Origin of the sequence: Acidithrix ferrooxidans (assembly GCF_000949295.1) — a bacterium.
Lineage (GTDB): Bacteria > Actinomycetota > Acidimicrobiia > Acidimicrobiales > Acidimicrobiaceae > Acidithrix > Acidithrix ferrooxidans.
Window position 1 is genome coordinate 1 of sequence record NZ_JXYS01000027.1, and the last position, 93,794, is coordinate 93,794.

Here is a 93,794-nt window from a genome sequence, read left to right on the forward strand (position 1 = left end):
ATTCGATGGATACTGCTCCACAAGTTGGCGGTCCACAGGCCAAGCACTCCCAGAGCAATGAACCCCAAGCCAACCATTCCAATAGAGCTCAACCATACGCAAGTGGCTCCATGGACAACAAGATAAAGCAGATCCTATGTATCTCAGAGCGTCGCAGGGATAAAGAAGAGGCAATTGCTAGAGGTATGCAAACTAAGTTCCAGAGTGCATTTGACAAACTAGCTGACTCAGTTAAGCGTGGTCAATATTCCAATGCCACAACTGTGGCTTCAAGAATAGGAAAGCTAAAGCAAGAGCATCGCTCTATTGCGCGTCGCTATGAGATAGATGCCATAACTGGCGATGACCAAAAAGTCAAAGAGCTGGTTTTGACTGAGAAACCAAAAGTAAAAGAAGCAGCTGAGACTCTCTATGGTGCATATGTGATTGAGACCAATAGGAACGATCTAGAACCAGAAGAGATCTGGAAGCTCTATATGACCCTAACAAAGGTAGAGGATGCATTCAAAGCCCTAAAGAGCAATCTAGGGATGAGACCGATCTATCACCAACTAGCTAGTCGTACCGCTGCTCATCTATTTATCTCAGTAGTTGCTTATCACCTCTATGGAGCAATTGCACTTAGCTTATCTCAAGCCGGTGACAAAAGAAGTGTTCACAGCATTCTTGCTCAAGTGTCTACCCATAGCCGCTTGAACGTAACGATGTTAGATGATAACAAACGTCTACATAACCTTCGTATCTCCTCTACTCCAAACTCTGCCCAAAAAGAGATCTACTCTATTCTTGGAGTAGTAGATACCCTAGCTCGAACCAAGAAGGTGATTGCTCAACTGTAGTGCCCAAATCCAGACACCAATATGGTCATGACCTGGGCTTTCATGGGGTGGTTGTCGAAAGTAGGGCTAAGGACCGCGTCAGTTAAGACATCAGGAGCTTGATGGGATCCGTCGACGTAGATAAAGTCAAAATATTCGCCTAAACCCATCGCGAATAATTTAGAGAGGAAGAAGTCCGAGGTTCCTTTGTGTATATGAAGATCAAGGCGATTGTCGATACTATTTCTGGCTAGCTCAATGTTATATAAAAAGCGCTTTTCGACCAATGACATGTCGAGGCCCTGTTCCATATGCTCGATGCCACCGATCCAGGTGTCAATGGCGTGAAGTTCGACATTTGCCAATGCACCGACGGTCTCGACTATATATGTGGTGGCCGCTCCTTCGAAGGACCCGACTTCTAGAAGTTTTCTAGGATTTAATTGCGGAAAAATTGCATCCCATACCGGCTTGGTCGTACCTTGAAACCAGTTATTTGTGAATTCGTAGTTGCTCATGAAATTACGTCGTCCTTTTAAACTTTGATGTAAGGTTGTAAACGACCGGATCCCATGGTCTAGGTTTTTGCAGATACCTACCTTGAATCAATCAGAGGTCGGATTCGCTAGAACGGACACTTCGTGTGCACAAATATATTTTCGACAAATATAGCGTTATCCATTAATCTTTTTCTTTAAATGGCAATATTTCACCAGGGAGACGCTTTTTCCGTGGTCTTTGAGCTCTTGGGAGTAATCGCAAAATTAAGCGGATCGATCCGAGAATTGTCAATCTCTATATGAGGTGCGTTGCCTGATGATCCACTCTCTCCAATCTCCATTTGCGAGCATGTTGATCTTGTCGAAGATTTTGCCAAGTGCGGACTGGAATGTTGATCTGCTTGGGATTTGTATCTTCATGGGTTAGCTGAGTGCGATGGTTGCGCAATTGAAATGGTCGCTCGATTATTCTTGAGTGACTCTAATAGGGTCGAATATACTTGGTCTCGACCTAATTTGAAAAGAAATCTATTTTTTAACCTTTTTGTTCGTTTTGGTGGAGTCTTCGATGTTTCGAAAGAGATATTCTGGCCGACTGCTTCACTCGGTTCAACTCTGGCTAGGCCTTCTTTTGGCTGTGCCCGCTTCTTGTGTTGCCATGGTTTGTGGTGAGGGTATCGGATAAGGTGCCTGACTGTAGTCGACCTCTTGAAGGTCGCCGGGGCCACATCCAAGACTTGCTAATTCGGAGGCGGTGTTAGCGATTGGCGATGGCAGATTTGGAGCGATAAAATTCGGGGCTTTCATCGCTAGTGTTGAAGTCAAGTCTCCCACCGCACTTCGACGCCACTTGGAGATATTTGGTGCTTGAACGCCAAATCTCTCTTCGAGGAAGCGAAGTTGTGAGGTGTGATCGAAGGTCTCGGAGTTTATGTAACCGCCTTTTGAAAAAGGAGACACAACTAACATTGGGACTCGCATTCCAAGGCCGATGGGACCATTGATCCCGCCAGATGATCCATCCAAAGGAGATTTGGTAATGTATTCTCCCTCGGTGCCTGGTGGTGGCACTAAAGGAGGAACGTGGTCGAAGAAACCGTCATTTTCATCCCAGGAGATAAAGAGAACCGTCTTGGACCATACCTTTGGTGATGCAATCAACGCACTTAGCAACTGGTCGATGAACCAAGCACCAAGTGCAGGCGGAGCCGGTGGGTGTTCGTCATAGCCCAAAGGCGGAATTACCCAAGAGACCGATGGAAGCGAGTCGTTGTGAATGTCTGTCATAAAGGTGTCGGGAAATGTCGGCGTAAACGCCTTTTCGTAGAGCGATGACCCCTTGTGGCGATATTGGGAGAAGTAAGGAAGAATTGCGTCAGAGATCCAAAGAACTTCTGGGTTGTCAACTCTATATAGGGGTCCAGGTGGCGTGTAGACCTTCCAGCTGATATTGGCATCCTCTAGTACTTCGGGCATCGTGGTCCAATCGACGCTAAATCGTGCTGACGGAGAGGAGTTGGTAATTAGAACCGGGCCACCATGGCTACCGTTAGGGTCGATCGTTCCGGAGATCGACATGAGGCGATTTGGATGCGTTGGTCCTAAGACTGAGGCATGATAACCGTCGCAAAGGGTGAAGGCATCGGCTAACCCATAGTGATATGGAAGGTCTTGTCGAAGATAGTATCCCATGGTGAGGACTCCATTTGCCACACCTTCATGCAAAGGGTCGGTATGGGTGCTCACAAACCTAGCCATCGAACCGTGGTCCCAGCATTCGTGTTGCGTCTGCCAATCATGCGCCAGGTCAAAGGTGCATTCTCCAACCTTAGATGAGGTGTTGAGCCTAAATGGTAGGAGACGCCCGAGTGGAGGTATCGTGGTGTTTGCGGCAAATGCTTGGGAGAAGGCACCGAGTTGGCCACTTGGATGATCGTCGAAACCTCGAACTCCGGGGTAAGTTCCAAAGTAGTGGTCGAAGGAGCGATTTTCTTGCATCAGAAAGATCACATGTTCGATAGCCCCTAGATCTGACCCAGCTGGAGGTATCGCGATTGCCTTTGAGATCGTCTTTGAATTTCCACAAGACGCCGCTAGGGCGGCCAAACCACCAGCTAGTGCACCTTTTAGGAATCGCCGTCGGTCGAGAAATTGGTCGCTATTTCGATTCAAAGTGCCATGGGTCCCTCGCTATATTGTTATCTTTGGACGCTTTGCTCACTTGGCGTTTCGCTAAGATATCAACGCCACAATAGCACTTTCTATTATCTTTGGGGTGTTATTTGGAGCTGCCCGGGTTGCCAGCTGCAAGATCGATGAGGACCCCGTTTTTCATGCGTTTTATAAGGCGAAGGCGCTGAAATCGGCGAACCCATGATCTAGATCTATCTTTGAGATCAACCTATTAGGACTATTAGCCCTGTTTGATGCCGGAGTTGGTTTTACGCTTTGGTTTTACGCTTTGGTTTTACACCTCGGCTTTACGCTTTGGCTTTAAAATCTAGGCTTTGGATGGTGATGTCTAATAATGGTGCTCTTGGAGAGCCGCTTGAAATTATCAAATTATCAAATTATCAAATTATCAAATTATCAAAGAGCCATAAGCGTCATACAGAGCGATAAGTGTAAATAAGCAATAAGAGCCATAAAGAGCTACACAGAGTCATGCAGAACTATAGAGACCAGCGCCTCCCAAGAAGACGCTGGTAATAAGCCAATGTTAGAACGAGGAAGTCTTAGCCAAAGAGACTTGATGCCAAGTAACTAGTCTCGTCCCAACCAGTGGGTGCGTGTTGCTTTGAGGTTTTGATCGACGTCGTAGACGATGGGTAGTCCATTTGGGATCTCAAGGGTTAGGATCTCTTCGCGGTCGATATCTTCAAGATGCATTACCATGGCTCGCAGAGAGTTGCCGTGGGCTGAAACCAAAAGGGACTTTCCTGCTAGAAGCTGGGGGACCATTACGTCATAGAAGTAAGGAAGCATCCTTTCTCTAACGTCTTTTAGGCATTCAGCATCCGGAATGATCTCTGGTGCTAAATCGCTATACCTAAGATCGTGACGACTATGACTTGGGTCGTTCCTATCAAGTGCCGGTGGCACAACATCATAGGAGCGTCGCCATTGATGAACTTGCTCTGAGCTAAAGCGTTCCTTCATCTCTTCTCGAGTGTGGCCTTGAAGGGCTCCGTAGTGTCGTTCGTTTAATCGCCAGTGACGATAGACAGGGATCCAACTACGACCTAGCTCTTCTAAGGCAAGATCCGAGGTTTTGATAGCTCGACGCAATAGTGAAGTATGAAGGATGTCGGGAGCTAGGCCTTCGCTGGCCATAAGCCTGCCGGCAGCTATTGCTTCCTCAACGCCCTTTTCGGTAAGGTCGATGTCTGTCCATCCTGTGAATTTCTCTTCTAGGTTCCAGGTGCTCTGGCCGTGTCGTAAAAGTATCAATTGTCCCATAACAAGCTCTAAAGGTAGCCTTGATTTTCAAAAAATCTTTCAGAATTGGAAAGAAAATCTCAAAAATCAAAGTTGATATGAGTACACTCAACTTTATTGCACATATAATGTGTATGAAACTTCACTAGGAGGTATTTAGAAAGATGCCAAAAGCCGTAGGAATTGACCTCGGAACTACCAACTCGGTCGTTAGCGTCCTTGAGGGCGGCGACCCGGTAGTAATACCCAATGCAGAAGGTGGTCGTACGACCCCTTCAGTCGTAGCTTTTTCCAAGACTGGAGAGGTTCTTGTCGGCGAAGTCGCCAAGCGCCAAGCAATTACCAATCCAGATCGCACAATACGTTCCGTAAAACGCCATATGGGTACAAACTGGACCATCGATATCGATGGGAAGCCTTTTACTCCACAAGAGATTTCGGCACGTGTTCTATCAAAGTTAAAGAGAGATGCTGAGAGCTACCTTGGCGATACTGTAAATCAAGCCGTAATTACGGTTCCTGCTTATTTTGATGATGCTCAGCGCACCGCGACTAAAGAGGCCGGACAGATTGCAGGCCTTGAGGTCCTTCGTATTATCAATGAGCCAACTGCAGCAGCACTTGCCTATGGATTAGACAAAGAGGGCGAGGATCAGACGGTTTTAGTCTTTGACTTAGGCGGTGGCACCTTCGACGTCTCAGTTCTTGAGATTGGTGACGGTGTCTTTGAGGTCAAGTCGACAAGTGGAAACACAAGCCTTGGTGGCGATGACTGGGATCAACGTGTGATCGATTGGCTCGTAAAGACCTTCAAGGATACAGAGGGAATTGACCTCTCTGGCGACAAGATGGCGATGCAAAGGCTCAAAGAGGCTGGCGAAAAGGCCAAGATTGAGCTTAGCGCCGTTGGTGAAACCACAATTAACCTTCCCTTTATCACTGCTAATGCAGAGGGACCAAAGCATCTTGATCTCAAGCTAACTCGGTCTAAGTTCCAAGAGCTAACCGAGGATCTAACTCAAGCTTGTCGTGGGCCATTCGAGCAAGCAATTCGCGATGCTGGCCTAACCAAAGAGCAGATCGATCACGTTGTCTTGGTAGGTGGCTCGACTCGTATGCCAGCTATTCAAGAGCTAGTAACCGGTATCACAGGAAAAGAGCCTCATAAGGGTGTAAACCCCGATGAGGTAGTAGCAATCGGTGCTGCGGTGCAAGCTGGCGTTCTAAAGGGCGAAGTAAAAGATGTTCTACTTCTTGACGTTACCCCTCTAAGCCTTGGCATTGAGACCAAGGGTGGAGTGATGACCAAGTTGATCGAGCGAAATACTACGATTCCAACCAAGCGTACTGAGGTATTTACCACCGCAGACGATAGTCAGCCTTCGGTTGAGATTCATGTGTTGCAAGGTGAGCGCGAGATGGCCATGTATAACAAGACCCTTGGAAAGTTCCAGCTTGTTGGCCTTCCTCCTGCACCAAGAGGGATTCCTCAGATTGAGGTAACCTTTGATATCGATGCCAATGGTATCGTTCATGTCTCTGCTAAGGATCGCGCTACCAACAAAGAGCAGTCGATCACGATCTCAGGACAGAGCACGCTAAGCAAAGATGACATCGATCGAATGGTCAAAGATGCTGAGGCTCACGTAGCTGACGATAAGCGACGTCGCGAAGAGGCTGATATCCGAAATAACGGCGATACTTTGGTCTACCAGACTGAGAAGCTGCTAAAGGAGCAAGGTGAGAAGTTCTCGGGTGACGAGAAGGAAACTGTGGAGGCCGCCCTTGAGACACTCAAGAAGGCACTTGCCGACAGTGATGTCGAGGTTATCAAGAATGCCACAGATGCCCTCATGAAGTCCTCGCAAGATTTCACTCAACGCCTTTACGAAGAGGCTTCCAAGGCAGCAGCTAGTGCGCCTAACCAAGAGGATGCAAGTGCTCAAAGTGCCGCTAGTGACGATGAAGTCGTCGATGCAGAGATCGTCGACGACCCCAAGCCCTAAACGCTTAATGAGTTGCTGACTCTATTCATAGGAGCTATTGGCCTTTTGTGATTTTGACCGATTACAAAAGGCCACCAGTTCAATCTTATGTAGAGTTGCAAATCTCTCTTGGGTTGCACTGTGGCATCTAAGCGAATTTTATTGATGAAATTAGATTCCCACAGTGCTATGAGTAGATCTTTGCGATAGACGCATTGTAAGTTTGAAGATATTTACCGAAAGGATACCAATGAGCGATTCGGATGCGCCTTTGGAAGCCGAAGGAGCAATTACGAGGGCAGACGATGGTACGTTTGGCGATCAGAACCAAGAGATCGACGGCAACGGCGGAGCCATCTTTGATGATTTTACGGAAAATGGTGATGAGGTTATCGTTCCCGATCTTATAGATGAGACCTTGGCCGATGACGAGGTTCCCTCTTGGGATAATTTGGCTGATGTGGTTTCGCAGATCACCAAAGAGCGCGACGACTATTTGGATGCACTACAGCGCACCAAGGCAGATTTCGACAATTTCCGTCGACGAACGGCTCGATTGGAAGCCGAAGCATCTGAAAGACGAGTAGTAGCGCTTTTGGAGCGATTGATACCAAGTCTCGATGATTTAGCCTCGCTCTTAGCCCATAAAGTTGGTGCTCCTGACGAAGAGTTGGTAACAAAGACAATTAGGCCAATTTTCAGCGCGCTTGCAAATGAAGGGTTAGTGGTTATCGAAGAGGTCGGTGCTGAATTTGACCCTGAGATCCATCAAGCTGTTGCTCATGAAGATGGTGACGGACCAGCCAAGGTGGCGGAAATATTTAGATCTGGATACCTTTGGAAGGGTAAGACGATTCGACCAGCGATGGTAAAGGTAGTGGGGTGATAGCCCATGTCGGCTAACAGCGAGTGGTACGAAAAGGATTACTACTCAATTTTGGGTGTCGATAAGTCGGCAAGCGAAAAAGATATCCGAAATGCCTATCGTAAGTTGGCCAAGGCATATCATCCCGATGCCCATCCCGGTTCCGAGGAGAAGTTCAAGGAACTCTCAAGCGCCTATGAGGTGCTCGGAGATGCTAAACGAAGAAGTGAATACGACTCCTTTAAGGATCAATCTCCATTTATGCCTCGAACCGGAGGCGGAGGTGGAGGATCAGAGCCAGGCTTCAACTTCAAAGTCGAGGATTTGGGAGACGTCTTTGGTGGCCTCTTCAATAAAGGTAGGCGAAATCCTACAGCTGGACCACAGCGTGGTAGCGACGTAGATACTTCATTGTCGATTACCTTTATCGAATCCATTGAAGGCCTTACCACCTCAGTAAATGTGATTGGGGAGGCCCAGTGCCGAACTTGTCATGGAACTGGTGCAGCGCCAGGTAGTTCTCCGGTTGTCTGTGCGAGATGCCAAGGAAGTGGCTCGGTAAATGAGAATCAAGGTTTTTTCTCCTTTTCTCAACCCTGTCCCGCCTGTGGTGGCAGGGGACTACGAGTCGACTTACCTTGTAATTCGTGCCAAGGCACAGGAACGGTTCCTTCCAATCGAAAGCTCAATGTTCGAATTCCAGCTGGAGTCGAAGATGGTCAACGCATTCGGCTCAAACAAAAGGGTGGACCGGGACGAAATGGGGGCCCAAGTGGAGATCTTTATATCACCATTAAGGTGGGTGCGGATCCAAGATTTTCCAGGCGCGGAAATGACTTGGTTACCACTTCTAAGATCTCTTTTCCCCAGGCGACGCTTGGAACCGACATTGTGGTTCCGACATTGCGTTCGAGTGTGAAGCTTAGAGTTCCGGCAGGCACTAAGTCTGGTCAGGTTTTGAGAGCCAAGGGATATGGCGTAGCACCCTCGGGTCGCAGGATCACGCCAGGTGATCTTTTGGTAACGATTGAAATCGTTATTCCAAAGAATCTCTCTGATGAACAACGTAAATTAGTTGAAGAGTTAGCACGGATCCTACCTAAGGAGGTTTAGTTCGACTCTTCTTTGAGTGACCTTTCTTGTTATATCACTAAGGAGGTGCCATGGCAGGCGAATCTTATAATGAATCATTTTTTAGAGCCGTATATGTTATCTCTGTCGCGGCCGAACTAGCAGGAGTGCACCCGCAAACGCTCCGTATCTATGAGCGGCGCGGTCTTTTGGATCCAAAGCGTACTAGCGGTGGCTCCAGGCGCTATTCTCAGCGTGATCTTGAGAGACTTAGGAGAATCTCGGATCTAACTGAAGCTGGCGTGAATCTAGAGGGTGTTCGGCGAATTTTGGAACTTGAAGAGGAGGTGATGGAGCTAAAGAGCGAGATCAAACGAATTAAAGATTCCAAAAAAGAAGAGGTGGATGAGACCCATCGTCAATATCGAAGGGATCTAGTCCCGATTAACCAGGCGGTTGTTCCATTTATGTACTATAGGTTTCCAATTGGAAATAACGATTAGTTCTTTTGGAATCGTTGAGATGCTTTGGGAGTCTTTGGTGGCTAAATTTTCATAATTGTGGATTTTAACGTGTCCTTTTGCCGAAAGCGAGCTATCTTCGAATCAGAGTGATTTTTCGGTCATTTATTACCGAAATAGCCCAGATTCTATATTGTCATTGAGGTGTCTTTGTGATCTATCTTGAACGACATTTGGGAGCTGCCTTTCTCTTGTAATTTTGATAGCGAGTTGTGTTTTGAATGCATCACTTTAGGTGCTCTTTGTCGGAAGTTCGTTTTTGCCTAGTGATTCCTAATTGTTGATTCCAACCGGGCTCCTTCAAACAGGCAATAAATCCCCCAGTTGTGCTTTGTTGTCGTTGTGGTAGCTAACTTTGGAAAACCTGATTTTAGGGCTTTTGGGTTTAGGGCTTCTGCCATAGCGTATCTAGCGGTCGGGATCTTTTTCAGGGGACTTAATCAAAGGCGCTCTTCTTCTTGGGTTTGGAGGTCGATTAGATGTAGGTCTTGGAGATCTTTTCGAAATGACTCTTTTATCCTGGCAATTTGATCGGTAGTATTGTCGTAGCCTTGACATTCCATGAATTTAAAGGGCGACATATTGGTCGAAGCCTTAGATCGTAGGACTTTGGTATAGGCGCTTTCTCGCATCACTTCTTTAGCAATGGTCGCTTTGTTATTTGGGCGTCGAGAAATTTATAATTTGCTTTTTTGGGAGAATTGTTGACTGTAATGTGGTTTTGTAGCTAGTGGCTTTGGCATCTTGTTGGTAACACAGCTTCCAACAGTTTTAATTTCGCCCCGCATAAGACAACCCCAGACAAGATATCACCTAGGGCTTATCCCAGTAGAAGCCAACCCAGTAGAAGCCAACCCAGTAGAAGCCAACCCAGTAGAAGCCAACCCAGTAGAAGCCAACCCAGTAGAAGCCAACCCAGTAGAAGCCAACCCAGTAGAAGCCAACCCAGTAGAAGCCAACCCAGTAGAAGCCAACCCAGTAGAAGCCAACCCAGTAGAAGCTAGACCGTAACACATGCCCATTTTAATCGACCTGGAATTATGACCCTTGATTAAGTTAAATTTCGACGTTAGTCCAGGGTGATAATTCGAAGATGAGATTGTCGCAAAATAGATCCGAAGTTACCATGAATAAAGTTAAAAACTAAGGCCAATCGAGGTCCATAAAACTTGGATTGCTTCTTGGGATTTTTTGTTTTATCAGGATTATTTTCCCCAATTAAAAGGGGATAAAGTTTCTATTTTTTTGTCTTTGAATTAATTATGATTACGTAATATTAGATCTCTTGGTAGAGAATTTTAGGCGCGAATAACTGTTTGATTGTTTGACCAAGGATCTTGTTTGCTTTTTAGAAGATTTTCTGGCTCAGTTTATCGATTGCGGAGCTAGGGACCCGAAATAGGTGGTGGATTAATATATGAGCACGATAAATACTAACAAATGGACTCAAAAGACCCAAGAGGCGCTTTCAGCGGCCCTTGAAGACGCTAAAGCTCGCTCGAATCCAGAGGTGACTCCAGATCACTTGGCACTTGCACTGATTGGCCAAGGAGAAGGACTTACATTGCCGATTCTGTCGAAATTGAACCTCTCGCCTCTAGCATTACGCAACAAGATTGTGGCACGTCTTGATTCGTCGACAAAGGTCTTTGGAGCTGATCCAACTATGTCACGGGCGCTATTGGATTTAGTCAAGATGGCAGACCTCAATCGTGCTGAGATGCGTGACGACTATCTCTCGGTAGAACACCTTTTACTTGAGTTGGCACCTCTCTTTGAAGTCGACAGGGCCTCTATGCTTAGCGTACTCAAAGAGGTACGAGGTAGCCAGAGGGTGACCTCTCAAAATCCAGAGGAGACCTTTGCCGCTCTTGAGCGTTATGGTCGAGATCTAACTAAAGCTGCCCTTGGGGGAAAGATCGATCCGGTCATTGGCCGAGATGAAGAGATTCGTAGGGTGATCCAGGTTCTGTCGAGGAGAACTAAGAATAATCCTATTTTAATTGGAGAACCGGGCGTAGGAAAGACAGCAATCGTTGAAGGTTTGGCGCTAAGAATCGTACAAGGCGATGTGCCAGAAGGCCTTAAGTCCAAGCGTCTAATTGCCTTAGATCTAGCATCAATGGTGGCTGGAGCGAAATATCGAGGTGAGTTTGAAGAGAGACTGAAGGCTGTCTTGGCTGAGATTGCGTCCTCTGATGGTGAGGTAATCACCTTTATCGACGAGATGCACACTGTGGTAGGAGCTGGAGCTGGCGAGGGAGCGATGGATGCTTCCAATATGCTCAAGCCAATGTTGGCTCGAGGTGAGCTTCGGATGGTCGGAGCGACCACACTCGATGAATATCGCAAATACATCGAAAAGGATCCTGCACTTGAGAGGCGTTTTCAAAGGGTTCTGGTTGAAGAGCCAACCGTTGAAGCTTCAGTTGCTATTTTGCGAGGCCTAAAGGAGCGCTATGAGGTCTTTCATGGTGTTCGGATTCAGGATCGTGCACTAGTGGCTGCGGTATTGCTATCTAAGCGTTACATTACAGATCGCTTTTTGCCCGATAAGGCGATAGACCTGGTCGATGAGGCTGCGAGTCGTTTGCGTATTGAGATCGACTCAATGCCAACTGAGATTGACGTCGTTGATCGGCGAATCCGCCAGTTGGAGATCGAGAAGATTTCGCTCGAGGGAGAAGATGACCGATCATCGCTTGATCGCTTGAGCAAGATCGACTCTGATTTGGCGAATTTGAACGAAGAGCGATCTACCATGGTTGGTCACTGGCAGCTTGAGAAGGAAAAGATCGAGACGATACGAACAGCCAAGGAGTCCCTAGAGTCATCTCGACTGGCCGCTGATCGTTATTCGCGAGAGGGAAGTCTCGATAAGGCTTCTGAGATTTTATATTCGCGGATCCCGATGATCGAAGAGGAGATAAAGGCCCAAAGTGCCAGCCTTGAGGAGCTGCAATCTGATATGAAGATGCTTCGAGAAGAGGTGAGCGACGCCGACATAGCGGGGGTCGTTTCAAATGCCACAGGAATTCCCGTTTCAAAGATGCTCGAAGGGGAAGTCGGTAAATTGCTGGCGATGGAGGATGAACTTCATCGGCGTGTAATTGGCCAAGACGATGCAATCTCAGCTGTTGCCAATGCTATTCGGCGTTCTCGTGCTGGCCTTGGTGATCCGAATCGACCAATTGGAAGCTTCCTATTTTTGGGGCCAACAGGAGTTGGAAAGACCGAGATGGCAAAGGCTCTAGCTGGCTTTCTCTTTGACGATGAGCGGGCTATGACCCGCATCGACATGGGAGAATATCAAGAGGCACATACCGTAGCTCGCTTAGTCGGAGCACCTCCAGGATATGTTGGATACGACGAAGGTGGACAACTCTCCGAAGCGATACGACGACGTCCCTATTCGGTGGTTTTGCTTGATGAGCTAGAGAAGGCGCACCAGGATGTCTTTAACGTTCTCTTGCAGGTCTTAGATGACGGTCGGCTGACAGATGGCCAGGGGAGAACTGTCAACTTCACCAATACCGTCTTGATCATGACGTCGAATCTAACTGTAGATCCAAGGGCATTCTTCAAACCGGAATTTGTAAACCGTATCGATGAGATTATTACATTTCACTCCCTTAGTCAGGATGACCTAGACAAAATTACAGATCTGATGATCGATGAGATCAAAGAGCGATTGGCGCTTCGTAAGATATCGTTGGATGTCTCTCCTGGCCTGCGAACTTTAATTGCAACCGAAGGTTTTGATCCGGCCTTTGGGGCTAGACCACTTAGGAGAGTTTTGCAGCGCCTTCTTGGTAATGCGATCTCGAGTGCGATCTTGAGTGGAACCTTCGGAGAGGGAGATACAATTCATGCCTTTATTGATCCATCTAATCCCCTCGCCGTTGCCCTTAATTGATTGAGATGCGCCTAGCATTTACTTGGACTTTTTCACCGGAAAAGTTCTGGGATTTCTAAGGAGGCCTATCTTGCCAGTAAAGGTCGTAGTAGGTACGCAATGGGGTGACGAGGGCAAAGGAAAGCTCACCGATTCCATGGCCGCACAGTGTGACTATGTGGTTCGCTATCAGGGTGGTCATAATGCCGGCCATACTGTAGTGGTGGGGGAAGAGTCTTTTGCACTTTCGTTGATTCCCTCTGGAATTTTATCCGAGCGTGCCACTTGCGTAATTGGTAATGGCGTTGTGGTTGAGCCAGGTGTCTTAATCAAAGAGATGGAGGCCCTAAATGCGAGAGGTGTGGATACCTCTCGCATCCTGGTCTCTGGCTCTGCGCATCTGATAATGCCCTATCATCTAGAGCTCGATAGGGTAACAGAACGTTACCTTGGTAAGAATGCTCTTGGTACAACCAAGAGGGGAATCGGACCCGCCTATGCCGACAAGGCCAACCGAATTGGCCTTAGAGTTCAAGACCTCCTCGATGAAAAGATCTTTCGCCAAAAGCTCGACGTGGCATTGCGTGAGAAAAATGCTGTCCTCTCAAAGGTATATAACCGTCTTCCGCTCTCGGGCGATGAGATTGCCGATCGTTATCTAGGCGAATATGCCTCTAAGATTGCTCCTCATATCGCTGATACGGTTGAGATTTTACAAAATGCTGTGGCAGCGGGTAAAGAGATTCTTCTCGAAGGCGCCCAAGCTACCTTCTTGGATATAGATCATGGGACCTATCCATTTGTCACCTCCTCTTCGCCAACTGCTGGTGGTGCCTGCATCGGAAGCGGAATTGGACCACGACAACTCGGATCGATCATTGGAATTTCAAAGGCATACCTCACCCGAGTGGGAGCTGGACCATTTCCAACTGAGCTAAAGGATGAGACCGGCGATCGCCTCATAGAGATCGGTCATGAATTCGGAACGGTGACTGGACGTCGACGTAGGGCGGGATGGTTTGATGCAGTTTTGGTGCGACATGCAGCACGCTTGAACTCTTTGACAGAGATTGCTCTTACCAAGATGGACGTCCTCGATAGCTTTGAGACAATAAAGGTATGCGTAGCATATCGAGATGGGGATAAGATCCTAGATTCGGTCCCCTATCATCAGAGTGTTTTTCATAAGGTTGAGCCGATTTACGAAGAGTTCCAAGGTTGGATGACCGATATCTCTGCTGCGCGAAAACTTAGCGACTTGCCAAAAGAGGCTCGGGTCTACGTTGAATTCTTGAAAGAGAATCTTGGTGTGCCTATTACGACAATAGGTGTTGGACCAGAGCGCGAACAGTTCGTACAGGGTTAATGGTGACCGCGGTTACTCAGAGTCCCCATTTGCGGATCGTCGTTGTCGGAGGTGGAGGGCGAGAGCACGCTATCGCCGACACGCTTGTTCGCGAGGGTCATAGTGTTACAGTGACACCTGGCAATCCGGGAATTGCACAAATTTGTGGTACCTCTTCGTTGGATGCAACACAGCTAGAAGCTGACCTATTTGTGATTGGACCAGAAGCTCCACTTGTAGATGGTCTCGCTGATCGCCTTCGCCAGCAGGGCAAGTCGGTCTTTGGTCCTGGACGCGACGGCGCAATGCTTGAAGGTTCTAAAGACTTTATGAAAGAGATTGCTGCGAGTGCGAAGGTGCCTACGGCAAATTATCGTACTTTTGATAATTTGGAACTAGCTATTTCTTATCTAAGAGGAACCGATGGTCCCTACGTGATAAAGACCGACGGTCTAGCGGCTGGTAAGGGCGTGCTTGTAACAAGCGACTTAGACGAAGCAATCTTGGATGTAACCCAAAAATTAAGTGGTACTAGTTTTGGAGATGCAGGGCGAAAGGTCATCATAGAAGAGTGTCTAGTTGGTAATGAGATCTCTTTGATGGTCGTTTGTGACGGTAAAAGCGCATTGGCATTACCGTGTGCTTGTGACCATAAACGTTTGAGTGATGGTGACCTTGGTCCAAATACAGGTGGAATGGGTGCGTATTCTCCGGTCGCTTGGTTCGATGAAGGAATGACCCAAAGGGCGATGGACGAGATAGTGCATCCAACCTTGGCCAAGTTGACTTCAATGGGAATCGACTATCGTGGTCTGCTCTATGCGGGACTGATCATTACCCAAGAGGGTCCTAAGCTGATTGAATTTAATGTGAGATTTGGAGATCCAGAAGCTCAAGTTATTCTTCCGCAGCTAGAGGGCCAATTAGGATTGCTTTTGCTCAGCGCAGCAAAAGGTGACCTCGATAGTGCAATCGTGCCAAATAAGAAAAATGGTGTGGTCGTGGTTATGGCCGCACCTGGTTATCCTGAGTCGCCCAAGGTAAATGGAGAGATCATCGGTCTTGGCGAAGCTGCGAAACTTGATGGTGTACGAATCTTTCACAGCGGAACTAAATTGACCGACCAAGGTGCAATTGTGGTTGGCGGAGGTCGAGTAATAGGAGTTTGTGGCTTTGATGAAGATCTCCGAGGCGCTATCTCCAAGGCATATCGTGCGGTAGATCGCATCTCCTTCGATGGGGCACAATTCCGAAGGGATATAGCAGCGAGAGAAGAGTAGGGATCCCTTCTTAATGGTTGATCGAGATCTGTTGGCTAAGGATTTCTTTTTGCATTTAATTGTTTATGCATCACTTCTGATTCCTAGGTTTGCTTTTTCGGCAATAGGGATCGTTGGCGAATAGATTGTCATATGTATTTGAGACGTGTTTTGATGCGTCTTATTTGATGAGCTAATTTTGGGACTATTTTAGTCCTTATTGACTTTAATTATCCGACTAGGCCAAGGAGCAAAAGAGTGATCGATCGATATACCATAGGAGAGATTGGCGAGATATTTTCCGATGAGTCTCGAATGACGGCTTGGCTGGAGGTCGAGTTGCTCACCGTCGAGGCGTTAGCAACCTTAGGAAAGATCCCAAGTGAAGATGCCATTTTGGTACGCAGATTAGCGCCAAAGATCGACCGGGCTTTTGTGGATGAGGTTGGTGCCCGAGAAGCGATAACAAATCACGATCTGGCCGCTTTCGTCGATGTGGTTCAGTCTCATATCGGCGTGAGCGCAGCTAGTTGGGTCCATTACGGTTTGACCTCTTCGGATGTAGTAGATACCGCTCTCTCGGTCATTCTTGTAAAGGCTGGTAAGGCAATTTCCGGCCAAGTGCGAGGTGCGATACTTGCGCTTTACAACAAGGCAGTGGAATATCAAGATACGGTGATGGCAGGCCGTACACACGGAATGCACGCCGAGCCCACAACTTTCGGCAACAAACTCGCTCTTTTTTGTTTGGCTCTGAACCGTGATTATGAGCGTTTGGAACGAGCTATCTCTGGAATATCAGTCGGTAAATTGTCGGGTGCGGTTGGAACTTATTCGAACATAGATCCTGAGGTCGAAAAGATTGTTTGTGGCGCACTTGGTCTTACTCCTACGCCTGCCACCCAAGTTATAGCGAGGGATCGCCATGCTGAATATGTCTATGCATTGACCTCAATGGCGGCGACGATTGAGACGATTGCGACTGAGATACGCCACCTTGCACGAACAGAGCTTGGCGAGGCCCAGGAGTATTTTCAGCCCGGACAGAAGGGGTCTTCCGCGATGCCTCACAAACGCAACCCCATCCTCTCTGAGAGACTGGTAGGGTTGTCCCGTGTGATGAGAGGTTACTTGATCTCATCGCTGGAAGATATCGCCCTTTGGCACGAACGAGACATATCACATTCTTCAGTCGAGCGCGTCATCATGCCCGATGCATCTATTTTGGCCTACTATATGGCAAACAAACTCACCTCGTTGATTAGCGGTTTGGTCGTCGATGAGGTCGCGATGAAGAGAAATCTTGACAATTCGTTCGGATTAGTTTTTTCTCAGTCGCTCTTGTTGGCGATCGTAGATTCAGGGCGAACTCGTGATGATGCATATCGAATCGTTCAAGGTGCCGCTGCTCGTGCAATAAAAGAGAGGCGTCACCTGCGCTTGGTTCTTGAAGATGAGGCTAGTGTTCAACTGGACGAGAGCGTGCTAGATGCCGCTTTCGACGCTCATAGGATAATTGCTAACGCCTCATTGACGTTGAAAGAGGCGTCAAAGATTCCTCTTGTGCGCAACGAATTTCAGTGAAACGGTGACAATCTGTGGTGCCCTTTGTTAGTTAGGGGAGTGCCATAAGGATTGTTTGACAGGGTAGCTTTACCTACAAGATCTGCAGACGAACCCAAGAGTCGATCGATTTGGTTGAATATCCTTGGCTGGTTGGCTAGGGATTGTTTGGCTGACAACAGAGGATTCAATTGGATTTAGAGTCCTTTTTGGATTCCTTCTGTGCCAAATGCCGCGCAAGACAGATAAGTGATATTTCAGGCCAATGAGCGCTACTTCACCCTAGGTATTTATTGAGATGGTTGTTTCTTCGAGGCACCTTTGGCTTTTGCCTTTGCGAAGGTGAAAAACTAAAGCGCTGCTAATAGATTATGGGATGGGTTAAACCGTTATTGAATCTTTGCTTTGTGGTGCCTTCGCGCCAGTTTGGTGAAGTTGGGATCGACTCTGAGGGATGTGGTCAAAGAGTGGTAAAGATGCGCCATATTTATTCGGGTAAAGTCCGGGACATCTATGAACTTGACGGGATAGATCGAGATTCACTTTTGATGGTGGCAAGCGATCGAGTCTCCGCCTATGACGTGATTATGAATGAACAGGTAGCCAATAAAGGCACCATCCTGACAGCAATGAGTGCGTATTGGATGAAGCTTGTCGAAGATATCGTCCCGAATCATCTCGTCGAACTCTTTCCGACCAAGCAAACCTTTGATGACGACTCCTTCGAAAAGTTCATCGGACGAGGCGTAATAGTTGCTAAGGCTCAGATGATTGAAGTCGAGTGCATCGTTCGCGGCTATCTGGCAGGCAGTGCCGCACGTGAGTATTTTAGATCTGGCACTGTTCACGGTAGGTCGCTCAAAGACGGTCTAGTTATGGCCGAGCGACTAGATGAGCCTATCTTTTGCCCCTCTATCAAGAACCACAGTGGACATGACGAGAATATATCTATCGAGCGAGCGAAAGAGATATTTGGATCGGAGCTGATATCTACTTTAGCCGAAGTATCGATTGAGATTTATAACCGCGGAGCTAGGGTTGCCGAGGAGTCCTCAATCTACTTGGCAGATACCAAATTTGAGTTTGGATTTATCGATGGGGAACTCGCGCTTTGTGATGAAATATTGACGCCGGATTCGTCGCGCTTTTGGGAGGCATCTACCTACGAAGCTGGTAAAGAGCCAATGCAGTATGACAAACAACCGCTACGCGACTATTTAGACACACTCGATTGGGATAAAACGCCCCCGCCGCCTTCTCTTGATGAAGAAGTTTTACAATCTCTCTCTGATCGCTATGCAATGGTTTACGAGAGAATTGCTGGTCAACCTATAGAGAATTGGATCACAGATGCGAAGAATGCTTATTTTGGCACAAATGGAAATATTTTCGCCTAGACTTTGCACTCGTCGTCGCACATTTTCCCGTGAACGTCGCGAATTGGAAAATCTAGCATATCGGAGTATTTCAAATTGAAGTACGAAGCAGTTGTAGAAGTGCTACTCAAGGATGGGGTATCCGATCCAGAAGGAGTAGCAATCCTTGATGCTGTAGTCTCATTGGGCTACGGTTCGGTTTCTAAAGTGGCTTCGGGCAAGTTGTTCCGTCTCCTTCTTCAGGCAGAGGACGAAAATTCAGCAGCCGACGTAGTCTCAGAGATTGCGGAACGCCTTCTTTCTAATCCGGTACTTGAGGATTTTCGAGTACGAGATTTAGTATCGTCAAATAGTTAAAATGTCTAAAGTAGGAATTGTCGTATTTCCCGGAACAAATTGTGAGCATGATGTTGCTCGCGCACTGGCGAACTTGGGCGTTCAATCTGAGCTAGTCTGGCACGGCGATAGCGATCTTTCTTCATATTCCGGCGTTATAATCCCCGGTGGTTTTGCCCACGGAGACTATCTCAGACCAGGAGCAATTGCGCGCTTTTCTAAGATTATGAGTGAGATTATCTCTTGCGCCAATTCAGGGGTTCCGGTTCTTGGAATTTGTAACGGCTTTCAAGTCTTGACAGAGGCGGGACTTCTTCCGGGAGCTCTGCAAAAAAATAGTGGGTTACGCTTTATCTGTCAGCCTGAGGCTCTAGAGGTCGTTACAACGCGTTCGATCACCACCTCTCAATTGTCGCCAGGCGATAGAATTACCCTTCCGATAAACCATTTCGAAGGTAACTACACCTGCGATTCGCAAACACTTAATCTGCTCATCGACAATGACCAGATCGTGATGCGCTATATAGATAATCCCAACGGTTCGATCGATAACATTGCTGCGATATCCAACAAGGGTGGGAATGTCGTAGGGATGATGCCGCACCCTGAACGGGCTAGCAGTGCACTTTTAGGAAATAGCGACGGATTGAAGGTTCTAGCGAGTTTTGCAGCGTCGCTTGTTGTCGGCGCCTTGTAGGTACTCGCTTTGTTGCAAATTAGCTGACTAAAGCTAATATTGATATCTTTTCAATTTATTATCGTTGGATCTAGATGGCCCAGAGTCGTCTGTTCTTTGTAGCTGTTTTGGCGAGTTAGATGAGACTCTTATGGTTACGCCATGGGCGTGCTCTGATCGTCTAAGTTCAAAGGGGCCTACAACACGGTGCTAAGTTTTGCCGAAGAGGTCTTACCTTTGCTACGTCTAGCTTGGAAAACTTTACCAAATCTTTCCATATGGATCTTATGTCGCCAAGATTTACATTAGAGGTGACCTTTGTTGATCGATGTAGCGTTGATTGAATCCGTGTTGGTTGAGTGGCGTTGCTAGCGACATGGTTGGTAGGTGCGTGTCGCGACACGGAGCCCTAAATTTGACCCGATGAAGTCGATTACGATCGCTTTGTTTTGGACTTTTTGATTCCGGATAAGGAGCAAAAACGTCGTGAGTTCTCAAATCCTTTTTTATTGGTAATGTGGTAAATCCACTGGAAGTCGCAGGATTTGGCTTGTCGATGCAATGGCGCGATCGAGCCGCTACTTATTGGCTTTCGGCCCTGGTGAAAAGGGTAAAGCGACTTGATTTCAGCTCTCTTGCTTGTGGTTTTGACTCGCGGTTCTAATTTGTGTGACTGCATTTTCCCCCGAAGACTAAGACCGAATCTCCTTCGTCGGGGAGAATGTCTAACTCAGCCATTCTTTGGGACTGCCCGCAAGGTTTAGCCTTGGAGATAGCACTTTGCATTGGGAGACAAGTTGGAGCTTTTAATTTATTCAGCCCTGACTTTGGTCAGGGCTGAATTGGTTTTATCTTTACTTATTATTTATTCTTTTGAAAATAAAGTCTATTCAGCGGATCGACGACGACGGGTTGTCACCTTAGGAACGTCAATACCAGCTTTTTCTAGAGTTTCGTTTGGAATTCCAAGTGCATGCCATGCATCATAGGAGATTCCTTTTCTATCAGAGTATTCTCGAGCAGAGGCAACGAAACGTTCCTCAAGCTCTCCAATATCTACTTTATTTTTAAGATTTACTAGCTCGGCTTCGAGGTCTATTCGCTTTTGAATCAGGTGAAGGCGATCCAAAGGATCGGCATCATTTAACTGCTCTTCAACTAAGGCGAGTTGCTTTTCTACCGTATCTCGAGTCCTTTTTCTTCCTCTCCGAGGACGATTTCTCTCTAGTGCTTCCAAATAATCTCTAATAATTTTGGATTGAGCGCGTGCCGAAGCATCCTTGGCCCCGTCAATCTCAACTTCTACATCGTGTGCTGCCATGTAATTAATTATATCCGTAATATCACAGGACGATAATTATTTAAGCGATTATTGGCAAATCATTGCAAGAACTCAAGCGATACTTGGTTGTTTTAGCTGTAAATTGACTTAATTTATTTGACATTTCTGGATAGCATTTTATAAGGGGACCCTTATCCATACTATATTGAGGCTTATAATTTCTTTTTTAGCTAATAGGGTTCTATCTTTGGGAGAGGGCGCGGCCAGGTTCCTCGTTATTTGATCTGAGCAGTCCATAAAAAGCTAAGTGATTGCTGTGAATTGCCTGAAGAGATTCATAAACCATCGTCTATTTGTTAGATGCCATGGAGTCGACTGGCTAATTAGATCCAAGTCATAAAAAGCCGATCCACGGCAAGGTTAGCCCTAGGGCAACTTACCTGTTGCTGGTCTTTGTGATTTGGTTCGATATCTAGGGTTTTATTTCTAATTAACTAGTTGTGGCTGATGTTGTAATACCTATGATGACATGGCGACTCACAGGTATTCATTTAGTACTTAGGGCTTTCCTGGTGATGATCCAGATTAAGGATCAATCCTTCTACAACAGGCCAGCATCGCTTGTGCTCATTGAGTTATGGCAGGCTATGACCGATTCGACAACCTGGATGAGGCAGGTGGATCCCTAGGTGATTCGGGAATTTAAAAGGTATCACTGTGGTTATATGGTCTTTGGTTCGATTGAGTAGCTTTTGATGGAAATGAAAATTCTCGTTGAGATTTTTCGAGCTAAAGGACGCCCTGACACCAAGATTGCTGATCTGCTAACGCCTAGTGCAACCATTTGGGAATTGATAATGGTCGATGTATTCCTTAGTTAGTTTTGAGGTGTTGGGTATCTTTCAAATAGAGCTATGACGACGGCATCGGTGTTTCATTTGAGACCTCTTCTTGGATAATGCTTAGTTTAGGGTTGACCTATGGCGAAATAAGTGATTTTGGAATCTGGGAAATCCTATGAATGGATCTATTGAACGGCCAAAGATTTTAATAGAATAAAAGGTTTGTAGTTTTGCAAGCTCTAGCTGAATTATTGGATTCTATTTTGAGGTGACGTTAGCATTGGAAGTGCTTTTCGCGCCAACCGGTGGTCTCTCTTAGATTTTGTCTACTTCTTTGGATTGTTCTTTGGTTTTGGAGGGTCGAACGTGCTTAGCTGTGTGATTTGGTTAGTTTTTATGCATTCTAACTTAGAGGCTCGGCGAGTCAAAGGATTTGATTGAATTTTTTGTTGAATTTAATGAAGCTTTGCGTTGATATTCATTGTTGTTGCTTCGGTTGTTTCCTCAAGCGGATCTAAATTGGCACGAATGATGTGAGATGGTTGATGATAACTTCCCTTTGCATTTACTAAAGTAGATGCGAGATCATGCAGATTGGAGCATGCGTTCTAATTTGATGAATTCATTTGAGGGATCATGACTCTTGACAAAGACAGCCGTGATACTGATAGTTTTTTACTAAAACGGTGGATATCCATGGTGAAGGTTATCCTGTAAATAAAGTCTTCTTCCCGAGAAGTTGGCGGTGGCAAGACTTTAGTTTTTTCAATGTCGCATTGGCGAGCGCCGGGGTCTTTTAGTCTTTATGACATGGATCAACCAATACACGCCGCGCTCGGTCTAACAGACGAAGAACTCTCCATGATTATAGAGATTTTGAAGCGAGAGCCAAACTATCTTGAACTTGCGATGTACTCTGTTATGTGGTCAGAACACTGTTCGTATAAGTCTTCGAGAGTTCATCTGCGTCGCCTACCTTCCAAGGGTGATTTGGTGATTTTGGGTCCCGGAGAGAATGCTGGTGTGATCGACGCTGGTGATGGGATCGCTGTTGCGATTCGAATGGAGTCACACAACCATCCATCTGCTATAGAGCCATATCAAGGCGCTGCTACGGGCGTTGGCGGAATTTTGCGCGATATCTTCACGATGGGTGCGCGACCGATAGCACTTTTAGATGGACTGCGAATCGGCGATCAAAGTGATCCAAGAAATAGGTACATATACAATGGAGTCGTTGCAGGCATTTCGGGATATGGAAATGCCGTCGGTGTTCCAACTGTTGGCGGCGAGATCGTCTTTGATGAGACTTATAACGCTAACCCTCTGGTAAACGTCGCAGCGGTTGGTGTATTGATGCGCGACAAGCTGGTGCTTGCACGAGCTGATGGAATTGGAAATAGTGCCATTTTGCTAGGTGCTACCACTGGTAGGGATGGAATTGGTGGTGTATCGGTTCTCGCTTCAGCGGGTTTTGGTCAAGAGGTGGATTCGTCCAAGCGTCCAAGCGTCCAAGTAGGAGATCCCTACGAAGAGAAGCGTCTGATAGAAGCTTGTCTTGAGCTTTTGGACAAGAGGCTGGTTGTGGGAATCCAAGATCTAGGCGGGGCGGGGTTGTCGTGTGCAACTTCTGAGACTGCGGCCAAGGCTGGATTGGGAATGGACGTTCAAATTGGTGCCATTCCACGGCGTGAGCCAAATATGGAACCATTTGAAGTTATGACCTCAGAGTCTCAAGAGCGAATGTTGGCCATTGTGGAGGATGCCAACGTCGCTGAGGTGTTGGCGATTGCTGAGAAATGGGAGATATTGGCGGCCGTCATCGGTACCGTCACCCCGGCCGTAGTCCACGAGGATGGCTCAAGTGTGGGTATGTTGCGAATATTAGATGGTCAAGAGGTATTAGCCAACGTGCCAGCTGCGTCACTAGCTGATGAAGCCCCACTCTATCATCGCCCTCTAGCCAAGCCGGATAACTTTGATGAGAATAGCCAAATGGACGTCGACTCTTTAATTGGTGAGATAGACGTGATTGCGGAATTAACCAAGATGATAGGAGATCCATCGGCGGTTTATCGCCAATATGATCATCAGCTCTTCCTCAATACGATAGTTGGACCGGGTTCCAACGCCACTTTGCTTCAGCTGGCAAGTCCTGAAATAGGGGTTTCTAATAAAGCCATAGGGCTCTCGTGTGATGGTAACTCACGTTGGTGTGAATTGAATCCAAGAGTTGGATCAGAGCTAGTAGTTGCCGAGTCAGCGCTAAATGTAGCATTGGTTGGTGCTAAGCCCGTAGCCATGGTTGATTGCTTGAATTTTGGGAATCCGACTCATCCCAGCGTTATGTGGCAACTCTCGGAGTCGATTGATGGAATAGCCAGAGCAAGTTTAGAACTTGGTATTCCAGTGGTGGGCGGCAACGTCAGCCTATACAATGAGGCCTCGGGGCGAAATATTGAGCCAACTCCAGTATTGACAACCCTTGGTTTGGTGGAAAAAATTAGTGGAATTCCACCTACGACTTCCTATGGCGTAGATCGCTCGATCGTCTTGGTTGGAGATATATCATCGAAGTTGGCAGGCTCCAAGCTGGCATGGTCGAGCCGCTCCCTCAAGGGCGGCAACCTCGTCGAGGTGGATTACGATCGCCACCGATCCTTGATAGAAGCAGTTCTATGTTTGGCCAATGACTCATCTACATATGGCATAAGCGCTATGAACGATATCTCTGATGGTGGCTTGGCTTTGGCCCTTTTTGAGATGGCTCGCGCTAGTGGGTATGGATTTAGCCTTGGTAGTGACGATCGTGACTACAAGCTCACCCCAGGCCAACTATTTAGCGAAGCGCCATCTCGAATTGTGGTAGTCACTTCGAATCCTACTAGTGTCATCGATTTTTTTGACGAAGGGTCAATTCCGGCAGTAGTAATTGGAAGCACCAATTCCACGGCAACCCTTGACTTTGGGGCTCAGGCTTTAATGATGCTTCCTGCCTCAGGGTCTAAATCCCAATTGAATTGAGATAGGACCTTGGATAACCACTGGGTTATCCAAGATACCAGACACCTATTTTTCGTAGCTAGTGGTCTCTTTGTTTTATGGCCATAGCAGGATCTTTTAACTAAGAGTCGATAGCCGCTATAAAATAGGCTATCGACAAAATAGGCTATCGACAAAATAGGCTATCGACGATTTGGGTTGCTTTTTTGATCAAATATTGGATCAAATATTTGATCGCAAAGGAGATCTTTTATAGCGATGTCAGCGGCTGGTGCCATCTTATAAGGTGCGATCTAGCTATGTGGATCTAGCTATGTGGATCTAGCTATGTTGTGATCTGGATCGGTCGATGAGGAGCGATTTAGAGGGGCTATCGGTCTTTTGGGAGCCCGGGAATTCGATCCGCTAATAGGGCTCTTCTTCGAATTCAAAAGGTGACACTCAATTATTCAATATCTCCAAGAGAGTGTAAGGAGACTGAGACTTCCTCTTCTTTGTCTGGGTACTTTCGTGATTGGTCGCCACTTTTATCTGGCTCTGAATCTCCGTGGAAGATGACGATGTTTTTGTGCCGTTTGGCAAAGAAGGAAAAGACGAAGCCACCCCCTAGAAGAGCAAAGATCACATAGTCGATTGAAGAGCCGATTGCACTTGGCCCATATATTACGAATCCCACCATGAAGGCGAAGAAACTTAGACAGGCAAGGCACGATAAAAGTAATAGTAGCCGATGGCGGTGGGGTTGGTTTTCCTCCAGCGATTCACTTCTGTGAATTCGACCCAGGAATACACTCGCAGTTAGGGAGTCTAAGAAGAACTCTGCGACCAAAAAGAAGCCAGCCGCCGATAGGACTAGGCCAAAGAATGAGCTAAGTGAAGAGAAGAGAATTTGGAGCGCGGTGATTGCGAAAGATGCGCCCACGACAACTATTGTCGCAACGCTTGGAGCTTGATTTTTGTTTAGGGTCGAAAACGATGGTGGCACTAGCCCTTCTCGCCCCATTGCATAGAGAGCTCGAATCAATATAAACGAAGTCAACCAAAGGCCACCGGCAGTAGAGGCGAGAACGGGTAAGAGAATTAGCCATGGCGCTCCAGGAACCAATCTGTGACCCCAAACCGCCATGGGATTGGTGGCTCCGGCTAGGAGGTGAAGCGGTGTCTCTCCAAACATAAGCGGATAGATCAGGGCATAGAATCCAAGAGCCATTATCGCTCCGATGATGCCGCCTTTTCCAGGGTCTGCCTTGGGTGCGACGGATTCTTCAGAGGCGTAGCTGTCAATCTCCCAGCCGTCAAGAATCGTAGCTGCTATTACTGCTGTAACTATCATTCCGCCGATTGGAGGCGATCCAAAGTGAATAGGAACCGAGATGGAGTGCCACCTTGCAATGGCAATAGTGGCGATTACCGCGACTGAAATTAGCTCAATAGCCAGAAATACCTGGGTTAGTTTGGCGGTAGGTCTAGCGCCTCGCAGGAGCGGAACGAGGGCAAATGAAGACCAGAATAAGGACATTCCAAGTTCGGCGAGCGGTGATGGACTGTAGCTCGGAAAGAGAAGATTTAAGGTATAAGTCGCTGCTGGAATGATGATCGGAGGTATAGAGGTAAAGTAGGCGATTATCAAGATCCACGCTTGGTACCTAGAGGCTCTTATCCCTAAGACTCGAGCGGACCAATGGTAAGAGGCACCAGCATGGGGAAAATGACGATTTAGAAGTCTAAAGACAAAGGCTGCAACTATGAAAGGTATGGCTATCAATGCGACCGATGGCAACGTCCAAAGGCCAGCGTTTGCAGCCATGACGCCTCCAGTTGCTGCAATTGAAAAGAGTGGCCCAACGCTCGATACTGATAGTGCGATTAGATCGCGCATGTGGAGTGACTGGTTTAGACCTTGGGAAATGGGGGCGTCTTGGTTTTTGGGGCTGATTGAGCTCGCGGGTGCTCTTGTTTTGTCTTGAGGCAATGATCAAACTCCAAAAAAATTTGTGACTAAAATTTCTTGCGAACTATTCGCATTATAACCCCCACGGACGTATGACTATTCCATTGGATCTCGATCTCTTGGCTCGCTGTAAAAGGCGCCGAGGCGATTCCAAGTAATGGGTGCGGTGGTTATCTAGGTTCAAAGTGAAATCGAAACCGTCATTGATTTTTCGCCTTAGGTACCCTGCGCAGTTTTTGTGCATTGTTCGTACATTTTTTAATTGGTACATTGTTCAATTGAGGCTGAGAGTTCTTGGGGTTGCCACATTGAAGTTTCATCGCCCAATTGGCCACAATCTAGGGATCTGACCTTTGGATCTTAAATTATGGGATGATAATTATGGGATGATAATTATGGGATGATAATTATGGGATGATAATTATGGGATGATTTTTTGGTGGCCGAGTTGTCACTCGTGTGGTACCTTACGACGTGACTTCGGAAGCCTAAATACAAACTAAATACAAAAGAGTTGCACCATGAACACTTTTGGGTCGCTTCATCGATGGTCCCCAACAGGGAGCGACCCAAAAATTTTTTAGGTGAGATTGTCATTACCAAGTGATAGCTAATTGGTTAGCCCTCAATTGATCTTTTTTAGCATTTGATGATCAGTAGACCTTGGAAAGGTGATTTTCGGATCTCAGGCGAAGCTGCTCTAGTGCCCTATATGGAACTCTTAGATCTCCTTTTCCTACCCCTACTGAAAGGTCTGGTTTGTAAGTTCCATGAAAGTCACTGCCACCAGTGGCTACGATATCCAATTTTTCGGCGAGACCAACTAGGAATTCTCGCTGTTCTTGGTTGTAGCGGCCATAGTGTGCTTCGATACCTGCAAGGCCATCAGAGACCCATCCTTGGATAATGTCAGCTAGTCGGTCCCGATCTTCTTCTACGGTGAATGGGTGAGCCAAGACAGGCATTCCTCCGGATCGCAGGGAAAGGGCGATCATATCTTTGGGCGATAGAGTAATCTTTTCAACGTAGTATTTGTTGCCTTTGGCAAGATAGTGATCGAATGCCTCCTGGAGAGTCGATACAACGCCCTTTTTGACTAAGAGTGCTGCAAAGTGTGGCTTTCCTATGCCGACGCCTCCGCCCTCTGCCGAGAGTTCCTCAAAGGTTATATTGATTCCGTCCTTGTTCATTAGTTCTAGAATCTTGAGGTTTCGGTCTTCGCGCGCCATCTGCATCTCAATCAGGGTTTCTGCGATTGGCGAGGAGTGCGCATCAACGAAATAGACGAGCATATGCATCGTCCCTTCGTTGTAGTGGCAAGAGACTTCTACGCCTGAAATGAATTCAATACCAAGCTCTATTGCTCTCGCCTTAGCTTGGGTTAATCCGTCAAAGCGGTCGTGATCAGTGAGCGCTATTGCCCTCAATCCAGCCGCTGCCGCAAGCTCAACTACCTCAGTCGGGCTTGCGGATCCGTCTGAAACTCGTGAATGTGTGTGAAGGTCTATCATTAGAGGCCGCCTCGGGCAGTTATTCTTAAGGTGAAAAGTTCGCGCGCAATTTGTTTCAAGTTAGTAAATTTTAGGTGTGTGCCGGCGATGGCATCGTCGCAAATGAAGAAATTCTTTCAAATCACTCAATGGTGGGAGCCAAGTGGGAGTTTTGGCAAGGGCTGACCTGTGCAAGTTGTAGAGTCGATTTAACTAGTGGTCACATTTTTTGTGGCATTTTATCTGGGAGCCTAAGATGGACGCCAATTATAGCGTTGGAGTTGGCGATGAAATGGTCGAAGATCGTTTCGATCAACTAAAGCGAGGTGATTCGCCAGAAGAGGCCTGCGGGGTCTTTGGAATACGTGTTGAACCAATGACTCGATCGGTTTCGCACGCTACTTACGATGGTCTTTACGCCTTGCAACATAGAGGGCAAGAGTCCGCGGGCATGGCTGTTTCAGATGGAACTTCCATTACGGTTGTCAAGAACATGGGGTTGGTCTCAAATGTCTTTGATGATCGTACACTTTTGTCTTTGCCGGGTAATCTGGCCATAGGCCATACTCGATATTCAACTACCGGTTCCTCAACATGGGGGAACGCTCAGCCGGTCTTTAGGGCCGTGGGTGACTCAGGAATAGCACTTGGCCACAATGGCAACCTTACTAATACTCAAACCCTTAGCAAAGAGCTTGGATTTGATTCGATGGAACTCGGAAGTGATTCGGACCTTATCGCTCACTTTTTGGCCACCGAGATAGCCTCAAACCTAGGTGGTAAACCTGGATCCGTGACTGAGTCGATCAAGAGTCATCCCGAGGCGGTGCTAAGTGCTCTCGAGCATGTGCTACCAAAGCTCAAAGGTGCTTTTTCACTGGTGATTATGGACCATGATCGATTGATTGGGGTTCGTGATCCAAATGGCTTTAGGCCCCTTTGTCTAGGTCGCTTGGAGGCGGGATATGTTATTGCTTCCGAGACTCCAGCGCTAGATGTAGTTGGCGCCACCTTTATTCGAGAGGTGGAACCAGGTGAGATGGTCATCGTCGACGAACTCGGTGTCCGTTCATTTCGCCCCTTTCCTCCCGAGTCCATTGATCCCAAGTTGTGTATCTTCGAATTTGTATATTTTGCTCGACCAGATGCTCGGTTGTTGGGGCAAGAGGTCTACTCGACTCGAAGGCGCATGGGCGAGCTTTTGGCCAAGGCGCTACCGGTGGATGCAGATCTGGTTATGGGCGTGCCTGATTCGGGAGTTCCAGCAGCGGTCGGCTACTCCTCGGCTAGCCACATTCCCTATGGGCAAGGTTTAGTAAAGAATAGATATATCGGTAGAACCTTCATCTCTCCCGATCCAGCATCGAGAATCGATGGAGTTAGGCGAAAACTTAACGTTTTGCGTGATAACATTTCAGGTAAACGACTTGTGGTTGTAGATGACTCAATAGTTCGTGGAACAACGACAAAGGCGATGGTAAAGCTTTTGAAGGAGTCAGGAGCAACTGAAGTCCACTTGCGAATCTCTTCGCCTCCATATCGATGGTCTTGTTTTTATGGTATTGACACCCCATCTAGACCCGACCTCTTGGCCTCCTTTAAAAATATTGATGAGATTAAGGCATTTTTAGAGGTGGATTCAATTGCATATTTGGATCTCGAGGATCTCAAGGCCGCTATTGGCTCGCCTGAAGATGGTTTTTGTGATGCATGTCTTACAGGTTCGTATCCAATCGATGTTCCTGAAGCAATGTTGAACGCTCGACGTCCAAAGAAGATTGGCTGAAGGCAACTCTGAGACTTACTTACTCGGTCAAGCAATGACCGATGGATCTTGGCTAGCCCTTTTTATCGAGGTGAGTCCTGTTTATCCAGGTGAGAGCGATCACTTCTAATCGATGGTTTCTAATGAAATTTCACGAGGAAGTCGAATCCTTGCGATCTATTTGAACTATTGACCATCCCAAGGGCCAATGTGCACAAATCGACCTGACACTTTCAAATATTGTGAGCATAGAAAAGGTACTTTTATTGATGAGCGAGAAGTTGAGTTACGCCAGTGCTGGCGTCGACATAAATGAAGGCGAAGCGGCCGTTCGGTCTATTAAAAAGATTGTGGAGGCGACCTCGATAGATGGCGTCATGAGCAAGATCGGCGGCTTTGGTGGCCTCTTTGATTTGAGCGTCCTAGACATGGCGGAACCGGTGTTGGTCTCCTCTACCGACGGTGTCGGCACTAAGGCGTATCTCGCCGGGGCTCTTGGCTCCTATAAGACGATAGGCATCGACCTAGTTGCGATGTGTGTCGATGATATAGCGGTACTGGGGGCGCGGCCACTATTTTTGCTTGACTATCTTTCTGTTGGCAAGTTGGACTCCAATCTGGCCCTAGAGATTGTAGGTGGAATCGCCGAAGGGGCAAAGGCGGTGGGCGCTGCACTGATCGGTGGCGAGATGGCGGAGCACCCCGGTTCAATGACGGATGGTCATTTCGACCTTGGGGGCTTCGTGGTTGGAGTGGTAGAGAAATCTAAGATCTTAGGGAGCCATCTCGTGAGAGCGGGCGACTCCTTAGTTGCCATTGAATCCCCTAATCTTCGTTCCAATGGATTTTCGCTGGCGCGTCGTGCGCTCTTGGGGAACGCTGGCGACATAGACCATGGGGGCAATCGAGACCTGTTTCAGACTCTGGTGGATGCCAAACCATTTGACGATGGACGCACGCTTGGTCAGATCCTCATGGAACCTAGCGTTCTGTATAGTCCGATCCTTCAAGAGCTCTCCAAGACCATTGATATTCACGCTGGTGCACATATTACTGGGGGAGGAATCGAGGGAAATCTTTCTCGAGTGCTCAAAGACGGTGAACGTGCCATTGTCAAACGCGACTCTTGGGAGATACCACCTATCTTCTCGCTTATTCAACGTTCGGGTGCAATCGATGACGATGAGATGTTTCGGGTCTTTAATATGGGCGTAGGCATGGTGTTGGTCATCGATCACGATCAACGAAAAGAAGCTATTGCCACAATTGAATTATTGGGACATAGGGCTTATGAAATTGGCTCTATCGAATCGGCTGCGAAAGGCGTGGAACTAAGGTGACAAGGTATCAGCAACTATCTGCAATGTATCCTGAGAACTTACAAGAGGCCTTGAACCTAACAGATAGCGTTCGCAAGGATCTTTTGATGACCCATCTTGAGGAGTTTTCGATCCGTAAGGGTGATTTCATCCTAAAGTCTGGCCGAAAGAGCAAGTGGTTCATCGACTCTAAAGCTACAGCATGTCATCCCCAGGGGATCCTACTGGTTGCCGTCTCGATTATGAAGATTCTTCCTCCCGATATCGATGGCATTGGCGGTTTGACCATGGGAGCTGACCCAGTTTCGTATGCGACAGCCGCTATTGGCTGTGCTATGGGTCGGATGCTTGGTTCGTTTTCGGTAAGAAAAGAGGAGAAGGATCATGGCGGCAAGGGAAGGATCGCAGGAGTTTTAAATAGTGGGAATCATCTGGCAATCGCAGAAGATACGGTAACGAGGGGCACTTCTATCTTTGAGGCGATTGAGCAAGTGAGACGTTGTGATGGCGACGTTACCTTTGTGACAGCAATAGTGGATCGCGGAGGTACTGTAGCGCGAATGTGTAATGACCAAGGTATTGTCTATAAGCCACTTGTCACTGCACCCGAGCTTGGCTTTGAGTACGAGGGTGCATAGGGACCCCCAACATAGGCTCCTAATACGCAGACCCGGGGTAGTGGCGCATCAATAAAACCAACCCATAGCTTTGATGGAAGTGCCAACCTTGTAGATTCAAGGTAGGGAGCCTACCCGCTGAATTGCTGTTTCAGAGCGGGAGCGACACTTTTTGGATGGGTATGGCCTATCGTTATTGGATCATCAATCGCCAATCACCAATCACCAATAACCATTTTAGATGTAATGGTTATTGGTGATGTTCGTCTTTAGCTAGCTCCAACTGGTCAAAAGAAACCAATATCCGAGCTCGCCGGCGCTAGATCTACCTGACTCTGAAACACATCCAAAGACTAGATTTTTCAGAGGCTTGACGTTGGTCTCTCCGTCGTATCTAAGCGAATGAGAATGACTATGGGTACCTTTGTCTCGGAGAGCAAATGCCTTTGCGAAGGTACGAGTAATCGGCCTAATCCGTTCATCTACGGCAGGTGTGCCAATAATCTTTTCCCAGTTGATGCCAGGATTTGATTTTATCTGAGCCACTGAGCCGATCGGAAGCTCGTGTGCTATGAATAATCGGTCGAAATGAACGCCGGTTCGATCAATTCGACGCAGTTCTCTTAGTGGCGATGATGGCGCTGAAAAACGACCAGCTTTGATTTGTGGATGTCTATCGGCGTCAAATATGACCCAATCGGTTTTACCATGGGTTGAAATGCCAACGGGAGTGTGATGAATTTGTGCAGGACCCAGAGGTGTTAGAAGATCGCCACCTTGTTCTTTGGTCTTGTCTTCTAACTCCGTCCGTGGTTCTTTTGGATCTAATGTTTCTTGATTTGATAATCCCAAGATTGTAATTATTTTACTTTCGAGTATCTCCATTTGAATTTTCCATTCAACTTTTGCGAATCATCAATATGATAAAAGCAATGGTGCTTGCAATCAGGATTACAAACATTCCCATTATTGCGAGAGCTGTGAATGTCAGAATCGCAGAACTTATCAAAAGTGGCATCGATAAGATAAGACCAATCGCGACTACTATGCAAATTGCAATCGTAAGATAAATATTTGCCCTAGCGATACCGTTAGTTGCTATTGTCAGAATAGACAAAGCAAACAATAGAATAATTGCGCCATATCTTCCCCAATTAAGCAATCCTGCGAAGGTCAATATCTTGATGGAATCGCTGATAATGGTGTATGGAAGTAGGAGATTATGGTCAGCCTTTAGCTTTAGCAACCAGTGGTGAAGTGGAATTGTATCGATAATTACTGCAATTAATGAGATTGTCGTGACGATTACTGGACGACGCAGGAGGGTTATATCACCACTCGGCGTAACAATTGATTGGCGAAATTGCCTTACGTCCATTGGATTTGACTTAACTTGTCCATTACGATTTTGCTGCATTTTTTTAATCGACAAAATATGCAATCGACATTTGAGTTTGATTAAATTTGCAAATGTAATTTCCATTTACGCCTTCTTAAGTAATCATATCTCTATTATATATTTATGATTGCAACTATCCTTAGCAGATCTATCAATACTTGAATATTTCGACAAAGATTTTATTTTCGCCTAATGATCTGTGACATCACAGACACTCGTTTGCACCTTCTTGGAATATCTATGCGTTCTGATGCGACTTATGGGGTTTTAGGAGTGATGACTAAATGTCAAGGTGGCATTTTCACTACTGTCAAGGGGTTTTTGGTTAGATAGCTTTTGAATGATCTCCCATCTATATAGGGTGATCTTTGGACACAGCGATTGCACAAGGAACTAGCGGAGTTTTCTATGTCAGGGGGACTACGCCCTTGTGTGGTTGCATCGCCCCTTTGTCAAAAGGTTAGATTCGTGCGTTGAATGCGGTAATTTAGACAGCTGCCCCTGGTGAGTTGCTAGGTTGGCCGGCCTTTAGTCCCTGGAATGAGCGGTGGAACCCCACCACATTATCGCCTCTTGTGTAGCTCTCCCAAAGCAGATCATTATCTTTGTGGGCTTTTGGTCCTAAGTTGTGGATTTTCAGTTAACAGAGGTGCTATGTCGCGAAATGGTCTCCAAGGCCAGGAGTTGATCCGATTTGGTCGCGCTTTTGAGACGGTTTGATATCCTTTTTGAACTGCAGATCGTCCCGTTGCGTTTTTTAGCTTTTGGACGATCTGTAGCTTTTTGGGATTTCACCAAGTTGAGATCCCAAATCGGTTGAGATCCCAAATCGGTTGAGATCCCAAATCGGTTGAGATCCCAAATCGGTTGGGATCCTAAATCGAACACTCCTATTCAAAGGAGATAATAAAGGTCGGTCTATTTAGATAGCGATTCCAATAGGAATCGACTGACCCATTTTGAATCTCCACCGCCCCTAGAATTGCCAGGTTATAGAGTTACCTCATTATTTCGAGGTTAACCATGAACTCTAGGTGCTCTGTCATTGGAAAGAGATCAAAAGCTTTTATCTCTTTTATCTCGTACTGAGTTTTTAGGGTCGCCAAGTCGCGAGAGAGGGTGGCCGCGTCGCAACTTACGTAGATGATCTGTCTCGCCCTAGAGGTGGTGAGCTCTGCCAAAGCGGCGCCATTGATGCCTGATCTCGGTGGATCTAAGACGACAACACTATTTTCCATCAGTAGATTTGAAATCGTTCGTTTGGTGACAGTTGCCTCTTGGACCTCGATCTGACTTATGTCAGTCGAATTATAACGGGCATCTTGGGCAGCGTGACTTGATGATTCTACGCATGTCACTCTTCCACTTGCACCTACCGCCTTGGCCAAGGGAAGTGAGAACAGTCCAACACCACCGAAGAGGTCGATAGCGTGATCTCCTCTTTTGAGTTCTGCGGTCTGCATGACTTCTTTGACTAGCAGGCTAGGTGCCCCGACGTGTGATTGCCAAAACGAAAGAGGATTTATGCGATATTGGTATCCATCCACATTTGCAAAGGAGGTGTACTTGGAGTTGAGGGGACTCCCATCGAGGCGTGCCAGGTCGATACTGGTTCCTCGCTTGGAATGGTACCTTACTACTCCAAAGGGTTCTCCTTCTCCTATGGCTCGGAGTTCTACTTCTTCGGCTCCTTTCCAAGAGGTGCTAAAGGCCGGAATCAATCGGTCGCTAGCAAGGGGGCAATGATCTATCGCTATCAGTTCTCTAGATCTAGAAGTTCTAAGCCCAAGGCGTCCTTCGTCGTCTACGCCACATCTCAGTCGAGTACGCGAGCCTAGATCATCGATATCATTGGCAATGATTTTGATCTCGTGGTCAGTTCCTGCCAAGCGTTCGAGATGCGCTTTTGCGATATCTAACTTCCATTTGACTTGAGATGCCTTATTTGCATGCTGAAGGTCGCATCCTCCGCACATTCCGGGACGAGCGTATTGGCATTGGGGCTCGACTCGATCGGGTGATGGTTCGATAATCTCAATGGCGTCGCCGCGAGCCATCTTGGCATTGGTGGTCGTAATTGAGACGTCTACAACTTCACCTGGAAGACAATGTTTGACAAAGATGACTTTTCCGTCGGATAACCGTCCAACACCCCCACCCGTTGCGGGTCGTTCAATTTTAATTCGTTGCAATGGTTCATTCACTGTATCTAGAGCCTTTCTGAGGGCGCTCAAGTAATTTATTTGTCCGGGTGTCAATTACATTATTTATTCCAAGCGGATCGGGTGTCTAGCGCTATGATCCCAATGGTAGTGCTCGTAATCGCTGGATAGCTTACCTATCGATGCTATTACGATTTGAGAATCTCAAATGCCGTAATGACTTATTTGCCCTATATGCGTATTCGAATTTATACCTTTAACATCATTTAAAGATTGAAGGGCAGTTCGTGGACGTAATGTCATTATATTCGCCCTCTATGGCGGCAATGTTGCCTAGAGTGGTGATAAGGGTGATAAGATAGTTTAGGTTAGTCACTGAGCGATTCTTGTCGATTCCCTTATTTAGGAGTCGTTATGATTCGCGGTGGGGCAAAAGATTGCACCTATCTTATGCCTCATCTCTACTGCAAGAGATAGACGTTACTCAAGTACGAATTCGTTACGTTCGTTTGTCTTAGCCACTGCTAGATTGAGGGGCCTCGTTGGGAGCCGAGGTCCCTTTATCAGTGAACTTCAATATTTGAGCTCCATCTTTCGCTTAATTGATTTAACCCGTGAAGTCCATTTTCCATGAGACCATAGCTGAAGATTACCCAAGGTAGCTTTTTACGATTTTCAAAGTTTGTGACCTGTTCTGTCTGGTCATGCCTTTGTTTTGATTGTTTCTTGGGTGACCACTTGGCTGAGCTGGTTTTCCTTATAGGGACGAATTAAAATGAAAACGACTAGATACTTCGTTCTCCCTAAGTTACATTCATTCTCCTAGACCATAGAAAACCATGGGAAGAAGGAGCACTAAAACCATCTTGTTCCCTGGGCTGGTTCACTGAGCCGTTGTGGTAGAAGAGAAAATCCACTTTTTCCTTATGAAAGCGCAAAAACCTACGGAGATTTCGCAATTCTGCGAGATCTCCTAGTTATTGTATTCGGACTATGTGCTAGGGAACTTTAGAGGTATTACAAGAGATGTAGTGAATTTATTTTATCTAATCTGAAAGCATCTTTAGGACTCTCTCTTTGATGCGCTCGGGGGTTATTAGTGAGGCTCCCTCAAGAGAATGTGCGAATGGGGCGATTGGAAAGTGGTCTGGTGCGAGGCGCTCAACTGGCCCATCAAGGTCCAAGAAGGCACCCTCCATAATGGTCGCGACTACTTCTGCGCCGACTCCGAATTCTCTATTATCCTCGTGGACTATCAGCACTTTGGCACATCGTTTGGCCGAATCGATGATTGTGGCTCGATCCAGTGGTGAGATAGTCAATAGATCTACGACTTCAATGGATGCCATGCCAGAAAGTTCTTCAGCCACCGCAAGGCAATAGTGGCGCATCAATCCATAGGCAATGATCGATAGATCTCTCCCTTTGCGCACGATCTCCGCTCTTCCGATTGGGAACCTATGGCCGCTCGCCGCCTCGGCCCCTTTGATCATGCGATAGGCCTTTTTGTGTTCCAGGAAAAGCACAGGGTCTGGATCCTCTAGCGCTGAGCGAAGCAGACCGGCCGCATTTTCGGGTGTTGAGGCGACTACTACCTTGATTCCAGGTATGTGAGCATAGAAGGCTTCTATCGATTGAGAATGGTAGAGGCCTCCGTGTACTCCTGCTCCGAACGGGGCTCTAATAACCATAGGAACGTTGTAGGAACCATTGGATCGATAGCAAATTCGAGCTGCCTCAGAGAGGATTTGGTCAAAAGCGGAGTGGATGAAGTCGCCAAATTGGATCTCAACGATGGGTTTTTTTCCATATACGGCAAGGCCGATTCCAAAGCCAACGAGGCCAGATTCTGCTATTGGGGTATCAATGACGCGGTCTTGTCCGAACTTTGTTATCAGTCCTTCAGTCGCTTTGAAGACTCCGCCCCGAGTTCCAACATCTTCCCCCATAATTATCGCTTCGTCGAATTCCTCCAAGAGCTCTCCAAGGGTGTTTCTAATTGACTCTATATAGTTGACGGTTTTGGCACTGGGATCGGCAATGACTTGGTTAGGTGATGCCGGTTGATCAAAGCGAATGGGCTTAGCAAAGACATGATCGGAAATGGTAGAGGGATCCGGGTCGTTCGATGACTCTGCCGCGGCTAGTGCTAGTTCTATTGCCTCTCTTGTTGCTTCCACCATCTCTTTTTCTAGAGATTCTGTCATGAGACCATGGTTATATAGATAGTTGCCAAAACTAATGAGGGGATCATTTGCCTTGGCGTCTGCGACCTCTTGGCTAGAGCGATAAGTGCGATCGTCGTCGTCAGAGGCATGACTGAGAAACCTATAGGTCTTGGCTTCTATGAGGCTAGGTCCATTGCCACTTGCGGCACGAATGCGAGCCTTTCTGACTGCGTCGTAGACGGCGATAGGATCGTTTCCATCGACTATCTCAGAGAAGATGTTATATCCAATTCCTCTTGTGGCAATATCTGCGACCGCACTTTCGGACTCTAAGGGAACCGAAATTGCATATCCATTGTTTTCGCAGATAAATACGATTGGAAGCTTATGGATAGATGCAAAGTTGAGTGATTCATGGAAGTCTCCTTTGGACGCGCCGCCGTCGCCAAAGGTTGTAAAGACGACACTGTCGCCATGGTCGATCTGGATTCCTAGGGCGATTCCGGTGGCATGAGGAAGTTGAGTTGCGACCGGAGATGATCCCGTGACTATGTTACGTTCCTTCACGCTCCAGTGGTTGGGCATTTGACGTCCGCCAGACATCTGGTCGGGAGCTTTTGCTAGGAGCGAGAGCAAAATGTCTTTGTCTCTGACGCCAAGACCCAGAAGAAGGCCAAGGTCGCGATAGTACGGCAAGATCCAATCAATACCCACTTCAATTGCGGCGGCTATGCCGACGTGGGTCGCTTCGTGCCCCTGGGATGAGATTGCAAATGGAGCTCTACCTGAACGATTGAGGTTCCACATCTTTTGATCGAGCAGTCTTGCCTCTAGCATGGTTTGATACATTGCAACGATATCGTTGTCGCTTAGTCCGACGAGATGGTGAGGCTTTTTAGCGGAGATATCTGTGATAGGGCCATTGTCGCGCCCAGATTCCACTTCGGGTGATGATTGCGTTTCTCTGGCAAAGTGATTACCGATCTCGCTCCTAGAAGTCGCTTGTGACTCGAAGAGACCACTATCTACATTAGAGCTCGCATCCTCGTTGTTCGTATCGCCTTCATCGCGATCGTCTTGTTTTTCTGTCATTGGATCGTTGAAGTTGTAAATTCCAGATTTTTTTGGCACTTCATCCAATTGGTGCTCTTGCGCTGGAGTAGTAACTTCCGGTGGAGCGAGGTCGTTGGGGTTTTTTGACTTACTTTGATTGACTGGGAGGGCTGACCCCACCTTTTCTGGAGCGGCTGCATTCTTGGATCTGCGAGAAGGTTTTTTACCTTTGTTTTGCGCTTGAGCCTCTGTTTGTGCGTTGAATTCGGTTGTCTCTTCAATGATGGACGACCGCAGTTGTGCTGCAATGATAGCGGCCTGAGACTTGACCTTTGGAGTCTGGGAATTATTCTTCTTGAAGAGGGCCACTTTATAACCTCGTGTAATTATTAGCTAGCTACGTGTTGTCTTCGCTAGTGATAATATAGGTCAAAATCCCCTTCTAGGCGCATTGTAGCTGCAATTGCTTGGTGTCCTAAGGCAAATAGAATCATAAATTACTCAGTCAAGATTGTGATTCGGCTAATGTAGGAAGCTATGACTATACCAAATGTCTCACATTCTGTAACAATTAGAGCTGAACTCAATCATCGACCCGGCGTATTGGGTCGGCTTACGACTGCGATCGGCGAGGCCGGTGGCAATATCTTGGGCCTTGATCTCATTGAGGCTAACTCTGACACAATCGTGCGTGACATCACGATCCTTGCTAGCGATCCCGATCACGCTCAAGCGATTCGCTTGGTAGTCGAAGCTGTAGAAGGAGTGCACGTTCAAAGTGTTATGGATCGAACTTTTAGGATGCACCAAAAGGGCAAGATTGAAGTTGTAGGCAAGAGTCCTATTAAAAATCGTGATGATCTTTCTATGGCTTACACACCCGGAGTTGCTCGGGTCTGCTTGGAAATTGCCAGAAAGCCTGTTGAAGTCCATAACTACACGATCAAAGCGAATTGCGTGGCTGTGGTTACCGACGGTACGGCGGTGCTCGGCCTCGGCAACATCGGCCCATATGCAGCTATGCCAGTGATGGAAGGAAAAGCGCAGCTCTTTAAGGAGTTCGGGGGAATCGACGCCTTTCCTATCTGTTTGAACGTCGCTACCTCTGAAGCTTTAATTGAAGCGGTCGAGATGTTGGAGCCAACTTTTGGGGGAATCAATTTAGAGGATATTGCAGCTCCTCGCTGTTTTGAAGTCGAGGAGGAGCTGAAGCGACGTTTAGATATCCCGGTTTTTCATGATGATCAACATGGAACTGCCGTTGTAGTTCTAGCAGCACTTCGAAATGCGGTAATTGTTGTTGACAAAAAGATCACCGAGATCTCAGTCGTCATTGCGGGAGCTGGAGCTGCTGGGGTGGCAATTGCTAAAATCCTGAAGAATGCAGGCGTTCCAGAGATCATCGTCGTAGACCGCCACGGAGCGATCTTTGATGGCCGTCAAGGCCTTGGCGGGGCCAAGGATTGGCTGGGAGAAAATACCAATCAAAACAAACGTCACGGCTCTCTCTCGGATGTGATTGCGGGGATAGATGTATTCATTGGTGTCTCGGGACCAAAGCTCCTAGAGCGTAGCGACGTTCAGAAGATGGGGAGTCGCCCGATTGTCTTTGGACTTGCGAATCCAGATCCAGAGGTTCTCCCTGAGGAGATTGAGGGGGTAGCTGCGGTCATAGCCACGGGTCGAAGCGACTATCCAAACCAGATAAATAACGTCCTTTGTTTTCCTGGAATCTTCAGAGGCGCCCTCGATGCAGGAGCGATGGCTATTACCGAGTCGATGAAGTTAGCGGCAGCCAACGCTATTGCTTCTAGCGTTGGAGATGGTGAACTGTCGCCGTCGTATATAATTCCTTCCGTCTTCAATAAATCCATTGCCCCTCGCGTTGCACAGGCCGTTGCCGAAGCCGCTCGACTAGATGGCGTGATCCGGTTGGATCGCATCTAGATGCTACCTATTGGCCACGTGTAGTTACTAGCTGTGTAGTTACTAGCTGTGTAGTTACTAGCTGTGTAGTTACTAGCTGTGTAGTTACTAGCTGTGTAGTTACTAGCTGTTGATAGGAATTTACCAAGTGCCTCCTTCGAAGGTTTAACTTCGATGGGGCTCTTGATTATTTAATCTCTTGGTGAATAATAATAAGCGCAATATCAAGGATCGTCGATTGCATCGAAGGGCCCCGGCGACTTCGAGCCATTATTGGACCTTAATTGTTTCGATTCAAGGAGGTGTGATGGCTAGATTTTCGAGGGGAAATCGATTGATCTACAGGGCTGGGGCTTACAGGGCTGGAGCTTACAGGGCTGGGGCTTACAGGGCTGGGGCTTACAGGGCTGGGGCTTACAGGGGTCGTTTGATCAGAAGGTGGAAATAGAAGGAGATCCAAGGTTTTGGCTTTTATGATTTTGCTTTGACGAGCCCAAAAGTTAGGCATTCGGGCTGATCAAATTGGTGGTCGGGACCGGTTTCGATCCGGTGACCCCACGCTTTTCAGGCGTGTGCTCTACCAACTGAGCTACCCGACCAAGGCGGTTAGAACCACCAGCGGACCTGACGGGATTTGAACCCGCGACCTCCGGCTTGACAGGCCGGCGTGCACTCCAAGCTGCACCACAGGTCCTAACTTACGTTACCAACTTCCTTGCGAAGCAGGAAACTATATCTTAGCGCAATAGTTTCCTAACCTTGCAACAAATTGTAAATAACGCACCCCCAACGGGATTCGAACCCGTGTTACCGCCGTGAAAGGGCGACGTCCTAGGCCGCTAGACGATGGGGGCATTAGGTACAGCAAGACAGTCTAGTGCGACTTCTAACAAGAGATAGCCTATGTTTTGGTCAAATAATAATTGCTTTCACTCTTTAAGTTCCCATGCCTGACCATTTGACGTATCTGTAACGGTGACTCCTATAGAGGCCAAGCGATCTCGAATTAGATCGGAATCGCTCCATCGCTTTTGTTCTCGGGAGGTTTGTCTAACTTCTACGAGGGCTTCGATCGCACCCCGAAGGTGATCTAACTTGGTAAGGAATCCGTTCTCTAGGATCGGAGCTAGTCGCGATATCATAGAGCGCATCGATGTTCTGGCTTTGTCTATTTCGTCTGATTCAAGGGTGTCAAATACCCATTCGAAGATCTCTTTGTCTAGTTCGAGAATCTCGTTCAAGCATTCTTTCGCATTGCGCATCTTTAGTGCTACACTAAATCTCTCCTCATGTCTTGCGAGGGAGTCAATAAGCAAAGAAGTAGTCCCATTGGGCTGTTGTGCCTCGAAGAAGGCCTCAGGTTTTATAGGTTCACTCTCTTCAAAGGCGGGAGTCTTGTTCGCTATTTCACGTATGTAACTTGAAAATTCATCGAATCTCATCTTGTCTCCGGCGCGGAGAATCTTTGTCGATCCATGGCGCATTATCGTGACCGTGGCAAGGCCAACGATTTCAACTTGATTTTGATCTAGGTCGATTACGATTCCGGTATGTTCGTCGATTCCGACGATTGCGGTGGTCGCGTTCATTTGGCTCTCTAAGATCCGCAGGCGCGAAGCACCCATGTAGCAGTAGCGGGTGTCGTGGTTGTTTCCCTCGGCATTGTTGAAGTGTGGAATCACAAGAACGTCTAGACCAAGTGCCCAAAGGACGTTCAATCCATCCCTTAGATTTGGCGCCTCGCCAACCTTGTAGATCTCATAGACCGGAATTGTATATCTACCTAGCGTAAGCACCGCTGCCGATGAAAATGTGACGACTCCACCGTTGATTGTTTTGTCCTCTAGAATCGAGGCGATTGGGGTTTTAGCCCATTGGGACAGGGCATAGGTGGGGCTTCCGGGCCCCGCAAAGATGTAGTTTGCATCTCTTAGTGTGTTTGCAAAATTTTCCAATTCAAGGACGGAGGCCTCCGTCGCCGAACGCATCGAGGCGAGTGTCACCTTGGCGCCTATCGAGCTACGGAAGTAATCGATTGCTTTGGCCGAGATATCTGGAGCGTTTTCTTGGAAGCCAAAAGGTGTATCGAGCATCACTGCCTTGTAGTTTTTAGGCAATGCGCTAAATGCCTCGCGGTGGGTCTTTACCATTGTCGGTGATGTTTCACCAGATCCGAGAAGAATCAATATCCGACGATTCAATTTATAACTCCAGTCTTTCTCTTTGAATTCAAATGTGGCTCTGTCGAGTTAGGCCCAAAAGACCCATTGCATAGTTAGCTACCACCTGGGGCATCTGAGCATGGATATCATGGTCTGCTCCCTCAATAGTCTCGATTTGAATATCTTTGAGGTGACTTAGAGTCTCTTGAGCCCTCTGGAGATCTTGTTCGCCCTTAGTCTTTGCGGGCTGAGCCATTAAAAAGAGCGCTGGCACCGATAACTTCGCAATCTCTTTCATTGGTTCGTAGTCAAATAACTCGCGCAGAATTGTCATGTGATTTTGGCGACTCAAGCGTGCCCTTACCCTTTGATCGTGGTCGATCTCTAGATTCGCCATGGTTGCTTCGATGGCTTGGTCGCTCCAACCAGGGTGAGATTTCCTAATCATGAAAGAGAGTTGGCTAGGCGATAAATGGCTTAACTCCGGTGGTGAAAGGAGGCTGGAAGCCTCTTGGTAGGTTGGGAAGTTCCACTTCATATCGATTAATCCGCCATCGATTGCCATTATGGCATCGACATATTCGGGGTGGCGATTTGCAAAGTTTACAACTACGGAACCGCCCCAGGATTGACCCACCCAGACCGGGCTGGTATGTGTATCGCCGCTGTAAAAGTGACTGTATAGGTCGAATAAGTCTTGGGTTGTCTGGTCGGTGCTATATCCATAGTTTGGCTTGGAGGACATTCCATGGCCTCGTTGATCGATCGCGATAGAGGAGTACCCCTTGGCCTCTAGGCATTCACCCACACCGTCGTATAAGCGAGCGTTGGAGGCCAAACCGTGGATTAAGACGAAGTCCCACGGAGGATCTCCTCTGGTGATGATCGCCATGGTGAGATCGTCGTTTATTTTGATATTTTCAGCCTTCACAAATCTCTTTAACCCTCTGGTTTGGCTTGTAATTCCGAAGGCTTGAATTTACCGTTTATATATAGGATTCTCCAAGAGATGTAGTATTGCCAGAAGTGGTACTTTATTTTATTGTTCCGTCTTAATAGTCACCCTCAAGGTGCACAAGATGGATTTGACCAGAGATATAGGTTAAAGACAAGAGTTAGCTATGAAGATAAGCAATAACCCGAGAACACGAGGGAAATTGTGTTGGTGAATTTTGATCCGTGCTGTTTCAACCGCGCAATATCAACCGCGCCATTTAAACATTAAAGGCACATATTTTTCTTGCATAATCCGCCATAAATGCTTGGTTTTTAATTGATATATTTTTTGAAAACTAGTATTATTTGTCTCAAAGGTTTTTAAATTTTCGATATGGCAACTTTGATCGATAATCCAGACAATTTCTTTTGGCGATCTTTATTTCATGTCCACAAAGGGACCATTTCAACGGATAGATCATTGATCTGGCTTCTTCTGATCTGAAAGCTTCTTTTTAGCCGAGCCTTTTTGTCGGAGCTGCCCCATGAACTCGATGACTCTCATCTATTATCCGCCTATGTTGTGCGATTACATCTAATATATTACGGAGAATTTCCGAGATGATAACTGAAACTAACGTCTCTATGTAGATATAGAGCAATCAATTTGATTGAAAACTGCTATGGTATCGATCCTGCGTTACACCAATAATGTGAAGACATATATATCTATGTCTCGTTTTTAGTGGTGTTGCGATATGGTCGTATGAAATTGGATAGATTTGCAGTGAGTCAGTCAAATCTATCAAGTATATAATTTGTTGATCAACTTCTTCATTGAATGGGATATTGTCTGGGACAAGCTTGCAAAGATGCTAAATACTTGCTTTAGCGATTGAAAGAATTTGATCGATTACCTCTTGAACCTGTATCGATTCACTCAAAGTGCGAGAAAATTTGGTTCCATTGAGGAGGGCAGAGTTGAAGTTTTCGATCATAGCTCCATAGAGACTCCCGGGTGTTGTTTTTATGGTCTGTAGCTCGCCGGAAGCTTTTTCTTCGATATGGATCTCAACATCTTCAAGCGCTGGGGAAAATGGATTATCGATCCATAATGATCCATCAGTTCCAGTGAATCGTTGGGTGAGGTTCTCCTTGGCGATAAAGGATGCATGGATAGTCGCGCTTACGTCCTGGGTGTATATAAGTTGAGCCACTATGTCTGCGTCTACGTCACCTTTCATAGCCACACTCTTGACCTCGATCGCCGACGGAAGCCCCAATTGGTGAACGATTGGGTCAATTAAATAGATTCCTACATCGCGAAGGGCGCCTCCGCCAAGGTGATCTATCCATCTGTAGTTGTTGGGATTGGAAAGTGTAAAGGCAAAGGTAGCTTGGTAATCTTTTAGCTCTCCTATACGGGCCGATTTGAGCAGGCGACGAACCTCTATCTCTCGGTTATGGTGGGGGGTCATATACGCCTCTGCGACCAACACCTCTCTTGACTGAGAGACAAGAGAGATCTCTTGGATCTCAGCTACGTTCATGCAAAGGGGCTTTTCACAGAGAACAGCGACGCCATGGTTGACGGCTTCGATTATCCATTTGTGGTGCAATGAATTAGGCAATGCAATATATAGAGCGTCGAGTTCGCCATCGCTGATTAGCGATTGGTAGTCAGTAAATCTTGGCACTCCTAATTCATCGAGTGGAAGTGGTGATCTAGCAGAAGCTGATGCATAGCCACCTAACTGCGAGGTGGAGCTTTCTAGAATCGCTGGAATTATCTCTTCGTTGGCAATGGAAGATGCGCCACCTAAAATTCCCCATTTGATTTTTCTTGCCACCTTTTCCCCTTTTCTAGGTAGATCTCCGCCTGTCGTCTAAAGTTTGTCTTCCCGGAATGGCCCGAAAAGGGCTTTGAGATATGGGTATGTTAGTTGAGTTGTCCTATTGCTGAGGGCAACTCAACTCTAACTCTTTATATTTGGACGTAATGCTCTTTCGAGTTGGATAGCCTCTGTGTGGCCTCAAGGATCTCAATTACCCCTCGGACACTAGATGGCACGATAGCCAACGGCTCTGAATTGACCAGGTGGGCAGCTAAGTTTCGATGAAATTCAAATGGCTCTACCTCTGTGGGGCTAACTCTATATGAACGGGTTTGATTGTCTATCGCGTACTGTACGACTTCGAAGTCCACAGGCGCTTCCGCATGGTGAAATCTTTCACTTCGATAGCCGAATGGAAAGTCAACAACGTCGTTTGCGAGTGGTCGGTACCAACCCTGGATGGTGCCTTTCGTGCCTTGAACATAGAACTTCGGTTTACGGATGGCTGCGACGTCGCTTTGTATGAATTTGGCTTCTTTTCCATCTTGAAATGCCATTGAAATCGTAATCTGGTCGGCGTTTGTCACGTCGTGCCAGACCCTTTTATGGGAGTTGACAAAGAGGTGTGATGGAGTTGTCCCATAGAATTGAAGAATCCAATCGATGTGATGTGATCCCCAATCATAGGCGGCGCCTCCAGAGATCTCCTGATCTGAATGCCAGGCGCGACATGGATGTTCAAAACTGCCAACAAAGGTTTCTATATTGAAGACCTCGCCAATCGTTCCCGATTCGATGAGCTCTTTGAGGGCTAAGTAGTCGGCGTCGAATCTTCGATTTTGATGGATGGTCAGCACTACGTTATTTAGCCTTGCTAGCTCAATCAACTCATCGACTTCGGAGACCTTGAGGCACATTGGCTTTTCAACTACGACATGTTTTTTAGCCTTTAGCGCTTGACTGGCTAGTTCGAAATGGGTAATTGGTGGAGTTGCGATTATGACGATATCTACCTCATCGTCTTCGATCAGTTCTTTGGCGCTCTCATAGGTTTGAATCTTTGGAAATTGTTCTTTTGCGGAATTACGTCTTTGTTGATTGGGCTCAGCGATTGCTACGAACTTTAGATGTGGGGTGGCATTGCATGCGCTGCCATGGTAGTGTCCCATGCCGCCGTAAGGTCCATATCCAGCCACACCGACGCCGAATGGCCCTACGTTGGAGGTGTTGTCTTTGAAGATGAGCTCTTTGAAGGCCCGTGAAAGTTGTCTCTGCACCTTTTGATCAAGGTCGATATCAACTCCAAAGGTAAAAATGTTACCTCGACCAATTAGGGCTGGTCGATCTCGATATCCAACTGAGATACTGGCTAGTGTAGTTGTATCAGTCTTTGGCATTATCTCATGGAATTTGCCGTAAATTGCCACTTCAATTGGCTGGTTTTGTGCATTTATGGATTTTAGATACCATTCTGCATGCGCTATCGGAATTGTACCTTCGGCTCCAAGTAGATCACAGAGCGATGGGGTCTCTAAATCCCCGGATCCAACAACCACCAAAAAATGGGTGGTATCACTGGCCATTTTTTCCAAGAGGAGCAATTCCTCGGGAGCCAATTCTTGTGAATCGTTAATTACTACCAGATCAAAGTTGTCGCCACTGCACTTGCCGAGCGAATCGACCACTACGAGACAGGCGGAGCCACAAAAGATCTCTGACCAATACTTTCTTGCTTTCTCGCCTTCTTTCTTGGCGTGGATTGCAATTTTGGACTCTGTTATCTTGGGAAGAGAGCTCAAGATTGGTTCCTTTCATTTCGAAATAGTTTTTTTGCCTTTATTGAAATAGTTCTATTCAACTACCAGGAATAGTTCTCAGTTTGGGACCCGTTGCTGGGCTGTTAGATCGTCGAAGTATCGGGCATTTCTGTTTTTGTATTATTATGCCCTAGGGCCGGAAGATTGATCCTTTATTTTCGATCTAGTTCTGCAAATTCTCGAGGTTATTCATAGTCACTCTTCTTTGGAAGGGTCGATACCATCTCATCTTCCTGAAATTGTTTCGCGTAGCTTATCTTTGTCGCCTTTAGGTCTACATTGCTCAAGTTATAGTCTGTTAGATAACGAAATTAAGTAGGTATTGCTTCCTTGTATCTGGCGCTTTGGGTGAGACGCCTGTTGTCATGGGGCTAAATTAAAGTTGAAACACCTTGAATGACTATCTGGCGACTTTCTAATCGTCGCTAAATTGACTACCCAGAAAATCTAATATTGAGCCTTGGAGCCATGCGAGGTAGTCGTAAATGACAAAATTATGATAGGTCGGATCACTCGGATCAGGTGGCTCCATGCCTTCATAGACGTCAAGAGTTGTACCGAGTAGAAGGCGAATATCGTTAATTGCCCCAACCCAAATCGCTAGGTCTGCAAAGTTCAGTTGCTTATTGTGAAGGCTAGATGTGAAGCCTTCGAGCATAACTTTGTGTTTTTCAACTAGTGAATCTCCGGTGGTCTTTTCGAATTTTGACTGTGCTACGGCATCGAAAGGATAGGTGGGGGGAAACATACGTGCCACATATGGTGAGTTCATCTCAATCGCTTCTTCCACTAGCGAAGGAAGGAGAGATAAAAGCTCAATCTCTTCTTCGCGAAGCTGGTTTTCAAAAAGCTCGGGTCCGATTCGTCGGATAGGTCCGCTGGGAATTGTCATGATAGCTGTTTCAACACTATTTATGCCGGTTCTCTTTCCAAAGTTGCCCAAAGTCCAAATTGGTGCAAACTATGGGCGTCAGCTTCAGCTTTTTCCCTTTTGCCGCTAGATACGATCGAACGGCCATGGTTGTGGACTTCCATCGTCAATTCAGTAGCTTTTTCGAGTGAATAGCCAAATGTTGATCGTAATACAAAGATTACGTAGGAGATTAAATTTATAGGGTCATTCCAAAGGACGACTCTCCAGGAGCTATCGAGAGCATTCAAACTAGAAGTGTCGATTTTCTCCTCAGTAATTGTTAGTGTAGCCATCAAAACTTCCATTCGATTGCATCGCTATAGTCTCTTCTGTCTCTTTTATATTTCAGGAGATCTTGGGAACGCGATCCCATTTATATCTTTGTAATCTATTACGATCCGAAGCTGCTTAGGGTATCTGAGGTTATTTCAGAGGGTTCGTCGTCACTTGGTCCCTTGTCCATCTCGCCCCTATCGAATAGCGTTAGGTTGAACCATAAGACAGCAATCCAAAGGATAGCTGCTCCGGCGATGTGAAACTCAACTAGGAGGGCAGGAAGATTACTAAAGTACTGCGTATATCCAATTGCTCCTTGGATTGCCATTAGCCAAAGCAACGCTCTTCCTCGTTTGAGGACGTTTTCGGGGGCATTGGATTGGTGCAGGAGAAACAACATGGCGAGGGTTAAGCCGATTAGAAAGAGCACACCGTCAGCGTGGAGTTGAGCAACGTCGCGTAGCGGAAATGGCAGTCGCTTAGCTAGAGGGCTACCTGAATGCGGCCCTGAACCTGTGACGGCTGTTCCAATTACCAAAACAAAGGTAAGAGCACCCAGGATGATTCTTCCAAGCCACATTACCTCTTTGGTCACAACTCTGGTTGGCTTATCTTGCGATCCGCTAGCCCTATAGTAGAGAATTATCGCGTCGAGCACACAGACGAGAGAGAGCAAGAAGTGGGCCATTACAAAGGGGGGTGCGAGCTTTTCTAGAACGGTTATCCCTCCCAGGACAACCTGAGCCAAAAGGCCGCCGACCATTCCCATTGATAGCCATGCAAGGTCGCGACGAAATGGCTTTCTGAAGAAGGCTGCTGCTGTAGCTATCATCACCGCTACTGTCAGAAATATCGTCACGATCCTATTGGTAAATTCGACCATTGGGTGAAATGAAAATTGAGCCACTAGCTGGTTACCTTGACAATTGGGCCAAGTCGGACACCCTAATCCAGACTGAGTCAACCGGACTGCTCCACCTGAGACAATTATCAGAGAGAGGCCGATTAGGGCGAAAAAGGACAGTTTTTTATAAAGTTCCGGAGAAACTTTCCACTCAGTTAGCCATTTTTTCAACACACCTTAAAGGCTAAACCATTTTTGGCCCTTTGGTACATCGTCTCCCCAAACCTCAACAAGGTTCCCGTGGTGGATCGACTTTAGATAGATCGTCATTTACTAGAAAGGGCCGCATGTGAGTGACGCCGGCACCGCCAAAGTTATTTTTGACCTACTTGTTTGCCCAGTGATCGTTAGGTAGTCTTTGTTTGTCTTTTGAGACTTTGGTTGCAGTTGGTTTTATTGATCTTTAATTTACTGGAATGTACTGGATCTGCTGGCCCGCTCTATTGGTCCGTGTGGCGTTGGTCTAACTCGACTGCCCCCAAAAAAGCATAGGCCTTTGATCTCTTTGGGGGTTTTGTGAGTTTTTGGGTGATTGCGTTAAACAAAATAAGTAGCCGTGGTTTATTCGTATTTGAAGAGTTTAATTGCTAAGGCAGGAGCACCAATTGCCCAAATGGCTAGAGTTATCCAGGCACCGAGGGTCCCGCTCACCCCGTTTGTTGTGGTGGAAAAGAGAAGGTGCGCGCTTGCATATGCGGGGAGTATTTTAGCTAGGTCGGCAAGTGGAGATGGAAGCAAGGTAACTGGAATAATCATTCCACCAAAAAACAATAGGAATAGGAATGTGCCATTTGCTGCTCCTAATACGCCTTCAGAACTCAATCGGCCTGCCATGATTAATCCAATTCCAGCAAACGTAGCGCTGCTCAATATTACCGCGATTACAAATTCTGCGATGTTCATGGAGGGGCTCCAAGAAAGGCCGATGCCCAACGCCAAGATTAGAACGATTTGAATTGCCTCGATTACCCCTACTGCAGTAATCTTCGCGCCAAGGAGACTGCTGCGCGAAAGCGGGGTTGTTCCTAAGCGCTTTAGAACCCCGTAGCTGCGCTCAACACCGGTCGCGATCCCCAGAGAGACCATGCCGGTTGCCATGATTGCTATTGCTATCGTGCCGGGGACCAAAAAGTTGATTCGGCTTGAGCCCATATAAGAGATCTTGAGGATCTTCGCGAATGCAATTAGGGCAAGTAGTGGTATGAAAAAAGTTACAAGCAACGATTCATATTGTGTTAGAGCTAGTTTTATCTCTGCTCTTGCCTGAGACTTATAGGGATGCCCTGTCAATTGTTATCTCTCCTAAATACTTTGTATTGGTTGTTTATGATTTTTTATTTCTGGGCTCGTAGGATCGAATTGGCTTCTAGCTAAGGACAGCCCCTTGTCTGGCCCATCGATCATTGGATAATCGATCATTGGATAATCGATCATTGGATAATCGATCATTGGATAATCGATCACTGGATAATCGATCATTGGATAATCGATCATTGGATAATCGATCACTGGATAATCGATCATTTGTCCATGGGTTAGAACCTGGTCGATTTGTCTTGATCTTTCGCGCTAGATGCACCAGATAAAGATTAGATCGCGCCAGATTACATTACCTAGGATCGCCTTCGTCTTCTTTTTGATTGGTTAGCGTTATCACTATTGGCTTCGAGGTGGTCGGTTAGCCCGATAAAGACCTCTTCGAGTGAGGACTTTCCAGCATTTAGCTCTTTTATCTCCACATTCAACTGCGAGATTGCCGAGGTTAGTAGTGATATGACCGAAGGGGAAGCCGAGGGATCGACTGAATATGAGAGATCTTCGAGCTCAGTTACCTCCGCGCCTATCTTGGCTGAGATCTCGGCCACATCGATGCTTTTGGAGAGGCGAAAGGTGATCGCACTTTTTCCGTATCTCTCCCGTAACTGCTCGGCGCTTCCTTTTGCAACTACCTCTCCGGTGTCTATGACGACTATCTCATCGCAGATGCGCTCTGCCTCGATCAATTCATGTGTGGTGAGCAATATGGCAGCCCCCTGACTTGCATATGTCGATATCGCTTGTCGAATCAGCCCTTTCCCGCCTGCATCTACCCCAGCTGTTGGCTCATCCAAAAAGAGCACTTTAGGCCTTCCAATTAGGGCCAAAGCGAGGCTGAGTCGTTGGCGCTCGCCACCTGAAAGATGCCTATATGGGGTTTTTTGGGCGCGAGAGAGGTCGGTCAGCCTTATGAGCTCTTCAACTGGGATCGGATCGTCATAATATCCGAAATAGAGTTTTAGAACCTCGAGAGGTGACATTCTTGGGTAGACGCCTCCATTTTGCAGCATCACCCCCACCAAAGGCAATAGTTTTTTGCGATCTTGAATTGGATCTAGACCGAGGATTGTGATTTTACCTTTGGCAATGGGTCGATACCCTTCGATCGCCTCGATAGTGGAGGTCTTGCCAGCTCCATTTCTGCCCAAGACTCCTATAACCTGACCAGCGTTTACTTCGAGGCTTATCCCTCGGACCGCTTCTTTGCTTGCATATGAGACCCAAAGGTCATTAACTTCGATTGTTGACACGTTAATAGAAGCTAGCCTTTACTTTTGATGATCGACATTCGAGCGCTAAGAGAAAATCCCAACGAGACAAAAGAATTGCTCTCGCGACGTGGAATAGATACAGCTGTAGTAGACGAATTGCTAGAGATAGATTTAAGGTTGCGAAGTTCAGTTTCCAAGAGAGACTCCCTTCGCGCTGTGATCAATGACCTCTCTCGAAGCGTCGCAGAGGCTTATAGGCAAAAAGAGACCGCCCTCGCACAAGAGCTGAAAGAAAAGTCAAAAGCACATGGTGAGGCCCTAGAGGAGCTTTCTAAGGAGGTCTCAGAGCTTGAAAACGCTCGACGGGACCTTTGGCTGGTTATCCCAAACGTTCCATCACTTGATACCCCAATTGGCCAAGGCGAGAAAGACAATGTAATCCTTCGATATTGGAGTCCAAAGACGGGCCATTCCACTGTAGAGGTGGACCTTGATTATGAGCCAGCTCAAAAGGTTCCACATTGGGAGATTGGGGCTGCGCTGGGAATTTTGGACCTTGAAAGAGCTGCAAAATTGTCGGGGAGTATGTTTCCAATGTACAAGGGAGCAGGTGCACGCATGTTGCGTGCCTTAACCTCCTTTGCTCTTGATGCTCATAGCGATGCCTTTTTAGAGGTCCGACCCCCGACTTTCGTCAAACGAGAGACCATGGTCTCAACTGGCCATCTACCCAAATTTGCTGAAGATGCTTATCAAATGGAGCGAGACGATCTTTGGGCCATTCCAACGGCTGAGGTCCCACTTACCTCAATGGCACGCGATGAGATACTTCCAAGTGAAGAACTCCCAATTCGAATGACGGCTGCGACCCCATGTTTTCGACGCGAAGCTGGCTCGGCTGGTCGAGATACCCGAGGACTCTTGCGTCTTCATGAATTCGATAAGGTTGAACTTATGGTCTATTCGAACCCAAAGGATAGCCAAGGGGTCTTTATGGATATGTTGCGACGAGCCGAGGGTATCCTGCAATCTCTTGGGTTGACCTATCGAGTCTTAGACCTATGCACAGGTGACATAGGCGCTTCGGCCAAGAGGACCTTCGACTTAGAGGCTTATTCCCCGGGCGTTGGCCGTTGGTTAGAGGTCTCCTCGGTCTCATGGTTCGGTGACTATCAAGCTCGTAGGGCAAATATACGCTTTAGGGATGCTTCGACCAACGAGGTTTCCTATGTCGATACCTTGAATGGGTCGGCTCTAGCGTGGGCCAGAGTCTTTGCGGTGCTGATAGAGACTTATAGAAATCAGGACGAGAGTGTTACAATACCGCTCGTTTTGGTGCCATACATGGGCGGAATTCAAAACATTGTCCCAAAATAGCCCTTTCAGTTTGAGCTAAGCGCGAATTCGCGATAGTTTTTATGACGTGAATATGGCACAGATAATGTTTTCTATTGGTCTAGGAGTGGTAAGCCTCAGCGTTGTTGGCTTTGCTCTCTTTGTAGTATCCACCACTATGTGGGGAGACAAGTGGATTCGGAGGTCCCCAAAATGAGTTCCGGCTCGACTATGTATAAGGGCAAGACGGGTCAATGGGCCTTTGTTTTGCATCGAGTAACTGGCTTTTTGGTCTTGATGTTTATTCTTTTGCATGTAATAGACATCTCAACCATCAACTATCCGAGTATCTACAATTCGATTCATCGACTTTATGGCAACGTGGTTTTACGTACCTTTGAAGTTGGTCTTCTCTTTGGTCTTCTATATCATGCTCTCAATGGGTTGCGCGTTATCATGATTGACTTTTTCCCGGGTGCGATCAAGAATGAGAAAAGAGTATTTGTCGGGATCTTATCTTTATCTCTCTTACTAACAGTTGTTGGGGGCGTTATTATTTTGAGGCCATTCTTTACAGGGAGTGTGGGCTGATATGGTAGTTAGACCGATGAACGACGCATCCCAAGGTTCTAGTTCAACGCCTCGTCGTCGATCAAAGCAGAACTTCGAGACTTGGTCTTGGTTCTTCATGAGAATCTCCGGCCTTGTCCTTTTCTTTTTGGCATTGATTCATTTTTCCCTGACGCACATCTTTACCGATGTCACTCAGACCACCGTCGCATTTGTGGCCAAGCGTTGGTCCAATCCGCTTTGGAGAGTCTTTGACTGGCTCTTGCTGGCACTTGGTCTTCTTCACGGTAATAATGGGCTTCGTTTTATTATGGATGACTACATTCGCACTCCAAGGCGCAGAGCCTTTACAAAGGCGGCCATCTACTCCCTCTCATTTGCACTCTTTGTTCTTGGTACGATCACCATAGTGACCTATAAAGGTACCTTGTAGAGAGAAATTTTTAGCTAATTTTAATCCGGGTGTTTTGAATTTAGATTCGGTGGCTAATCTATTGCGTGACAAATTGCGTAGAAAGCCCCGAATACTTCTTCGGAGGCGGGTAATGATTAGCTAAAAGTGGGAAAAGAATGCGACGTTTATTCGACTTCAACCGTGGCCGTGGCTTGGTAAGCCTGCTAGCTCTCCTAGCTTTTTTAAGTATTGGCCAAGCCACGGGTTCGATCAGTCTTTTAGGCAGTTCATCCTTGTCTGGAAACTCGTCTGGTAACTCGTCTAGTAACTTATCTAGCAACGCTGGGCATTCGACCTTTAACTTCTCAAAGCTTGCCACGGCCAAGGTTTCAACCACGGTTGCAGGTGCAATTCCTACCTACGACCTGGTTGGTGCTAACGGTGGAATCTACACCTTCGGTAATGCAGGCTTCTACGGCTCTACTGGAAATATAACTCTCAATAAACCGATCGTTGGAATGGCTTCTACTCCAGATGGCAAGGGCTATTGGTTGGTTGCTTCAGATGGCGGAATCTTCACCTTTGGTGACGCCACCTACTACGGCTCTACTGGAAATATAACTCTCAATAAGCCGATCGTTGGAATGGCTGCTACCCCAGATGGCAAGGGCTATTGGTTGGTTGCTTCAGATGGCGGAATCTTCACCTTTGGTGACGCCGCCTTCTACGGCTCCACCGGAAATATCGCTCTCAATAAGCCGATCGTTGGAATGGCTTCTACTCCAGATGGCAAGGGCTATTGGTTGGTTGCTTCAGATGGCGGAATCTTCACCTTTGGTGACGCCGCCTTCTACGGCTCCACCGGAAATATCGCTCTCAATAAGCCGATCGTTGGAATGGCTGCTACTCCAGATGGCAAGGGCTATTGGTTGGTTGCCTCAGATGGTGGAATCTTCACCTTTGGTGACGCGGTGTTCTACGGTTCCACTGGAAATATAACTCTCAATAAGCCGATCGTTGGAATGGCTGCAGATCCAACAACAGGAGGCTATTGGTTGGTTGCCTCAGATGGTGGAATCTTCAGTTTTAATGCGCCCTATATTGGCTCTGAAGGCGGAACGTCGCTTAATGCTGCGATCGTTGGGATCTCCTCTACGGGATCTCTCGATCCATATACAACCGGTGCCACGGGCGTTGATCTCTCCGCCTTTCAATGTGTGGGTTCAACTCCTGGTGGACCAAGTGCGTTAGCGTCTGTTCCGACTACCGGTGTTGGTGTAGTTGGTGCTTACTTTGACTCGGACCCCCAAGGATTTGGTGGCACTCTTTCTAATGCCATGACCACCAATCCTTGTTTAGCTTCTGAGGTCTCACTTTTAAAGAATGAAGGTGCGACGGTTTCACTATTCGCTCCGCTTTGGTCGGCCCCTTCTCAAATCGTTGACCCTACGAATACTCTTAGTGGACCGGAAGCCTCTTGTGCTGCAAATGTCGCGAATCCCTCAGCGATAAATTGTCAATCTTACAACTGGGGCTGGAATTTAATGAGTGCTGGTGTTGCTTGGGCGAATTCCCAGGGGGTCAACTCTCCGCTCTGGTGGGTTGATGTCGAGTATGGAACGCCGGGACTTTGGGGGACTAATACTATTGCCAATCAAAATGTAATTGCGGGCGCCTTGGCCTACCTAGCATCGACCGGTCATCAAAGTGGGATCTACTCAACCGCATATCAATTTCACATAATTGCTGGTAGTTATTCACCCGGAGTTCCAACTTGGATTGCTGGAGCCTCTGGCTCTTCCTACTGCACCGATCCAACCAAGCAATTTGGGGGTGGGCCAGTTTGGCTGTTGCAGACGTCCTACGTCAATGCTTCGGGGGTCAATGGCTCGCCGCGTCAGATAGATGGCGATACTGCTTGCTAGAAGAATAGTTTGCTAGTCTTCTGATTTTTAGTTTGATTTTATTATTCTGCCTTAGGTTGCCTTGTATCTAAGGCAGAATCTGTCTTAGATACAAGTCTCGTTAGTCTCGAGACCTTTGAGGCTTTTCAACTTGGCCAAAGGACAATCTGTAAAGCGCCTGATGTTTAGGTAGTTCGCATATGAGCCCGTCTGGGCGCAAATCGGTCGCTATGAGTTAGGGGAGAATCGTCGAATCGAGCTAGAATCGACAATTCAAAGCGTCTCTTCTTCTTGGGGTTGTTTCGATTTCTCAGTTGAATTATTTTCGTTCCAGCACTTCTGGCAGATCCCCAGAATTGAAAAATGATATGCCCGGATATGAAATCCTAAACGAGCACTGAGTTCAAGCTCTAAGCGTGCGCTTAGATCCGGTGGTGCCTCTAAGGTAGAGCCGCACGATTCACAGACTAAGTGTTGGTGGAGGTTTTCTGAGAGATGATAGATCGCCTTCCCATGGCCAAGGTGTACATGTTCAACGATTCCGATCTCTTCTAGTGTTTCGAGGGCCCGATAGATAGTTGACAGGTGAATCTCTGAATTGATGGCTCCAACTGCGCTAAAGATCTCTTCTGTGCTAAGGTGCCCATTGGACCGAATGATTGTCTCAAGAACCATCATTCTCGCCGGAGTAACACGTGCTCCTGCTGCGCGAATTCGCGCAGCAGGATCTACGGATTCTTTTTCGGAGAAAAGGCTGGCCCTTGAGTCGCTGTTCATTTGTTCATTTGTTTGTATTCGAATCTATAGCCGAGTCCACGAACGGTACTGATGTAGGTTGGGGTTGATGGGTCTGGTTCGATCTTGCTTCTTAGTCTCTTGATGTGAACGTCAAGGGTTTTGGTATCGCTTGTGTGGTAAGGGCCCCATACCCTATCAATTATCATATCTCGTGTCATAACTCTATTGGGATTCGACATCAGTAACTCCAACAGCTCGAACTCTTTTAGCGGTAGCGCCACAGGGACTTGGGCAACACGTAGTTCGTGGCGGGCGGTGTCCAACACAATCTCGCCTATCTCAATCATGTCCTCGATCTCAATTGAGTCGATAGCGTTAGGTGAGCGCCTAAGAACAGCCCGGATTCGAGCCGTAAGCTCTCTCATTCGAAATGGCTTTGCAACGTAGTCGTCGGCGCCGACTTCTAGGCCAACTACCGTATCTAATTCCGAGCTTCGTGCGGTCACCATGATTATGGGTACCTGGCTAGTCGCTCGAATTGTCTTGCATACATCGATCCCAGAGAGCTTGGGGAGCATTACGTCTAATAATATAACATCAGGATTTACTGAGGCGAAGAGGTCGAGCGCCTCTCTTCCATCACGGGCTACGGCTACAGTCATGCCCTCTTTCGAAAGGCCTAGGGTGATTGCGTCAATAAATGACTCCTCGTCTTCGGCGACGAGTACGGTTGTGAGGGTCTTGTTCATTGATTGGCTCCTGGTTCGATTGGGAGGTGAATTTTGAAGGTAGACCCAGCTCCTTCGCGGGAATCCACCTCGATAGTGCCATTATGATTGCTTATGGCGTGCCTAACTATCGAAAGGCCCAAGCCTGTTCCACCGGTCTGTCGCGATCTGGCTTGATCGACGCGATAAAAGCGTTCGAAGATCCGTTCTATATCTTTTTGGGGAATTCCGATTCCATGGTCGACGACTGCTACGGTTACGGTTGAGTTATTTTGTGATATTTCTACCAATACGCTTGAGTTGGGTTCGGAGTATTTTACTGAATTGTCAATTAAATTTGTCAGCGCTGATCTTAGTTGTCCTCGATCGCCTAGAACGTAAGTATCTTCACTATTCAATCGTAGATCGATAGTTACGCGCTGGAGTTCTGCGGCGGGACTTATTTGATCGATTACCTCCATGGCAAGTTCGGGCATTGAAACCCTACTTATCGATGCTGCCCCCTCGGATTCAAATCTTGAGAGGTCGAGGAGATCGTCGATTATCTTGGCGACCCTAAAGGCTTCATTTTGAATTCGATTGGCCAGCCGCTGGCGAACGCTTGGTTCATCTTCGAACGCCAAGGTCTCCGCGAGAAGGCCGAGTGCTCCGATGGGTGTTCGAAGTTCGTGGCTAACATTTGCTACGAAGTCTCGGCGAATGGTGTCCAATTGATTTCGCACAGTTAAATCATCGACGATGGTTATGACGCCTAGCGCCAATCTTTCACCGACCGAGGTTGTCCTAATTATAAAGTCTCTTTTTGGAGGTCCAAAGATTGAAAAACTCTGCTCTTTGAAGCGACCGTTCAATGCACTATCAACGGCTTCATTGATAGCGCGCATAAGCCCTGCCTCTTCGTGGCGCGCATTTTCTAACTCTTTGGCGACTTGGTTGGCAAAGTAGGTACCTCCACTGCTATCGTGGATAAATACCGCCTGAGAGACGCTGTCGAGTGCACTTCTTAGGCTCTCGACCTCAAATCTCAGATCATCTTCGTTGCCGCCGCTAACAATATTTTCTATCGAGTCGTCCATAGCTCATTCTCACTCAGTGGAACCCTACGTCAAAACTATAGGCAGTTGTGACTCTTTCGTCACACGATGGGCAATATGAATTTAAACAAAAGTGCTATTAGATAATGAAATAGCATGAAACATGTTATAATTGAGTTATGAGAGAACTCCTACGGACTTCTATCGCACTGGTTGCCGACGTATCTATCACTCCTAGCATCTCCTCATTGCCTGGTTCGGCTGCGCTTCAATCGATCGCAAATGGAATTGCGGCGTGGGCTTTAGTTCTGTCTCTTGTGGGTCTTTTGGTCGGAGCAGCAATGTGGGCTTTAGGTGCACATGCTGGCAACTATCAACAAACCTACAGCGGAAAGAAGACTCTCGGCACATCCGCAGCCGCTGCGGTGGTAGTCGGGGCCGCTCCTGCATTGATAAATTTTTTCTTTCATCTTGGACAAGGCGTGCACTGAAAGACTTTGTCTTTTTTTGAAAGACTCTGTCGGCTGTCTACTTTTCAAAGAGTCCTTGGATTTTTTGATAGTGAATAGCACTTTGACACAGATTTAGACCAGCTCTTTTGTGAGAGTGTCTTTGGTTTTTGTACAAAAGAGAGCGCTTTTGCTTATTGCTCTGATTAGAGCCTCAATAAATGGCTAGTGATTTATCTAGCGTTGCATTCTCTGAAGTGGTGATTTTCGATGCTCATAGCTTCTTTTGCTTCTTCGATTGTCAGTGGTGCTATTAGCTCCATAGGCCGTTCGATCACAGATCAATTGATAAAGTCAAATGCCTTTCTTTCGGGGCATCTCTATCAATCCATTTCAAGCATGGGTGACCCAACCTTGAATTCCAGTTGGTTTCGGGTTCCCTACCAACGTCTCTTTGGTGTCGGGTTACTGATAGCACTGCTGTCTCTCTTGTCAGGGGTGGCTATGGCGGTAATCTCGGGAACAACCTATGAATCTATCAAAAAGATCGTAATTGCACTTCCTGTGGTTGGAGTTGGAAGTGGAGGTTTCCTTTCGTTTGTGACTCTGGGAATGAGGGCGGCTGACTCCATCTCGGGTTGGATCTTTTCTACCTTTTCAATGGCCTTACCCAGCAGTGGCCTACCAAAAGGGGTCTTGAGTAAAGGTACGTCCGGGCCACCTGCGCTCCTAGAGCTCTTTCTTCAGTTCTTCTATTTTGTCTTTGCTGGTCTCACCTACTTAGAGCTATCTCTTAGAGCGGCTCTCATCTATTTGGTGGTCGCTTTGATGCCGATAGCACTGGCGCTCTCAATAAATCCAAAGTTGCGAAGTTTTGTCTTTCGCCTTCTCCTTCTTTTAGGTGGAGTGGTTGGATCCAAGATAGTAATTGCGATGGGTCTTGGATTAAATGTGGCGATGGGGAACTCTTCTTCCAGGGGATCTTTTTCTTTGGCCATCTCTGGTACTGCAATTTTAGTTCTATCTGTTGTTTCTCCTTTTCTTCTGGTTCGACTCCTCCTTGGATTGGAGAATCCAGTTACTCCAGGGATCGAGGCGGCTCCGATGAGGGCTCTTCATCTGGCCTCAAAGATCTATAAGAGTGGATCTGAACACCTCAAAGGGCGATCTCGCTCTTCGGTGGATCTAGAAGGATATTCATCGAGGGTAGCTCTGCATCCAGGAACTAAAAATTAGAAAGCGAATCTCGACGCCGATGGGAGGGGATAATGAGCACCAATGGTGATCGCAATGATCAATTAGGACGTTACTTTGTCTCGAGTCTGAGACCTTATCGAATGGTAGTAGATCGCTATTCGATTGGAATCTTAGTTCTTTGCGGACCACTTCTAGGCGGCTTTGTCTTTTTATCGCTTGGTTCTCTAGCTTCGATAGAAAGAGCAGGACTTATTACGCTCTTGTTTTCGTCCTTGATTGGCTTTCGAAGTCGAGGTCTTCCTCTTTTAGGGGTTGGAATTCGATACGTCAAATACTGTCTTTCACTCAAGAGACTTAGGGGCTACTTTTTCACTATTTTTGTCCTGATAAAAGGCGAGCGATTGGCAGGTGACAGAGCAGGAGGTGACAGGTTTAACAGGGGCCCTCGAAGTCAAAGATCTCAGACGGGGAAGTTCGCTTTAATTGGAGGTAGCCTAGGGTTTGGCGGTCGTCTTCAATCCAAAAGCCCCCTCACAGCTATGCATCACGGTGAAGATCGAAGCTATATCGGGCGTCATCGAGGTGGATTGTTCGACCTTTCGCACTTTAGACGGCTTAGATCTAATGGGTCCGAGAGATCACCTTGGCGACTTTTGCCGATGGATGGTACGGTCCCAGCGGAGTCATTGACGAATTGGCTGCGTCGTGATGGGGACTTGGAACCAAGAGGTGATCTTGACCATCGAAGGTCGCGCCGCTTTTTCCATAGTTCAAAAGACCAAATTGAGGCGCTGGCCCATGGGCAACCACCAAGGGAGACTTTGGATGGCGGCGCTGACGCTTTGGTTGAAGAGGAGGTAGCAGAAGAGGTAGCAGAAGAAAACGGTGGCTACGATCAGCCAAAGCGAACTTCTGCTAATCACATGAGCGATGCCGATGGAGTCTTTAGCTTTGGGTTGGATGGCAAAGGAAGGTTCATCTTTGGTGATCACAAGAGTGGTGTTGGATACTTATATTCCAAAGAGAGATCTCGAATCGCAGTCATCGCCCATGTAAATGCGAATGTAACCCCATATCTTTTGGGCTCTTTGGAGCTAGGCGAGCGTGCCGAGCGTTTTTGTGATGCGCTGGATAACTTGTCCACCCTAAAGTTGGCCGAGATGGAGATCGCAATGGTAACTTTTGCCAATTGTACTGAAAGATTTGGAGGATATAGCTCCAACGATTCTAAGAAGAATTCGATAGGCAATGCCAGCCATCACAGGGGATCTAGCGATGACAACCCAGGCGCTTTTAGTGGCGATTTTATAGCACCTCTCAGGCAATATTCCCCTGAGGAAGCTGAGGCTGTAGCTGCAGTTGACCCAGATCTATCCCAAGGGGCAACTCCCTTCGACCTAATTGATCAATTGAATGAGCTGGATCGAACGATCATATCAAGCTATGGCGGCCCAAGTAGTTTTATTGCCCTCTCGGCTAGGTTGCCTCCTTTCTTTGAACGCAATTTTGAGAGGGGTTCCTCTCGAGATATAACCGATATTGGCTCAAATTGGCCACGTAACTTTGGACTGAATGTTTTTAGCTCCCCTAAACCTGGTGGGCCTGATAATAAGAGTCCTTTGGATTCCGCTGGCATTTCATCTACTAGTGGGTTTGATTCAAGAACTTCCAGTACCCAAGGTAGACGACTACCAAGAAGTCAAGGAGCTCCAGCAAGAAAGGATCTCTCAAAAGCCGCTAAGGACCAACGAAGAGCCGACCTCTTTTTGAGAGACCGAGGCCGTAGCGGAAATTCCAGGAGAAACTACAGCACCAAGAAAAGCTACAGCAGATGGCGCAAGTCTCCCCGTGATAACTCTGATCTAAAGCGAGAGGCTGACCTGAGATTATCTTCGTTTTTGACCGATGTCGCCGAGGACGCCTTGGTTCCAAGTTCCTCTTTGCTCGATGGTCACACAGATTGTGATAGCTCTACTGGCATCGATTTAGACGAGCTCGACGAAATGGAGCTGGACGAAATGGAGCTGGATGAAATGGAGCTGGATCCTCTGGGTCTGGCTTGTGAAGCACCGCCCCAAGCATCCCCTATGGTCGGTGTCAAATGGTGCTCTTTCGACGAGAAGAGACCTACCAGGTCGAATTATCCCATAGGGCCACCCAATACAAAGGCCAAAGATAAGGTCTTTGATCCTCCGGCGACCTCTGGTAGCTCAAGGGATAAAAATGCAAACTATGAGAATTTGTTCAAAGGCGATGCTTCGTCGTCCAAGGATTCACCAGGGGATTCACCCAAAGTCGCTTCGGTGGCAGAAGGAGATGATCTTGGATCTCGGGTAGTCTCGAGTCTCCTTGCTAAGACCATGGTGGACGCTCTCGAGAAGTTGTGTTTTAGTTCAGACCTTCCTCAATCCTATTTGGTTGGGGCCAGGGAGTTGATTGAGATAGAGCGGTATCTAGGCGATGGTGACTCCCAATGTGGAGGTGAATCAGAGAGATTTGGGGCGATATCAAATTCCAAGGGAGGATCTCGGATATGGAGGTTACGGTTGATGGCCACATCGAGGCTATTTCCTGGTGACTTTCTTAGGCTATTTAGGTTCCCAAGCTCACTTGATGCTTTGGTGATTTTTATGCGTCCGGTTAGCAAAAGGAAGATGGCTAATTCGATTCGAAGCCAAAGAGCCAAGGGGACCGCAGGTCTAATGGCTTCAAGAGACCGAGGCTTTATTGCGAATCGAACCAAGGATATGCGTGCGGTTGGCCTTGATGACCTTGACATTGACCTATTGAACGGGCATGTTGGTTATGAATATTCGTGCCTTTTTATCGAGAGCCAGAACCCAAAAGGCCGACGGCCAATAGGTGAGACCTTTGAGGCTATGTCTATGAGCGTCGCCCTCGAAGTTGGTAAGCAGGCCGAGCTTATCAATCGAATTCGTTCCTTCTCGTTCTTTTAAAAGAACCTTTCAGAATGATAATTGCCTAAATCAAGCCGAAGGAGCCCCTGAGCTTAGATAAAAGTACCCACTTTGTGATTTAGCGCTATTTGGCTTGGCTGCCTAACGAGTCGAATTGGGCTCATGACGGCAAGAATTAGGTATTTTCATTTGGTGATTTTGAATCTAAGTTGTAAATCTAGTCAAGGATCTCCCATGAAATTAAATGCGATAGCAGATATTGAATCAACCACGGCGCTCTCGCTCTGGTTGCCAGGATTTTGTGAGACCGGCTCTCAAAATGTAGCTCCGATCCTTGGTGCCTCAAGGTTCGGCGGTAGATTTGGTTTTAATCCATTTGAGCTCTATCGCGACGGCGTGATCTCTAACCCTAACGCCTTTGTCTTTGGCCAAGTCGGAAAAGGTAAATCCGCCCTATTGAAGAGCTATCTCGCTCGAATGTTTCTTTTGGGTTATCCATCTGTAGTCTTTGATCCAAAGGGAGAATATGGCGCTTTGGCACGCTTTTTTGGCTTTGATCCGATTGACTATCTGGCATCCAAGAGAGGGGTTAACCCTTTCGTGGAGGTGGAAGGGGCACCTAATGGTCTTTTAGCACGGGAGCTAAATAGCGAAATGGCGACATATGTCATCTCTGTGGCTTTAGGAAGGAGACCTACCGAGATTGAGCATCTTGCCATATCGGAGGCGCTGAATGAGATTACAAGGGGAGTTGACTTCTTCAAGTTGCGATCATGCCTGGAGAAGATCGACCGTAGTGGAGGTCCGACCACATGGAGAGGCTCGTATTCAATCGGGAGTCTCGCTAGTCTGCTAGCGGTATTGGATTCGCTGATTGAGTCGGGTCTAGTCGCTCAAAGTGAGTCGTCTTTTGATCTGGGCAAAGTTTTAGGCAAGAGCATTTTAGTATTTGACTTATCAGGCCTCTTTGGATCCGGCCGATATCCACTCGTAGTAGCGCTATTGCTGGGGGCGCTTAGAGCTCACAAGATGACCCGGGATCTTCCTCCTCTCATAATTGCCATAGATGAGATTTGGGCGCTGATGAGTGACTCAAATATTGCGAGTTGGCTAGGTAGCTATTGGAAACTATCAAGAGGAATTGGAATTGCAAATATAGGAGTTAGCCACAGGCTGAGTGACTTCTCAGGCGGAGATGATGTCGGTGCCCATTTAAAATCACAGTCGCTCAATAGCTCTACAAACTATTCCAATGGACCTAATAGAACTGTGATAAGCGAGATAAACCGTGGTCTTGGAATGATCAACGATACAGAGACGATAGTTTCGTTCGCGCTTGAAGTGGACGAGGCCCATCACCTTTGCAGCGCCTTTGGATTTTCCCTAGAAGTGGCACCGCTACTGCGTCAACTACGAAAGGGAAGTGCGCTGTGGAAGATTGGAGAGCGAAATCTGTTGGTGGATCATTATTTAACTTCAATCGAGACGGCTCTCTTCAATACGGACGCACCCTTGCTTGGCAGGGGCGCACGAGCTAGACCTAATTGAGTCAACCGCAATAGATTGAATGAAGTTATAAACTCACTCTAAATCTTGAATTGTCAGTGACTGCCAAATCAATGGCGGCCAAGGTATGGGCTGCTGTTTCCGTGGCGGTTTTATGGGAAGCTTGTAGTGGAGATTTCCGCCTATTTTGTCTTGCGCAAGTTTTTTTTCTATCGAATTGCTAGAAGCCTAAATGAAAGCCGAGCCAAAAAATCCAGGTCTTTGACTCTAATAGCCATGGCGCTTAATAAAGTGCCAGATGTAACTGTGAGATAGTGATTGGCCCAGACTGATTGCCCAGACTGATTGCCCAGACAGATTGCCCAGACAGATTGCCCAGTCTGATTGGCCCAGTCTGATTGGGCCAGACTGATTGGCCCAGACTGATTGGGCCAGTTGGGCCGTTCTTGCCATATTGGATTGGTTCATGGCGACCAGACTTATACCTCAACTAATCCAATCTGATCAGGTATCGGTTTTAGATCGATGTAAGGTCTGATTCTATGGAATGGCTTTAGTGGGCTATTATCTCGGGGCTCCAACTCGGGCTATTGCTCACTACCTTTGGCCTTGAGGCCCTTTTCTATTTGGAAATCAAAGATAGCAGTACCAGGCTTTTTGGCAATTGTTACTTTAGTTGTTACTTGGATGATTGTCGGTTTTGACCTTTCTGTATCTGTGACATCGTCCTTTGTCTTGACTGCTTTATTGGCACTCTGATCTCGGTCATTATTACTTTTAGGGTTAGATGGATCCTGCATCGTTGATCTATCCGTTGCAATCTCTATCTTAGGTCCACTATTTGGGTGGTCTTTTTGGGCGCAAAAAGTTATTTGTTTGGCGTTTTGATGGCGCTTTGGTGGGTCTTATTTTTCCTTTTGATTTTTCCTTTTGGTTTGTTTGGTTGACATTAGGAGCGTTTCATGGTTTTTAGCTCGTTGAAGAGCTGTTTTTCTTTTGGTAGGTCGCTTGATGTGGTGATGCCTCACCTTAGCGTTGGTAGCTTTGGTGTGGTTCTTGTCCTAGTGGCGATCTTTTTATTTGTTGGTGGCTCAAAGGGCGAGCACCAAAAGACCATGGGGAGGTTTCGACCAACCAAGTCGAGTCGCCGAGGAATTCATGAGGGAGTGCAATTTGCGGGTCGCTTCAATTTGAGCGACTTTAAAACTTTGAATCCCTCTATCTCTATAGGCAAATTGGGTTTGAGATCTATCCGACTTGATCGCCGGGACTCGGCAATCGTCTTTGGCCCCACACAGTCGTTTAAGACATCTCGACTGGCCATTCCGGCGATCCTGGAACATCGCGGGGGAGTGATCGCCTCGAGCGTCAAAGGTGATTTGATGGAGGCAACCATTGAGGCACGATCGACTATGGGTAGGGTGATCGTGTATGACCCGCTGGGAAGTACCGATCGAGGTAATTCTTTTTGGAACCCTCTCTCTAGAAAATTGGATGCTAATTCATCGAGACGACTTGCACAAGGTATCTGTTTTTCTCGAACTTTGCGCCATATGGGTGAAGAAGGGCAATTCTGGGCGACTTTAGCAGCTCGATTGTTGGCGCCACTGCTATTGGCAGCATCTCATTTAGGGCTAAGCATCATCGACGTGATCGGTTGGATTGATCAAAGGGACTTCGAGGAAGCTGGTAATTTTCTGATCGAAAACAACTATCTTGAATATGCCCGGTCGATAGCGGCGACCCTTGATTTGGATGAGAGAATCCTCTCGTCAATTCTTACAACCCTAGATCGCTCGATAACTCCGTTCTCAATTGGCACAACGCCTATTGAGGGCTACTTTGACTTGGTGGATTTCGATTCCTCTGGTTCGTCGAGTCTCTTTTTGATTGCCCCACCGAATCGACAAGGAGAGATTGGAACCGTCTTCGGCGCATTACTAGCAGAGATCTTCGATCGCATCTTTCAATTTGAAGTGACAGAGCGTGCTCTTTTGATCGTCTTGGATGAGGCTGCTAATTTAGCTCCGATAGCAAATTTTGACGAGATAATCTCGACCGTGTCATCCTTTGGCGTTCAGTTGATAACTATCTATCAAGATCTAGCACAGTTGCGTGCTAGATATGGCGAGGCTGCCACCACTATTGTAAATAACCATCGAGCTAAGATCTTTTTAGGGGCGATTTCAGATCCATCAACCATGACTCTCGCACAAGAGTTATGTGGGATGAAAAGTGAGTACCCAAATTCAATTTGGCAAAAGTCCAACTCAGATGGTGGCCAATTGCGCCATCTACTTGCACTTGGGGCACTTAGAAGGCTTCAGCCAGGTAAGGCTCTTTTGGTCTATGGTCATCGACCACCGGCCATAATAGAGCTCTCGGCAAGAATTCCAAGACGGTAGTTGTTATTATTTTTAGGTTTGTATCTGAGTTGCCGATACTAAGGCCGTGGGATACTCTGAACTTTCGCAATCACTCGAATACGAGACAGCATTACTTGAAAAACTCCTCTTCAAATTGGAAGAGGAACGCCTTTTAGTTGCCAATGAACGTCACCATTATTTAGGTGAAGCTAACTTTGAGATTCAAGCTGTAAGCGGCGAGATCAAGCATGCCGAACTGCGACGAGCAATCGCATCCTCGGAGGTCTGTGACTTTCTTGAGATCGATTCGATGGCTCCGCTGTCGGAGATTATTTCGGCGACTCCTGAGCCATGGAAGTCTGTCTTTGCTGAACAAAGAAGCCAGATGCTTTTGGTCACAGCCAGGATCGCTAAAGCGCAAAATGAGATCAATAGTCTCTTAGCACAGCGCATCGCTTTGGTTGAAGACGTTTTGAATCTAATCGATTCAAGCGGAACAACCAATCTCTACGGAAGGAATGGAAGGCGTAGCAAGGAAGCCACGATTTCACTATTGGATGGTCTATTGTGAGCAATGCCGGGATCTATATTGGACTCTCAGGGATTCAGGCGCAAACTAAAAGTATGGATGTCGTTAGCCAGAATATTGCTAACGTCAATACGCCTGGTTATACAAGGGAGACTGCTAACCTTTCGGCTGTTATCAACCCGGGATCCAACATAGGATCCGGTGCTATAGTAGCCTCTGTCTCTCAAATCTCTGACTCTTTTTTGCAGGCGCAAGCCCAAAGTGCCTCTGCGGATTCGCATGCGGCGACCAGCCTTTCATCGGCGCTTTCATCGGCTCAAACAAATTTTCAAGAGCCCTCGCCAATTGGAATTAATGAACAGTTGTCATCCCTTTGGAATGCATTTGATCAGGTCTCAAATCAGCCCAACCTTATGGCGGCTCGAACACAATTGGTCAATATTGCCCAACAACTCTCTACGACTATCAATAGTGATTCACAAGGGTTGACCAATCTTTATAACGGTACTGTGAGCCAGGTTCAGTCTTCGGTTACCTCGATCAATCAGCAGTTGAAACAGGTGGCCACTTTGAATGGCCAGATTATGGCAGCTCAGGGTCAAAATGGCGCGAATACATTGATAGATCAGCGAAATCAACTCGTCCAGTCGATTACCGACTCAATTGGAGCGCGAGTTGTAAATGGTAGTAACGGTTCCATATCGATCCTTTCTGGTGGTATTGCGCTAGTGAGTGGGATAGTAGCAGATTCGCTCAATGTTCAAGCTCCAACAGCGCCAGCTACTGGTACCGCATCGATCGTCTCGAACTCGACTGGAGCGACACTTCCAGTTACTTCGGGTACGATTGGTGGTAACTTGGCAGCATTAAATAATAATATACCGAGTTATATGACGAATTTGAATAACTTCGCCTATCAGCTTGCCACCCAGGTCAATGGTGCACTAGCGCCGTCAGGCGGAGGGTTTGGATACGCAACACCTCCTATTTCTGCTACTAACCAGCTTCCTGCTGGTCAACCGCTCTTTAGCGTGTCGACTTTATCGTCAACGGCTGCAGCGACGATCTCCGTCAATCAGGCAGTTTCAACAAATCCAAATTTAATTGCGTCCTCGTCGTCCTCGAATACACCTATGGATGGATCTATCGCGGCAGCGGTAGCTGCACTGGGGTCGTCATCTTCTAGCACATCTCCGGATGCACTGTACAACGCGATTGTTACTCAGGTTGGCCTTGACGTTTCGACGGCTCAATCAAATGTGAAGACACAATCTGCTCGCTCTCAATCTGCCACCTCTGCGTTAGCTAGCGTCTCTGGTGTAAATACAAATCAAGAGTTGGTCAATATGGTTGCCTTTCAAAATGCATATCAGGCGGCTGCAAAGGTAATTGCAACCGTAGCGACCTCAATTCAAAGTCTTATTTCGGCGGTGTAAGTTAAATGACAGACAGAATAGGAAATGCATCACTCGTTGGTTCTTTGGTCAACTCGGTCCAAGGAGACCAAAATACACTAGTGAATCTCCAGCAGCTTTTAGCTACAGGCAATAACATCTCAAAGCCAAGTGATAGTCCGGTTGGAATCTCCAACTTGCTGGCGCTGCAGACTGGGCTTTCGCGCGCTAATCAGTTCGTGGCGAATGCAAAAGATGGTTCGACGATGCTTGGGGTTGCTAATGGCGCAATGAGTACTGCGATGAATGTTCTACAACAAGCTCGCACGGCGATTCTCTCTGCGGGAAATGGTGCCTTACCCTCAGCCTCGATAAAGGCGATAGCTAGCCAAATTAATGGATATGTCCAGACCTTGGCGGGGATAGCAAATACCCAATATCTAGGTGTGGCAATCTTTGGGGGAACCTCGGGTGCGCAATCCGCCTATACCCCAACTACTACTAGCGGCACGACGGTCTATACCTATCAGGGCAATGGTGTTGCTCCGAGCCGAACGGTTGCTCCGGGAGTCACGGTAAATGCGAGTTTGGCTGACGCTTTTGGAACTGGAAACCCACCCTCAAACCCAGCTTCTCCTGGTTCTGGAGAGCTTGGGTACGCAAATAACACAGCTAACATAATGACTACCTTAAGTAGTATTGTCAACGACTTACAATCTGGATCGTCTGCCAATATGTCTACTGATTTAGGTAAATTTGATACTGCTTTTGCAGTCTTTCAGACAAATGCTGGTCAAGTTGGTGCTCAATATCAGCAGATGCAGGCCATGCAACAGCAGACGACCTATACTCAACAATCGTTGAATACCCAACTTGGCGCGATTCAAAATGTCGATGTGGCTTCCGTCTCTACACAATATCAGCAAGCTCTTTCAAACTATCAAGTCGCACTTTATGCGACGGCACAATTGGGCCAACAACCATCGTTGGCCACATACCTTCACTAGTATTAGGACTGGAGAGTAATAAATGAATACCATAGAATCTGAGCCAGAGGTGGATGAGTCACCAAAGTCGGGCGCTCCGAGTTTTCGAATCGTAGCCGAAGTCAACTTGCCGAAGGGCTTGCCCGGCTTCTTTGCTGAGCGCAAGTTTGCACTTTTGGATCTAGGAGACGACTACAACCCTTATATGGCATTACGTTCGTTCACCTCCGAACTCACTCTTATCGTGGTTGAACCTCGATTTGTCGTTGAGGACTACCAGGTTCACGTGGATGACCCAACGCAGAATCTTTTGGGTTTGACGCGATCAGAGGACGCACTGGTGCTCGTGATAGCAACTCTAAGGGAGAACAAAAATCCTGTTGTGAATTTACTTGGACCGATAGTTCTAAATGTTGAAAGCAAGATTGCAGCCCAAGTTGTTCAGGTGGAGAGTGACTACTCTGTTACCCACGAAGTTTCACTTGCTCTTCGGGCTTCAGACCGAGTTGTACTCTAGGGGTGGTTTTGGGATGGTGGAATTTAAAAACCACCATCCGATCTTCCTGCAGCCCAAGTACTTAGTCTCTTATCACCTTTGGATTAGGGTACTCTCTAGGGACCTGAACGAGGGGTTTGAACTAGGTCGTTAGAGAACTCGACAAAGATACCCACCCGGGTACATCTTTTAATATAGGACAAACCACAAGAAGCCCCTGGGCACTTTCAGCGCCATTGCGGGATAGTCGAACTTGGGCGGGCCGCAACCTTAGTTGACAAGCTGACGCTAGCCCAAGGTTATAAGTAAATTACCTAAAACTCTATTGCTAGCACAGCCCAAACCTAACGCCGAGATGGTGATGTGACCCTACAGCCCTGGTCTATTAGAGTTACTCCTAGGAGGTAGGCGTAGGTCTTCATCAAGCAAATGGCTTAGGTGGCCGATGTGCGTTAGCTATTCTTTGGCGGAATCATCAATCGGCATCTTGATTTCACCCATATCGATGCCTAATGCCTTAGGACTGGTTGCCGCCGCTTCGTTCGCAGCTTTCACCGCCAGATAAACTTCTTCTCGGTGAATTTCTACATCCCGTGGCGCCGAAATCCCGACTCTTACTTGATCTCTATGGATATCAAGTATCGTAATTACAATATCGTCACTTATGACGATGCTTTGGTTGGCTCGGCGTGTTAGTACTAGCAAAGCGCCTCCTTGCGCGAGATGGTCGTAGGCAAGTAACGAACAACTTATACAATAGGGCCTATTTGGGTATATTTTGCGATCAAATGCTAATACTTCGCAAAAGGATTGAAATTTAGCTACTTTTCCCCAGATAACTGTTTTCTTAGCCACCAGAGTGTCTTATAGCTTTGACTATGTGGAGATGGCTCCGGGTAGCATCTCGACTTTAGTTGGTTAGTATCCGAAAGCTATGCCTTTGGTGCCACTTGCAACTGAAGGTATTTGAGTGACGTACTGCACTGGGTCAAACTGTTCTGGGTCGCTTTTGCCTGGGTCAAACTGTTCTGGGTCAAACTGCACTGGGTCAAACTGCACTGGGTCAAAATGCACTGGGTCAAAATGCACTGGGTCAAAATGCACTGGGTCAAACTGGCTGTTGTGGTGAGTTGCCAAAGGGCCTTGTAGTTCAATTAGGCAAGACACAAATTGGCAAGGCACAAATTGGCAAGACACAAATTGGCAAGGCACAAATTGGCAAGGCACAAATTGGCAAGGCGCAAGTCGATAAGGTGCGAGTCGGAATGACTAATCCTTGTAGAGAAGCTTTCCCATTGCCCTGCCATCAGATCGACAAAGCGACTTGCAGCTTTGGAGGTCTTTTGATATCGCACCTCTTTGCTCCTGGAGTTACGCGTCGAAATCCTCCAGTGGAGTTTGAACTTACTCGGCCAGCCGTCGTGCTTTTTGGGTCAATTCCAGCTGTTATTAGTTTCAATGTGATCGGCTCCGTTTGCATCTTTATTATTAGATGCTTTAGAAGGCTTTTTATGAAAGAGGCAAATCATCGCAATGGCTAGAGGAAGGAAGGGCGTCTTAGCAATTTTCTTTGAGTTTGATTGTCTTTTTGGTTAGGTCTCTTGATGCGTTATGATCAATTTACAGTGGCTTTGCATTCGATTTGCTAACGATGCGCTAAGTTTTGTTACGGATGAAGCGTGTGTTTCTTGCTATCGCCTAGGTAGTAGCGGTTTAGTTTTATGATCGGTGGATTTAGTTGGCAGTAATTTTGATCACAGGTGCCACAAGTGGAATTGGCCTAGAGACTGCTTTGGAGTTTGCCAAACGGGATGATCATGTGATTCTCGCGGGTCGAAATAGACGCAAGATTGATGATGCGATTGAGAAAATTGCTAAAGTGGCACCAAAGGCAACGCTCGATCAAGTGGTCTTCGACCTCTCAGAGGTTGGATCGGTATTGATGGCTGCCATAGAGCTCAAGGCACGATTTGATCGTATTGACATCCTAATCAATAACGCCGGCGTGATGGCTATTCCTATGCGAATGGAGACCAACGATGGATTTGAGAGCCAATTCGCGACGAATCATCTCGGCCATTTTGTCTTGACAGCTGGCCTCTACGACCTTTTACTTGAGTCCAATTCGCCTCGTGTGGTTACGGTCTCGTCGATGGTAGCTAAGTTTGGAACTATCGACTTCGATGATCTGAATGCGAACGAGAATTACTCGCCGTGGAAGAGCTATAGCCAATCAAAGCTCGCCAATCTGCTATTTGCCAGAGAACTTTCAAAGAGAGCAATGGCCAACTCCGATCCAATCATTTCCCTAAGCTCACACCCAGGATATAGCGCTACCAATCTCTCCTTCAATGGGCCGAGAATTGGCAAGGGAACGCCGGGAGTGCTAAAGCTTTTGCAACCACTGATTGCGCAGAGGCCCTATATGGGTGCACGTCCATCGATAATGGCGGCTACGTCTTCGATCGAGAACTGGACTTATTTCGGCCCACGCGGCCCCTTTGGTTTGAGAGGTAAGCCAACAGTGGTTTCGCCTCCGCCAAAGGCTCTCGATGATGTCGCAGGCGAGCGTCTTTGGAATATTTCCGAGGAAATGACAAAAACTACTTTTGGAATTTAGATTTTTCTTTGAGTTGCTTTCCATGATAGTTATGGCGGCATAGGCTTGTTTTCAGCTAGGTCGTTATTAAAGATGGTTTTCAACTAGGTGGTCTTGATTTTTAGGGCCTGGAAAATCTTTATGGTGGAACTGTGTAATTTGTGATTTTTTGTATTCGATCCAGAGATGACAAACTATCAACGATGCGATCATGTCTTGAAACATAAAGGTATAGGGCAAATCTAACTAGCTAGATTCAAAGCCCAACTGCTCTAAATTCTGCTCTGTTACCGATCGAAAGAAGAGGCTACTTCGGCGCAATTTTGCTATTTTCCATGGGTAACCGTGTGGTTTGTCTGAGAGCTAATTTTTGACTTTTATTTATTCTTAGATCAAGTATCTGATTTCAATGCTAGTTGCAGACAGGCTTAGCCTTGTATGGTAACGGTTCCTGGTTCGAAAAATTAAGGATTTCATTTTTACCGATAGCACTTTGACTGCAAAGGTTTTTTGCTTAACCCTATGGCAGGTACGCTGAGGCCTTCAATTCACGAATTTTATAAGCTATTGGATATCTTGAAAAGCTGTTGTGTAAGAGCCTGGAGCCGACTCTTCGTCAGGGAAATAAACCATACCTATTTAGATGGATGCGGCTCAAATTTCAATCTTTGAGACAACTAATTGTTCGCTTAGAGATCTCACCCGGAGCGTGCTAGGTGTGCCAGGCGTAGTTTTAGGTTTTGGCTTTGGCTGTATTACGTCTAGTTCTAGATGGATAATACTTTCTTTTTGGCTATGGTTGTCTTTGCCTGGAGCCGACTCTTCATAGTTTTATAGATGCAGATTACGAATCGGACTTTTGAGATACCAACTTTAGCTAGGGATTATTAATGGCGTGCACTGTCGCTGGGATAGTTTCATTTGATCCTTGAGAGGCTGGATAGTTATCGATCTTAATAGTGCTTGGAACTGGTTGAGTACGCACTTTATTCAATTGGTCAAGGTGGCCGATCTTCTTGCCGAAAGTCATTGGAGACATCCTTTACCATCGGGGGTTTAGATGAGTTCCAATTCGGGCGACACCAGCGGTCAGATACCAGAGGAAGTTGCGGAATTTTTAGTTGAGAGTTATGAGAACCTTGACAGACTTGACCAAGATCTAGTGATACTAGAGAGCGATCTGCATAATAAGGAGACGCTCTCGTCGATTTTTCGAACTATTCACACCATAAAGGGCACATGTGGCTTTCTAGGGTTTGAGAAGTTGGAAAAGGTAGCCCACGTAGGTGAGAACCTGTTGTCGAAGCTACGTGACGGCGTGATAATGATAAATCCGGGGATTACCTCGGCGCTTCTATCAACGGTAGATGCAGTTCGTGAGATGCTCTCATTTATAGAGCAGGAAAACTACGAGGGCAATGGCGACTACAGCGCGCTAATCGAGCTTCTTGCTTCGATGACCAATGGAACGCTACCGCAGCCGAGCCAAGGCTCTAACCCAGCCACGGTTCCTTCGAGTGCCCCTACATCTCAAGACCCCATCTCTCCGCCGGAAGAAGTTCAACCAGAGATTCATGAGCCAATTAAGGTCGGGGAGTCTTCCTTTGTCTTCAATAAGAAGGTTTCAAAGCCTGCTCCACCCCAGGAACCCGTCTCTATAGCGGCTTCGACATCCGAGCAGGTCACAGTCGATGAGCCTTTGGCCGTATCGCCTATAAGTGATGTCTCAAAGGATGCAACTCCTCCAAATAGAGGTGATGTCGACAAGGATAAAGTTGTCACATCTGTCTCTGACGCCAATATAAGGGTTGACGTTGGGTTGCTGGACAAGCTTATGAACTTAGTCGGAGAGTTGGTTCTAGCACGAAATCAGATTCTGCAATATACCTCTTCTCAGACCGACTCTTCGTTCGTTGCAGCTTCGCAACGGTTGAATCTGATTACATCTGAACTTCAAGAGGGTGTGATGAAGACGAGGATGCAGCCGATTGGGAATGTCTGGTCTAAGTTCCCTCGGGTGGTTCGAGATTTAGCCCTCTCTGTCGGTAAAAATGTGGCTATTGAATTCGAAGGCAGAGAGACGGAACTGGATCGAACTATCATCGAATCGATCAAGGATCCCCTGACCCACCTTGTCCGTAACTCAGTAGATCATGGAATTGAGACACCAGAGGGTCGAATTGCAGCAGGTAAAGCTCGGGATGGTCGATTGATCCTTCGTGCATACCACGAAGGTGGCCACGTAAATATTGAAATTGCAGATGATGGTGCTGGAATTAACCCCGATAGGATTCGGGCTAATGCTCTCAAGAAGGGCCTTTTTCGAGCGGATCAACTTGACAAGATGAGTGAGCGTGAGATTACAAATCTCATCTTTGCGCCAGGGTTTTCCACCGCTGAGAAGATTACCAATGTCTCGGGGCGTGGCGTTGGGATGGATGTGGTAAAGACCAATATCGAAAAGATTGGCGGCACTATCGACATCCAAAGCACTCCTGGTGAGGGAACCACTATCAAGATCAAGATTCCACTTACCTTAGCTATCATTCCTGCACTTGTGGTGGCTGCAGGCGGCCAGCGCTATGCAATCCCTCAAGTCTCCCTAGTAGAACTTGTGCGCCTGGAGCGAGATCAAGCTAAGGTCGATATTGACTCTGTCTATGGTGCCCCTGTCTGTCGATTGCGGGGAAATCTCCTTCCTCTTGTCTATCTGTGCGACTTGATGCATACCTCGACGAAAAAGATAGAAGATGAAGCTGTAAACGTAGTGGTGCTTCAAGCCGACGAGAGGCAATTTGGCCTGGTAGTTGACAACGTCGTTGACACCGAAGAGATCGTCGTGAAACCACTCGGTAAGCAAGTAAAGAATGTAGATGTCTACGCTGGCGCGACAATAATGGGTGATGGACGCGTTGCACTGATTTTAGATGTAATGGGAATCGCACAGCGGTCGTCGGTGATTTCAGAGGTGCGAGATCGTAAGCTAAGTGAACTTTCAGCTAGTTCAACGCTCGAGGTGGGAGAGCGCCAAACCCTGCTCCTGCTAGGTGTCGGCGATTCGTACAGGGTCGCGGTTCCGCTGTCGAGCGTGGATCGTCTGGAAGAGTTTCCTTCCGATGCCCTTGAATGGGCAGGGGATAACCAAGTTGTTCAGTACCGTGACGCAATAATGCCACTCATCTGGCTCTCGAGCACCCTTGGTGTACCGAGTGCAACAGAAGTCGATTCCGCGAGCATTCAAGTTGTGGTTCATTCGGGCCATGGCAGGCGTGTCGGAGTAGTGGTCGATCGGATCCTTGACATAGTTGCTGTCAATATGAACCTAGAGAAGTGTTCTATAAAGTCACAAGTCATCGGTTCAACAGTTATCAACGATCGAGTAACTGACATAGTTAACGTCGACGAAATCGTTCAAAGCGCTCTTGTGAACTTTATCGATTCGTCCAATTTTGCTTTAGCTGGATACGGAGGCTAGAAGTGTCCCAAAAGATTTTGAGTGAAAAGCAGTATTGTACCTTTTATTTGGACAATCATTTTCTTGGAATAGGCGTTCGCGAGGTTCAAGAGGTCCTCAAATACCAACCGATGACAAGTGTTCCATTGGCCGATGATGTAGTTGCTGGACTCATCAATCTGAGAGGCCAGATTGTAACTGCTCTTGACCTTAGGAAGGTCATGGGTCTCGCGCATCTAGATGGTCGTCTTCCTATGAACATAGTGGTTAGAAGCGACGATGGCCCCTTGAGTCTCTTGGTCGATGAGATTGGAGATGTCGTCGAAGTGGAGGCGGACTTCTTTGAGGATCCACCCGAGACGCTTGAGGTTTCATTTCGTCACCTGATTAGGGGTGTCTATAAGCTCGAAGGCAAACTGATGCTTGTTCTGGATCTTGAGCGAGCGGTATTTTCATTAGTCGACGCCTGATTTGGCCCAAGTAGTCACATTCACCTTTTGGCCCAGTGGATCGCTTTGGGCAAATATTAAATCACAACTATCTCCGGAGGGGATCTAGATGGCGTTGGCCCTGGTAATAGACGATTCGAGCGCAACGAGGATGATTTTGGCACGTATCTTAACGGAGCTTGGGTATTCGGTCGAAAAGGCAGAAAATGGCGCTGATGCTCTTCATAAACTCTCGAAGATGGCCAAGCCAGAGCTGATTCTAATTGACTGGAATATGCCGGTTATGAATGGTTATGAGTTTTTGGTAAAGGCGAGGTCGATGGCTCAATTCGACGATGTGACGATGATGATGGTCACTACTGAAACCGAAATTGAGCAAGTCTTAAAGGCTCTCGAAGCAGGTGCTAACGAATATGTAATGAAACCTTTCACTAAGGACGTTATAGATGAGAAGCTCTCGCTCCTGGGTCTCGGAGCGAGGTAGGCGGATGGATAGTACGCGTATCCGTGTAATGGTCGTCGACGACTCTGCTGTTATTCGTAAGATCGTAACCTCGACACTACTTCGGGAGCCCGATATAGAAGTCGTAGGGACTGCAGCCTCTGGTAAAGAAGCGATTGCTCGCTTTAGGGAGTTGCAACCCGATGTAATCACTCTAGATATCGAGATGCCCGAGATGAATGGGATTGAGGCGATTGGTCATATTCGCGCTATGGATTCGCGAGTTCCTATCATCATGTTTTCAACTCTTACAGAGGCTGGGGGCAAGGCTACCTTAGATGCACTCAGCTGTGGTGCGACTGATTATGTAACAAAGCCAACATCTAGCGCCAGCATAGAATCATCGAAAGACATTATTGCATCTGCTTTGGTCGGTAAGATTAGGGTACTTGGCCAAAAGCGAAAAAAATCTCCTCCTTCGTTACCGGGATCAAGCGGTGTCAATCCGACTCATCGACCAGGTGCCACCAGAGGGTCTTCTTCAACTATCGAAACTCGCCATTCCAATTCGCGCGAGACCCGCAACGCTCTGCCAGAGCCAATTGGCCGTAGTCTTTCTCACCGAGATGAAGGCTCTCGCGATAGTGGCTCGAGGCAAGTGCCAAGAGCGGCTCCTACTCGAGCTCCTTCTGTTGTATTGATTGGCATATCCACCGGGGGGCCGAATGCTCTAGGGGAGGTAATCCCAGCACTGCCAGCTAACCTTTCGGTGCCAATTGTGATCGTGCAGCATATGCCTGCGACCTTTACCCGACTTTTAGCGGAAAGGCTAGACACCAAGTCAAAGCTTCATGTGATGGAAGCTAAAGGAGGGGAGAATCCTCGTGCAGGAGAAGTTTACATTGCACCAGGAGAACATCATTTGGTTGTCAATACCAACTCTCGCGGCGACTTAACCTTGGCTTTAGATGACTCACCGCCGGTAAATTCTTGCAGACCTTCGGTTGACACGCTCTTTCATTCGGCTGTCAGATTAGGAAGTCGAGTCCTAGCGATCGTAATGACCGGTATGGGCCAAGATGGCTACGTAGGAGCTCGAGAGCTCAAGGGCGTAGGGGCTGAGATTGCGACTCAGGATGAGGCGTCCTCGGTGGTCTGGGGAATGCCTGGATTTGTCACTAATGCTGGACTGTCCGACAATGTTATCGCTTTGTCAGCAATGGCCGACTTTATCTCCAAGCGCTGTGCGCCAAGCAATGGATCTAGCAGATTTTCTGGGCAACCCAAAATGTTGACTTCCGGGAGCCTCGTTGGAACCTCGGGTTCACCTCGTGGTCAATCGAGAGAGCTAGGAGGTGGGAAATGGCACTAACTCCAGGTGATTTTACCTTTCTTTCTAACTATGTAAAGAATTCAACTGCCATTGTTTTGACCCCAGATAAGGATTACTTGGTAGAGTCGAGATTGAATCCCGTGGCGCGGCGCTTAGGCGTCTCAAATATCTCCGATCTGGTCTCAAAATTGCGAGCTAATCCGTCTCCGACTTCGGAGATTGGAATGATGATCTCCGAAGCGATGACGACAAACGAAACCTATTTTTTTCGAGACGTAAAACCCTTTGATGTACTTAGGAGCGAACTATTACCACAAGCGATAGAACGCCGAGGAAGCGATCGCTCTCTAAATATCTGGTCTGGAGCATGTTCTTCGGGCCAAGAGGCATATTCGATTGCGATGACGATCAAAGAGCACTTTCCTACTCTGTCTACTTGGCGAGTTCGAATAATCGGTACCGATATCTCAAGGGCTATGGTGGAGCGAACTAAAGAGGGGATTTTTTCACAGATCGAGATAAATCGTGGATTGCCTGCCCCTCTGTTGGTGAAGTACTTCTCCAAGGTGGGTTCCGAGTGGAAGATCAAAGGTGAATTGACTTCGATGGTCGATGCCTCTGTGATGAACTTGGCCGGGAATTGGCCCATATTGCCAAGGATGGATATTGTCCTTATGAGAAATGTTCTGATCTATTTCGATCTTCCCACTAAGAGGGCAATTTTGGAGAAGGTTGTTCGGGTTATGGCACCGAATGCTTCGTTATTGCTTGGTGGATCGGAAACGACCATGAATGTTACTAATGAATTTGACCGCGTAACGACCGGTACCAGTTTTTACTATCGAATAAAAGGCGGGGGTGCTAGTTCGAGTTCGCCATCGATTGGATCTACCCCAACTTTTCGTGGAACTCCAGTTGCACCACGAGCTGGACTTCGGTAATAATTTCAAGGTTGTTTATAGTTAGGTCGAATAAGACAACAGCTTCTAGCAAAGGATTGAATAGGGAGCTTAGAATGAAGATACTTATTGTTGATGACTCAAAGGCTATGCGGATGATTGTCCTGAGGCACCTCCGCCAAGCGGGATATGGTGACGCGGACTTCTGCGAGGCAGCAAATGGCCTCGAGGGCCTTAGTCAAGTTAAAGCCGAAAGTCCGGATCTAATCTTGAGCGATTGGAACATGCCCGAGATGAATGGTCTCGAATTTCTTCGTAAATTACGATCGGATGGCTTAGACACGGCGTTCGGTTTTGTAACATCAGAAGGTACTCCAGATATGCATATGCTTGCCCGTGACTCCGGTGCTCTATTTTTGATCGCCAAGCCATTTACTGTGGATACCTTTAGGGAGACACTAGATGCAGCTGGGGTGGTATAGATGGATGATCCGACGTTGGTTTCAACTTGGCTTCATGCAATGGTAAATTCTGCCGAGGAGCTCGCCACTTCGACTCTTGGTCTTGAAGGTATTACCGTTATAAATGAAGCGCTCCCAAAGGAGAGGGACTTCCCAGGTTCGTATGTAGCCATAGTAGGTGATTCGTATAATTTTGAATATGGGATAGCAGGAAGCTGGGATTCTTGTGCGGTTCTAGCGCGAGCGCTATTGTTCATGGAGCCAGAGGAAGAACTCAGCGAAGATGACCTTGCAGATGCCGTAAATGAAGTTATAAACATTGTAGCTGGAGGCATAAAAAGACGTATGTCGGAGATTGATACTGGCCTCAAACTGGGACTTCCTGCATTCTTCAATGGAACCTTGCATCCGACATCCCATCAAGAGGCAGCAGCCTCTAAAGTTGATCTAGCGGGAGCGGAAGTTTACCTGATGGTATTTCGCCACCGAACGTAATTTTTATAGCACGAGAGAAGAGAGAGGTAGTCCCATGTCGAATCAAGGAGCAGACCTAAAACTGCCAAATCCGAACGATGTTGAAGAGACACTAGGGATGTTGGTTGGCAAGTCGGTCACAGCCAAGCGGATAGCAACGCCGGGTAAGTTGCCCGGAGTGGGTACTGTCTCTATCTATACATTCGATGATGATGAAGTTGGAGCAGCGGTCTTTTGCGAACTGGGCCTTACTAACTCCTTGGGCGCATCTATGATGATGATCCCAGCAGGAGCCGCAGAAGATGCAACCGACGAAGGTGAGATCCCAAAGAATTTATTGGAGAATTTTCACGAGGTGGCAAATGTTATCACATCACTTTTGAATGATCGCCGTAGCCATGCTAAGCGAGTGAAGCTAGATAGAGTTGTCGTTCTGCCGGAAGAACTCGACGGTGAAACAAGCAGTCTTATAGCTTCGCCAGGTCGTATAGTGTCCTACGATGTTTTTATTCCTGGAGGGTATCCCGGGGGCGAGCTTCGTTTTTGCCTTTGATAGACCGTTTTGACTGAATGCTCTTCCTTCTGGGTCGGTATTTTTGTAATAGTTTCAAGGGGCTTGGGCCATCTAGAGGCTAGGTGAAGATAGTTCTTAATCGGAAATAGACCATAATTTTCAAAAGGTCGTCTCAATTGAGGCGACCTTTTGGTCGATTAATAGTCCATGGTAGATCGATCATTGTCAATCGTTGTTTTATACTCTGAAAAAAACACCAAGCTGCTCTCGCAATCTGTTGATTCAATTTCTTCGGCAATTCGTGCCGGAGATGAAGTGACAATTGTTGAACTTGTTGATTCAACACTTAGAATGCCCCCTCGATTCAAGGTCATTCGAGGCGCAGGCTCGGTTCAGTCCATTGCATCTGTCTCCTCTAACCATCTTTGTGACAAGGTCGTCTTCTTTTGCGCAGGTGCCTTTGTGACTAGGGCGCATTTGGACCAGATCAGAAATTCATCCCTGATAGCCGAGGATGTGATCACCGGTCCTCGCAGTGCTTATCTTCCAGGGTATCAGCTGGCAAGAGGACAGGCCTATCATGGAAGAAGCGCGATGCGTGAGTTTCAGAGTGAATGGATCAAAAGCCACAGCGGTTTCTTTTCATCAGCACCTTTTCTAGGAATCGATGGCATATCATTTACCAAGGAGACATTCATTCGATTTGCCTCGCAGCTGAACAGGTGCGATGATCTGGTTGAGCTATCTTGGTCGATAGCGATCTGGGCGAGTGAAAACCAACTCTCCCTGGTTGTGGATGATTCCCAGTTTCTTCACAGCGATGCAGTGTTTGATTATCACCTAACCCTTGAATATCGAAATGTAAATCAGGGAACCGGGTTTCACAAATATCAGAAAATCGCTATTTGTGACAATGAGCTTTATTCTCGCGAGATACCGGCAATGGGACGAGTGAAAACTCCGGTCTTGAGCCTAACGATGATCGCTAAAGATGAGGAGCATATTATCTCCGGAGCTCTATCCTCGGTATCTGATTTGGTAGAGGAGATTTTTGTCTTAGATACTGGATCGAGTGATTCGACCCGCGATATCGTGCGTTCTCATGGGGGTGCGGTCGGGGAATTTGAATGGTGTGGTGACTTTGGAAAGGCGAGACAGGTAGCTCTTGAATCGGTCGATAGCGACTGGGTTCTTGTTTTGGATGCTGATGAAGAATTTGAGTTTTCTTTTCCCAAGATGTTATCTGAATTGTCGCAAAAGATTGGCCTTCAGATTGGCTTTATGGTCAATATCAAAAGTGTGGACAATCTTGATATAGCGACTCCAATCCGCCACCAAATGGGCCGTATTCTGAGAAGGGTCGATGCGAGATGGGAAGGCAATCTGCACGAAATGGTGCTTCCTAAGCACGCCTTGCTGCCAGCATATTTTTCGACTCTCGAGAATGGATCTATTAGTCATTTTGGATATCAGCCCTCCAGGGTTGATATGCAAGCCAAAGCTTTGAGAAATGTGGCGATTTCTCGAGATTTTGTGAAATCCACGAATCGAAGTCCAGAGTCTCTAGTTCATCTTGGTCGTTCTTTAATGATGATCCAAGAGATCGATGAGGCGGCTGAAATCTTGGGGGATGTGATTGACTCTATTGCAACCCCGCTTAGTTGGTATCCGATTGTCTTGAGATTATTAATTCAAATTGAGCTTGACCGCGATAACTCCCAGGCTGCGATTGATTGGCATCGACAATTCAAAGATAGATTTCCACATCGAGCAGACCAGGCAGCGTTCGAGATGACGATTTTGATTTCGCTTGGTCGAACAGACGAGGCACTTTCAATCTTTCACTCACTGCCTCTCTCTGAGAGCTACTTGGGAGATCAACAGTTTGACAAGAGTAAATTTTTACCGATGTTGATTGGCCACCTCTATGATAATGAAAGATATTTAGAAGCACTAGGAATTATTATTGAGGGTCTTGAAAACTCGGGTTATCTGGAAATTCACCCTGGATTGGTTGTGTCCATCTTGGAGAAAGCCAATATCCATCCGATAGAGTTCTATAAACGCATTCCAGAAAAGCGGCGAATTCCTGTCTTTGGATTTATTCAACAGCTGGGCTACAGCGACCCCGAAGCTGCTAGTAAGTTTTTACTTTCCTTATGGAGAAATCAAATTCAGGATGACTTGGTCTTGGCGTGTGCACTCAATTTCGTCCACGACGCTTCATTGAGCGCTCGTTTGGAGTGGTCGTCGATCGCTAGGAGTTCCGGACAAAGCGATAAATGCCCACTCGTAACGGTTGGCGCTGACAACTCCAGGGATTTGTTGGAGAGGATTGTATCTTTATACGTCGCTGACTTTGCATTCGGGGATCCATTTGCACATAAACAGCTTGACGAGCTGATGCGGTCAGTGGATCGATGCGTGCTCGAAGATGCCTTGGAAGAGATTCGTCAAAGATATGAAATAATAATCCCAATGATAGTTGCTGGAGTACCCCTTCAAGCTGGTATTTCGTGAAGTTTGATTTGCCATATGTCTCAAAAATCCAAGTGACAATGTGTGAAAGTATTAAAGGCTTAAAGATCAAGGAAAAATTAAAGTTCGTATTAGTTAAGCCGAGATATTAGGTAGCCACTCCATCGGTGACCCTGTGAATCTTGCCGCAAGAATCGCGTCACCAAGGATGGGAGACGTAAAAATCAAGGAGGAAATTACCAAATGTCACTTTCTATCAATACTAATATCGCAGCAATTGACGCTTATAACAACCTGAATAACACTAGCAATGCAATGAGTAAGACAATATCTCAGTTGTCTTCGGGTCTTCAGATCCAAACAGCCGCTGATAACGCTTCAGGCTATGTAATTGCCCAGGATTTGCAGGCACAGTCAAATGGCCTAAATGTTGGAATAACAAACGGGCAAAATGCAATTGCAGTTCTTCAAATTGCAGATGGAGCAATGAACCAGCAGGCATCTATTCTGCAGCGGATGAACCAACTTGCAACCCAAGCCTCCAACCAAGGTGCCATGACATCTAATGCCTATAGTGCGGTCAATGCTGAATTTACTTCGCTTGCAAGTCAGCTAAATCAAATTGCCAATTCAACGTCTTTTGGTTCCGCGACTAACACGCTTTTGACTTCAACTCAGACGCTGACATTTCAACTCGGAGCATTTAACACCGGAGCGAATCAAGTAACGGTAGGGATGAACGCTACCACACTCGGCGCACTCTCTCTCGGCGGTGTTTCAATTGGCTCCGGAACAGCGGCACTCTCGGCAATGGGTGCGGTTCAGGCGGCAATTGACAATATCTCGTCGATTCAAGGTGCATTGGGAGCGGCGCAAAATCAGATTCAGGCCGACATAGCAAACTTGACGGTTAGTCAGCAGAACGTTCAGTCGGCGCACTCGACACTTGTTGATACTAATGTCGCTCAAGCGATGACAACATTTTCTTCTCAGCAGATATTGATGCAAGCAGGTACTGCTATGCTCAGCCAAGCGCAGCAGTTGCCTAACCTATTGTTGAAACTCATACCGTAATAAATAATTTTTAGCCAAGGCTGGGGTGCGGGAGCTTTTTGGGCTTCGGTGCCCCAGCTCTTTGGTTATTGGATTGTTTGATTGGAACTCATTTTGAGATAAATTGAAAGGGTGATTCTAGATGACAGTATCTTCCACGTCTTCTACCACTAGTAGCGGTACAACCACTGTCAACCCATTTGCCGGTAGCACTACTAGTACATCCGGTGGAGCGCCGATAACTTTCAGCGGGGTCATCTCTGGATTGAATACCCAATCGATAATAGCTGCACTCATGGCAGCCTATAAACAACCTCAAACTAACATCACGAATCAAATCTCACAAATCAATTCCAACATCTCAAACTACGAAACTATCCAGAGTCAGCTGAGTTCCCTTCAAACCGCAGCCGATGCTATCAACCAGACGTATCTATGGGACGCCACCTCTGCATCTTCATCCAACTCTTCAGTAGCCACGGCTACCTCCACATCAGGTGCTCCTACGGGCACCCTAAGCTTTAGTGTGAACCAACTTGCTCAGGGCGCAGTTGAAATGAGCAATAGTTCCGTTGGATCGACTTCCAGCATCGTAGCCACCGCTCCGCTATTAATTGCTACCGGGGCTAGTAACCTTGGATTTGCATCATTGACCGCGGGAACCGGGTTAGCGATTGGTTCGCATTCGATTGATGTGACATCTGCACTCAGCGGAGCATCGGTTACGGGAACTTCAGTCTCTTCTTCTACTACGATTACCACGGGCTCTAACGATACCGTTACCGCGAACGTCAACGGAACAGCACAGACCTTCACCATTGCGGCAGGAACTTATTCCCAGTCCCAACTCGCCAGCGCCCTTGCGAGTGCATCAGGTGGACTATTAAATGTTTCAGCTGCCCAGAATGGTGGCTTAGCGGTTAGTACGACTCAGCTCGGATCAAGCTCGTCTCTTCAAATAACTGGTGGCAACGCATTGTCCTCTCTGGGACTTACCGCAGCTGCCTCGGCGGTTAACGGTACCGCGGGTTCTATTACTGTTGATGGGACTGTCAATACCGTCAATAATGTTGCGGCTGGATCTTCTGTTACTCTCAATTCTGGTACGGGTGGGACGATCGCAACAACCGTTGGTACAACGGGATTTAGTACCGGATCGTTTACGGCGAACTATTTAAACATAGGTGGTGGCACCCTCTCGGATCTAGTAAGTTCGATTAATGGCGCTGGTATTGGAATTAGTGCATCTGCTGTAAATCTCGGAACGAATAGTTACGTCCTTGAACTTGCATCAACTTCAACAGGTACTGCCTCTCAAATAACCCTCGATAATTCTGCACTGTCGTCTTCGCTGGGTGGTATGAAGCAGGTAGTTGCTGGTCAGGATGCACAAATTCAAATCGGTGGATCTAGCGGGTACACCGTAAATTCTGCAACTAACGCCGTTACAGGAGTGATGCAAGGGGTGACGCTGAACTTGGTATCGGCGCAAGCTGCTGGAAGCACCCCTGTGAGTGTTTCAATAACTCCAAATGCAACAGCTATGGCATCGTCAGTTTCTAACTTGGTTTCAGCAGCTAATACCGCTTTGTCTACAATCAATAATTTAGCAGGTTATAACTCTTCAACATCAACCGCGGGACCTTTGATGGCCGATCCTAACATGACAACTCTAACACAGGCAATCTTGCAAACAGTGGCGTCAGCGACGGGGCCTGCCGGGGCTTATAACTCTGCAGCTGTTGGTCTTTCCTTGACGAAGACTGGTACCATAACTTTTGACCAAAATACATTCATAAGTGCATACAACGCAAACCCCTCAGCCGTTGCATCGATCTTCTCCCAGGGTGGGAACTTTCAGTCTTCTAGTGCCACCTATAACGGAGCGGTTTCTCTGGTATACGGCGCAGATGCTACAGTTCCAGGAACCTATGCAGTAAATATTTCACAATCTGCTACTCAAGCCAAGGATGCTGGAAATGTGATTTCAACGGGAACCATTACAAGCGCGGAGAATTTGACGATAACCTCAGGGACTGCGAGCGCATCGTATTCGGCGACTGCGGGTGAAAGTCTCAGCGCCATAGCTACTGGTTTGAATTCCGCTCTATCCGCACAGGGTATAGGGGTAAATGCATCTGTAGTTACAAACGGATCTGGGAGCCAGTTGGTTCTAAATAGCGGTGCATATGGTTCGGCTGCTTCCTTTAGTGTAACCAGTTCAGCTGTTGGTGCCGGTCAGACCGGGCTGGCTAGCGTGGCTAATACTCCCTCGACCTTTAGTGGTCTTGATGTAGCGGGAACGATAAATGGTGTGACCGCTACTGGATCGGGTCAGATTTTGACTGCTCCAGCTACTGATCCAACTCTGGCGGGCATGGCTCTATCTGTTACGGCATCTGGAATTACATCTTCGACGAATATAGGCTCATTTTCCTATACGCCAGGCATTGCCGGGGGAATGGCATATGCCGGTAATTTAGGCTCCAACGCTGTCAATGGCATGACAACTACTACGATAGCTAGCCTGAATAGCCAAGTCAGCGCATTGCAGTTTCAGTACAGCTCATATACGCCGATGATTAACGCAGAGCAGCAATTGTTGACGCAGGAGTTTTCAAATATGGAAGTTCAGTTGGGAACTCTGCAAAATCAGACGCAATGGCTTACATCGGCGATTGCCAAGCTGCCTTAATGAATTGTTTTACTCGTTCCATGGAAGGCATTTATGTATTCAAAGCCTAATGATTATGTAAAAGATGCAATTTTAACTGCGTCACCGACACAACGTCTTTTGATGTTTCTGGATCGTCTGGAAATTGATATGAAACGCGCTGAAATGGGTTTTAATGATGGTAATGTGCAAAGTCGGAACGACGCATTGATTCATGCACAAGAGATCGTTTTACATCTTCGGGATTCTCTAAGACCTGATATCTGGGATGGGGCTATACAGCTGGCCTCGGTTTATGGGTTCATCTACAGTGAACTGGTTTACGCCAATATTAGAGCCGACAGGAAGCGATTTGACGTGGCTAATAACTTGATACTTCAAATAATTACCGCATGGAGAGGTGCCGCCATGCAAATACAAGAAGAAGGTGCTTCAATTGGAGTGGCGTGACGTAATCTCACAGATAGAGGACAATCAAAATGAATCGGTCCTAGCATTGGAAGGAAAGCGGAGTTGGCCCGAATCTCTAGATTTCGGCGCCTTTGATGGTGTTTTCTTTCCAAAGTATGCGAAGGCGAAACTGGTAGATTTGTTGCATAGGAGTGAGAAACTGATTACTGAGGTGCAGACACGTAAGTCCGACTTGTTAATTTTGCTCGAGGCATCAAGGTCTTCCGATGCTAAACGTCCTCGTGCGGTGGACATGCGGGCATAGCAGACTTGTTTGTGGGTAACTTTACGCTTTTGCTTGCCCGCTGACCTCAGAGAGGTTAGGTGTAGGGATGCAATAAAGATGTTAGGTAATTGGTTTTGTAGCGTTGCAATTTTTGGAACTTAATTTTTACTGTAATTTAAGTAATGAATTTAATATACTTTGATTTATGGCACCAACCTCCCGGGGATTGTTGTGGCTGGAAGTGTCTTAATGTTTTAAGCATTGATGTATAAGGATGCATTTGACCTGATTTATCGGAGGTTGATGCTCACTTATGATTTTGCATGCTACTCAGTTGCGTCAACATAGTTAGCATCTTCTGAGGCTACAATAGTTATTTTTTGGTGAGCGATGCTTTAAAATTTGGTTTTGTTCCGTGTTCAGTATCGACTGAATACTAACATAGATTTCGAATGATCTTTTGGATGATTTGAGACGATTAAAACCTCTTTTATGATCAGTGAGGATTGTATTGAAGATTGTCATTGAAGGAAATTTAGATCCACGGGGAAGCTACGGTATTGTCAACGTTAACCTGGGGTTTGAACTCTGTAGGCTTGGACATGAAGTATATTTCCTACCATTAGATGGAAATGCTGAGATAATTAAAGCTCTATGTATTCTCAATGATTCTAGATTTTCTGATCTAAAGTTTCTCGAAAGTGACATTCAATGCGATCTTCGGATTCGCCAAATTTGGCCACCAATTTGGACTAAGCGCCACAAAGATGAGATCTTAATCGTTGTTCAACCGTGGGAATTTGGATCGATTCCGATCGCCTGGATAGAGGGCGTTGAAGGGGTCGATGCCGTTTGGGTTCCTAGTGAGTACGTCAAGAAGGGTTATCTTCAATCGGGTATAGATTCCGATAAAGTTTGGGTTATCCCAAATGGAATAGAGCATCTAGGCAGCGTCAATTCGATGGCAAGAAATGGCGTAAAGACCAAGTTGCTTTTTGTTGGTGGGACGATTTATCGAAAAGGAATTGATTTACTTTTTGGCGCGCTGGCTTCGCTCGAGGAATCGGTTCTGGCTAGAATAGAACTGGTAGTTAAAGACTCTGGAAGTACCTCTTTCTACCAAAATCAGTCACTGATTCCCCATCTGGTCGCAAGGTTCCCAGAAGTTGCTAAGCGAATGATCTATATAGACCAGCACTTGTCGAGAACAGAAGTTCGAGAATTGATTCGTAGCAGTGACGCATTGATACAACCGTATAGAGCCGAAGGCTTCGCAATGCCTATTCTTGAGGCAATGTCTTTAGGCACCTTGGCTGTTCATACCGGAGGAGGTCCCTCCGGTGAGTTCTGCCCGGAATCAGCTTCATTCCACATCCCATCCAAAGCAATAGTCCAGGATATGCCATATGTTGGTGACCTTCTGCTGTCGGACTATGCCTACCTGCGCGAGCCGGATCAAAATTCACTCACGGAGATTGTTACGGAGATTGTCAATGGGGTCGATTTTTCGCACAAGGTTGATTCGGCAAATGCGATAGCACGTAAATATGAATGGCAAGAGGTCGGATTATTGGCTTCTAGAGCTATTGATCAACTCGTTCAAGGAAACGCTCCAGATGATAAACTCTCATCGCTTGGAGCAAAGCTAAAGCGGTTTTTTGATGGTGAACAGATAAATGTTCTTCCGTTGGTATCTGAGTTAAATTTGATCGGAGATTTTGTAAGCTCACGCGATCTGCTTGGATTGAACATTGACGGCAATTCTGAATCATCGGAGAAATTTGACCTGATTTCTTTGAAGAAATCGTTAGACCGATTGGCGGCTAGTGAAATAGATCTATGGTCGGGTGGATGTTATCGGGGACTTGTCGCTTCCCAATTGAGTCGTCGAGATGGAAAGGGATATTTCAATTCTTTCGAAGGCGATGATGAAGTAACCTTTCGGATCGCGAATTTCCTTGCTCAGAACTTTACGACCTCAAAGCGAGTGGTTGATATTGGTTGCGGTCAGGGCTCGATGCTTCGTGCGCTGAGAAATCGTGGCAAATCGCTCATTGGCATAGATGAAGATTCTCGTTTGGTTAGCGAACTGATAGACGACGGGTTTGAGGTTATCCAAGGTTTTGTTCCAAATTGTCTAAATTCAGGTGAGATTGGAGCTTTTGATGGGGTATTTATGGGCCATATCGTGGAGCATCTCGATTCAAAGGCCGCTGAGTCTTTAATTAAATGGATATTCGACAATATCGACGACGATGGCATCTTGGTGATCCAGACACTGGATTTCGCCAATAGCGATGTCAGCTCTAATGGTTTTTCGTTGGATCCCACCTACATTCGACCGTATTCAATCCCACTCCTTAAAAAGCTGCTCCGTTCATCAGGGTTCAACGTTCTCGAGGGTCGGTCGAGGCGAATCTCTGAAATTGCCCCGCTAGATATTGTCGTGGTTGCGCGGCGACCAAATAGAGGCAGTGGCCAAATAAGCTGGGCGTCTTCAAATGAGGACGTCGTTCAGATCGATCAACAAAGTAAGATTCATCATATTGGATTGTTCGATGGTCGATCAGGATTTTCAAAGGCTTCCATTGCACTTCTTCAGCATATCAACTTAGATGATTTGAATGCGAAGCTGTATTTTTCAACCATGGCGGCGACTTCTGAAAGTGCGACTGCGGATGGTAATACATGGATTCCCGCTAATTCTATCGATTCGCTTAAGTCCGACATAGTCGTGGTCGATCTTCCTGTCCTTTGGATTGAGAGTATTGCCCCGTTACTTCGATCGAAATATAGGATTGCTCGGACAACTTTTGAAGCTAATCCTCTTCCCGGAAACTTAGTTGACGTTTTGAATGGTTTTGACGAAGTTTGGACGATGTCGCGATTTGATTTCGAGATATTTAGAGAGTCAGGTGTTTTAAGCGAGAAACTCCGGATCGAACCTGTTTTGCCTCAACGAGTCTCGGCTGACATTAATCCTACGGCACGATATGAGAGCAAGAAAAAGGAATTCACTTTTTTGTCGATATTTGATTTTCAAAGCCGAAAGGACCCGATTACATTGGTGCGAGCATTTTCGCGAGTTCGAGCCAAATACACGGGGGCGAAATTGATTGTGAAGTTGAGTGGGATTGAAAGGGATGCTTTTTTTGACTTTCTAAGAAACTCGTTTACCAGTGATGAGCTTAAAAACTCATTACCGGGGATGTCGATAATTACAGAGTTTCTGGACGATCAACAAATGGATCGGCTTTACAAATTGGCAGACGTATTTGTTCTTCCGAGTCATGGTGAAGGTTTTGGCCTACCCTTTTTTGAAGCGATGCAGCGAGGAATTGTTTCTATAGCACCTGATCAAGGCGGTCAAATAGATTATTGTCATGCTAGTAATTCGTTTTTAGTACGGACGATTGAGACGCCAGCGGTTACGTCTTCCGACCTGAAATGTTTTAGGGATTCTAATTGGTACCAGTGCGCGCTGGAAGATTTGACTTCCAAGATGGAATATGCGCTAGTAAATTCGGATCTATTAGTGAATATGGCTAAATCCGGACTCGTGAGAATTGAAAACTGGTATGAAGGCCACACTAGCATGCAGCAGCATTTGGCGGACATTTTAAATTCGCTTTAAATTGTTTTTGCTGATGAGTCGGAAAAGGGCGACCGGCAAGCTTTTCTCAGATTCTTGCGATGACGCTCATTTTGCAACTGCAAACCCATGGCTCGAGTGGGTGTATGTAAATAAAGTTGTAACTATTATTGAATCTCAGCAACCTCCTGTCCGGTGACGGTTAGCGTCAGTAAGGTTGGCAGTTTTGCTCAGTTTTTCGACAAATGGTTTTTCTAAAATTGCTATCCTCACTTTCACCGTACGTCATCAATGAAAGAGCTTGCAAATCCCCTACAAGCTGATAACAAGCTAAACATAAATGATGGAGGTAGGCCTTCCGAGATCACCTTTTGGGAGGAAATTTCAAACCACCCTGCGGGGGCGCTGACTATTCTGAGTCAGTTGAGAAAAGCACCTCTTGAGGTGCTTGGATCTGCTAAGAGTATCCTTATTTTACTGATAACAGCTTTTTTTGATCCTTTGGATTAAAGTATCATCTTCGATCTGAGTTCTCGCCCTTTCGGGTTCTTCGTATTTTACTTGAGCAAATGCCAACCATTCTGACGCCTGGGACCCTGCTCCAAAGATAAACGAAAAGGCATAATCCGAACCTGAGCAAATGTGCTAATCATCCCGACCCCCACCGAACATGATATGATGACACTATATCTAATTCAATTATTCGTCGCGATAGGAACAAAGAAATGAGACTCTCGGTCTGCTGTCTTACTGCTGGTCCGATCCCAGTAGTGGCGTCGATTTTAAGTATGTTTCGGAATGTGGCGTGGGAAATAGTATGCGCAGTTGACGTGGGGGTCCCAAAATCGGACTTGGATCACCTGAATGGTATCGCAGACAAAGTCTTCATTGTCGAAAAATCACCTTCGGTTTTAGATTCTTATTTGGGTTGGCTGCATAGTCAGTGCAGTGGGGATTGGGTGTTGAAGATTGACAGTGATGAAGTCCCATCCCAAAAATTGCTCGATGAATTACCCAATCTCATCGAATCGCTTGATATCCAAACGTACCTGATCACTCGACGTTGGAGTTTCGAATCATCCTCTTACTGGTTGAACGAGCGACCTTGGTATCCGGACTGGCAAGATCGATTACTGCGAAACAACCCCTCGTCTTTGAGGTTCTATGGAGTGGCACACACTAATTCGCAATACAACTTTCCGTTGAAGCACATCGATGCGCCCATATATCATCTCGACTGCTTACTCTCTGACCTTGATTCGAGGCGAGAAAAAGTGAAACACTACAATACTATAGCGCCCGGTCTATACGCATCGGATGGGAGGCCTCTCAGTGACACACTTTACCTCCCTGAGATCACTTCATCACGACTTCCGAGTTTAGTTCCGTACGAAGACCGACATTTAACCTGAATCCACAGAAATGGACCAGCTTGAGCCCTTCGGTGTGAATCCAAGTCGGTTTTTTGGAACTGATTTAGGTTTGACGGAGGGTCTATGGCTTAAATCTGGTTTCAGAGTGCCAAATATGACCTATTCCCTTTGTGGTTGAGCCTTTTTGGTCATTTTTGAGATTGTGAAATCTCATTTTGGCCATAGTGACCTAATCCCTTGTCTTCTAGAGCAGTTGTTTCAAGTAATATTCAGTGTGTTAGGTAACCAGATGTTCAGGTGATGGCGATCTCAAACTTTCTGATCCGATCAAGAGCCTCTAAGAACTTATCCTTATAGTGCCAGTGTTCTTCAAGATGGAGTATTACTTTTCTAGCTGAACGAGTGATATGTCCTGCGATCTGAAAGTAACACCGTCGAAGCTTTGGTGTGGTTATTACAGTTTGTGTAATAGCGCCTATTCGTGCAGTGAACCGTGCCAGGTTGTGTGCAATTGCACCAAGTTCCAACCAAACGGCATTAGCGTTCATGTATCTGGATGGAACATGATTCCATCCCGAACCTCCTTTGAGATCCTTGATGACTAGTTCGATCTGGGCATGTGCTCGGTGATCAGCCTCAAGAAAGAGCGTTTCGCCTTGTCGATCGGTAATAAATGCGTGATAGTCATAGTCTCTAAATAGTGCCAGCTGAGACCCTGGAGTAGGCTTGACCCTTCGTACGATAAGACGAACGTCTTGTCTATCTCTTGCAAATGCGCGATAT

General features: G+C 46.9%; 75 protein-coding genes and 3 tRNA genes. 47 read left to right on the forward strand and 31 right to left on the reverse strand.

What is annotated here, in order from left to right; genetic code table 11:
• A partial coding sequence (locus AXFE_RS05665; protein WP_152625896.1) for an IS1634 family transposase occupies positions 1-839 on the forward strand: 839 nt, incomplete at its 5' end.
• Here AXFE_RS05665 and AXFE_RS05670 read toward each other — a convergent pair.
• From AXFE_RS05670 to gpmA, 3 genes are all read right to left on the reverse strand, one after another.
• Complete coding sequence (locus AXFE_RS05670; protein WP_052604933.1) at positions 830-1,336, reverse strand: class I SAM-dependent methyltransferase; 507 nt, start codon at positions 1,334-1,336, stop codon at positions 830-832. The two genes, AXFE_RS05665 and AXFE_RS05670, sit on opposite strands and share 10 nt — an antisense overlap.
• Before the next feature lie 591 nt (positions 1,337-1,927).
• A complete protein-coding gene (locus AXFE_RS05675; RefSeq protein WP_052604934.1) occupies positions 1,928-3,490 on the reverse strand; it encodes a phospholipase C in 1,563 nt (520 codons plus the stop codon).
• Between the two features lie 591 nt (positions 3,491-4,081).
• Positions 4,082-4,777, reverse strand: a complete 696-nt coding sequence (gene gpmA / locus AXFE_RS05680; protein ID WP_052604935.1) for a 2,3-diphosphoglycerate-dependent phosphoglycerate mutase — start codon at positions 4,775-4,777, stop codon at positions 4,082-4,084.
• A gap of 143 nt (positions 4,778-4,920) precedes the next feature.
• Here gpmA and dnaK point away from each other — a divergent pair, with 143 nt between their 5' ends.
• The 4 genes from dnaK (at position 4,921) to AXFE_RS05700 (ending at position 9,180) form a co-directional block, all read left to right on the forward strand.
• Positions 4,921-6,762: a molecular chaperone DnaK gene (dnaK, locus tag AXFE_RS05685; RefSeq protein WP_052604936.1), complete on the forward strand. Its 1,842-nt coding sequence runs from the start codon at positions 4,921-4,923 to the stop codon at positions 6,760-6,762.
• 229 nt (positions 6,763-6,991) lie between these two features.
• A complete protein-coding gene (locus tag AXFE_RS05690; protein WP_052604937.1) occupies positions 6,992-7,627 on the forward strand; it encodes a nucleotide exchange factor GrpE in 636 nt (211 codons plus the stop codon).
• A 6-nt stretch (positions 7,628-7,633) separates the two neighbouring features.
• Positions 7,634-8,719: a molecular chaperone DnaJ gene (gene dnaJ, locus AXFE_RS05695; protein WP_052604938.1), complete on the forward strand. Its 1,086-nt coding sequence runs from the start codon at positions 7,634-7,636 to the stop codon at positions 8,717-8,719.
• A 50-nt stretch (positions 8,720-8,769) separates the two neighbouring features.
• Positions 8,770-9,180 carry a heat shock protein transcriptional repressor HspR gene (locus tag AXFE_RS05700; protein WP_052604939.1) on the forward strand — a complete coding sequence of 137 codons (411 nt, stop codon included), beginning with the start codon at positions 8,770-8,772 and terminating at the stop codon, positions 9,178-9,180.
• Between the two features lie 458 nt (positions 9,181-9,638).
• Here the strand turns inward: AXFE_RS05700 and AXFE_RS05705 are convergent, their stop codons facing one another.
• Positions 9,639-9,830 carry a hypothetical protein gene (locus AXFE_RS05705; protein WP_052604940.1) on the reverse strand — a complete coding sequence of 64 codons (192 nt, stop codon included), beginning with the start codon at positions 9,828-9,830 and terminating at the stop codon, positions 9,639-9,641.
• Between the two features lie 112 nt (positions 9,831-9,942).
• On the opposite strand from AXFE_RS05705, the gene AXFE_RS05710 reads away from it, so the two are divergent.
• From AXFE_RS05710 to purQ, 8 genes are all read left to right on the forward strand, one after another.
• Positions 9,943-10,209 carry a hypothetical protein gene (locus tag AXFE_RS05710; RefSeq protein WP_052604941.1) on the forward strand — a complete coding sequence of 89 codons (267 nt, stop codon included), beginning with the start codon at positions 9,943-9,945 and terminating at the stop codon, positions 10,207-10,209.
• A gap of 406 nt (positions 10,210-10,615) precedes the next feature.
• Positions 10,616-13,114 carry an ATP-dependent Clp protease ATP-binding subunit gene (locus AXFE_RS05715; RefSeq protein WP_052604942.1) on the forward strand — a complete coding sequence of 833 codons (2,499 nt, stop codon included), beginning with the start codon at positions 10,616-10,618 and terminating at the stop codon, positions 13,112-13,114.
• 70 nt (positions 13,115-13,184) lie between these two features.
• Entirely contained in the window at positions 13,185-14,459 is a 1,275-nt protein-coding gene (locus AXFE_RS05720; protein ID WP_052604943.1) for an adenylosuccinate synthase, read from the forward strand.
• A gap of 2 nt (positions 14,460-14,461) precedes the next feature.
• On the forward strand, positions 14,462-15,718 hold the full coding sequence (gene purD / locus AXFE_RS05725; protein WP_235347640.1) for a phosphoribosylamine--glycine ligase: 1,257 nt from the start codon (positions 14,462-14,464) through the stop codon (positions 15,716-15,718).
• 237 nt (positions 15,719-15,955) lie between these two features.
• On the forward strand, positions 15,956-17,281 hold the full coding sequence (purB, locus tag AXFE_RS05730; protein WP_052604945.1) for an adenylosuccinate lyase: 1,326 nt from the start codon (positions 15,956-15,958) through the stop codon (positions 17,279-17,281).
• Positions 17,282-17,631: 350 nt separating this feature from the next.
• A complete protein-coding gene (locus AXFE_RS05735) occupies positions 17,632-18,657 on the forward strand; it encodes a phosphoribosylaminoimidazolesuccinocarboxamide synthase (RefSeq protein ID WP_200891196.1) in 1,026 nt (341 codons plus the stop codon).
• A 75-nt stretch (positions 18,658-18,732) separates the two neighbouring features.
• Positions 18,733-18,993: a phosphoribosylformylglycinamidine synthase subunit PurS gene (purS, locus tag AXFE_RS05740; protein WP_052604946.1), complete on the forward strand. Its 261-nt coding sequence runs from the start codon at positions 18,733-18,735 to the stop codon at positions 18,991-18,993.
• Position 18,994: 1 nt separating this feature from the next.
• Entirely contained in the window at positions 18,995-19,669 is a 675-nt protein-coding gene (purQ, locus tag AXFE_RS05745) for a phosphoribosylformylglycinamidine synthase subunit PurQ (protein WP_052604947.1), read from the forward strand.
• Positions 19,670-20,534: 865 nt separating this feature from the next.
• Here purQ and AXFE_RS05755 read toward each other — a convergent pair.
• Positions 20,535-20,969 carry a hypothetical protein gene (locus AXFE_RS05755; protein WP_052604949.1) on the reverse strand — a complete coding sequence of 145 codons (435 nt, stop codon included), beginning with the start codon at positions 20,967-20,969 and terminating at the stop codon, positions 20,535-20,537.
• 1,613 nt (positions 20,970-22,582) lie between these two features.
• On the opposite strand from AXFE_RS05755, the gene purL reads away from it, so the two are divergent.
• Positions 22,583-24,796, forward strand: coding sequence for a phosphoribosylformylglycinamidine synthase subunit PurL (gene purL, locus AXFE_RS05765; protein WP_052604951.1), 2,214 nt, complete (start codon positions 22,583-22,585; stop codon positions 24,794-24,796).
• A 424-nt stretch (positions 24,797-25,220) separates the two neighbouring features.
• Here purL and AXFE_RS05770 read toward each other — a convergent pair whose 3' ends face one another.
• Positions 25,221-26,654, reverse strand: a complete 1,434-nt coding sequence (locus tag AXFE_RS05770; RefSeq protein WP_152625897.1) for an APC family permease — start codon at positions 26,652-26,654, stop codon at positions 25,221-25,223.
• 725 nt (positions 26,655-27,379) lie between these two features.
• A complete protein-coding gene (locus tag AXFE_RS05775; protein WP_052604953.1) occupies positions 27,380-28,237 on the reverse strand; it encodes a PHP domain-containing protein in 858 nt (285 codons plus the stop codon).
• Between the two features lie 235 nt (positions 28,238-28,472).
• Here AXFE_RS05775 and purF point away from each other — a divergent pair, with 235 nt between their 5' ends.
• From purF to AXFE_RS05790, 3 genes are all read left to right on the forward strand, one after another.
• Positions 28,473-30,002, forward strand: a complete 1,530-nt coding sequence (purF, locus tag AXFE_RS05780; protein WP_235347642.1) for an amidophosphoribosyltransferase — start codon at positions 28,473-28,475, stop codon at positions 30,000-30,002.
• Positions 30,003-30,250: 248 nt separating this feature from the next.
• Positions 30,251-31,321 (forward strand): phosphoribosylformylglycinamidine cyclo-ligase, encoded by a 1,071-nt coding sequence (gene purM, locus AXFE_RS05785; RefSeq protein WP_052604954.1) that lies wholly within the window; start codon positions 30,251-30,253, stop codon positions 31,319-31,321.
• On the forward strand, positions 31,318-31,938 hold the full coding sequence (locus AXFE_RS05790) for an orotate phosphoribosyltransferase (RefSeq protein WP_152625898.1): 621 nt from the start codon (positions 31,318-31,320) through the stop codon (positions 31,936-31,938). Before purM ends, AXFE_RS05790 begins: the two co-directional genes overlap by 4 nt.
• Before the next feature lie 252 nt (positions 31,939-32,190).
• Here AXFE_RS05790 and AXFE_RS05795 read toward each other — a convergent pair whose 3' ends face one another.
• The 4 genes from AXFE_RS05795 to AXFE_RS05815 form a co-directional block, all read right to left on the reverse strand.
• Entirely contained in the window at positions 32,191-32,802 is a 612-nt protein-coding gene (locus tag AXFE_RS05795) for a hypothetical protein (protein ID WP_052604956.1), read from the reverse strand.
• 13 nt (positions 32,803-32,815) lie between these two features.
• A complete protein-coding gene (locus tag AXFE_RS05800; RefSeq protein ID WP_052604957.1) occupies positions 32,816-33,400 on the reverse strand; it encodes a hypothetical protein in 585 nt (194 codons plus the stop codon).
• Positions 33,401-34,314: 914 nt separating this feature from the next.
• A complete protein-coding gene (locus AXFE_RS05810) occupies positions 34,315-35,520 on the reverse strand; it encodes a class I SAM-dependent RNA methyltransferase (protein WP_052604959.1) in 1,206 nt (401 codons plus the stop codon).
• A 1,004-nt stretch (positions 35,521-36,524) separates the two neighbouring features.
• Positions 36,525-39,068, reverse strand: a complete 2,544-nt coding sequence (locus AXFE_RS05815) for an alpha-ketoacid dehydrogenase subunit alpha/beta (RefSeq protein ID WP_052604960.1) — start codon at positions 39,066-39,068, stop codon at positions 36,525-36,527.
• Positions 39,069-39,236: 168 nt separating this feature from the next.
• Here AXFE_RS05815 and AXFE_RS05820 point away from each other — a divergent pair, with 168 nt between their 5' ends.
• A complete protein-coding gene (locus tag AXFE_RS05820; protein ID WP_052604961.1) occupies positions 39,237-40,646 on the forward strand; it encodes an NAD-dependent malic enzyme in 1,410 nt (469 codons plus the stop codon).
• A gap of 502 nt (positions 40,647-41,148) precedes the next feature.
• On the opposite strand, the gene AXFE_RS05825 is transcribed toward AXFE_RS05820, so the two are convergent.
• From AXFE_RS05825 to AXFE_RS05885, 12 genes are all read right to left on the reverse strand, one after another.
• A tRNA-Phe gene (locus AXFE_RS05825) sits at positions 41,149-41,224 on the reverse strand.
• 20 nt (positions 41,225-41,244) lie between these two features.
• Positions 41,245-41,319, reverse strand: a tRNA-Asp gene (locus tag AXFE_RS05830).
• Between the two features lie 87 nt (positions 41,320-41,406).
• Positions 41,407-41,479: transfer RNA gene (locus AXFE_RS05835), tRNA-Glu, on the reverse strand.
• A gap of 75 nt (positions 41,480-41,554) precedes the next feature.
• Entirely contained in the window at positions 41,555-42,826 is a 1,272-nt protein-coding gene (locus AXFE_RS05840; protein ID WP_052604962.1) for a CysS/YqeB C-terminal domain-containing protein, read from the reverse strand.
• Positions 42,827-42,854: 28 nt separating this feature from the next.
• On the reverse strand, positions 42,855-43,718 hold the full coding sequence (locus AXFE_RS05845) for an alpha/beta fold hydrolase (RefSeq protein ID WP_052604963.1): 864 nt from the start codon (positions 43,716-43,718) through the stop codon (positions 42,855-42,857).
• Positions 43,719-44,598: 880 nt separating this feature from the next.
• Positions 44,599-45,573, reverse strand: a complete 975-nt coding sequence (locus AXFE_RS05850; RefSeq protein WP_052604964.1) for a Gfo/Idh/MocA family protein — start codon at positions 45,571-45,573, stop codon at positions 44,599-44,601.
• 134 nt (positions 45,574-45,707) lie between these two features.
• Positions 45,708-47,357 (reverse strand): Gfo/Idh/MocA family protein, encoded by a 1,650-nt coding sequence (locus AXFE_RS05855; protein ID WP_052604965.1) that lies wholly within the window; start codon positions 47,355-47,357, stop codon positions 45,708-45,710.
• 433 nt (positions 47,358-47,790) lie between these two features.
• The gene (locus AXFE_RS05860; protein WP_052604966.1) at positions 47,791-48,267 is read right to left on the reverse strand and encodes a DUF2017 family protein; all 477 of its coding nucleotides are present in this window, start codon (positions 48,265-48,267) and stop codon (positions 47,791-47,793) included.
• Positions 48,268-48,287: 20 nt separating this feature from the next.
• The gene (gene clpS, locus AXFE_RS05865) at positions 48,288-48,581 is read right to left on the reverse strand and encodes an ATP-dependent Clp protease adapter ClpS (protein ID WP_052605005.1); all 294 of its coding nucleotides are present in this window, start codon (positions 48,579-48,581) and stop codon (positions 48,288-48,290) included.
• Between the two features lie 98 nt (positions 48,582-48,679).
• A complete protein-coding gene (locus AXFE_RS05870; protein ID WP_052604967.1) occupies positions 48,680-49,639 on the reverse strand; it encodes a COX15/CtaA family protein in 960 nt (319 codons plus the stop codon).
• A 390-nt stretch (positions 49,640-50,029) separates the two neighbouring features.
• Entirely contained in the window at positions 50,030-50,758 is a 729-nt protein-coding gene (locus AXFE_RS05875) for an ABC transporter permease (RefSeq protein WP_052604968.1), read from the reverse strand.
• 323 nt (positions 50,759-51,081) lie between these two features.
• The gene (locus AXFE_RS05885; RefSeq protein ID WP_052604970.1) at positions 51,082-52,035 is read right to left on the reverse strand and encodes an ABC transporter ATP-binding protein; all 954 of its coding nucleotides are present in this window, start codon (positions 52,033-52,035) and stop codon (positions 51,082-51,084) included.
• Between the two features lie 27 nt (positions 52,036-52,062).
• On the opposite strand from AXFE_RS05885, the gene serS reads away from it, so the two are divergent.
• The 4 genes from serS to AXFE_RS05905 all read left to right on the forward strand — a co-directional run bounded on the left by serS (position 52,063) and on the right by AXFE_RS05905 (position 56,220).
• A complete protein-coding gene (gene serS / locus AXFE_RS05890) occupies positions 52,063-53,373 on the forward strand; it encodes a serine--tRNA ligase (protein WP_052604971.1) in 1,311 nt (436 codons plus the stop codon).
• Between the two features lie 150 nt (positions 53,374-53,523).
• Entirely contained in the window at positions 53,524-53,922 is a 399-nt protein-coding gene (gene sdhC, locus AXFE_RS05895) for a succinate dehydrogenase, cytochrome b556 subunit (protein ID WP_052604972.1), read from the forward strand.
• A gap of 1 nt (position 53,923) precedes the next feature.
• Positions 53,924-54,334, forward strand: coding sequence for a succinate dehydrogenase hydrophobic membrane anchor subunit (locus tag AXFE_RS05900; protein WP_235347644.1), 411 nt, complete (start codon positions 53,924-53,926; stop codon positions 54,332-54,334).
• 137 nt (positions 54,335-54,471) lie between these two features.
• A complete protein-coding gene (locus AXFE_RS05905; RefSeq protein ID WP_052604973.1) occupies positions 54,472-56,220 on the forward strand; it encodes a hypothetical protein in 1,749 nt (582 codons plus the stop codon).
• Positions 56,221-56,472: 252 nt separating this feature from the next.
• Here the strand turns inward: AXFE_RS05905 and AXFE_RS05910 are convergent, their stop codons facing one another.
• From AXFE_RS05910 to AXFE_RS05920, 3 genes are read right to left on the reverse strand one after another with little or no spacing between them, the layout of a single operon-like run.
• Positions 56,473-56,976 carry a Fur family transcriptional regulator gene (locus tag AXFE_RS05910; protein ID WP_052604974.1) on the reverse strand — a complete coding sequence of 168 codons (504 nt, stop codon included), beginning with the start codon at positions 56,974-56,976 and terminating at the stop codon, positions 56,473-56,475.
• Positions 56,973-57,686, reverse strand: coding sequence for a response regulator transcription factor (locus AXFE_RS05915; RefSeq protein ID WP_052604975.1), 714 nt, complete (start codon positions 57,684-57,686; stop codon positions 56,973-56,975). Before AXFE_RS05915 ends, AXFE_RS05910 begins: the two co-directional genes overlap by 4 nt.
• A complete protein-coding gene (locus tag AXFE_RS05920; RefSeq protein ID WP_052604976.1) occupies positions 57,683-58,741 on the reverse strand; it encodes a sensor histidine kinase in 1,059 nt (352 codons plus the stop codon). The genes AXFE_RS05915 and AXFE_RS05920 overlap by 4 nt, the downstream gene beginning before the upstream one ends.
• 137 nt (positions 58,742-58,878) lie before the next feature.
• On the opposite strand from AXFE_RS05920, the gene AXFE_RS05925 reads away from it, so the two are divergent.
• From AXFE_RS05925 to AXFE_RS05940, 4 genes are all read left to right on the forward strand, one after another.
• Positions 58,879-59,190: a DUF6112 family protein gene (locus AXFE_RS05925; protein WP_052604977.1), complete on the forward strand. Its 312-nt coding sequence runs from the start codon at positions 58,879-58,881 to the stop codon at positions 59,188-59,190.
• A gap of 228 nt (positions 59,191-59,418) precedes the next feature.
• On the forward strand, positions 59,419-60,384 hold the full coding sequence (locus tag AXFE_RS05930) for a hypothetical protein (RefSeq protein WP_052604978.1): 966 nt from the start codon (positions 59,419-59,421) through the stop codon (positions 60,382-60,384).
• A gap of 32 nt (positions 60,385-60,416) precedes the next feature.
• Positions 60,417-63,302 carry a hypothetical protein gene (locus AXFE_RS05935; RefSeq protein WP_052604979.1) on the forward strand — a complete coding sequence of 962 codons (2,886 nt, stop codon included), beginning with the start codon at positions 60,417-60,419 and terminating at the stop codon, positions 63,300-63,302.
• A gap of 195 nt (positions 63,303-63,497) precedes the next feature.
• Entirely contained in the window at positions 63,498-64,811 is a 1,314-nt protein-coding gene (locus AXFE_RS05940; protein ID WP_052604980.1) for a helicase HerA domain-containing protein, read from the forward strand.
• Between the two features lie 545 nt (positions 64,812-65,356).
• On the opposite strand, the gene AXFE_RS05945 is transcribed toward AXFE_RS05940, so the two are convergent.
• Entirely contained in the window at positions 65,357-65,569 is a 213-nt protein-coding gene (locus tag AXFE_RS05945; RefSeq protein WP_052604981.1) for a hypothetical protein, read from the reverse strand.
• Between the two features lie 162 nt (positions 65,570-65,731).
• On the opposite strand from AXFE_RS05945, the gene AXFE_RS05950 reads away from it, so the two are divergent.
• The 5 genes from AXFE_RS05950 to fliW are packed head-to-tail and all read left to right on the forward strand — an operon-like array spanning position 65,732 to position 70,561.
• Positions 65,732-67,174 carry a type IV secretory system conjugative DNA transfer family protein gene (locus AXFE_RS05950; protein WP_052604982.1) on the forward strand — a complete coding sequence of 481 codons (1,443 nt, stop codon included), beginning with the start codon at positions 65,732-65,734 and terminating at the stop codon, positions 67,172-67,174.
• Positions 67,175-67,220: 46 nt separating this feature from the next.
• On the forward strand, positions 67,221-67,706 hold the full coding sequence (flgN, locus tag AXFE_RS05955; protein WP_052604983.1) for a flagellar export chaperone FlgN: 486 nt from the start codon (positions 67,221-67,223) through the stop codon (positions 67,704-67,706).
• Positions 67,703-69,100: a flagellar hook-associated protein FlgK gene (gene flgK, locus AXFE_RS05960; protein ID WP_052604984.1), complete on the forward strand. Its 1,398-nt coding sequence runs from the start codon at positions 67,703-67,705 to the stop codon at positions 69,098-69,100. The genes flgN and flgK overlap by 4 nt, the downstream gene beginning before the upstream one ends.
• Positions 69,101-69,105: 5 nt before the next feature.
• Complete coding sequence (locus AXFE_RS05965; protein ID WP_052604985.1) at positions 69,106-70,065, forward strand: flagellin N-terminal helical domain-containing protein; 960 nt, start codon at positions 69,106-69,108, stop codon at positions 70,063-70,065.
• 22 nt (positions 70,066-70,087) lie between these two features.
• A complete protein-coding gene (gene fliW / locus AXFE_RS05970; RefSeq protein ID WP_052604986.1) occupies positions 70,088-70,561 on the forward strand; it encodes a flagellar assembly protein FliW in 474 nt (157 codons plus the stop codon).
• Between the two features lie 435 nt (positions 70,562-70,996).
• Here fliW and csrA read toward each other — a convergent pair whose 3' ends face one another.
• Together csrA and AXFE_RS21800 are read right to left on the reverse strand one after the other, a co-directional pair.
• Positions 70,997-71,395 (reverse strand): carbon storage regulator CsrA, encoded by a 399-nt coding sequence (gene csrA, locus AXFE_RS20710; RefSeq protein ID WP_235347646.1) that lies wholly within the window; start codon positions 71,393-71,395, stop codon positions 70,997-70,999.
• 77 nt (positions 71,396-71,472) lie between these two features.
• Positions 71,473-71,694: a pentapeptide repeat-containing protein gene (locus AXFE_RS21800; RefSeq protein ID WP_455423330.1), complete on the reverse strand. Its 222-nt coding sequence runs from the start codon at positions 71,692-71,694 to the stop codon at positions 71,473-71,475.
• Between AXFE_RS21800 and AXFE_RS20295 the strand changes: the two genes are divergently transcribed.
• Both AXFE_RS20295 and AXFE_RS05990 read left to right on the forward strand, forming a co-directional pair.
• Positions 71,671-72,081 (forward strand): hypothetical protein, encoded by a 411-nt coding sequence (locus tag AXFE_RS20295; protein WP_052604988.1) that lies wholly within the window; start codon positions 71,671-71,673, stop codon positions 72,079-72,081. The genes AXFE_RS21800 and AXFE_RS20295 overlap by 24 nt on opposite strands.
• Positions 72,082-72,278: 197 nt before the next feature.
• Positions 72,279-73,160, forward strand: a complete 882-nt coding sequence (locus tag AXFE_RS05990; protein WP_052604989.1) for an oxidoreductase — start codon at positions 72,279-72,281, stop codon at positions 73,158-73,160.
• An 856-nt stretch (positions 73,161-74,016) separates the two neighbouring features.
• Here AXFE_RS05990 and AXFE_RS20715 read toward each other — a convergent pair.
• On the reverse strand, positions 74,017-74,169 hold the full coding sequence (locus AXFE_RS20715; protein ID WP_235347650.1) for a hypothetical protein: 153 nt from the start codon (positions 74,167-74,169) through the stop codon (positions 74,017-74,019).
• 30 nt (positions 74,170-74,199) lie between these two features.
• On the opposite strand from AXFE_RS20715, the gene AXFE_RS05995 reads away from it, so the two are divergent.
• The 14 genes from AXFE_RS05995 to AXFE_RS06060 all read left to right on the forward strand — a co-directional run bounded on the left by AXFE_RS05995 (position 74,200) and on the right by AXFE_RS06060 (position 91,680).
• Positions 74,200-76,614, forward strand: a complete 2,415-nt coding sequence (locus AXFE_RS05995; protein ID WP_052604990.1) for a chemotaxis protein CheA — start codon at positions 74,200-74,202, stop codon at positions 76,612-76,614.
• 2 nt (positions 76,615-76,616) lie between these two features.
• Positions 76,617-77,063, forward strand: a complete 447-nt coding sequence (locus AXFE_RS06000) for a chemotaxis protein CheW (RefSeq protein ID WP_200891197.1) — start codon at positions 76,617-76,619, stop codon at positions 77,061-77,063.
• A gap of 88 nt (positions 77,064-77,151) precedes the next feature.
• Positions 77,152-77,526, forward strand: a complete 375-nt coding sequence (locus tag AXFE_RS06005) for a response regulator (RefSeq protein ID WP_052604991.1) — start codon at positions 77,152-77,154, stop codon at positions 77,524-77,526.
• Between the two features lie 4 nt (positions 77,527-77,530).
• Positions 77,531-78,856, forward strand: coding sequence for a protein-glutamate methylesterase/protein-glutamine glutaminase (locus AXFE_RS06010; protein ID WP_082058527.1), 1,326 nt, complete (start codon positions 77,531-77,533; stop codon positions 78,854-78,856).
• A complete protein-coding gene (locus AXFE_RS06015) occupies positions 78,847-79,758 on the forward strand; it encodes a CheR family methyltransferase (RefSeq protein ID WP_082058528.1) in 912 nt (303 codons plus the stop codon). The genes AXFE_RS06010 and AXFE_RS06015 overlap by 10 nt, the downstream gene beginning before the upstream one ends.
• 74 nt (positions 79,759-79,832) lie before the next feature.
• Positions 79,833-80,198: a response regulator gene (locus AXFE_RS06020; RefSeq protein WP_052604993.1), complete on the forward strand. Its 366-nt coding sequence runs from the start codon at positions 79,833-79,835 to the stop codon at positions 80,196-80,198.
• The gene (locus AXFE_RS06025; RefSeq protein WP_052604994.1) at positions 80,199-80,672 is read left to right on the forward strand and encodes a chemotaxis protein CheX; all 474 of its coding nucleotides are present in this window, start codon (positions 80,199-80,201) and stop codon (positions 80,670-80,672) included.
• Positions 80,673-80,706: 34 nt separating this feature from the next.
• Positions 80,707-81,204 (forward strand): hypothetical protein, encoded by a 498-nt coding sequence (locus tag AXFE_RS06030; protein WP_052604995.1) that lies wholly within the window; start codon positions 80,707-80,709, stop codon positions 81,202-81,204.
• Positions 81,205-81,387: 183 nt separating this feature from the next.
• Positions 81,388-83,685, forward strand: coding sequence for a tetratricopeptide repeat-containing glycosyltransferase (locus AXFE_RS06035; RefSeq protein WP_160291748.1), 2,298 nt, complete (start codon positions 81,388-81,390; stop codon positions 83,683-83,685).
• Between the two features lie 201 nt (positions 83,686-83,886).
• The gene (locus AXFE_RS06040) at positions 83,887-84,717 is read left to right on the forward strand and encodes a flagellin N-terminal helical domain-containing protein (RefSeq protein ID WP_052604997.1); all 831 of its coding nucleotides are present in this window, start codon (positions 83,887-83,889) and stop codon (positions 84,715-84,717) included.
• Positions 84,718-84,838: 121 nt separating this feature from the next.
• Positions 84,839-87,391, forward strand: a complete 2,553-nt coding sequence (gene fliD / locus AXFE_RS06045) for a flagellar filament capping protein FliD (RefSeq protein ID WP_052604998.1) — start codon at positions 84,839-84,841, stop codon at positions 87,389-87,391.
• Positions 87,392-87,424: 33 nt separating this feature from the next.
• Positions 87,425-87,820, forward strand: coding sequence for a flagellar export chaperone FliS (locus AXFE_RS06050; RefSeq protein ID WP_052604999.1), 396 nt, complete (start codon positions 87,425-87,427; stop codon positions 87,818-87,820).
• Positions 87,807-88,085 (forward strand): hypothetical protein, encoded by a 279-nt coding sequence (locus AXFE_RS06055; RefSeq protein WP_052605000.1) that lies wholly within the window; start codon positions 87,807-87,809, stop codon positions 88,083-88,085. The genes AXFE_RS06050 and AXFE_RS06055 overlap by 14 nt, the downstream gene beginning before the upstream one ends.
• A 472-nt stretch (positions 88,086-88,557) precedes the next feature.
• Entirely contained in the window at positions 88,558-91,680 is a 3,123-nt protein-coding gene (locus tag AXFE_RS06060; protein WP_052605001.1) for a glycosyltransferase, read from the forward strand.
• Positions 91,681-93,304: 1,624 nt separating this feature from the next.
• On the opposite strand, the gene AXFE_RS06075 is transcribed toward AXFE_RS06060, so the two are convergent.
• On the reverse strand, positions 93,305-93,794 hold a 490-nt coding region (locus tag AXFE_RS06075), incomplete at its 5' end, for a transposase (protein ID WP_152625901.1).

Coding starts and splice junctions, on each gene's coding strand:
- AXFE_RS05670 (WP_052604933.1), bottom strand. CDS start 1,336: ATGAGCAACTACGAATTCACAAATAACTGGTTTCAAGGTACGACCAAG.
- gpmA (WP_052604935.1), bottom strand. CDS start 4,777: ATGGGACAATTGATACTTTTACGACACGGCCAGAGCACCTGGAACCTA.
- dnaK (WP_052604936.1), top strand. CDS start 4,921: ATGCCAAAAGCCGTAGGAATTGACCTCGGAACTACCAACTCGGTCGTT.
- AXFE_RS05690 (WP_052604937.1), top strand. CDS start 6,992: ATGAGCGATTCGGATGCGCCTTTGGAAGCCGAAGGAGCAATTACGAGG.
- dnaJ (WP_052604938.1), top strand. CDS start 7,634: ATGTCGGCTAACAGCGAGTGGTACGAAAAGGATTACTACTCAATTTTG.
- AXFE_RS05700 (WP_052604939.1), top strand. CDS start 8,770: ATGGCAGGCGAATCTTATAATGAATCATTTTTTAGAGCCGTATATGTT.
- AXFE_RS05705 (WP_052604940.1), bottom strand. CDS start 9,830: ATGCGAGAAAGCGCCTATACCAAAGTCCTACGATCTAAGGCTTCGACC.
- AXFE_RS05715 (WP_052604942.1), top strand. CDS start 10,616: ATGAGCACGATAAATACTAACAAATGGACTCAAAAGACCCAAGAGGCG.
- AXFE_RS05735 (WP_200891196.1), top strand. CDS start 17,632: ATGGGATGGGTTAAACCGTTATTGAATCTTTGCTTTGTGGTGCCTTCG.
- purQ (WP_052604947.1), top strand. CDS start 18,995: ATGTCTAAAGTAGGAATTGTCGTATTTCCCGGAACAAATTGTGAGCAT.
- AXFE_RS05755 (WP_052604949.1), bottom strand. CDS start 20,969: ATGGCAGCACACGATGTAGAAGTTGAGATTGACGGGGCCAAGGATGCT.
- purL (WP_052604951.1), top strand. CDS start 22,583: ATGGATCAACCAATACACGCCGCGCTCGGTCTAACAGACGAAGAACTC.
- AXFE_RS05770 (WP_152625897.1), bottom strand. CDS start 26,654: ATGCGCGATCTAATCGCACTATCAGTATCGAGCGTTGGGCCACTCTTT.
- AXFE_RS05775 (WP_052604953.1), bottom strand. CDS start 28,237: ATGATAGACCTTCACACACATTCACGAGTTTCAGACGGATCCGCAAGC.
- purF (WP_235347642.1), top strand. CDS start 28,473: ATGGACGCCAATTATAGCGTTGGAGTTGGCGATGAAATGGTCGAAGAT.
- purM (WP_052604954.1), top strand. CDS start 30,251: ATGAGCGAGAAGTTGAGTTACGCCAGTGCTGGCGTCGACATAAATGAA.
- AXFE_RS05795 (WP_052604956.1), bottom strand. CDS start 32,802: ATGGAGATACTCGAAAGTAAAATAATTACAATCTTGGGATTATCAAAT.
- AXFE_RS05800 (WP_052604957.1), bottom strand. CDS start 33,400: ATGGAAATTACATTTGCAAATTTAATCAAACTCAAATGTCGATTGCAT.
- AXFE_RS05820 (WP_052604961.1), top strand. CDS start 39,237: ATGACTATACCAAATGTCTCACATTCTGTAACAATTAGAGCTGAACTC.
- AXFE_RS05860 (WP_052604966.1), bottom strand. CDS start 48,267: ATGACAATTCCCAGCGGACCTATCCGACGAATCGGACCCGAGCTTTTT.
- clpS (WP_052605005.1), bottom strand. CDS start 48,581: ATGGCTACACTAACAATTACTGAGGAGAAAATCGACACTTCTAGTTTG.
- serS (WP_052604971.1), top strand. CDS start 52,063: ATGATCGACATTCGAGCGCTAAGAGAAAATCCCAACGAGACAAAAGAA.
- AXFE_RS05900 (WP_235347644.1), top strand. CDS start 53,924: ATGGTAGTTAGACCGATGAACGACGCATCCCAAGGTTCTAGTTCAACG.
- AXFE_RS05905 (WP_052604973.1), top strand. CDS start 54,472: ATGCGACGTTTATTCGACTTCAACCGTGGCCGTGGCTTGGTAAGCCTG.
- AXFE_RS05910 (WP_052604974.1), bottom strand. CDS start 56,976: ATGAACAGCGACTCAAGGGCCAGCCTTTTCTCCGAAAAAGAATCCGTA.
- AXFE_RS05915 (WP_052604975.1), bottom strand. CDS start 57,686: ATGAACAAGACCCTCACAACCGTACTCGTCGCCGAAGACGAGGAGTCA.
- AXFE_RS05920 (WP_052604976.1), bottom strand. CDS start 58,741: ATGGACGACTCGATAGAAAATATTGTTAGCGGCGGCAACGAAGATGAT.
- AXFE_RS05925 (WP_052604977.1), top strand. CDS start 58,879: ATGAGAGAACTCCTACGGACTTCTATCGCACTGGTTGCCGACGTATCT.
- AXFE_RS05930 (WP_052604978.1), top strand. CDS start 59,419: ATGCTCATAGCTTCTTTTGCTTCTTCGATTGTCAGTGGTGCTATTAGC.
- AXFE_RS05935 (WP_052604979.1), top strand. CDS start 60,417: ATGAGCACCAATGGTGATCGCAATGATCAATTAGGACGTTACTTTGTC.
- AXFE_RS05940 (WP_052604980.1), top strand. CDS start 63,498: ATGAAATTAAATGCGATAGCAGATATTGAATCAACCACGGCGCTCTCG.
- AXFE_RS05945 (WP_052604981.1), bottom strand. CDS start 65,569: ATGCAGGATCCATCTAACCCTAAAAGTAATAATGACCGAGATCAGAGT.
- AXFE_RS05950 (WP_052604982.1), top strand. CDS start 65,732: ATGGTTTTTAGCTCGTTGAAGAGCTGTTTTTCTTTTGGTAGGTCGCTT.
- AXFE_RS05965 (WP_052604985.1), top strand. CDS start 69,106: ATGACAGACAGAATAGGAAATGCATCACTCGTTGGTTCTTTGGTCAAC.
- fliW (WP_052604986.1), top strand. CDS start 70,088: ATGAATACCATAGAATCTGAGCCAGAGGTGGATGAGTCACCAAAGTCG.
- AXFE_RS20715 (WP_235347650.1), bottom strand. CDS start 74,169: ATGACTTTCGGCAAGAAGATCGGCCACCTTGACCAATTGAATAAAGTG.
- AXFE_RS05995 (WP_052604990.1), top strand. CDS start 74,200: ATGAGTTCCAATTCGGGCGACACCAGCGGTCAGATACCAGAGGAAGTT.
- AXFE_RS06005 (WP_052604991.1), top strand. CDS start 77,152: ATGGCGTTGGCCCTGGTAATAGACGATTCGAGCGCAACGAGGATGATT.
- AXFE_RS06010 (WP_082058527.1), top strand. CDS start 77,531: ATGGATAGTACGCGTATCCGTGTAATGGTCGTCGACGACTCTGCTGTT.
- AXFE_RS06015 (WP_082058528.1), top strand. CDS start 78,847: ATGGCACTAACTCCAGGTGATTTTACCTTTCTTTCTAACTATGTAAAG.
- AXFE_RS06020 (WP_052604993.1), top strand. CDS start 79,833: ATGAAGATACTTATTGTTGATGACTCAAAGGCTATGCGGATGATTGTC.
- AXFE_RS06025 (WP_052604994.1), top strand. CDS start 80,199: ATGGATGATCCGACGTTGGTTTCAACTTGGCTTCATGCAATGGTAAAT.
- AXFE_RS06030 (WP_052604995.1), top strand. CDS start 80,707: ATGTCGAATCAAGGAGCAGACCTAAAACTGCCAAATCCGAACGATGTT.
- AXFE_RS06040 (WP_052604997.1), top strand. CDS start 83,887: ATGTCACTTTCTATCAATACTAATATCGCAGCAATTGACGCTTATAAC.
- fliD (WP_052604998.1), top strand. CDS start 84,839: ATGACAGTATCTTCCACGTCTTCTACCACTAGTAGCGGTACAACCACT.
- AXFE_RS06050 (WP_052604999.1), top strand. CDS start 87,425: ATGTATTCAAAGCCTAATGATTATGTAAAAGATGCAATTTTAACTGCG.